The organism is Luteimonas salinisoli, from assembly GCF_013425525.1.
Lineage (GTDB): Bacteria > Pseudomonadota > Gammaproteobacteria > Xanthomonadales > Xanthomonadaceae > Luteimonas > Luteimonas salinisoli.
On sequence record NZ_JACCKA010000094.1, the window covers coordinates 10435 to 125777 of the forward strand.

The 115343-nt window shown below is 71.0% G+C and carries 85 protein-coding genes, 1 tRNA gene and 1 pseudogene (1 of these 87 running past the window's edge); 41 read left to right on the forward strand and 46 right to left on the reverse strand.

What is annotated here, in order from left to right:
• Positions 1 to 831 (reverse strand): DEAD/DEAH box helicase (locus tag H0E84_RS20595; protein WP_425600514.1); only part of this gene is annotated, 831 nt, incomplete at its 3' end.
• Between the two features lie 89 nt (positions 832 to 920).
• Between H0E84_RS20595 and H0E84_RS19265 the strand changes: the two genes are divergently transcribed.
• Both H0E84_RS19265 and recQ read left to right on the forward strand, forming a co-directional pair.
• On the forward strand, positions 921 to 1502 hold the full coding sequence (locus tag H0E84_RS19265) for a Dps family protein (RefSeq protein WP_180680388.1): 582 nt from the start codon (positions 921 to 923) through the stop codon (positions 1500 to 1502).
• Between the two features lie 302 nt (positions 1503 to 1804).
• Positions 1805 to 3640, forward strand: coding sequence for a DNA helicase RecQ (gene recQ / locus H0E84_RS19270; RefSeq protein WP_180680283.1), 1836 nt, complete (start codon positions 1805 to 1807; stop codon positions 3638 to 3640).
• Positions 3641 to 3939: 299 nt separating this feature from the next.
• Here recQ and H0E84_RS19275 read toward each other — a convergent pair whose 3' ends face one another.
• The 3 genes from H0E84_RS19275 to H0E84_RS19285 are packed head-to-tail and all read right to left on the reverse strand — an operon-like array spanning position 3940 to position 14152.
• Positions 3940 to 5787, reverse strand: a complete 1848-nt coding sequence (locus H0E84_RS19275; protein WP_180680284.1) for a DUF11 domain-containing protein — start codon at positions 5785 to 5787, stop codon at positions 3940 to 3942.
• A 2-nt stretch (positions 5788 to 5789) separates the two neighbouring features.
• Positions 5790 to 9545, reverse strand: a complete 3756-nt coding sequence (locus H0E84_RS19280; protein ID WP_219339847.1) for a hypothetical protein — start codon at positions 9543 to 9545, stop codon at positions 5790 to 5792.
• Positions 9546 to 9559: 14 nt separating this feature from the next.
• Positions 9560 to 14152, reverse strand: coding sequence for a DUF7927 domain-containing protein (locus H0E84_RS19285; protein ID WP_180680285.1), 4593 nt, complete (start codon positions 14150 to 14152; stop codon positions 9560 to 9562).
• A 550-nt stretch (positions 14153 to 14702) separates the two neighbouring features.
• On the opposite strand from H0E84_RS19285, the gene H0E84_RS19290 reads away from it, so the two are divergent.
• Both H0E84_RS19290 and H0E84_RS19295 read left to right on the forward strand, forming a co-directional pair.
• The gene (locus H0E84_RS19290) at positions 14703 to 15437 is read left to right on the forward strand and encodes a response regulator transcription factor (RefSeq protein WP_180680286.1); all 735 of its coding nucleotides are present in this window, start codon (positions 14703 to 14705) and stop codon (positions 15435 to 15437) included.
• Positions 15421 to 17199: an ATP-binding protein gene (locus H0E84_RS19295; protein ID WP_180680287.1), complete on the forward strand. Its 1779-nt coding sequence runs from the start codon at positions 15421 to 15423 to the stop codon at positions 17197 to 17199. Before H0E84_RS19290 ends, H0E84_RS19295 begins: the two co-directional genes overlap by 17 nt.
• Here the strand turns inward: H0E84_RS19295 and H0E84_RS19300 are convergent.
• Both H0E84_RS19300 and H0E84_RS19305 read right to left on the reverse strand, forming a co-directional pair.
• A complete protein-coding gene (locus H0E84_RS19300) occupies positions 17196 to 19547 on the reverse strand; it encodes a ligand-binding sensor domain-containing protein (RefSeq protein ID WP_180680288.1) in 2352 nt (783 codons plus the stop codon). The two genes, H0E84_RS19295 and H0E84_RS19300, sit on opposite strands and share 4 nt — an antisense overlap.
• A 193-nt stretch (positions 19548 to 19740) precedes the next feature.
• Complete coding sequence (locus H0E84_RS19305) at positions 19741 to 24270, reverse strand: DEAD/DEAH box helicase (protein ID WP_180680289.1); 4530 nt, start codon at positions 24268 to 24270, stop codon at positions 19741 to 19743.
• Between the two features lie 212 nt (positions 24271 to 24482).
• Between H0E84_RS19305 and H0E84_RS19310 the strand changes: the two genes are divergently transcribed.
• The 3 genes from H0E84_RS19310 to H0E84_RS19320 all read left to right on the forward strand — a co-directional run bounded on the left by H0E84_RS19310 (position 24483) and on the right by H0E84_RS19320 (position 34615).
• A complete protein-coding gene (locus tag H0E84_RS19310; RefSeq protein WP_180680290.1) occupies positions 24483 to 33248 on the forward strand; it encodes a glycoside hydrolase family 94 protein in 8766 nt (2921 codons plus the stop codon).
• Positions 33245 to 33487, forward strand: coding sequence for a hypothetical protein (locus H0E84_RS19315; protein WP_180680291.1), 243 nt, complete (start codon positions 33245 to 33247; stop codon positions 33485 to 33487). The genes H0E84_RS19310 and H0E84_RS19315 overlap by 4 nt, the downstream gene beginning before the upstream one ends.
• Before the next feature lie 939 nt (positions 33488 to 34426).
• The gene (locus H0E84_RS19320) at positions 34427 to 34615 is read left to right on the forward strand and encodes a hypothetical protein (protein WP_180680292.1); all 189 of its coding nucleotides are present in this window, start codon (positions 34427 to 34429) and stop codon (positions 34613 to 34615) included.
• 81 nt (positions 34616 to 34696) lie between these two features.
• Here H0E84_RS19320 and H0E84_RS19325 read toward each other — a convergent pair.
• Positions 34697 to 34772: transfer RNA gene (locus H0E84_RS19325), tRNA-Lys, on the reverse strand.
• Positions 34773 to 35038: 266 nt separating this feature from the next.
• Here H0E84_RS19325 and ccoN point away from each other — a divergent pair.
• From ccoN to H0E84_RS19420, 19 genes are all read left to right on the forward strand, one after another.
• Positions 35039 to 36550 (forward strand): cytochrome-c oxidase, cbb3-type subunit I, encoded by a 1512-nt coding sequence (gene ccoN / locus H0E84_RS19330; protein WP_180680293.1) that lies wholly within the window; start codon positions 35039 to 35041, stop codon positions 36548 to 36550.
• Positions 36547 to 37164 carry a cytochrome-c oxidase, cbb3-type subunit II gene (gene ccoO, locus H0E84_RS19335; protein ID WP_180680294.1) on the forward strand — a complete coding sequence of 206 codons (618 nt, stop codon included), beginning with the start codon at positions 36547 to 36549 and terminating at the stop codon, positions 37162 to 37164. Before ccoN ends, ccoO begins: the two co-directional genes overlap by 4 nt.
• Before the next feature lies 1 nt (position 37165).
• Positions 37166 to 37303, forward strand: a complete 138-nt coding sequence (locus H0E84_RS19340) for a cbb3-type cytochrome oxidase subunit 3 (RefSeq protein WP_180680295.1) — start codon at positions 37166 to 37168, stop codon at positions 37301 to 37303.
• Positions 37300 to 38232 carry a cytochrome-c oxidase, cbb3-type subunit III gene (gene ccoP, locus H0E84_RS19345; protein ID WP_180680296.1) on the forward strand — a complete coding sequence of 311 codons (933 nt, stop codon included), beginning with the start codon at positions 37300 to 37302 and terminating at the stop codon, positions 38230 to 38232. The genes H0E84_RS19340 and ccoP overlap by 4 nt, the downstream gene beginning before the upstream one ends.
• Positions 38229 to 38525, forward strand: coding sequence for a hypothetical protein (locus tag H0E84_RS19350; protein WP_180680297.1), 297 nt, complete (start codon positions 38229 to 38231; stop codon positions 38523 to 38525). The genes ccoP and H0E84_RS19350 overlap by 4 nt, the downstream gene beginning before the upstream one ends.
• Positions 38526 to 38527: 2 nt before the next feature.
• Positions 38528 to 40075 (forward strand): 4Fe-4S dicluster domain-containing protein, encoded by a 1548-nt coding sequence (locus H0E84_RS19355; RefSeq protein ID WP_180680298.1) that lies wholly within the window; start codon positions 38528 to 38530, stop codon positions 40073 to 40075.
• The gene (locus H0E84_RS19360; RefSeq protein WP_180680299.1) at positions 40072 to 40587 is read left to right on the forward strand and encodes a FixH family protein; all 516 of its coding nucleotides are present in this window, start codon (positions 40072 to 40074) and stop codon (positions 40585 to 40587) included. Before H0E84_RS19355 ends, H0E84_RS19360 begins: the two co-directional genes overlap by 4 nt.
• Entirely contained in the window at positions 40584 to 43016 is a 2433-nt protein-coding gene (locus H0E84_RS19365) for a heavy metal translocating P-type ATPase (RefSeq protein WP_180680300.1), read from the forward strand. The genes H0E84_RS19360 and H0E84_RS19365 overlap by 4 nt, the downstream gene beginning before the upstream one ends.
• Positions 43013 to 43219 (forward strand): cbb3-type cytochrome oxidase assembly protein CcoS, encoded by a 207-nt coding sequence (gene ccoS / locus H0E84_RS19370; RefSeq protein WP_180680301.1) that lies wholly within the window; start codon positions 43013 to 43015, stop codon positions 43217 to 43219. Before H0E84_RS19365 ends, ccoS begins: the two co-directional genes overlap by 4 nt.
• Positions 43209 to 43934, forward strand: a complete 726-nt coding sequence (locus H0E84_RS19375) for a sulfite exporter TauE/SafE family protein (protein ID WP_180680302.1) — start codon at positions 43209 to 43211, stop codon at positions 43932 to 43934. The genes ccoS and H0E84_RS19375 overlap by 11 nt, the downstream gene beginning before the upstream one ends.
• A gap of 117 nt (positions 43935 to 44051) precedes the next feature.
• The gene (azu, locus tag H0E84_RS19380; protein WP_180680303.1) at positions 44052 to 44522 is read left to right on the forward strand and encodes an azurin; all 471 of its coding nucleotides are present in this window, start codon (positions 44052 to 44054) and stop codon (positions 44520 to 44522) included.
• 109 nt (positions 44523 to 44631) lie between these two features.
• Positions 44632 to 45045 carry a group III truncated hemoglobin gene (locus tag H0E84_RS19385; RefSeq protein WP_180680304.1) on the forward strand — a complete coding sequence of 138 codons (414 nt, stop codon included), beginning with the start codon at positions 44632 to 44634 and terminating at the stop codon, positions 45043 to 45045.
• 45 nt (positions 45046 to 45090) lie between these two features.
• Positions 45091 to 46497 carry an oxygen-independent coproporphyrinogen III oxidase gene (gene hemN, locus H0E84_RS19390; protein WP_180680305.1) on the forward strand — a complete coding sequence of 469 codons (1407 nt, stop codon included), beginning with the start codon at positions 45091 to 45093 and terminating at the stop codon, positions 46495 to 46497.
• A gap of 19 nt (positions 46498 to 46516) precedes the next feature.
• Positions 46517 to 47269, forward strand: a complete 753-nt coding sequence (locus tag H0E84_RS19395; RefSeq protein WP_345776356.1) for a cyclic nucleotide-binding domain-containing protein — start codon at positions 46517 to 46519, stop codon at positions 47267 to 47269.
• A gap of 176 nt (positions 47270 to 47445) precedes the next feature.
• Positions 47446 to 49770, forward strand: coding sequence for a nitric-oxide reductase large subunit (locus tag H0E84_RS19400; RefSeq protein ID WP_180680306.1), 2325 nt, complete (start codon positions 47446 to 47448; stop codon positions 49768 to 49770).
• 117 nt (positions 49771 to 49887) lie between these two features.
• The gene (locus H0E84_RS19405; protein ID WP_180680307.1) at positions 49888 to 51123 is read left to right on the forward strand and encodes an NnrS family protein; all 1236 of its coding nucleotides are present in this window, start codon (positions 49888 to 49890) and stop codon (positions 51121 to 51123) included.
• Between the two features lie 23 nt (positions 51124 to 51146).
• Positions 51147 to 51548, forward strand: coding sequence for a SirB2 family protein (locus H0E84_RS19410; protein ID WP_180680308.1), 402 nt, complete (start codon positions 51147 to 51149; stop codon positions 51546 to 51548).
• Positions 51532 to 53508, forward strand: coding sequence for a pyridoxal phosphate-dependent decarboxylase family protein (locus H0E84_RS19415; protein WP_180680309.1), 1977 nt, complete (start codon positions 51532 to 51534; stop codon positions 53506 to 53508). The genes H0E84_RS19410 and H0E84_RS19415 overlap by 17 nt, the downstream gene beginning before the upstream one ends.
• Positions 53509 to 53534: 26 nt before the next feature.
• On the forward strand, positions 53535 to 54614 hold the full coding sequence (locus H0E84_RS19420) for a PLP-dependent cysteine synthase family protein (protein ID WP_425600515.1): 1080 nt from the start codon (positions 53535 to 53537) through the stop codon (positions 54612 to 54614).
• A gap of 40 nt (positions 54615 to 54654) precedes the next feature.
• On the opposite strand, the gene H0E84_RS19425 is transcribed toward H0E84_RS19420, so the two are convergent.
• The 7 genes from H0E84_RS19425 to H0E84_RS19455 form a co-directional block, all read right to left on the reverse strand.
• Positions 54655 to 55143, reverse strand: coding sequence for a DnrO protein (locus tag H0E84_RS19425; protein WP_180680311.1), 489 nt, complete (start codon positions 55141 to 55143; stop codon positions 54655 to 54657).
• A gap of 98 nt (positions 55144 to 55241) precedes the next feature.
• A complete protein-coding gene (locus H0E84_RS19430) occupies positions 55242 to 55541 on the reverse strand; it encodes a DUF2249 domain-containing protein (RefSeq protein ID WP_180680312.1) in 300 nt (99 codons plus the stop codon).
• Positions 55542 to 55639: 98 nt separating this feature from the next.
• Positions 55640 to 56860, reverse strand: coding sequence for a beta-ketoacyl-ACP synthase I (fabB, locus tag H0E84_RS19435; RefSeq protein ID WP_180680313.1), 1221 nt, complete (start codon positions 56858 to 56860; stop codon positions 55640 to 55642).
• Position 56861: 1 nt separating this feature from the next.
• Complete coding sequence (gene fabA, locus H0E84_RS19440) at positions 56862 to 57377, reverse strand: 3-hydroxyacyl-[acyl-carrier-protein] dehydratase FabA (RefSeq protein ID WP_180680314.1); 516 nt, start codon at positions 57375 to 57377, stop codon at positions 56862 to 56864.
• A gap of 227 nt (positions 57378 to 57604) precedes the next feature.
• The gene (locus H0E84_RS19445) at positions 57605 to 57826 is read right to left on the reverse strand and encodes a hypothetical protein (RefSeq protein ID WP_180680315.1); all 222 of its coding nucleotides are present in this window, start codon (positions 57824 to 57826) and stop codon (positions 57605 to 57607) included.
• 132 nt (positions 57827 to 57958) lie between these two features.
• Positions 57959 to 60043, reverse strand: a complete 2085-nt coding sequence (locus tag H0E84_RS19450; RefSeq protein WP_180680316.1) for a TonB-dependent copper receptor — start codon at positions 60041 to 60043, stop codon at positions 57959 to 57961.
• 66 nt (positions 60044 to 60109) lie between these two features.
• Positions 60110 to 60490, reverse strand: a complete 381-nt coding sequence (locus H0E84_RS19455) for a DUF2946 family protein (RefSeq protein WP_180680317.1) — start codon at positions 60488 to 60490, stop codon at positions 60110 to 60112.
• A gap of 170 nt (positions 60491 to 60660) precedes the next feature.
• On the opposite strand from H0E84_RS19455, the gene nirK reads away from it, so the two are divergent.
• Positions 60661 to 62040 (forward strand): copper-containing nitrite reductase, encoded by a 1380-nt coding sequence (nirK, locus tag H0E84_RS19460; RefSeq protein WP_180680318.1) that lies wholly within the window; start codon positions 60661 to 60663, stop codon positions 62038 to 62040.
• A 162-nt stretch (positions 62041 to 62202) separates the two neighbouring features.
• Here the strand turns inward: nirK and queC are convergent, their stop codons facing one another.
• The 11 genes from queC to H0E84_RS19515 all read right to left on the reverse strand — a co-directional run bounded on the left by queC (position 62203) and on the right by H0E84_RS19515 (position 71938).
• Positions 62203 to 62868, reverse strand: a complete 666-nt coding sequence (queC, locus tag H0E84_RS19465) for a 7-cyano-7-deazaguanine synthase QueC (protein ID WP_180680319.1) — start codon at positions 62866 to 62868, stop codon at positions 62203 to 62205.
• Position 62869: 1 nt separating this feature from the next.
• Positions 62870 to 63550, reverse strand: coding sequence for a 7-carboxy-7-deazaguanine synthase QueE (gene queE, locus H0E84_RS19470; RefSeq protein ID WP_180680320.1), 681 nt, complete (start codon positions 63548 to 63550; stop codon positions 62870 to 62872).
• 371 nt (positions 63551 to 63921) lie between these two features.
• Positions 63922 to 64719, reverse strand: a complete 798-nt coding sequence (gene ybgF / locus H0E84_RS19475; protein ID WP_180680321.1) for a tol-pal system protein YbgF — start codon at positions 64717 to 64719, stop codon at positions 63922 to 63924.
• A 7-nt stretch (positions 64720 to 64726) separates the two neighbouring features.
• Positions 64727 to 65236 (reverse strand): peptidoglycan-associated lipoprotein Pal, encoded by a 510-nt coding sequence (pal, locus tag H0E84_RS19480; protein ID WP_180680322.1) that lies wholly within the window; start codon positions 65234 to 65236, stop codon positions 64727 to 64729.
• 62 nt (positions 65237 to 65298) lie between these two features.
• Positions 65299 to 66618, reverse strand: a complete 1320-nt coding sequence (tolB, locus tag H0E84_RS19485; protein WP_180680323.1) for a Tol-Pal system beta propeller repeat protein TolB — start codon at positions 66616 to 66618, stop codon at positions 65299 to 65301.
• 77 nt (positions 66619 to 66695) lie between these two features.
• Positions 66696 to 67655 (reverse strand): cell envelope integrity protein TolA, encoded by a 960-nt coding sequence (locus H0E84_RS19490; protein ID WP_180680324.1) that lies wholly within the window; start codon positions 67653 to 67655, stop codon positions 66696 to 66698.
• On the reverse strand, positions 67655 to 68092 hold the full coding sequence (gene tolR / locus H0E84_RS19495; RefSeq protein WP_180680325.1) for a protein TolR: 438 nt from the start codon (positions 68090 to 68092) through the stop codon (positions 67655 to 67657). Before tolR ends, H0E84_RS19490 begins: the two co-directional genes overlap by 1 nt.
• A gap of 67 nt (positions 68093 to 68159) precedes the next feature.
• Positions 68160 to 68822: a protein TolQ gene (tolQ, locus tag H0E84_RS19500; RefSeq protein ID WP_425600516.1), complete on the reverse strand. Its 663-nt coding sequence runs from the start codon at positions 68820 to 68822 to the stop codon at positions 68160 to 68162.
• A gap of 257 nt (positions 68823 to 69079) precedes the next feature.
• Positions 69080 to 69529 (reverse strand): tol-pal system-associated acyl-CoA thioesterase, encoded by a 450-nt coding sequence (ybgC, locus tag H0E84_RS19505; RefSeq protein WP_180680327.1) that lies wholly within the window; start codon positions 69527 to 69529, stop codon positions 69080 to 69082.
• Positions 69530 to 69587: 58 nt separating this feature from the next.
• Positions 69588 to 70628, reverse strand: a complete 1041-nt coding sequence (gene ruvB, locus H0E84_RS19510; RefSeq protein WP_180680328.1) for a Holliday junction branch migration DNA helicase RuvB — start codon at positions 70626 to 70628, stop codon at positions 69588 to 69590.
• A 314-nt stretch (positions 70629 to 70942) separates the two neighbouring features.
• Complete coding sequence (locus tag H0E84_RS19515) at positions 70943 to 71938, reverse strand: LLM class flavin-dependent oxidoreductase (RefSeq protein ID WP_180680329.1); 996 nt, start codon at positions 71936 to 71938, stop codon at positions 70943 to 70945.
• 249 nt (positions 71939 to 72187) lie between these two features.
• Between H0E84_RS19515 and H0E84_RS19520 the strand changes: the two genes are divergently transcribed.
• Together H0E84_RS19520 and H0E84_RS19525 are read left to right on the forward strand one after the other, a co-directional pair.
• Positions 72188 to 73519 carry a TrkH family potassium uptake protein gene (locus H0E84_RS19520; RefSeq protein WP_219339848.1) on the forward strand — a complete coding sequence of 444 codons (1332 nt, stop codon included), beginning with the start codon at positions 72188 to 72190 and terminating at the stop codon, positions 73517 to 73519.
• Positions 73512 to 74189 (forward strand): potassium channel family protein, encoded by a 678-nt coding sequence (locus H0E84_RS19525; protein WP_180680330.1) that lies wholly within the window; start codon positions 73512 to 73514, stop codon positions 74187 to 74189. The genes H0E84_RS19520 and H0E84_RS19525 overlap by 8 nt, the downstream gene beginning before the upstream one ends.
• Positions 74190 to 74202: 13 nt before the next feature.
• Here the strand turns inward: H0E84_RS19525 and H0E84_RS19530 are convergent, their stop codons facing one another.
• The 4 genes from H0E84_RS19530 to H0E84_RS19545 all read right to left on the reverse strand — a co-directional run bounded on the left by H0E84_RS19530 (position 74203) and on the right by H0E84_RS19545 (position 78319).
• Positions 74203 to 76113 carry a potassium transporter Kup gene (locus tag H0E84_RS19530; protein ID WP_180680331.1) on the reverse strand — a complete coding sequence of 637 codons (1911 nt, stop codon included), beginning with the start codon at positions 76111 to 76113 and terminating at the stop codon, positions 74203 to 74205.
• A gap of 27 nt (positions 76114 to 76140) precedes the next feature.
• Complete coding sequence (gene ruvA, locus H0E84_RS19535) at positions 76141 to 76731, reverse strand: Holliday junction branch migration protein RuvA (RefSeq protein WP_180680332.1); 591 nt, start codon at positions 76729 to 76731, stop codon at positions 76141 to 76143.
• Positions 76732 to 76876: 145 nt separating this feature from the next.
• Complete coding sequence (gene ruvC, locus H0E84_RS19540; RefSeq protein ID WP_257644321.1) at positions 76877 to 77386, reverse strand: crossover junction endodeoxyribonuclease RuvC; 510 nt, start codon at positions 77384 to 77386, stop codon at positions 76877 to 76879.
• A 192-nt stretch (positions 77387 to 77578) separates the two neighbouring features.
• On the reverse strand, positions 77579 to 78319 hold the full coding sequence (locus H0E84_RS19545) for a YebC/PmpR family DNA-binding transcriptional regulator (RefSeq protein WP_180680334.1): 741 nt from the start codon (positions 78317 to 78319) through the stop codon (positions 77579 to 77581).
• 171 nt (positions 78320 to 78490) lie between these two features.
• Between H0E84_RS19545 and H0E84_RS19550 the strand changes: the two genes are divergently transcribed.
• Complete coding sequence (locus H0E84_RS19550) at positions 78491 to 79492, forward strand: TolB family protein (RefSeq protein WP_180680335.1); 1002 nt, start codon at positions 78491 to 78493, stop codon at positions 79490 to 79492.
• Positions 79493 to 79519: 27 nt separating this feature from the next.
• On the opposite strand, the gene H0E84_RS19555 is transcribed toward H0E84_RS19550, so the two are convergent.
• Complete coding sequence (locus tag H0E84_RS19555; protein ID WP_180680392.1) at positions 79520 to 80122, reverse strand: esterase/lipase family protein; 603 nt, start codon at positions 80120 to 80122, stop codon at positions 79520 to 79522.
• Between the two features lie 118 nt (positions 80123 to 80240).
• A complete protein-coding gene (locus tag H0E84_RS19560; protein ID WP_180680336.1) occupies positions 80241 to 80477 on the reverse strand; it encodes a DUF6289 family protein in 237 nt (78 codons plus the stop codon).
• A gap of 211 nt (positions 80478 to 80688) precedes the next feature.
• On the opposite strand from H0E84_RS19560, the gene H0E84_RS19565 reads away from it, so the two are divergent.
• The 7 genes from H0E84_RS19565 to H0E84_RS19595 all read left to right on the forward strand — a co-directional run bounded on the left by H0E84_RS19565 (position 80689) and on the right by H0E84_RS19595 (position 88133).
• Entirely contained in the window at positions 80689 to 82785 is a 2097-nt protein-coding gene (locus H0E84_RS19565) for a type VI secretion system Vgr family protein (RefSeq protein ID WP_180680337.1), read from the forward strand.
• A gap of 10 nt (positions 82786 to 82795) precedes the next feature.
• On the forward strand, positions 82796 to 83347 hold the full coding sequence (locus H0E84_RS19570; protein WP_180680338.1) for a DUF4123 domain-containing protein: 552 nt from the start codon (positions 82796 to 82798) through the stop codon (positions 83345 to 83347).
• Positions 83348 to 83394: 47 nt separating this feature from the next.
• Positions 83395 to 84171 carry a hypothetical protein gene (locus H0E84_RS19575; RefSeq protein WP_180680339.1) on the forward strand — a complete coding sequence of 259 codons (777 nt, stop codon included), beginning with the start codon at positions 83395 to 83397 and terminating at the stop codon, positions 84169 to 84171.
• A gap of 225 nt (positions 84172 to 84396) precedes the next feature.
• Complete coding sequence (locus tag H0E84_RS19580; protein ID WP_180680340.1) at positions 84397 to 85209, forward strand: zinc metalloprotease; 813 nt, start codon at positions 84397 to 84399, stop codon at positions 85207 to 85209.
• A 74-nt stretch (positions 85210 to 85283) separates the two neighbouring features.
• Positions 85284 to 86114 (forward strand): hypothetical protein, encoded by an 831-nt coding sequence (locus H0E84_RS19585; RefSeq protein ID WP_180680341.1) that lies wholly within the window; start codon positions 85284 to 85286, stop codon positions 86112 to 86114.
• 130 nt (positions 86115 to 86244) lie between these two features.
• On the forward strand, positions 86245 to 87582 hold the full coding sequence (locus tag H0E84_RS19590; protein ID WP_180680342.1) for a glycoside hydrolase family 19 protein: 1338 nt from the start codon (positions 86245 to 86247) through the stop codon (positions 87580 to 87582).
• On the forward strand, positions 87579 to 88133 hold the full coding sequence (locus H0E84_RS19595; protein WP_180680343.1) for a hypothetical protein: 555 nt from the start codon (positions 87579 to 87581) through the stop codon (positions 88131 to 88133). Before H0E84_RS19590 ends, H0E84_RS19595 begins: the two co-directional genes overlap by 4 nt.
• A 183-nt stretch (positions 88134 to 88316) precedes the next feature.
• On the opposite strand, the pseudogene H0E84_RS19600 reads toward H0E84_RS19595, so the two are convergent.
• Positions 88317 to 88601: pseudogene (locus H0E84_RS19600) on the reverse strand (PAAR domain-containing protein); the annotation flags it as partial.
• Positions 88602 to 88887: 286 nt separating this feature from the next.
• Here H0E84_RS19600 and H0E84_RS19605 point away from each other — a divergent pair.
• The 3 genes from H0E84_RS19605 (at position 88888) to H0E84_RS20705 (ending at position 92736) form a co-directional block, all read left to right on the forward strand.
• Complete coding sequence (locus tag H0E84_RS19605) at positions 88888 to 90219, forward strand: sensor histidine kinase (RefSeq protein ID WP_180680345.1); 1332 nt, start codon at positions 88888 to 88890, stop codon at positions 90217 to 90219.
• Between the two features lie 135 nt (positions 90220 to 90354).
• Positions 90355 to 90918, forward strand: a complete 564-nt coding sequence (locus tag H0E84_RS19610) for an OmpA family protein (RefSeq protein ID WP_180680346.1) — start codon at positions 90355 to 90357, stop codon at positions 90916 to 90918.
• 63 nt (positions 90919 to 90981) lie between these two features.
• The gene (locus H0E84_RS20705) at positions 90982 to 92736 is read left to right on the forward strand and encodes an MltA domain-containing protein (RefSeq protein ID WP_219339849.1); all 1755 of its coding nucleotides are present in this window, start codon (positions 90982 to 90984) and stop codon (positions 92734 to 92736) included.
• A gap of 203 nt (positions 92737 to 92939) precedes the next feature.
• On the opposite strand, the gene H0E84_RS19620 is transcribed toward H0E84_RS20705, so the two are convergent.
• The 4 genes from H0E84_RS19620 to H0E84_RS19635 form a co-directional block, all read right to left on the reverse strand.
• Positions 92940 to 97100 carry a beta strand repeat-containing protein gene (locus tag H0E84_RS19620; RefSeq protein ID WP_180680347.1) on the reverse strand — a complete coding sequence of 1387 codons (4161 nt, stop codon included), beginning with the start codon at positions 97098 to 97100 and terminating at the stop codon, positions 92940 to 92942.
• Positions 97101 to 97112: 12 nt separating this feature from the next.
• On the reverse strand, positions 97113 to 98756 hold the full coding sequence (locus tag H0E84_RS19625; protein ID WP_180680348.1) for a ShlB/FhaC/HecB family hemolysin secretion/activation protein: 1644 nt from the start codon (positions 98754 to 98756) through the stop codon (positions 97113 to 97115).
• Position 98757: 1 nt separating this feature from the next.
• On the reverse strand, positions 98758 to 100941 hold the full coding sequence (locus tag H0E84_RS19630; protein ID WP_180680349.1) for a CHAT domain-containing protein: 2184 nt from the start codon (positions 100939 to 100941) through the stop codon (positions 98758 to 98760).
• A 204-nt stretch (positions 100942 to 101145) separates the two neighbouring features.
• The gene (locus tag H0E84_RS19635; RefSeq protein WP_180680350.1) at positions 101146 to 102174 is read right to left on the reverse strand and encodes a DUF4123 domain-containing protein; all 1029 of its coding nucleotides are present in this window, start codon (positions 102172 to 102174) and stop codon (positions 101146 to 101148) included.
• Positions 102175 to 102220: 46 nt separating this feature from the next.
• Between H0E84_RS19635 and H0E84_RS19640 the strand changes: the two genes are divergently transcribed.
• The gene (locus tag H0E84_RS19640; protein WP_180680351.1) at positions 102221 to 104146 is read left to right on the forward strand and encodes an ATP-binding response regulator; all 1926 of its coding nucleotides are present in this window, start codon (positions 102221 to 102223) and stop codon (positions 104144 to 104146) included.
• Here the strand turns inward: H0E84_RS19640 and tssE are convergent.
• The 10 genes from tssE to tssK form a co-directional block, all read right to left on the reverse strand.
• The gene (gene tssE, locus H0E84_RS19645; RefSeq protein WP_180680352.1) at positions 104139 to 104579 is read right to left on the reverse strand and encodes a type VI secretion system baseplate subunit TssE; all 441 of its coding nucleotides are present in this window, start codon (positions 104577 to 104579) and stop codon (positions 104139 to 104141) included. The two genes, H0E84_RS19640 and tssE, sit on opposite strands and share 8 nt — an antisense overlap.
• Before the next feature lie 12 nt (positions 104580 to 104591).
• Positions 104592 to 105029 (reverse strand): peptidoglycan-binding domain-containing protein, encoded by a 438-nt coding sequence (locus H0E84_RS19650; protein ID WP_180680353.1) that lies wholly within the window; start codon positions 105027 to 105029, stop codon positions 104592 to 104594.
• A gap of 27 nt (positions 105030 to 105056) precedes the next feature.
• Entirely contained in the window at positions 105057 to 105653 is a 597-nt protein-coding gene (locus tag H0E84_RS19655; protein ID WP_180680354.1) for a hypothetical protein, read from the reverse strand.
• Positions 105654 to 105727: 74 nt separating this feature from the next.
• Complete coding sequence (locus H0E84_RS19660) at positions 105728 to 106219, reverse strand: type VI secretion system tube protein Hcp (protein ID WP_180680355.1); 492 nt, start codon at positions 106217 to 106219, stop codon at positions 105728 to 105730.
• 73 nt (positions 106220 to 106292) lie between these two features.
• Positions 106293 to 107777, reverse strand: a complete 1485-nt coding sequence (gene tssC / locus H0E84_RS19665; protein WP_180680356.1) for a type VI secretion system contractile sheath large subunit — start codon at positions 107775 to 107777, stop codon at positions 106293 to 106295.
• A 55-nt stretch (positions 107778 to 107832) separates the two neighbouring features.
• On the reverse strand, positions 107833 to 108342 hold the full coding sequence (gene tssB / locus H0E84_RS19670; protein WP_180680357.1) for a type VI secretion system contractile sheath small subunit: 510 nt from the start codon (positions 108340 to 108342) through the stop codon (positions 107833 to 107835).
• Positions 108343 to 108547: 205 nt separating this feature from the next.
• The gene (gene tssA / locus H0E84_RS19675; RefSeq protein ID WP_180680358.1) at positions 108548 to 109618 is read right to left on the reverse strand and encodes a type VI secretion system protein TssA; all 1071 of its coding nucleotides are present in this window, start codon (positions 109616 to 109618) and stop codon (positions 108548 to 108550) included.
• Between the two features lie 51 nt (positions 109619 to 109669).
• Complete coding sequence (locus tag H0E84_RS19680; RefSeq protein WP_180680359.1) at positions 109670 to 113311, reverse strand: type VI secretion protein IcmF/TssM N-terminal domain-containing protein; 3642 nt, start codon at positions 113309 to 113311, stop codon at positions 109670 to 109672.
• Positions 113308 to 114651 (reverse strand): DotU family type IV/VI secretion system protein, encoded by a 1344-nt coding sequence (locus H0E84_RS19685; RefSeq protein WP_180680360.1) that lies wholly within the window; start codon positions 114649 to 114651, stop codon positions 113308 to 113310. The genes H0E84_RS19680 and H0E84_RS19685 overlap by 4 nt, the downstream gene beginning before the upstream one ends.
• 10 nt (positions 114652 to 114661) lie before the next feature.
• Positions 114662 to 115343, reverse strand: the 3' end of a protein-coding gene (gene tssK / locus H0E84_RS19690; RefSeq protein ID WP_180680361.1) for a type VI secretion system baseplate subunit TssK. The gene runs 728 nt beyond the window's last position; only the last 682 of its 1410 coding nucleotides appear in the window; its start codon lies off the right edge, out of view — the gene reads right to left on this strand; it ends in the stop codon at positions 114662 to 114664.

A 115343-nucleotide genomic window follows, 5' to 3' on the forward strand; every position in this document is an offset into this window, starting at 1 on the left:
ATCTCCGGGAGAAAGCGACTCCGACCCCCTTTCTCCCCCCGGCGGGCGGTAGCGCACCTCCACCGGATGGCCGCGACCCTCCACGTTCACCACCGGCGCATCGCCGAAGTGCTTCGAAAAGCGCTCGGTGTCGATCGTCGCCGAGGTCACGATCACCTTCAGGTCGCGGCGCTTCTCCAGCAGCCGCTTCAGGTACCCCAGCAGGAAGTCGATGTTGAGGCTGCGCTCGTGGGCCTCGTCGACGATGACGGTATCGTAGGCCGACAGCCAGCGGTCCGAGGCGATCTCGGCCAGCAGGATGCCGTCGGTCATGAACTTGATCGCGGTGCGCTCCACGGTGCGGTCGCTGAAGCGCACCTGGTAGCCGACCGCGCCGCCCAGGGGCACGCCCAGTTCGTCGGCCACCCGCCGCGCGACCGCACGGGCGGCGATCCGTCGCGGCTGGGTGCAGCCGATCGTGCCCGCGGCGCCGCGGCCGGCCTGCAGGCACAGCTTCGGCAACTGGGTGGTCTTGCCGGAACCGGTCTCGCCGGCGATCACCACCACCGGATGGTCCCTGATCAGCTCGACGATCCGCGCGGCCTCGCCGGCGATCGGCAACGAGGCCTCGACCTGCGCCACGGGCAGCGCCGCCGCGCGTGCGGCCCGCGCGGCGATGGATGCCTGCAGCGCCTGCTCGAAGCGCGCCCGCGCCTCGCCGCTGGCGGGCGCCGAACGCCACCGCGACCACAGGCCGTGCAGCCGCCCGCGGTCGCGCGACAGGGCGTCGCCGATCGCGCCGCGGGCGCGCTTCAACGCGGCGGTCACCGCCTTGGCGCTGGGATTCTCCACTTCGCTTGCAAAACCTCCGGAAAGTCACATATCGAGAACGCGGACCGCCGTATTGTGGCGGCAAATCCATCCCCACCGGAGCCCCGATGATGGCAAAGACCAAGACCGCCGGACCCAAGAAGCCGCCGAAGAAGAACGCCCGCGGCGTCGGCACGACGCCTGCCGTGGCCTCGCCCGGCCCGCAGTCCGGCGCGCCGGCGATCGATATCGGAATCGGCGACAAGGATCGCAAGCGCATCGCCCAGCACCTGTCCACCTTCCTGGCCGATGCCTACACCCTGTACCTGAAGACCCACAACTTCCACTGGAACGTCACCGGGCCGATGTTCAACGCCCTGCATACGATGTTCGAGGAGCAGTACACCGAGCAGTGGAACGCCCTGGACGATATCGCCGAGCGCATCCGCGCCCTGGGCTACAACGCCCCCGGCTCCTATGCCGAGTTCATCGACCTGTCCTCGATCAAGGAAGAGCCCGGCCTGGAAAAGGCGCCGGAATGGCGTGAGATGGTGCGCCAGCTGGTGGTCGGAAACGAGGCGGTCTGCCGCACCGCGCGCAAGGCGCTCGACGTCGCCGACGACGCCGACGACGAGCCCACCGAGGACCTGCTGATCCAGCGCCTGCAGACCCACGAGAAGTACGCCTGGATGCTGCGCTCCCTGCTCCAGTAGAGCCGAGCTCGCTCGGCTGCCCAGCCTCCGAAGCCCCCCGTAGAGCCGAGCTTGCTCGGCTACACAGGCTCCGGAGCCCCCGTAGAGCCGAGCTTGCTCGGCTACACAGGCTCCGGAGCCCCCGTAGAGCCGAGCTTGCTCGGCTACGCAGGCTCCGGAGCCCGGAGCAGCCGAGCAAGCTCGGCTCTACGCGCGTCCGCCGGGCGCCGCGGCATTTCCCTACCGCCAGGCGCGCCGATCCCCGACCGGCACCGGGATCCTTTCCGCTGCGGCGCCGGCGGACGCTCCGGTATCCTGTGCCCATGCAGACCCCCGCACTGGACGCATTGCAGCGCGTCTTCGGCCATGCCGCCTTCCGCGGCGAGCAGGCCGCCATCGTCGAACACGTCGCCGCCGGCAACGACGCCCTGGTGCTGATGCCGACCGGCGGCGGCAAGTCGCTGTGCTACCAGCTGCCGGCACTGCTGCGCGAGGGCGCGGCGATCGTGGTCTCGCCGCTGATCGCATTGATGCAGGACCAGGTGGAGGCGCTGCGCCAGCTCGGCGCGCGCGCGGCGTTCCTCAACTCCACCCTCGATGCCGAGACGGCCCAGGCGATCGAGCGCCAGCTGCTGGCCGGCGAGCTCGACCTGCTGTACGTGGCGCCCGAGCGCCTGCTCACCCCCCGCTTCCTGTCGCTGCTCGACCGCGCGCCGCTGGCGCTGTTCGCCATCGACGAGGCCCACTGCGTCTCGCAGTGGGGACACGACTTCCGCCGCGAGTACCGCGAACTCACCATCCTCCACGAGCGCTGGCCGCAGGTGCCGCGCATCGCCCTGACCGCCACCGCCGATCCGCCCACCCAGCGCGAGATCGCCGAACGCCTGCAGCTGGAGGAGGCGCGCCGCTTCGTCAGCTCGTTCGACCGGCCCAACATCCGCTACACGGTGGTGGAGAAGGACAACGCCAAGCGCCAGCTGCTCGACTTCCTGCAGGCGCACGGCGGCGAGGCGGGCATCGTCTACTGCCTGTCGCGGCGCAAGGTGGAGGAAATGGCGGAGTTCCTCGCCGGCCACGGCATCGACGCGGTGCCCTACCACGCCGGCATGGACGCCGGGCGGCGCGCCGACAACCAGCGCCGCTTCCTGCGCGCCGAGGGCGTGGTGGTGGTGGCGACGATCGCCTTCGGCATGGGCATCGACAAGCCCGACGTGCGCTTCGTCGCCCATGTCGACCTGCCCAAGTCGATCGAGGGCTACTACCAGGAGACCGGCCGCGCCGGACGCGACGGCGAGCCCGCCGACGCGTGGATGTGCTACGGCCTCGGCGACCTGGTGCTGCTGCGGCAGATGATCGAGCAGTCGGAGTCCGGCGACGAGCGCAAGCGCCTGGAGCACCGCAAGCTGGACGCCCTGGTCGGCTACTGCGAATCGATGCGCTGCCGGCGCCAGGTGCTGCTGGCCAACTTCGGCGAGGACTACGTGGCGGCGGCGCCCGAGGGCGCCACCGGCGGAGGCTGCGGCAACTGCGACAACTGCCTGCAGCCGCCGGAGGCCTGGGACGCCACCGAGGCCGCGCAGAAAGCACTGAGCTGCGTCTACCGCAGCGGCCAGCGCTTCGGCGCCGCGCACGTGATCGACATCCTGCGCGGCAGCGACAGCGAGAAGGTGCGCCAGTTCGGCCACGACCGCCTCAGCACCCACGGCATCGGCGCCGACCTGGACGCGCGCGCCTGGCGCAGCGTCTTCCGCCAGCTGGTCGCCCACGGGCTGCTCGAGGTGGATGCCGAGGGCTACGGCGGGCTGCGCCTGACCAGCGACAGCCGCGCCGTGCTCAAGGGCGAACAAGGGGTGCTGCTGCGACGGATCGCCGCACGCCGCGAGCGCGAGCGCACTCGCGCGACGCGCGGTGTCACGCCGGCGGCCGACCTCGCGCCCGCCGACCTGCCGCTGTTCGAGGCGCTGCGCGAGCTGCGCGCGCGGCTGGCGCGCGAGCAGAACGTCCCCGCCTACGTGATCTTCCACGACAGCACCCTGCGCGAGATCGCCGCGCGCCGGCCCGGAAGCGAGGACGAACTCGCCGGCATCGGCGGTATCGGCGCAGGCAAGCTGGCCCGCTACGGCGGGCTGGTGCTGGAAGCCGTGGCTGGCTCGGGTTGAACCCGCTCCCGCCGTGCACCAGACCCCTCACTCCCCGTAGAGCCGAGCTTGCTCGGCCACACAGGCTCCGAAGCCCCCTGTAGAGCCGAGCTTGCTCGGCTGCAGGGCCTCCGGAGCCCACCGGTAGAGCCGAGCTTGCTCGGCTGCGCCGGCTCCGGAGCCGGGAGCAGCGGAGCAAGCTCCGCTCTACGGGGACCTGCCTGGCCCTGCACGCGGCTTCACCCTTGCCACGACCACGGCGAAGCCTTCGCTGTCACCCGAGCGGACGGGCTCGAGAGCCGGAGCGAACCGAATTCCGCTTACGGCACGCCGCTGGCCGTCACCGTGCAGGTCAGCGCCAGCGTCACCGTGCCTCCATTGGGCAGGGTCGGGATCACCAGCCCTGCAGCCAGCTGCGCCGGCGTGGGGCCCGCCGGGCAGGCCGCACCACCGTCGGCCGAGCAGACGAGTGCGGTGCATTCCAGGCTGTCCGGGACGCCGGGGTCGGTCACCACCGCACCGTCCGCGGCGCTGGGGCCGTTGTTGGCGACCACGATCTGGTAGACGACCTCGTCCCCCGAGGTCACCGCATCGTCCGAGCTGCTCTTGACGATCGACAGATCGGCGATCGGCGCCACCGTGATCGTCGCGCTGCTCTCGCCGTCGAACGGCTCGTCGAGGGTCTGCGACACGTAGTCGATCCTCGCGGTGTTGACGATGTCCGTCTCCGCCAGCGCGTTGTCGTCGTCGACGACCACGCGGAACCGGAACGACGCCGCCTCGTCGGGCAGGATCTGGCCGCCGCTGCTGGCGTCGGCGCCGTTGCCCAGGCGGAAGACCACGCGATCCGGGCCGGCCAGGAACTCGGCCAGGTCGTCGCCGGCCGCGTCGGTCATCGCGCCCGTCGGCGCGCCGGGCGCATTGCCGAGGATCTCCAGGCTGCCCGGCACGTAGCTGGTGTTGGCCGGGATGGGATCGGTGACGATCACGTCCAGCGCACCGTCCTCGCCCTCGTTGACGAACGACACCGTGTATTCCAGTTCGTCGCCGGGCACGAGTTCGCCGCCGTTGAGGTCCACCACCTGCTTGGTGAACGAAGTGATCAGGTCCGGGACGAACAGGTCGACCGCGAACACCAGCGCGTGCGGATAGTAGACGTCGCCGCTGGACGTGAACTGGAACGTGGCCGAGGTGGCGCCGTTGGCGAGGATGTTGCTGGCGTCGACGTAATCGATGTCCATCCCGAGCTGGTTGACGTAGTCCGGGGTCTTGGCGCTGAGGTGACTGCCCAGCCGGCTGACGGTGCTGTTCCAGAAGTTGGTCGCCGGGTTGAGGCCGTCGTTGAGCTGGGTGCCGTTCATCACGAACTGGTCGCCGAGGATGCTCAGGTCGCCTTCCCATGTCAGGGCGCCGAGGAAGGTGTCGAACGAGCCGGTCAGCGGCGTCAACAGGCCCGAGACCGAGATGTCGACCGGCGCGCCATCGGTCACGTTGGCAGCGCCGTCGTACACCATCAGCCGCCGGAACGGCTCGTTGGTATCGCGATACAGCACGATCAGGCTCCAACCGGCATAGCGGTCGGTGCCGGTGGTGCCGACGATGCCCCCGGCTGTGTAGGTGCCGTTGCCCGCGGCCTGGACCAGCGCGGTCACGTCCGCGGACGCGAAGTAGGCACGGTTGGCCGCGGTACCGCCGATGGTATTGGTGTCGAGCTGAGCCGCGGTGATGGTCTGGTAGCCGATCGCGCCCGCCGGACGGAACTGCAGCGCGTTGCGGCCGGCGGCAGCCCCGTCCGCGCGAGCGCCCCAGTAGAGGCCGGCGAACAGAACCGTCGCCCCCGCCGGCAGGTTCAGGTCGGCGCTGGAGCTGTTGCCTAGCCCGGCCGCCGGATCCACGTCGACGAACACCATCTGGTGGGCGTTGTTGTTGTTGGGATGGTTGGCACCCGTGGTGCCGGTCGCCGTGCCCAGCCGGGCCTGTGCGCACTGGTTCGCGCCGTCGGTGCAGGTCATCAGCGCGTTGCCGATCATCGCCGCGTTGCCGGGCTGGTTGAAACTGGCGCGCGGGGTGAAGCTGCGGACGACCTGCGCCTGCGCCGCGGACGCGGCCAGCATGAGCAGGATCGCGCACAGCGCCGCCGTTGCGGCCCTAGGAGCGGAAGTGGACATGATCAATAGCTCCCCACGAAGTTGACGAACCAGCCCTTGTGGTCGTAGTCGAAGTCGGTCAGGTCGTCGCTGAAGTCGGTGAAGTTGTAGCCGGCGCCGATGCGGAAGTTGCGGTTCAGATCGCGGTCCACGCCCACCAGGAAGCCCTGCCTCGTGCCGCCGTCCTTGACGTCCAGCCAGCGGTATTCGGCCAGCGCATGCCACTTCTCGCGCAGCTCGTAGCGGACCTGGCCGGCGGCGAAGGTTGTCGCCGAATCGAACCAGTCGCCGGTGCCGCGGCCGAAGCGCACCTCGCCCTCGCGCCGGGCCAACTTGGCCGCCAGTTCCCAGTGGTGATCGACCCGGTACACGCCCTCGAACGCCAGCACCTGGCTCTTCTGGTCGTACTGCGCGCCGCCCGCCTGCCCCAGCGTGGCCAGGTCGTACAGGTAGGTGTAGCGTCCGAACAGGCCCCAGCGGCTGCCGTCCCATGGCCGGTAGGCGAAGCCGAAGTTGCCCTCGATGAACTTCGCGCCGGCGGCCGGATCCAGCTCGTCGTCGGTGTCGGCGTAGTTGAACCGCGCCGCGATCCGCCAGCTCTCGTTGAGCTTGTGGGCGAACCGGTTGGTGCTCACCCACTGGGTACGCCGCTCGGCGCCGTCGTCGCGCCGCCATTCCAGCTTGCTCTGCCAGTCGGTATCCGACGAGGTACGCCCGCCGCTCAGGCTCACCGCCTGGCGGTCGACCTGGCCGCCGCCGGCGGTGGTCAGCTCGCCGTCCGAGACGGTGAAGCCGAGATTCCAACCCACGCCCGGGTAGAAGTCCATGCCGTAGGTGTGCGCCAGCCCGGACTCGTTGCGGGTCTTGAGGAACTGGCTCTCATTGAACAGGTTCACCTGGTTGGACAGCCGCCAGCGCTGGCCGAAGGTCCAGCCGTTCTGGCGGTTGGGGTTGAACAGCGAGTGGTACTCGGTGCTGTCGGTGGAGTAGGTGTAGCCGCCGTAGAAGCTGTGCTGCGGATTCAGGCGGTACTCGCCGTTGACCGTGGCCGCATCGCCGCGGTCGCCGGTGGTCACTTCCGCGCCGATGTTCGACAGGTTGGCGAAGTTGTAGCGCGCGCCCAGGCTGTAGGCATCGTTGTCGGCGTAGCGGCCGCTGTCGTCGTCCAGGGTCACCTGGGCGGTGCCGAACACGTCCAGCGCGGTGCCGAAGCGGTGGGTGTAGCGCAATGCGCCCAGGGTGCCGGCAGCCTCCCCCGTGCTGCGCTCTTCCTCGGTGCGGCGGACCTCGGCGGCCAGGGCCGCGTCGGCGCCGATCCGCCATTCACCGGTGACCTGCATCTGGGTCAGCGACTCGCCGCCGCGCTCGGCCTTGCTGTAGCGCGCGTGCATGCCCAGGTTCGGGGTGAAGCGGCCCAGCAGCTCGGCGCCGTGCTCCTCGGTCTCCAGCCCGGTGTCGAAGCGCGAGATCGAGTAGCCGGCGTCCACCTGCCGCCACCACGCCGCCGCGCTCCACTCCTGCTCGGTCCAGCCCAGTTCCTGGAAGTTGGCCCGCGCCTCGACTGCGCTGGCGTCGCCCTCGCGCGGGCCCTGCGGGTTGAGCTGGGTGAACGACAGGCCGCCGTTGTCGGAAAAGAACACTGGTGCGCTGGTGGCCTCGGTGCGGCCGTGCTCCAGCTTCAGGTAGGTGCCCTTGCCCGCCTGAAGCGTCAGGTCGGCCGCCATCAAGGTGTAATCCTCGCCGGCGCGATTCTCGTCGACGTAGGTCAGCCCCACCCCGACGTGATCGCCGAACCAGTGCTTGCCGCGCACGCCCATGGCGATCTCGTCGGCGTCGAAGCTCGAGGGTACCCATTCGTAGTCGACGATCAGGCGCTGCTCGAAACCGTCCAGCGGCGTGTCGCGGGTGATCGACGACACGTTCTGGCGGGTGATCTGCGCGAGCGCACGGGTCAGCAGGACTCGGCCCTGAAGCTCATCGATCTCGTAGTCGGCACCGCGCAGCAGCTCGATCCGCTGCTCGACGCGGCCGGTGGCACGGTCGCGTACCTCCAGCACCACCCGGTCCGATCCCGGCAGCACGTCGGTGTGGCGCAGGTAGTACAGGCTGCCGCCGGTGCCGGTGAATTCGCTGTGCCCGGGCGCGGTCTGAGCCTCGGAGCCGAACACGCGCAGTTCGGTACCCGGGTCGCCCCAGGGATTGGCGACGCGCGAGCGCCAGTTCAGCGCGGCGCCGTACAGCGAGCGCACGTACTGTCCGTACTCGGTGCCGGTGATGCCGGTGTGGAAGTTCCCCCACAGCGCCTCGTTCTTGTCCCAGTCGGCGCGCAGGTAGAAGCGGCCCATGGTGTCGACGTCCCGATACGTGGTCGAGTCGTCGCCGTAGGTCGGGTAGTACAGGTCCGGGTCCAGGCGCCGGAACACGTCCTGCGGGTCGGCCTGGGTGAAGCCATCGAACAGGTCCTCAAGCGGCCGGTCGCGGGTGTCGGCCTGGGCGGTGACCAGGTACTTGCCCTTGAACTTGGCCTTGCCGTAGAACGCCAGCCGCCCGTCGCTGAGGATGTCGTCGTCGCGCCCGGCCCGCGCCAGGTCGCGGCCAGGGCCGCTGGCGCTGTTCTCGTACACGGTCAGGTCGGCCAGGGCGACGCCGAAGAAGTAGCGCCCGCTCACGTCCACGTCCAGCGCGTGCCGCACCGGGGTGGCGCCTTCCTGGCCCTGCAGGGCGATGTCGAAGCGGTGCTGTCCCACCGGCATCAGGTACTCGGCGACGAACTTGCGCTCCAGGTCCACCGGATAGCTGTCGCCGTTGATCAGCAGCGCGTAGCCGGCCGGCAGGTTGCGGCCCTGCACGCGCACCCGCGAGCCGTAGATCGGGATGTTCTGGTAGCGCAGCGCGCTCTGGCCGAACACGTCGTCGACCAGCCGCTGGGTCTCGGCCTGCTCCTCGCTCAGCGCGGTGCCGAGCGCGCGCTCGGTGCCTTCGCGCAGCCGCTGGCGGCCGCGCTCGGCCTCGTCCGGGCGCACCAGCTGCAGCCGCCGCGGCTGGGTCTCGTCGATGTTGCCGGCGGCGTCGAAGGCGCGCAGCACGTAGACCAGCTCGTCGCCGTCGCGGAAAGGCATCTCCGCCGGCAGCGCGCCGTCCCACTCCACCTGCGCCACCGGCGCGACCGCGATCGGCACCCTGGCCAGCGGCCGGACCAGGTCGCCGTCGCTGGCGCGGAACACCGCCAGCTCCATCTTTTCGATGAAGCCGCTGTAGTTGCCGCGCACGAAGAAGCGCACCGGGCGGGTGATCGCGGTGCCGTCGAACGGCACCATGCCCGGCGCCGAGACCGACAGCTCGGGCTGGCCCAGAGTGGGATCCTCGGTGGCCCAGATCACCCCGCCGCCGGGCAGGTCGATCGAGAACCGGCCCTGCGCCACGGCGCGGCCCGGCTGCTCCAGGCCGACCGTCACGCGCCGGTCCGGCTGCAAGGCCTCCGAGGAGGACTGCGGCGTGGTGCCGTCGGTCGACGGCCGGTCGTAGCTGCGCGTGCGCAGCTTGAACACCAGGCCTTCGTCGGAGACGCAGCCTTCGGCGGAGCAGTCCAGTGCGGTCTGCGCGGCGCTGGAGCCGTCGCCCGGCGCCGGTTGCCGCAGCCAGGCCTCGGCGTCCGCGCCGGCGTCGTCGGCCGTCTGCGCGGTGGTGGCCGCTGGCGCCTGTGCGTCCTGCGCCAGCGCCGTCGACGCCATGCCCGCCAGGATGCCGATCAGCGCGGTATCGAGCAGCTTCATCTTCATGATCCGGCCCCCTCTCACTTGCGTTCCGGACCGACAGGGGCTGTCGGATCGTTGCTGGATTCCACGCGCACCCGTGCGCGCAGCTCTGGACTCAATCGTTCCGCCAGGGCCTCGTACACCGCCCGCGCCCGCCTCAGGCCCAGCTCGGCGTTGTAGGCATGGCTGCCGCGCACGTCGGTATGCCCGACCAGCGCCACCACGCCGCCGCCCAGCTGCTCCAGCCGCGCGGCGACGCGGTCGAGCAGCGGTCCGAACTCCGGCCGGATCGCGGCGCGGTCGGTGTCGAACAGCACCGTGCCGAGCAGCGCGCCGCTCTGGTTCACCCCCGCCACCAGCGCGTCGTGGATTTCGGTGCGCACCTCCACCGTCAGCGCCTCGCGGTGTTCCGGCGCGACCTGCGCCAGCAGCAGGTCGCGCACCGCGCCTGCGCGGTCGAAGGCCAGCGCCTGGCTGTCGCCGTCGGCGGTGATCGTCACCTCGCCGCCGCCGTGGGCGTCGACCTGCGCGGCCATCTCCGCGATCGCGGGCAGGTACTCGCTCCTCACCTCGGCGCTGCCCGGGGCGAAGATCACCTCGCCCAGGGTCAGCTCGGCGGAGTCGCTGCCGCCGGGGATCGCTTCGACGGGCAACTGCACCCCGAAGTCGAACCGCACCGGCACCCCGGGGGTGATCCGCCGCAGCAGCGGGTTGTCGGTGGTGAACGGCGTGCCCGGCGGCAGCGTCGACGGATCCACCTTGAGGATGAAATTGCGGTAGCCGCGCTCGCCGCCCTGCACGTCCACCAGGTGGTACCGCCCGTACTGGTCGGTCTCGACCAGCAGCCCTTCCACCGAGGCGATGCGCACCCCGGGGATGCCGCGTTCGTCGACGCCGGCATTGCCGATCACGTAGTCGACCACCATCCCGCCCTCGCCCTGGGCGATGCGCCGCTCCACCGTCGGTTCGGCGGCGTTGAGGCCCCTGGCCGATTCGCCGTCCCGCTCGACCGTGGTGCGGCCGGCGGCGTCCATGCGCACGGTCACGCCCTGGTCGCTGGTCAGCACGAAGTCGTCGGTGAACGCCGCCTCGCGCAGGCGTTGACGGATCACCACCTGGCGAGCTTCGACCGGATCGGCCTGCGACTGCCGCGCCGCGATGGCGCCCACCTCGATGCCGTGCAGCAGCGGCGCGCTGGCGTCGGCCATCGGCTCGGCGCCGTTGCCGCGGTCGAGCGTGGTCGAGCCGGCGACGTACGCACCCGGCGCGAACCCGCCCTGCGCCCGCAGCCCGCTCAGGGCGGCGCTGTCCTGCCAGCCGTCGCCGTCGCGGTCGTCGAACACGGTGCCGAACACCAGACTGTCGTCGAGCAGCGGATCGCCTTCGATCGTCACCTGCGCGGTGGCCACGTTGGAGATCGGATTGCCCGAACCGTCCTGCGCCAGCGCCTCGTTGACCTGGGTGCCGTGGCGCACGCCGGCGCCGACCCGCAGCAGGTAGACCACGGTCGCGGTCTCGCCCACCGGGATGTCCAGTCCGCCGATGCTCAACGGATGGCGGCCCGCCCCCAACTCGAAGGCGTCGTCGCCGTCCTGCACCGCCATCGAGCCTTCGACGTAGCCGAAGCCCTGCGGCGGCGTGTCGACCACGGTGCCGCCCACCAGGTTCACGACGCCCACGTTCTCCACCGTCAGGGTGTAGCGGACCAGGTCGCCGATGCGCGCGGTGCGCACGCCGGCGGTCTTGACGATGCGCAGCTCGGTGTCGTCGAGCACGCGGTGACTGGTGCCGCAGGGCTGGCAGACCGCCTCGATGGCGCCGCCGTACTCGCTGACCACCGCGTTGGTCACCTCGCCCGCGGCGCTGGCATCCACCGTCGCGGGATAGCTGAAGGCGTACACGCCCGGCACCGCGCCGGCGGCCAGGGTGCACACGATCCCGCCGCTGCCGCCGGTGCAGCCGGCGGGCAACTCGCCCACGGCCAGCCCGGCACCCGGGGTGTCGGTCAACAGCACCGGCGTGGTGATGGCCGCGTTCTCGATCGTCACCGACAGGGTGTAGACGATCGTGTCGCCCACCGAGACCTCGGCGCCGTCGCCCGGATCGGAGCTCTTGGCCACGGTGACCACCGGCTCGGCCAGCGGATGCTCGGTGCTGCAATCGGCGCATTCCGGATCCGGGTCGCCGCCGCCGGCGCCGGTCACGCTGTTGCCGACCGCGCCCACCGCGTCGGCGTCGACGCGCGCCTGGTAGGTGAACACGTGGTCGCCCGGCAGGGCGCCTGCCGCCAGGGTGCAGACCAGGCCGTCGCCGGTCGCCTCGCAGCTGCCACCCTCACCCGCCTCGATGGAGTCCGGCAGTAGGGTGAGCCCATCGCCGAGGGTATCGGTCAGCACGTACGGTGCGGTGGTAGCGGACATCGCCACCGTGGTGGTGAGGGTGTAAGTGAGCACGTCGCCGGCGTTGACCTCGACGCCGTCCGCCGGATTGGCGGCCTTGGCTGTCGCGATCCCGGGCAGCGCGATGTCGTGCTCGGTGCTGCAGTCGGTGCACTCCGGGTCCGGGTCGCCGCCGCCCTCGCCGACCACGCTGTTCGCGACCGCGCCGCTGGCGTCCGCATCGACCGTAGCGGTGTAGGTGACCGCGTAGGTACCCGGCACGGTGCCGGCTGGCAGCGTACACACCAGCGCGTCGCTGCAGGTGTAAGCCCCGGCATCGGTCACTTCCACCAGGGTGAGTCCGGCGCCCAGCGTGTCGGTCAGCAGATACGGCTCGGTCGTCGCCGAGGTGGCGACCGTGGTGGTCAAGGTGTAGGTGAGCACTTGGCCCGCCTGCACCTGGCTGCCGTCGGCCGGATCGGAGCTCTTGACGGTGGAAATGACCGGCAGCCCGAGGCCGTGGGTGGTGCTGCACGTGGTGCACTCGGGATCCGGGTCGCCGCCATCGCCGGTGATGGCGACGCTGTTGCCCACGGTGCCAGCGGCGTCGGCATCGACCGTCGCCGTATAGGTCACTGTGTACGTGCCCTGGACCGTGCCCGTCGGCAGGGAGCACTGCAGAGCGCCGGTACAGGCGAAGTCGCCGGCGTCGGTCACCGCGCCGAAGCTCAGCCCGGCGCCGAGGGTATCGGTGAGCTCGAGCGGCGCGGTGGTCGCGCCGCCGAGGATCGTGGCGGTCAGGGTATAGGTGATGGTGTCGCCGGCGGCGACCAAACTGCCCGTCGCCGGATCGGCGCTCTTGGCCACCGACACCGCCGAACCAACCGGCGTAGTTTCCTCGCAATCGTTGCCGGGCGCGCTGCAGTCCACGCCGGCGACGGTCACCGCGTTGTCGATGCTTTCCACGCCGGCAGGCGTCGGATCGTCGACCTGGACGATGAAATCGAGCGTCACGCTGGCGCCGGCGGCGATGTTGAACGCGTTCGAGTTGGGACAGCTGCTGCCCGCGCAGGTGAAGTCGCTGCCGGCGGCCACGAACGAGGTGCCGGCGGGCAGGGTTTCCACCACGTCGCCCTCGAACAGGGTGCCGACGGTGCCGCCGGTGTTGGCGACGGTGATGGCGTAGGCGAGCGTGTCACCGGCCTGGACCGGCGTCCCCGGCGCGTGGGGGGCGCCGTTGACCTCGGACAGGGTCTTGGCGACCGAGAGTTCCGCCTCGGCCAGCGCCGGGAAGGCGCAGGAGGCGAGGTCGCGCGACCCGCCCGCGCCCGTCGGCGCGGCCTGCGTCAGCACGCCGGTGGCCGGATCGTAGGCGTAGTAGGCGCTGCTGGCGGTGTTGTCGGCGACGTAGAGCGTGCCGTCGGCGGCGAACGCCACGCCGGCCCAGTTGATGCCGGCGGGCGCGCCGTTGAGCAACGGCCGCACCTGGCGCTGCGCGACCAGGCTGCCGCCGCCCAGGTCCACCTTGTAGAGATCGACCCCGGCCGACAGCCAGGCGACGCCGTTGGCGTCGAAGGCGATGTCGCCGGAACTGGTGTTGCTGGGGCCCTGGTCGTAGCTCAGGTTGCCGATGTTGGCCACCGAATAGCCGAAGCTGCCGGGTGCCGGATCGGCGGTGACCTCCCAGACCTCGGGCGTGGCGTTGTTGCCGGCGATCAGGTAGCCGACGCCGCCCGGGGTCATGCCGGCGCGCGGGAAATCGGGCGATACGAACGGTGCGGTGGCCTGGTACCAGCCGCCGTTGTCGGCGTCGTAGGCCCAGAGGATCGTATTGCCGCCGCTGCGCGAAATGAACAGCAGCCGGTTGCGGACCGGGTCGACCATCAGGCCGTTGAGGTCGCCCGATACCGTTGCCTCGAGCTCCGGAACGGCGGCGTCGGCGCCGGCGCCGGCGTCGTAGCGCCAGATCTCCACGCCGTTGACGATGCTGAAGATGGCGTCCTGGCCGGCCGGGCAGAAGTCGTACTCGACCGCCAGCGGCGTGACCGAAAGGACCGCGTCGTCGCTGTCGTTATCGGGATCCGGGTCGACCGTGCCGGCCGGCGGGGCGATCGTCGCGGTGTTGACGACCGCAGACTGCGCCAGCGCGGCCATGCCGGAGAACGCGCCGGCCAACACCGAGAGGACCAGCAACAGCGACAGAATGTTCTTGCGGCAGTGCGATGCTGCCTTGGGCTTGGACGTGACGGCCACGCATCTTCCCCTGATTGACACCATGAGGCAGGCCGGTGCGCGCTATCGCCTCCGCATCCCGGCACCGCCTCCGGCGCCGGGATGCGCAAGCCATGGCCGGGACGCCTGGTCCCGCTCCGGTTGCTGCTGGCGGCGGAATCTAGTGGCGATGCGGCACCGGCTACAAGGGAAAGATGTTTTCCCTCGATTGCATTTCATTTCGCTCTTCCGCGGGGATGCCGGTGCCTCGAGCGCCACCCGGGAGAAAGGGCGGCGCAGCGCGGCGACGGGGCCCGATTCAGGATTCGGCAGCCGCACGATCGGGCACGCGACGCCGGATTCGGATATAAAATGCAATCGAGCGGGAGCGGTTTTTCGCCGGCTCGGGGGGTCGTTCCGGCGCGGACGCGCAGACGATGCGCGGCCCCTTGGGGGACGACAGGCGCCGGATTGTCCTGGAGCGACCGCTGCAGGCAGGGGGAACAGACGTGACGAAGCAGACATGGATCGAAGCAATCCGCACGCCAGGCGCGCGGGCGCGGACCGGCCGCGGGTCGCGGTGCGTGCAGGCATGAATCCGGGCCTTGAATCGCTACGCACCGGGCAGCCCGCGCGCGAACAGCGCCACTGGCACCGGATCCTCGTCGTCGAGGACAACGAGTCGCTGCGCCGGGAGGTGCTGCTGCCGGCGATCGCCGGGGCTGGCTATTCCTGCACGGCCGTCGGCTCGGCGCTGGAGATGTACCGCAACCTGGCGGCGCGGCCCTACGACCTGGTCCTGCTGGACATGGGCCTGCCCGACGAGGACGGCTTCGTCTCGATCCAGCACCTGCGCACGTTGACGCGCGCAGCTGTGGTGGTGCTCAGCGGCATGGATACCGATGCCGACCGCGTCCGCGGCCTCGGCAACGGCGCCGACGCCTACCTCTGCAAGCCGATCGAACCCGAAGTGCTGCTTGCGTGGATTCGCAGCATCCTGCGCCGGACCGGCACCGCAACGGCGGACGTGGCCGCCCCCCAGCGATGGCGGCTGGTCGACGGCGGCTGGCGTCTGCTGGCGCCGGAGGGCGTCGCGGTGGCGCTTTCCGCTGCCGAGCGGATCCTCATGGGCGCCTTCCTGGGCGCGCGCGGGGCGCAGGTGAAGCGCGACGACCTGGTCTCCGCGCTGGCGGCGGAGGTGCCGGGGTTCGCCGCCTCGCGGCTGGAGATGCTGGTGCACCGGCTGCGCCGCAAGGTGCAGCGCGCCACCGGCGCCAACCTGCCGCTGGTGGCCATCCGCGGGATCGGCTATGCCTTCGACCCCTGAGCGGCCGGACGCCGCGGCATGGCTCTCCCGGCTCGGCGGCAAGCTCCTGCCGGCACCGGCCCCGCCCGCCGCCGGCGCCCGCCGCGCCACCGTGCCCGCACGCGGCGCAGCCGGCCGTTCGCACGACCGCCGCAACGGCCTGATGCTGCGCACCATCCTGGTGGTCGTGGGCAGCGCGGCCACGGCGATGGCGATCGTGTCCGCCGCCGCGCCGGTGACCGGCGAGTTCAGCGCCGCGGCCGCGATCGGCGCCTGCGCGTGGACCTGTTTCCTCCTGCTGCAGCGTGGCCACTACCGTCCTGCTGCCGGCATCACGGTGGCCGGAAGCATGCTGCTGGTGGGCCTGAGCTACCAGGCCTATGGTCTGCAGGCGCAAACCGGCCTGCAGATGACCCACCTGATGCCGCTGCTGTTCGCCGGACTGCTGCTGGGCAGGCGCGCGGTCTGGTGGACCGCGCTGGGCTACGCCGGCGCCCTCGTGCTCGGGGCGATGGCCGATGCCGGCCGGGGCGCCGGCCCTGCTCCGGCAGCGTGGGTGACCGCGGACCTGCTGCTCGCCGCGCTCAACGTGCTGGTGCTGGCGGTGATCCTCGACCGCCTGATCGCGATCTCGCAGAAGGCGATCCGCCGCAGCGAGGCGCTCGACGAGGCCTGCGCGGAACTGGAGCACGAGATCGCGGAGAAGGAGCGCGCCTACGCCCGTCTGCTGCATACCCAGCGGATGGAGGCGATCGGCCGCCTCTCGGCCGGGGTGGCGCACGATTTCAACAACATTCTCAGCGTCATCCTCGGTCACGCCGGCACGAGCACCGCGGGCGGCGGGGCCGGCTTCGACGGCATCCGCAAGGCGGCGCGGCGGGGCGCGATGCTCACCCGGCGTCTGCTCAGCTTCGGCCGCACCCAGGTCGGCGAGATCTCGCGTTTCGATCTGGCCGAGGCGATCGAGGACATGCGCCCGTTGCTGGTGCCGATGTTCCCGCGCAACGTCGAGGTGCGCCTGGAGGCGGCATCCGGCCGGCTGCCGGTCGAGCTCGATCGCGAGGAACTGGAACTGGCGCTGCTCAACATCGCCAGCAACGCCTGCGACGCCATGCCGGACGGCGGCCGGTTCGAGCTGTCGGTCCATGCGTGCGGCGCAGACGCGGTGATCCGCGTCGCCGACACCGGCATCGGCATGGCGCCCGAGGTGGCGAGCCGGGTGTTCGAACCGTTCTTCACCACCAAGCCGCGGGACAGCGGAACCGGCATCGGCATGAGCATCGTGCACAGGTTCGTGACCGACGCCGGGGGCGGCATCGAACTGGAAAGCGCGCCCGGCGAAGGCACCCGCCTCGAAGTCCGGCTGCCGCTGGCGTCCGCGGCCGGCATCGACCGCGCACCGCGGCGGCGGACGCTGCTGGTGACGGCCGACATCGCGCTGTCGCGATCGCTCGGCCGCGCGCTCGCCGCGCAAGGCTGCGAGGTGGTCGCTGTCGAGAGCGCCGACGACGCCATTTCACGGGTGCTCCGGTCGGCGTCCTTCGATCTCGTCGTCGCCAGCGGGCGTCTTCCCGACGGCGACGGGCTGATGCTCCTGCGCCAGATCGGCGCGGTGGTCCCCGGGGCGGCGCAGGTGCTGCTCCTCGATCGCGATTCCCGGATGCCCGATACCCCGGGCATCGTGGCGCTGGCGCCGCCGTTTTCGCCCGAGCGGCTGGCCGGCGCACTTGGCGGGCGCGACCCCGCCGCCGATCCTGCACCCGAGCACGGCGCCCTCGCCTAGCGCGGGCCCCTGCCCCGCGCCCGCAGCCGCGAGGGCGAGGGCTCGGGGTCTTCGCGCTCCGCGCGCGTGCTGCCGACCAGCACCACCAGCCCGAGCGCGGTGGCGAGCATCCAGATCCAGGGCCGCTGGTACCACGGCTGCGGATGGCGGATCCGCAGCGTTGCCGCAGCGGGCGACCACGGCCCGCCCAGCACGCTCGCCTGGACCTCGAACAGGTGCTCGCCCCACGGGACGGACGGATACAGGATGCTGCGGTTGCTTCCCGCCTCCACCCAGTCCTCGTCGAATCCGGACAGGCGGAAGCGGAAGCGGGTGTTCAGCGGCTGGCTCAGGTTGATGGCGGTGTAGCGGATTTCCAGATTGCGCGCGAACGGATCCAGCACGAGCGTCGAGCCGTCGGACTTGCGCGGCCGTCCGGCCACCGCCACGTGCTCGATGTGCGGCCGCAGGGACGGCGGCTCCACCGGGCCGACGGCTGCAGGATCGACCGCCGCGAACCCCTCCACGAGCGCGAACCACAATCGCCCGCGCGTGTCGCGATGACAGGCGGCGGCGACGCCGCCATTGATCTCGGCGGGCACCAGCCCGTCGCTCGCGGCGTAGCCGACCGAGGCGATCTCGTCCCCCGCCTGGCGCGGCGACGGCAACAGGGTGACGCCGCGATTGCCGCCCAGCCACAGGCGGCCGCTGTCGTCGGACAGGATGCACGAAACGGTATCGTCGAACAGGCCGTTGTCCTGGCCGTAGTGCCGTACCTGGCCGCCGGCGATCCGGTTGAGCCCGCCGCCGTAGGTCCCCACCCAGAGCACCCCGGCCCCGACGTCCTCGTGAAGCGCGCGGGCGAAGCGCGAGGAGAGCCCTTCGGCGGGCGTCCACTGCTCGACCACGCGGTCGCCCACCAGCCGCAGGACGCCCCGATCGCCGATGAACCAGCGGCCGCCGCGCGCCGAGGCGACCACCTGGTTGATGCTCATCCCCTCCAGCGCCTCGATACGATGGCGCCCTGCCTCCCTGCCCGCGGCATCCAGCACCAGCCGGTAGGTCGACCTTCCGGAGCCGACCAGATAGCTGCCGTCGGTCTCCTGCCAGACGCCGACGGATGCATGCGGCGCGAACGCGGCGACGTGCTCCACGCTGCCGTCGACGAGACGCCCCAGGCGCCCTCCGGCGTTGCCGACCCACGCCGTGCCCTCGCGATCCAGCAGCAGGCTGGCGACGCAGTCGTTCTCCATCGCTTCCTGGAACTCCACCACCACGATGCTGCCGTCTTCGCGCCAGTGCCGCAGCCCGTCGCAGGACAGCCCGAACCACAGCCCTGCGCCGCCGTCGCCGACCACCGCCCGCCCCGCCTTGGGCGTTCCGAGCTGGGCTTCGGCGAACAGGCCGAACAGGGGCGTGCGCAACCGCAGCAGGCCGCGACTGGCGCCGCCGATCCAGAGGTTGCCCTCGTCGTCGACGGACATGCTGCTGATGCCGAGCCCGTCGAGTTCGGGAACGGCGTGCCATGCACCGCCAGCGTCCTCGCGCATCACCTGCGCCGCGCGCGTGGCCACCCACCAGCGGCCATCCCCGTCGCGGGTGGCGTACGCCGGGAGTTCCACGCCGAGAGACAGCCACCGGCCGTTTTCGGGATCGAATCGGTACAGCGCGCGCTCGGTCCCGATCAGCAGCGTGCCGGCCTCGCTTTTCAGCAGGTGCACCCGGCCGTGCCCGTCCGGCAGCGGGATCGCCCGCAGCCGATCGGCCTCGAGCAGGTGCAGGCCGCCGTAGCCCCCGACGAAGATCCGCCCGACCGGATCGATGGCGATGTGGTGATGGCCCGAGCGCGCCGAACCGGGCACCTGCCCGGCGCGACCATCGGCCGGATCGACGCTGAAGATCCCCTCGTTGCTCGCCAGCCAGATGGTGCCGCGGCGATCCTGCACGATGGCGCCGATCTGGCAGGTGTCGCCGCAGGCCGGCAGTTGCCGGAACGTGCCGTCCTCGAAAACGCTCAGTCCGGCGTCCTGGGTGCCGATCCATAACCGTCCGGCGTCGTCCTCGTGCAGGGCGAGGATGCGGTCGCTGCCCGGGCCGGCCCGGTCGCCTTCCGGCGCCTCGGCGCCGCGGAGGCCGGTGTCGGCGCGAAAGGTCTCGAAACGCGAGCCGTCGAAGCGCACGAGGCCGCCGAACGTGCCGATCCACAGGTAGCCGTCGGCGCTCTGCACGATCGCGTTCACCCCCGACTGGGGAAGCCCGTCGTCGGCGGTGTAGTACCTCGGGACGATCCGGTACTGGAGCTCGGTGGCGGCAGGCGGCGCAGGATCGCCCAGCAGCGCCAGCCCGATCAGCAGAATGTCCAGTCCCAACGTGAGCCTCCAGCCTGCGCGGTCGGACCATTCTGCAGGATCGGAGCATGCGCGACCCGGCCGCCGCCGGTCCGGCCCGCCTCGTCCGCGCCCCTGAGCGGTCCCGCCCGCCGTCGTAGAGCGGAGCTTGCTCCGCTGCTCCCGGCTCCGGAGCCCGCGCAGCCGAGCAAGCTCGGCTCTACGGGGGTGCGCGTCAGGCGGCGACGACGGGCCTTTCCGCCGGCTCGCGCAGCAGCAGTCTGCGGATCGACGGCAGTTCGGCGTCGCCGAGCTCTTGCAACAGCTGCAACTCGCCGGCCACCAGCGCGGCCACCGGCACGCCATCGCGGTACAGCACCCGCGCGCCGGGCAGCCGCGGCACCTTCGCGCCGGGCAGCAGCGTGCCGGTGAGGTTGAGCGGATCGCAGGCGGCGACGCACACCAGGGCGCCGCTGTCGGGCCGCCGGCGCACGCTGCGCAACAGGCCCACCGCTTCCGGCAGCGCGAACTGCTCGCCGGACAGGCCGGCGATGAAGCGGCCGCCGCGGATCTCGCCGCGCGCCTCCAGCCGCCGGTAGACCCGCGACAGCTCGCGCCAGGGCGGCAGCCAGGCCGCCTCGCGCTCCAGCACGCGCCAGCACACCACGCCGTAGCGGCGCAGCAGCACGCGGGCGACGTGCTCCAGCGCCTCGGTACCGGAGTTGCCCGCATCCGCGGAAGGGCGGCGCACCGGGGCCCAGCGCCCGGCGTCGGCGATGCCCGACAGCGCGGGGCGGCGGCGGCGGCCGCGGGCCGGCGACCGCTTCGACGCCGGCACCAGCAGCGCGCGCAGGCCGGCGAAGCTGTCGCAGTGCGCATGCCCGCGCGCCACCAGCTCGGCGAGCGCGTCCTCGAGTTCGGTGCGCAGCAGGCCGGTGGCGTCGGCGATCTCGTCGAAGAACGAGGCGCCATGCGCGGCGAGATGCCCGGCGACGCGCTGGGCCCGCGAGGACAGCGCCCCGGCATCGACCACCGGCGGCGCCAACCGCGTCCAGTGCGCCGCGCTGCGTCGCGGCAGCAGCACCACCGGCGTCGCCCGTACGGATCCCGAACCGCGCCCCGCGCCCGGCTCGGCCTCGTGCGCCCGCAGTCGCGTCCACAGGGTGCGGCCGGCGGTGCACTGCTCGTCCAGCCAGGACAGCGAGTACCCGGCCACGCGCGCCGGCAGCAGTTCGGCTTCCCAGGCGGCGGCCGGCGCCTCGAAGCCCTCCAGCTGCGACAGCACCCCGGCGAGCGCCTCGGCGCCGGTCGCGCGCGCTCCGCCGGAGACGCGCTGCCAGTCGAACAGGAAGCGCAGGAAATCGCGCACCGGTACCGGCTCGATCTCGCGGCGCAGGCGGCCGAGCGTGTAGCGATGGATGCGCGCCAGCAGGTGGCGCTCGCACCACTCGGTCGCCTCGCTGCCCGGCGTGAACCTGCCCTGCATCGCGTAGCCGTCGTGCTGCAGACGCAACAGCGCGGCCTCGGCCTGCGCCGGGGACAGCCGGAGGCTGCGCGCCAGCTCGACCGCCGGGGTGGGGCCCAGCCCGGACAGGCGCGAACGCAGCAGCTCGGTCGTCGCGTCCTCGGGAGTCCAGGCGATGCGCGCGTATTCGTCGGGCGCGGCGATCTCCGGCTGCAGCGGCGCCCGCGGATGCAGCGCCTGCAGCTGCGGCAGGCGCTCGGCCGCGACCCAGCAGGCCAGCGGCGCAGCGGCGGCGTCGCCGGCCCGCTCGGCGGGAACTGGCGCGACACCGGCCCCGGGGGGACGGGCCACTGCGCCGTCCTGCGACACCGCAACGAGGGCGGTGCGCCGGTCTGCGGCCAGCGCCTCCAACTGCGCCTGCCAGGACGGATCGCGCCGCGCCTCCTCTGCGGTCACGAACCCCAGGCCCATCAGCGCATCGTGCATCTCGTCGGCGCTGCGCACCTCCGGCCACGCCTGGATGCGGACCTCGGCGATGGCGTCGGCATCGAGACGGCCCAGGTCGTCGGCGGCCTCGGGGTCGGCATGGCGGCGCGACTGCACCGCCTGGGTGCGCCGCTCCTCCAGCGGCGCGTCGTCGAGGAAGGCGTAGGGCCGCGCGTTGATCGCCTCGGCGGCCAGCGGCGACGGCGCGGTCAGGTCGCACGCCAGCACCTCCGCCTCGCCGGCCTCCATCCGCCGCAGCAGCCGCAGCCAGCCGGTGGTGTCCATCGCCTCGTCGAGGCAGTCGCGCAGGGTCTGCGCCACCAGCGGATGATCGGGGATCTCCCGCTCGCCGACGATGTTCTCCAGGCACGCCACCTGGTCGGGGAACACCGTGGCCAGCAGGTCCTCCGAGCGCATCCGCTGCAGCTGCGGCGCCACCTTGCGCCCGCCCGAAAAGCGCGGCAGCGCCAGCGCGGTGGTGGCGTTCCAGCGCCAGCGCACCCCGAACAGCGGCGCATCCAGCAGCGCCTGCACCAGCACGTCGCGGGCCGAAGCCGAATGCAGGTAGTGCGCGACCTCGATCAGCGGAAAACTGTGGCTGGTCGACAGCGACAGGACGATCGCGTCCTCGGTGGCGGCGGCCTGCAGCTCGAAGTTGAACTTGCGGCAGAAGCGCTTGCGCAGCGCCAGTCCCCAGGCGCGATTGAGGCGGCTGCCGTAGGGCGTATGGATCACCAGCTGGGTGCCGCCGGACTCGTCGAAGAAGCGTTCCAGCACGATCCGCGACTGCGTCGGCAGGGCGCCGAGCGCGGTGTACGCGCTGGCCAGATAAACGGCGAGCTGGCGCGCGGCCTCTTCGTCGAGGCCCAACTCGCCGTGCAGCCATGCCACCGCCCGCTCCGTGCCGCGGCGCGTCGCCTGGTCCGGTGCGGGGGCTCCGGGGACCGCGCAGCCGAGCAAGCTCGGCTCTACGGGGGGCTCCGGTGCCTGCGCCGTTAGGCGGGACTCCACTTCGGCGCGCAGGCGCGCCACGCCCGCCGAGAGTTCGTCGCTGCGCCCCGGCGCCTCGCCGAGCCAGAACGGGATGCTCGGCGGCAGCCCCTGCGCATCCTCCACCCGCACCCGTCCCGGCTCGACGCGCAGGATCCGGTAGCTGGCGTTGCCGAGCTGGAAGATGTCGCCGGCCATGCTCTCGACCGCGAAGTCCTCGTTGACGGTGCCGATGGCGGTCGCCTCCGGTTCCAGCACCACCGCGTAGTCGCCGGTATCGGGAATGGTGCCGCCGGACATCACCGCGGTCATGCGCGCACCCTTGCGCCCGCGCAGGCGGCGGTTGACCGCGTCGCGGTGCAGGTAGCCGGCGCGCGGGCCGCGGCGGCTGCTGTAGCCGTCGGCCAGCATCCGCACCACCGCGTCGTAGTCGGCGCGCGCCAGCCGCGCGTAAGGCCACGCGCGCCGGAGCATCCCGAACAGGGCGTCCTCGTCCCAGTCGCGGCAGGCGGTCTCGGCGACGATCTGCTGCGCCAGCACGTCCAGCGGCGCCGGCGGAATGCGCAGCGCATCGAGCTCGCCGCGGCGCACGCAGTCCAGCAGCGCCGCACATTCGACCAGCTCGTCGCGGGTGGCCGGGAACAGGCGCGCCTTCGGCACTCCACCGACCGAATGTCCGGAACGCCCGGCGCGCTGCAGGAACGCGGCGATCGAGCGCGGCGAACCGAGCTGGCAGACCAGATCGACGTCGCCGATGTCGATGCCGAGCTCCAGCGACGCCGTCGCCACCAGCAGCTTCAGTTCGCCGCGCTTGAGGCGCTGCTCGGCGTCCAGGCGGTGTTCGCGCGCCATGCTGCCGTGGTGCGCGGCGACGTGCTCGCGCCCGAGCAGTTCGCCCAGATGGCGCGCGGCGCGCTCGGCCATGCGCCGGGTATTCACGAACACCAGGGTGGTGCGGTGCCCGCCGGCGAGCGCGGCGATGCGCCGGTACACCTGCTCCCACTGGTCGGTGGACATCACCGCCGACAGCGGCGTGGGCGGCAGCTCCAGCGCGAGATCGCGCCGGCGGTCGTAGCCGATGTCGACGATGGCGCAGTCGGCCGCCTGCGGGACGGTCTCGCCATCGCGTCCGGCGGCGGACGCCGCCGGCGACAAATCGCCCGTGCCGACGAGGAACCGTGCGACCTCGTCGATCGGCTTCTGCGTCGCCGACAGCCCCACCCGCACCAGCGGCCGTGCGCACAGCGCCTGCAGCCGCTCCAGCGACAGCGCCAGGTGGCTGCCGCGCTTGTCGTCGGCGACGGCGTGGATCTCGTCGACGATCGCCGTGCGCACCGAGCCCAGCATCTCGCGGCCGGACTCAGAGCCCAGCAGCACGTACAGCGATTCCGGGGTGGTCACCAGGATGTGCGGCGGCCGCCGCCGCATCCCGGCGCGCTCCGACTGCGGCGTGTCGCCGGTGCGCACCGCGGTGCGGATCTCCACGTCCGGCAGGCCCATCCGCGCCAGCTCGGCGCGGATGCCGGCCAGCGGCGCCTCCAGGTTGACGTGGATGTCGTTGGACAGCGCCTTGAGCGGCGAGACGTAGACCACCGTGGTGGCGTCGGGCAGTCCCTCCGGTCCGGCCGCCAGGCCCTCGCGGATCAGGCCGTCGATCGCCGCCATGAACGCGGTGAGGGTCTTGCCGGAGCCGGTGGGCGCGGCCACCAGCGTATGGCGTCCGGCGGCGATCGCCGGCCACGCCTGCGCCTGCGCCGGCGTGGGCGCAGGAAACGCGCGGCGGAACCACTGCGCGACGGCGGGATGGAAGGCGTCGAGGGGCATCGGGGGAGGAACGGGAGGCGGGCGGGCAGCGCAACGGCGCCGATGCCGCCCGGGGCCGTGAACGGGGTCGGGACCAATATGCGCCCGGTCGGCGGCGGATTCAACGGCGCCCGCCCAGGCGATCGCGACCGCGCCGCAGCGGCCGCGTCACGGCGCACCACCCCGGCCGGTGGCATGCTGGGGCACCCCCTCCCGAGTGCCCCGTCTTCGCGATGTCCAATGCCCGGCACCTGCTCGGCCACTGGCTGCGCCTGCGGCGGCGCCTGTGGCGCCTCGGGCGCAGCGCGTCGGCCAGGCCGGCAGCGGCCGAGCAGCCGCTGCGTTCGCCGCTGTTCAGCGCCGAGCAGATGGAGGCCCACGGCCGCGCCCTGGCGCGCGGCCACGTGCTGCTGGCGCACCCGGCCCCCGACCAGCTGCTGCCGCGACTGCGCGAGAACCACGACCTGCTCGACCGGGCCAACGCCCTGCTCGCGCGGATGGTGCAGGACGAGGTGCGCATCACCCCGGCGGGCGAGTGGCTGCTCGACAACTTCTATCTGATCGAGGAGCAGGTCCGCACCGCGCGCCGCCACCTGCCGCGCAACTACAGCCGCGAACTGCCGGTCCTGGCGCACGGCTCGGGCCCGGGCGTGCCGCGGGTGTACCACCTGGCGATGGAAGCGGTGGCGCACGGCGACGGGCGCATCGACGCCGAGGCCATGACCCGCTTCGTCGCCGCGTACCAGTCGCTGGCGCCGCTGACCATCGGCGAACTGTGGGCGATCCCGATCATGCTGCGCCTGGCGGTGATCGAGAACCTGCGACGCATGGCGGCGCGGGTGATGCACGACGGTACCGAGCGCCGCGAGGCCGCCGATTGGGCGCGCCTGCTCAACGAGACCGCCGCCCACCGGCCGACCGACGTGGTGCTGGTGGTCGCCGACCTCGCGCGTTCGCAGCGCGCGGTGACCGGCGCCTTCGTGGCCGAACTCGCGCGCGGCGTGCAGGGGCGCAGCGTCGCTCTGGCGATGCCGATGAACTGGATCGAGCAGTGGGTCGAGCACAGCGGCCGGACCGTCGAAGCGCTGGTCCAGGCCGAGACCCAGCAGCAGGCGGCCGACCAGGTCTCGGTGAGCAACAGCATCGCCAGCCTGCGCCTGCTCGCGACCATCGACTGGCGCGAGTTCGTCGAGAACCTGAGCGTGGTGGAGCGGACCCTGCGCGAGGACCCGCACGGCACCTACGCGCTGATGGACTTCGCCACCCGCGACAGCTACCGGCATGCCCTGGAGCGGATCGCGCGCCGCAGCGGCATCGACGAGATCGCCGTGGCGCGCGCCATCCTGGACCTGGCGCGGGAACACGCCCGGGCCCGCGACACCCGCGCCCACGTCGGCCACTACCTGGTGGGGGACGGCCACGCGCTGGCGTGCGCGGCGGTCTCGGCGATGGAAGGCGCGCGCGCCGTGCGGGCGCCGCCTGCGACCATCCCGCTGCCGGCCTACCTGCTGCCGATCGCCGCGGCGGTGGCGTTCTTCGCCTCGGGGCTGCTGTCGGCGTTCGACGGCGCGCTGCCCGGCGGCGCGCTGCCGTGGCTGCTGGCGGCGCTGGCGATCGTGGTGTTCAGCGAGCTCGGCATCGCCCTGACCAACTGGCTGGCGACGGTGCTGGTGCCGCCGCGCCCGCTGCCGCGAATGGATTTCTCGCGCGGCATGCCGCGCGCCACGCGCACCCTGGTGGCGGTGCCGAGCATGATCGGCACCGCGGCGGCGGTCGACAGCCTGATCGAGGGGCTGGAGGTGCGCTTCCTCGCCAACCGCGACCCCTACCTGCACTTCGCCCTGCTGACCGACTTCCTGGATGCCGACCACGAGCTGGTCCCGGAGGAGCAGGCGGTGCTCGACCACGCGGTGCGCCAGATCGACCGGCTCAACGCGCGCTACGCGCCCGAACACGGCGGCCGGTTCTTCCTGCTGCACCGCGCGCGGCGCTGGAACGCGGGCGAACGCAGCTGGATCGGCCCGGAACGCAAGCGCGGCAAGCTGGCGGCGCTCAACCGGCTGCTGCGCGGCGCGGCGCCCGAGCAGGACTTCATGCGCACCGCCGGCAACCTGGCGATGCTCGGCAACGTCCGCTACGTGATCACCCTGGACACCGACACCCGCCTGCCGCGCGATGCCGCGCGCGAGTTCGCCGCGACCATGGCGCATCCGCTCAACCGCCCGCGCTTCGACGAGCGGCGGCGCCGGGTCACGCGCGGCTACGGGATCCTGCAGCCCGCCATCGGCAGCAGCATGGGACCGGGGCGCAGCACCCGCTATGCGCGCCTGTTCGGCAGCGAACCCGGCATCGATCCGTACACGCGCACGGTGTCCGACGTCTACCAGGACCTGTTCGGCGAGGGCTCGTTCGTCGGCAAGGGGATCTATGACGTCGACGCGTTCGAGTACGCGCTCGCGGACCGCTTTCCCGACAACAGCATCCTCAGCCACGACCTGCTGGAGGGCTGCTACGCCCGCGCCGGGCTGGTCAGCGACGTGCAGCTGTTCGAGGATCCGCCGGCGCGCTATGCCGCCGACGTGAAGCGCCGTCACCGCTGGATCCGCGGCGACTGGCAGCTGCTGCCCTGGCTGTTGCCGTGGGTGCCGCGCGCCAGCGGCGGCTTCGAGCGCAATCCCCTGTCCTGGCTGTCGCGCGGCAAGCTGCTGGACAACCTGCGCCGCAGCCTGGTACCGGCGGCGGCGACCGCGCTGCTGGTGACCGGCTGGGCGCTGCTGCCGGCGCCGCTGGCGTGGACCGCCTGGCTGCTGGGCCTGTGGCTGCTGCCGGTGCTGATCCCGGCGGCGCGCAACGTGCTGGCGCGGCCGCCGGACATGGCGCTGGAACCGCACCTGCTGCAGGTGGGCCGCGCCGCCGCCCGCCAGCTGCAGGCCGCACTGGTCAATCTCGCCTGCCTTCCCTACGAGGCCTGGTTCAGCCTCGATGCGGCGGCACGCAGCCTGTGGCGGATGACGCTCAGCCGCCGGCGCCTGCTGCAGTGGAGCCCGTCGAGCGAGGTCGAACGCAATCTCGATCGCGACGCCCTTGGTGAGCTGCGCAGCATGTGGGTCGCACCCGCGTTCGCGGCGGTGGTGACGCTGCTGCTGATACGGCTCAACCCGGGCGCGCTGTGGGTCGCCGCGCCGCTGCTGGCCTGGTGGGCGGCCGCGCCGCTGCTGATGACCTGGCTGGGCCGCACGCCGCCGCCGCGGCGCGCGCGGCTCTCCGCTTCGCAGCTGGATTTCCTGGGCCGGCTGGCGCGGCGCACCTGGGCCTTCTTCGAGGTCCACGTGCGTGCCGAGGACCACTGGCTGCCGCCGGACAACGTCCAGGAGCACCCGGTGGCGGCGATCGCCCACCGCACCTCGCCGACCAACATCGGCCTGTCGATGCTGGCGAACCTCGCGGCCTGGGACTTCGGCTACCTGCAGGCGGAGGCGGTGATGGAGCGCACCCGCCTCACCCTGGGCACGCTGGACGCCCTGGCCCGCCATCGCGGCCATTTCTACAACTGGTACGACACCCGGACCCTGCAGCCGCTGCCGCCGCGCTACATCTCCACCGTGGACAGCGGCAACCTGGCCGGACACCTGCTGACCCTGCGCCAGGGCCTGCTGGGGCTGCTCGACGCGCCGCTGCTCGCGCCGGCGACGTTCGACGGGCTGGCCGACACCCTCGGTGTGCTGCGCGAGCAGGAGCGGCCGGTGGCCGGCGACGGCACGGACGGCCTGGACGCCCTGCTCGATGCGTTCCAGGCGCAGCTCGCCGCGTTGCGCGCGTCGCCGCCGGCCGACGCCGCCGCAGCCTCCAGCGCTCTGGTCGGCCTGGGCCTGCAGGCCGAAGCGATCGCGGCGGCGTGGCCGCACCCGGCCGACGAGGGCGCGGAGGAAGGTGCGCTCGTCCCGGACTGGCCGCAGGCGCTGCTGCGCGCTTGCCGCGCCGCCTGTGCGGCGCTGGACGCATTCGCGCCGTGGCCATGGATGGCCGGCGACGCCGCCGCGGGGGGCATTCCCACCCTGCGCCAGCTGCGCGACCGCAGCAGCGACCCGCTGGCGCGGGTGCGCGCCGGCGACCGGATCCTGGAGCTGGAAGCCCTCGCGCACCGCGTCGGCCAGTACGCGCTGATGGAGTACGGCTTCCTCTACGACCGCAGCCGCCACCTGCTGGCGATCGGCTACGACGTCGAGGAGCGCCGGCTCGACAACGGCTACTACGACCTGCTCGCCTCCGAGGCCCGGCTGGGCAGCTTCGTCGCAATCGCCCAGGGCCAGCTGCCCAAGGACACCTGGTTCGCGCTCGGGCGCCTGCTGACCGAGGTCGACGGCCGCGCCGCGCTGCTGTCCTGGAGCGGCTCGATGTTCGAGTACCTGATGCCGCAGCTGGTGATGCCGAGCTATCCCGACACCCTGCTGGCGCAGACCAGCCGGCATGCGGTCGAAGCGCAGATCGGCTACGGGCGCCAGCGCGGCGTGCCGTGGGGGATCTCCGAATGCGGCTACAACACGGTCGATGCGCGGATGAACTACCAGTACCGCGCGTTCGGCGTCCCCGGGCTGGGGCTCAAGCGCGGACTGGCCCAGGACCTGGTGATCGCGCCCTACGCCAGCATGATGGCGTTGATGGTGGCGCCGGAAGAGGCCAGCCAGAACCTGCAGCGCCTGGCCGGCCTGGGCTTCGGCGGCGAGTTCGGCCTGTACGAGGCGATCGACTACACACCGGCGCGGGTGCCGCGCGGCCAGGACCACGCGGTGGTGCGCTCGTTCATGGCGCATCACCAGGGCATGGGCCTGCTCTCGATGGCCTACCTGCTGCGCGGGCGGCCGATGCAGAAGCGCTTCGCCGCCGATCCGCAGTTCCAGGCGACCCTGCTGCTGCTGCAGGAGCGCGTGCCCCATACCGGCGTGTTCCATCCCCACGAGGCCGAGGCCGGCGCGCGCGTGGTGGTGGAGACGTCCGAGACCCGCCTGCGCGTGTTCCGCAACCCGGATACCTCGCGGCCGGCGGTGCAGATGCTCTCCAACGGCCGCTTCCACGGCCTGTTCACCGCCGCCGGCGGCGGCGGCATCCGGCTGCGCGACATGGCGGTGACGCGGTGGCGCGAGGACGCCACCCGCGACCACTGGGGCAGCTTCTGCTACCTGCGCGACGTCGGCAGCGGCGGCTTCTGGTCGGCCGCGCACCAGCCGACCTGCGTGCCGGTCAAGCACTACGAGGCGATCTTCTCCGACGCCAAGGCCGAGTATCGCGGCCGCAGGCTGGGTTTCGACACCCACATGGAGATCGCGATCTCGGCCGAGGACGACATCGAGCTGCGCCGCCTGCGCGTGTCCAACCGCTCGCGACGCGCGCGGACCATCGAGATCACCACCTACGCCGAGGTGGTGCTGGCGCCGGCGGCGGCCGACGAGGCGCACCCGGCCTTCGGCAACCTGTTCGTCCAGACCGAGCTGCTGGCCGGCAAGCAGGCGTTGCTGGCCACGCGGCGCCCGCGCTCGCACGCCGACGCCACGCCTTGGATGTTCCACCTGGCGGCGGTGCACGATGCCGACATCGCCGCGATCTCCTACGAGACCGACCGCGCGCGCTTCATCGGCCGCGGCAACACCGTGCGCGCGCCGGCGGCGCTGGCCTCGCTCGAGGAACTGTCCGGCACGGTGGGCTCGGTGCTCGATCCCATCGTCGCGATCCGCTGCCGGATCGAGCTGGCGCCCGGACAGACCGCGATCGTCGACCTGGTCACCGGCGTCGCCGGCGAGCGCGACGGCTGCACCGCGCTGATCGACAAGTACCGCGACCGGCGCCTGGCCGACCGGGTCTTCGACCTGGCCTGGACCCACAGCCAGGTGGTGCGCCGCCAGATCAACGCCTCGCAGGCGGACGCGCAGCTGTACGAGCGGCTGGCCGGCCTGATCGTCTACGCCCACCCGCTGCTGCGCGCCGACAGCGCGGTGCTGCTGCAGAATCGCCGCGGCCAGTCCGGCCTGTGGGGACACTCGATTTCCGGCGACCTGCCGATCGTGCTGGTGCGCATCGCCGACTCGGCCAACATCGCGCTGGTGCGGCAGATGGTGCAGGCGCACGCGTACTGGCGGTTGAAGGGCCTCAACGTCGATCTGGTGATCTGGAACGAGGACAACGCCGGCTACCGCCAGGAGCTGCAGGAGCGGATTCTCGGCCTGGTCTCCACCGGGCCCGAGGGAGGGATGCTGGACCGGCCGGGCGGCGTGTTCGTGCGCATGGCGCAGCAGATCCAGCAGGAGGACCGCATCCTGCTGCAGGCCGCGGCGCGGGTGATCGTCGGCGACGAGCACGGCACCCTGGAGGCGCAGGTCGGGCGCAGCATCCCTCCGCAACGCGCGCCACCGCTGCTGCACCCCGCCGGGACGGTCGCCGAGACCGCCCGGAGCGCGCGGGCCGCCGTGGCCGCTGCGTCCGCGCCATCGCCGCAGGCGCCGATGCCGCCGTGGCCGTCGCTGGTGGCGACGGACGACGACGATCCCTGGCCGTTCGACCCCGCCGCCGACGCGGTGATGCTCGACAACGGCACCGGCGCGTTCTCCGCCGACGGGCGCGAATACCTGATCGCGCTGCCCGCCGGTGCCGCCACGCCGGCGCCGTGGTGCAACGTACTGGCCAACGATCGCTTCGGCACCGTGCTCAGCGAGAGCGCCGCGGGCTACACCTGGGCCGGCAACGCGCACGGATTCCGCCTGACCCCCTGGCACAACGACCCGGTGGCCGATACCGGCGGCGAGGCGCTGTACCTGCGCGACGAGGAGAGCGGGCTGGTCTGGTCGCCGCAGCCGCTGCCCTGCCGCGGCGGCGGCGAATACCGCACCCGCCACGGCTTCGGCTACAGCGTGTATTCCCACGTCGAGGACGGCATCGCCAGCGAGCTGTGGGTCTACGTGGCCCCGCGCGACGCGATCAAGTTCTCGGTACTCAGGCTGCGCAATCTGTCGGGGCGCGAGCGGCGGCTGTCGGCGACCGCCTACGTCGAGTGGGTGCTCGGCGACCTGCGCCGCAACTCGCTGCTGCACATCGTCAGCGCCGTGGACGAGGCCAGCGGCGCGCTGACCGCGCGCAACCCCTACAGTCCCGAATCCGGCGGGCGCGTGGCCTTCCTCGATGCCGATACCGGGACCGGCAAGCGCGCCTTCACCGCCGACCGCACCGAGTTCATCGGCCGCAACGGCAGCCTCGCCGCCCCGGCGGCGCTGCGCAACGCCAGCCTGTCCGGTCGGCTCGGCGCTGCGCTCGATCCCTGCGCGGCGCTTCAGGTGCCGGTGACGCTGGCCCCCGGCCAGGCGTCGGAGACGATCTTCCGGCTCGGTGCGGGGGACGATGCCGACGACGCGTCCCGGCTGGCGCTGCGCAGCAGGGGCGCCCGCGTGGCGCACGAGGCGCTGGCCGAGGTCCGCAGGCACTGGGAGCGCATCCTGGGCACGGTGCAGGTGGAGACGCCCGAGCCGGAACTGGACGTGCTGGCCAACGGCTGGCTGCTGTACCAGACCCTCGGCTGCCGGCACCTGGCGCGCAGCGGCTACTACCAGTCGGGCGGCGCGTTCGGCTTCCGCGACCAGCTGCAGGACACCATGGCCACCGTGCACGTGGCGCCGGAGACCACCCGCGCGCACCTGCTGGCCAGCGCCGCGCACCAGTTCCCCCAGGGCGACGTGCTGCACTGGTGGCACCCGCCCGGCGATCGCGGCGTGCGCACGCGCTGTTCCGACGACTACCTGTGGCTGCCGCTGGCGGTGTGTCGCTACCTGGAAGCGACCGGCGACACCGGGGTGCTGGACGAGCACGCCCCCTACATCGAGGGCCGGCTGGTGAGCCCCGACGAGGAGTCGTACTACGACCTGCCGGTGCCGTCGCGGCTGCGCGAGCCGCTGTACACGCATTGCGTGCGCGCACTGCGCCGCGGCATGCGGCTGCGCGGGGAGCGCGGCCTGCCGCTGATCGGCACCGGCGACTGGAACGACGGCATGAACCGCGTCGGCGACGCCGGCCGTGGCGAGAGCGTCTGGCTGGGGTTCTTCCTGGCGACCGCGCTGCAGCGCTTCGCCGCGGTGGCGCACGCGCGCGGCGACGACGCGTTCGCGAAGGAATGCGCGGCCGCGCGCGGGGAGCTCGCGCGCAACCTCGACGCCCACGCCTGGGACGGCGACTGGTACCGGCGCGCCTGGTTCGACGACGGCACTCCGCTGGGATCGGCGCAGAACGAGGAATGCCGCATCGATTCGATCTCGCAGAGCTGGGCGGTGCTCTCCGGAGTCGCCGATCCGGCGCGGGCGCGTCAGGCGATGGACGCGCTGGATCGCCACCTGGTGCGCCGCGAGGCCGGGCTGGTGCAGCTGCTCGACCCGCCGTTCGACCGCATCGTCCAGGACCCCGGCTACATCCGCGGCTACGTCCCCGGCGTGCGCGAGAACGGCGGCCAGTACACCCACGCCGCGGTCTGGGCGGCGATGGCCTTCGCCCGGCTGGGCGACGGCGAGCGCGCCTGGGAGCTGGCGCGGATGATCAACCCGGTGGGCCACGCCCGCGACGCCGAGGCGGTGGAACGCTACAAGGTGGAACCGTACGTGATGGCGGCCGACGTCTACGGCGTGGCGCCGCACGTCGGCCGCGGCGGCTGGACCTGGTACACCGGCTCGGCCGGCTGGATGTACCGGCTGCTGACCGAATCGTTACTCGGTCTCGAGCGTCGCGGCGACGCGCTGCGACTGGCGCCATGCGTTCCCGCCGGCTGGCGCGGATATCGCCTGAGCTACCGCTTCGGTCGCAGCCTGTACCGGATCGAGGTCGTCTGCGTCGATGCCCCGGCCGCCGGCCATGCCGCCGCGACCGCGCGTCTCCTGCTCGACGGCGCCGAGCAGCCGTCGACCTGGATCGCGCTGCTCGACGACGGCGCCGAGCATCGCGCCGAACTGCACTGGCCCAGGCCGCGGCAGTGATCCCGCGCGAGCAGCTCGACGCCGAACTCGACGCCCTGGAGCGGATGCTGCCGACGTGGCTGGAAAAGCTGCGCCATCCCGCGCAGTTCGCGCCCCAGTTCGAAGCCCTTGCCGGCCGGATCCTGGCGCAGGCCCATCCCGACGACCTGGCCCGCGCCCACGCCCGCATCGCCGCGATGCTGGCGACACAGCGCCCGCACGACGCCGGGGCCCGAGGCAAGGCTCGCCCCGACGCGTAGGCCAGCGGGTCCCTGCCCCGAAAACCGCTCGCACCAGTCCCGCCTGGTGATCGATGGACCGAAGGCGTGCGGTGCCATCGGGCCGGGGGATGCGTGACAACCAAGCGAGTATCGGGGAGCGACTTGGCACGGATCCCCCGGCCCGCCCCCGGACGCATTTCCGGCAGTCCCGACCGACCGGCGTCCGCAGTTGCTCGAACGAGCGGTCCGAAGGCACCCGGGGCCATCGGGCGGGGGTGGCGCCGCAAGTCGCTCCCCGATACTCGCTTTGTTGCGACGCCACCCCCACCCGATGGAGCGACATTCGCCGGCGCTTCCAGAAAAGCAGGAGCCGACGCGGCGGGCCTTGCCCGCGACCCACGCTTTCCGGCCCGATCGCCGCGCCGTCTCCAGGCGGGCCGGGGGATGCGTGACAACCAAGCGAGTATCGGGGAGCGACTTGTCACGTATCCCCCGGCCCGCCCCCCGACGCATTCCCGGCAGCCCCGACCGACCGGCGTCCACAGTTGCTCGAACGAGCGGTCCGAAAGCACCTGGGGCCATCGGGTGGGGGTGGCGCCGCAAGTCGCTCCCCGATACTCGCTTTGTTGCGACGCCACCCCCACCCGATGGAGCGACATTCGCCGGCGCTTCCAGAAAAGCAGGAGCCCACACGGCTGCACCTGGCCAGACCCACGCTTTCCGGCCCGATCGCCGCGCCGTCTCCAGCGGGCCGGGGGATGCGTGACAACCAAGCGAGTATCGGGGAGCGACTTGGCACGGATCCCCCGGCCCGCCCCCGGACGCGCTGCCGGCCCGGGTGCCGCTGGCCGGCACATGCGGACCACCGTCGCCGCGTCCGCACCGGACGCTGCCGTCACCACGGCCGGTGCGATTGGCGCGGCCCTTGCATGTCGAGGGTATCGGGGCGCGGGTGCGCCCGCTGCCTCGGGACTTGGCATGACCTGGATCGTCCACCTGCAACCGGGCATCGGCTACGTCCTCAGGGACGAAGCCGGCGCCGAGTATCTGCCGCGCTCGAACTGGCCGCTGGCCTTCGCCAATTCCGAACAGGCGCAGGCCGTCGCGACCGGACTGAACGAACGCGAGGCGGCGCGCGCGGCGCGCCGGCCGCTGCCTGCTGGTTGAACCAGCAACAACGAGTCATCGGTCCGCATCCCCGGTCGTCTCCGGAGTGCGCGCCGGCGAGCACCTCGGCGGCCGGCGGTGTGGTGGGTCGTGTTGGATTCGAACCAACGACCAGCGGATTAAAAGTCCGATGCTCTACCGACTGAGCTAACGACCCGGCAGGCCTGCACCCCTCGCCGGGGTGACGTGCGCGGCGAGCGGAACATTGTGCCACGGTTGCCGGCCTTCGCCGAGCCCCACGGCCTGCGCGAAGATGGGCCGCGGGCGCGACGCGGGCACCGCCGCGCGCCCCGGCCGGAGCGGCATGCCGCCTGCAGGAGCGGCGGCGCTGCCACGGCCCCGCTCCCGGGAACTTGATCGTAATCAAGTCGCCGCTAGCGGACGGACGCCACAATGCCCACAGGATCCGGAGAACCCAGCCCCATGGCCCATCAGCCCAACCTCGTATCGCCGGTCGAACCCGCGGATGTCCGCACCGCCCCGGCCCCCGGCGGCACCTACAACGACAAGGTGGTGATCCAGTTCGCCGTCGCCACGGTGGTCTGGGGCATCGTCGGCATGCTGGTGGGCGTGGTGATCGCCGCCCAGCTCTACTGGCCGACCCTGTTCGAGGGGATTTCCTGGCTGAGCTATGGGCGGCTGCGGCCGCTGCACACCAACGCGGTGATCTTCGCCTTCGGCGGCAGCGCGCTGTTCGCCACCAGCCTGCACGTGGTGCAGCGCACCTGCCACGTGCGGCTGATCTCCGACAAGCTGGCGGCGTTCGTGTTCTGGGGCTGGCAGCTGGTGATCGTCGCCGCCGCCGTCAGCCTGCCGCTGGGCATCACCCAGAGCAAGGAATACGCGGAACTGGAGTGGCCGATCGACCTGCTGATCACGGTGGTTTGGCTGGCCTACGCCTGGCTGTTCTTCGGCACCATCGCCCGGCGCCGGGTGAAGCACATCTACGTGGCCAACTGGTTCTACGCCGCCTACATCATCACCATCGCGCTGCTGCACGTGGTCAACAACCTGGCGCTGCCGGTGGGCATGTTCAAGTCCTACCAGGTCTACACCGGTGCGGTCGACGCGATGGTGCAGTGGTGGTACGGCCACAACGCGGTGGGCTTCTTCCTGACCGCCGGCTTCCTGGGGATGATGTACTACTACGTGCCCAAGCAGGCCGGCCGGCCGATCTATTCCTACCGCCTCTCGATCGTGCACTTCTGGGCGCTGATAGCGGTGTACATGTGGGCCGGCCCGCATCACCTGCAGTACACCGCGCTGCCGGACTGGGCGCAGTCGGTGGGCATGGTGTTCTCGCTGATCCTGCTGGCGCCCAGCTGGGGCGGCGCGATCAACGGCATCATGACCCTGTCGGGGGTGTGGCATAAGCTCCGCACCGACCCGATCCTGAAGTTCCTCATCGTCGCGATCAGCTTCTACATGATCGCCACCTTCGAGGGACCGATGATGTCGATCAAGACGGTCAACTCGCTGTCCCACTACACCGACTGGACCGTCGGCCACGTCCACGCCGGCGCGCTCGGCTGGGTGGCGATGATCTCGATCGGCGCGATCTACTCGCTGCTGCCGCGGCTGCTCGGCCTGCAGGGGATGTACTCGACCAAGTGGATCGACGTGCACTTCTGGATCCACACCCTCGGCGTGGTGCTGTACATCGCCGCGATGTGGATCGCCGGGGTGATGCAGGGCCTGATGTGGCGCGCCACCAACGACGACGGCACCCTGACCTACAGCTTCGTCGAGGCGCTCAACGCCACCTACCCCTACTACCTGGTGCGCCTGCTCGGCGGCGTGGTGGTGGTGGGCGGCATGCTGCTGATGGCGCTCAACACCTGGAAGACCTTCGCCATGGCGCGCAACCCGGCGCCGCAGCCGGTGCTGCCGCCCGACCCCAGCGACGTACGCGAGATGCCAGGGAGCGCCGCATGAGCAACAACCCGCACGAGAAGATCGAGAAGAACGTCGGCCTGATGGCGGTGCTGATCGCCGTGGCCGTGTCCTTCGGCGGCCTGGCCGAGATCGTGCCGCTGATGTACCAGGCCGAGGCGATCGAACCCCTGCCCGGGGTCGAGCCCTACCCGCCGCTGCAGCTGGCCGGGCGCGACGTCTACGTGCGCGAGGGCTGCTACAACTGCCATTCGCAGATGGTCCGCACGCTGCGCTTCGAGACCGAGCGGTACGGCCACTACTCGCTGGCCGGCGAGTCGGTCTACGACCGCCCGTTCCAGTGGGGCTCCAAGCGCACCGGTCCGGACCTGGCGCGCGTCGGCGGCCGCTATCCCGACGATTGGCACCGCGTGCACCTGATCGACCCGCGCGACGTGGTGCCCGAATCCAACATGCCCAGCTACCCGTGGCTGGCCGCGGCGCGGCTCGACGGCGACACCGTGACCCGGCGGATGCGCGCGCTGCAGACGCTGGGCGATCCCTACACCGACGAGCAGATCGCCGGGGCCGCCGCGGAAGTGGCGGACAAGACCGAACTCGACGCCGTGGTCGCCTATCTGCAGGGCCTCGGCCGCCACGCACCGAGGGGGCAATGACATGGTGTCCGGAATCGTGACGACGATCCTGCTGCTGCTGTTCGTGGGCGGCTGGATCTGGGCCTGGAGCCCGCGCCGCAAGCGCGACTTCGACGAGGCCGCACGCCTGCCCCTGGACGAAGGGGAGGACCGCCGATGAGCACCGCATGGTCGTGGTACGTGATCGTCCTGGTCGCGATCAACATCGCCGGTTGCGTCTGGCTGCTGTGGTGGACCGCGCGCCGCCGCCCCGGCGATCCCGCGCCGACCGAGACCAGCCACATCTGGGACGGCGACATCACCGAATACAACAAGCCGCTGCCGCGGTGGTGGATCAACCTGTTCTACATCACCATCGTCTTCAGCATCGGCTATCTGCTCTGGTACCCGGGACTGGGCGCGTTCGCCGGCTACGGCCGCTGGAGCTCGCAGCTCGAGCACGACCGCGAGAAGGCCACCCAGGACGCGCGCCTGGAGGAGACCTTCGCGGTCTATGCGAACCAGCCGCTGCCGGCGCTGGCCCGCGACCCCGATGCGATGCGCCTGGGCCGCTCGATCTTCGCCAACACCTGCGCCACCTGCCACGGCTCGACCGCGCGCGGCGCCACCGGCTATCCCGACCTCACCGACCAGGTCTGGAACTGGGGCGGCGAGCCCGAGCAGATCCTGGCCACCGTGCTGGACGGCCGCGAGGGCGTGATGCCGCCATGGGAGAAGGTACTGACCGGCATGGGCGGCGAGCAGGCCATGACCGCGATCGTCGCCTACACCCGCTCGCTGTCGCAGCCCGCCGCCGGCGGCGATTATTTCGCCGCGCGCGGCAAGACCCTGTACGAAGGGCTGTGCGTGGCCTGCCACGGTCCCGACGGCACCGGCAATCAGGCGCTGGGCGCGCCGGACCTCACCGACGGTCAATGGCTCTACGGCGGCACCAGCGAGGCGCTGTTCGCCAGCATCGCGCACGGCCGCCACGGCATCATGCCGGCGCACCGCGAGCTGCTGGGCGAGACCCGCGCGCGGCTGGTGGCGGCCTGGGTCTGGTCGCTGTCCAACCCGCCCGCGAACGCGACCGCGGATAACTCGCAATGAGCGAGGCGCAGGGCGCCTACGACCACCCGCCGCGCCCGCTGGCGCAGAAGCTCGGCGCGATCCTGTGGCCGAGCTTCTTCGCCGCGGGCGTGGCGACGATGGTGTTCTTCGCCTTCGTCGATCCGCTGCTGCTGCGCGACATGACCTTTCCGTCGCTGCCGATGACCCGCGGGCTGGGGTACACGCTGGGCTTCTTCACGTTCTGGGTCGCCACCGCCTCGTCGAGCCTGTTCACCTGGTGGCTGCTGCGGCCCGCCAGCCGGTTCAACCGCGCGCTGCCGCCGGAACGCTGACGATGGCCGGAAGGATCCCACTGGAGGTCGTCGACGAGGGCGGCGGCAGCCTCTACGTCAGCGAGGGCAAGATCTACCCGCGCGAGGTCTCGGGTCGCTTCGACCGGCTGCGCAAGATCGCGGTGGTCTGGCTGCTGGGCATGTTCTACGCATTCCCGTGGCTACGCTGGGACGGGCGCCAGGCGGTGCTGTTCGACCTGCCGGCACGGCAGTTCCACGTGTTCGGGCTGACCTTCTGGCCGCAGGATTTCCTGTTCCTGGCGCTGCTGCTGATCATGGCGGCGCTGGCGCTGTTCTTCTTCACCGCGCTGGCCGGCCGGCTGTGGTGCGGCTATGCCTGCCCGCAGACGGTCTGGACCGAGGTGTTCCTGTGGATGGAGCGCTGGACCGAGGGCGACCGCAACCGGCGGATGAAGCTGGACGCGGCGCCGTGGTCGACCGAGAAGCTGCTGCGCAAGGGCGGCAAGCACCTGCTGTGGCTGGTGTTCGCGCTGTGGACCGGCTTCACCTTCGTCGGCTTCTTCACCCCGATCACCGAGCTGGGCGCGCGCATGGTGCCGTTCGCCTGGGGCGGGTGGGAAACGTTCTGGGTGTTGTTCTACGCCCTGGCCACCTGGGGCAACGCCGGCTTCCTGCGCGAGCAGGTCTGCAAGTACATGTGCCCGTACGCGCGCTTCCAGAGCGCGATGTTCGACCGCAACACCCTGCTGATCGCCTACGACCCGATGCGCGGCGAGCCGCGCGGCCCGCGCAAGCGCGGCCTGCTCAAGGGCGTGCAGGAACGCGCCCGCGGCCTGCTCGACAAGGTCACCGCCTACGACTACGTGTTCCGCGCCGCGCAGCACCCGACCGCGGCCGACAACCGCGCCCAGGCGCACGGCACCATCACCTTCGACCCAGGACAGGCGGAGCCGCTGCCGAAATTCGCGCCCGAGCAGCTCGGCGACTGCATCGACTGCACCATCTGCGTGCAGGTCTGCCCGACCGGCATCGACATCCGCAACGGCCTGCAGTACGAGTGCATCGCCTGCGGCGCCTGCATCGATGCCTGCGACGAGGTCATGGACCGCATGGGCTACCCGCGCGGGCTGATCCGCTACTCCACCCAGAACGCGATCGACGGCAAGCCGACCCGGGTGCTGCGGCCGCGGGTGCTGGTATACGGCGCGATCCTGCTGGCGGTGATGGCGGCCTGGGCCTGGGGGGTGGGCAACCGCAGCCCGTTGATCGCCGAGGTGCTGCGCGACCGCAACGCGCTCTATCGGGAGGCCGCCACCGGCATCGAGAACGGCTACACCCTGAAACTGGTGAACAAGAGCAACGACGCTGCCAGCTACCGCGTTTCCCTGGAAACCGGCGTCCCCGGCATGCGCCTGACGGCGCCCGATGCTCCGGTGCGGCTGCAGCCGCAGCAGGTCCTCTCGCTGCCGCTCACCGTCGCTGCGCCGGCAGGCACCGCAGGGCGCCACGAGGTGCGGTTCATCGTCGAGGCGGTGGAGGGCGATACGCTCGAGGCCGTGGACAGCAGCTTCTTCGGACCGATGCAATGACCGAGCACCCTTCCCCCTGGCGCAATCCCGTGATGTGGCTGGTGTTCGTGCTGCCGGGAATCGCCATCGTCGCCGGCGTCGGCCTGGTGATCGTCGCCAGCCGCAGCGGCGGCTCGGACGCGATTCCGGACCAGGTGCGCCGCACCGCGCAGGTCCAGGTGGCCGATCTCGCCCCCGACGCCGTGGCCCAGCGCGAGAAGCTCAGCGCGGTGATGCGCATAGACGCCGAACGGGACCTGGTGGAAGTGCTGCCGGTCAGCGGCCGCTTCATGCGCGACGAGACGCTGCGGCTGACCCTGGCGCACCCGGCACGCGCCGACGAAGATCGCGAACTGCTGCTCCAGCCCACCGAGACCGGCTGGCGCGCCGAGGCGGCGATCGACACCGGCCACGACTGGAACCTGCGCCTGGCCGCCGCCGACGGCCGCTGGCGCCTGCAGGGACGGCTGGCCCGCGGCGAACTGGCCGCGCACCTGCACCCGGCGCTGCAGGACGACGCCGCCGGACGATGAGCATCGCCCTGCCACGCAGCTCCGCGGCGCCGGCGGCCTCCGGGCCGGCGGCGGCTGCCGGCTGCCACCATTGCGGCCAGGCGCTGCCGGCGGATCCGGCCGAGTGCATGCTGGACGGGCGCCGCCGGCAGTTCTGTTGCGAGGGCTGCGCCGCCGCCGCGCAGTGGATCGGCGAGGCCCGGCTCGGCGACTACTACCGTCTGCGCACCGCGCCGGCCGACCGCATCGACCCCGACGCCGACTTCTCGCTGTGGGACCGCGACGAGGTGCAGGCCGCGCACGCCCGCGACGTGCCCGGCGGCCGCGAGATCACCCTGCTCACCGACGGCATGCGCTGCGCCGCCTGCGCCTGGCTGATCGACCGCGCGCTGGCGCGCGAGGCGGGGGTGCTCGACGCCGGCGCCAACGCCGTCACCGGCCGCATCCGCATCACCTGGGATCCGGCGCGCACCGCGCTGTCGGCGCCGCTGCGGCGGCTCGCGGCCCTCGGCTATCGTCCCTACCTGGCCACCGGCGAGGCGCGCGAACGCGAGCGCCGCCGCCAGCGCAACCGCGACCTGCTGCGCATCGGCGTGGCCGGGCTCGGGGCGATGCAGGCGATGATGCTGGCCGAGGCGCTGTACCTCGACTTCTCCGCCAGCATGCCGCTGGCGACCCGCGACTTCTTCCGCTGGGTCACCTTCCTGGTGTCCACGCCGGTGGTGTTCTATGCAGGCTGGCCGTTCATCGCCGGGGCCTGGCGCGAGATTTCGCAGCGGCGCCTGGGCATGGACGTGCTGATCGCCGGCTCCACCCTGCTGGCCTGGGGCGCCAGCGTGGTGGAAACGGTGCGCGGCGGCGCCCACGTCTGGTACGACGCGGCGGTGATGTTCGTGTTTCTGCTGCTGGTGGCGCGCCTGCTGGAACAGCGCGCGCGGGCGCGCGCAAGCGCCCAGGTCGATGCGCTGGCGCGGGCGCGTCCGGCGTTCGCGGTGCGCGAACTGGCCGACGGCACCCGCGAAACGGTCGCGCTGGCGTCGCTGGCGCCGGGCGACGTCGCACGCGTGGCGGTGGGCGGCGTGGTCCCCGCCGACGGCGTGCTGCTGGACGGCGCGAGCTTCGAGGAGGCGCTGCTGACCGGCGAGTGGACGCCGGTCGTGCGCCAGCCGGGCGACCAGGTGTACGCCGGCACCCTCTGCCGCGAACGCCCGGCGCGGCTGCGCATCGTCGAGACCGGCAGCGGGACCCGGCTGTCGCAGCTGACCCGGCTGGTCGAGGCGGCACAGGCCCAGCGCCCGCCGCTGGCGTTGGCCGGCGAACGCATCGCTCACCATTTCGTGCTCGCACTGCTGATCACGGCGCTGCTGGTCTACCTGGGGTGGCGCCTCTACGACCCGGCGCGCGCGCTCGAAGTCACCTTGGCGCTGCTGGTGATCAGCTGCCCCTGTGCGCTCACGCTGGCGGTGCCTGCCGCCCTGGCCACCGCCAATGGCGCCCTGGCGCGGCTCGGCGTGCTGGCACTGGGCGAACGCGCGCTGGAGCGGCTGGCCGCGGCCACCGACCTGATCTTCGACAAGACCGGCACCCTCAGCGACGGCAGGCCGGTGCTGACCTCGGTGGAAGCGCTGGCGGAACTGGACCGCGAGGAAGTGCTCGGGATCGCCGCAGCCCTCGAGCGCGACAGCGGCCATCCGCTGGCGCAGGCGTTCGCGGCGCTGCCCCAGCACCGCCACGCCAACGCCGTGCTGGCGGTCGCCGGCCATGGCATCGAGGGGTGGGTCGACGGCATCCGTTGGCGCCTCGGCCGCGCCGGCTTCGCCGCGGGCAGCGCCGCGGACGACGGACCGGATGGCGAGCTGTGGCTGGGCGACGGCAGTCGCGCCGTCGCGCGCTTCCGCACCGGCGAGGCGCCCCGCGACGACGCCGCCGCGGCGGTGGCGCAGCTGCGCGGCCTGGGCCTGGTGGTGCACCTGTCGAGCGGCGATGCGGCGGACCCGGTCGCGGCGTTCGCCGGCGCGCTCGGCATCGGCCGGGTGCAGTCGCGGCAGAGCCCTGAAGACAAGCTGGCCTATGCGCGCGACCTGCAACGCCGCGGGCGGGTGGTGGCGATGGTCGGCGACGGCCTCAACGATGCGCCGGTGCTGGCCGGTGCCGACATCTCGCTGGCGATCGCCGAGGGCGCTCCGCTGGCGCAGCAGAGCGCCGACCTGGTGCTGACCGGCCGATCGCTGGCGCGGGTGCCGCAAGCGGTGGTGGTGGCGCGCCGCACTGGTCGGGTGATTCGTCAGAACCTGGCGTGGGCGGCCGGCTACAACGTCGTCGCGGTCCCGCTGGCCGCCGCGGGCCTGGTCACCCCCTGGGTGGCGGCGCTGGGCATGGCGCTGTCTTCACTGCTGGTGGTCGGCAATGCGCTGCGGCTGGCGCGCGCACCGGCTGGAGCCCGCGCATGACCATCCTGTTGCTGCTGATCCCGCTGAGCCTGATGCTGGTGCTGGTGGCGGTGGGTGCGTTCGTCTGGGCGGTGCGCCGCGGCCAGTTCGACGATCTGGACACGCCCGCGATCGATATTCTCGGCGACGACGACGCGCCACTGCCGCCCGAAGACCGCGGGCCCGAGGCGGATCGCGCGCAGCGGCACGACGATGCCGATTGACTGGCTCACCCTGGGCGCGGCGCTGCTGGCCGGGCTGATGGGCGGCGCGCACTGCGCCGCCATGTGCGGCGGCATCGCCACCGGCTTCTCGGCGATGGCCCCGGGCGGCGGCTGGCGCGCGGCGCTCGAGCCCAACCTCGGCCGCGTCGGCGGCTACGTGCTGGCCGGTGCGATTGCCGGGGGCGTCGGCCACGGCATCGTGCGAGCCGCGCAACTGGACTGGCTGGCCTGGGGGCTGCGCGCCGCGGTCGGCCTGGTGCTGGTGGTGGTGGCGGCACGGCTGCTGGATCGCCGCGGCCGCCTCGGCTTTCTTTCGCGCCCCGCAGCCGGCGCCTGGAGCCGGCTGCGACCGCTGCAGCGGCGCCTGCTGCCGGCGGACACCAGCGCGAAACGCATCGGCCTGGGGGTGCTGTGGGGATGGCTGCCCTGCGGTCTGAGCACCACGCTGCTGCTCGCGGCCTGGCTGCAGGCCGACGCGCGCAACGGCGCGCTGACCATGGCCGCATTCGGCCTCGGCACGCTGCCGGTGATGGTGCCGCTCACCTGGTCCGGCGCACGCCTGGGGCGCTGGCTGCAGCAGCCGCGCTGGCGCACCGCGGCCGGCCTGTTGGTGCTGGCGGCGGGCCTGCTCACCCTGGCGGCGCCGTGGCTGATGCAGATCCCGGCGCTGCACGGCCCGCTGCAGGCGCTGGGCTGCGCGCCGCGAATTTCCTGAACCGCGTTGCGCCGCGCGGCGGCCATCCGGCGCGCGCCTGATCTGGATCAATTCGCCCCGACCGCAGCTGGGCCACACTGCGCCCATCGAACAATCACACGCAACTGGAGTCGCCCGATGATCCGTCAACTTTCCGCCGCCGGCCTGCTCTGCGCCGTCGGCCTGTCCGGCCTGCTCGTCTCCGCCCCGGCGCAGGCCGCCGGCTGCAGCGCCACCGTCGAAAGCAACGATGCCATGCAGTTCTCGACCAGGGCGCTGGCCATCCCGGCGTCCTGCAAGGAGTTCGAGGTCACCCTGAAGCACACCGGCCAGCTGCCGGTGGTGGCGATGGGCCACAACTTCGTGGTCGGCAAGACCAGCGATATCAACGGCATCAATGCCGACGGGATGGCGGCCGGCGCCGACAATGGCTACGTCAAGCCGGGCGACGCCCGGGTGATCGCGGCCAGTTCGCTGATCGGCGGCGGGCAGACCACCACGGTCAAGATCCCGGTGGGCAAGCTCAAGGCCGGCGAAGACTACACCTTCGTCTGCACCTTCCCCGGCCACGCGGCGATCATGCGCGGCACGCTGAGCCTGGGCCAGTAGTCCGCCCCCTGCCATCCTCCCCGGGGCCGGGTGTCCACCCGGCCTTTCGGCAGGCGAACCGGCGCGTCCGGCCCGCCTGCCGTTTTTGATTTCCGGATCCCTGCACGGCATGACCGAGCACGCCCTCCCCGGCCGCGACGAGATCACTCGGCTGGTCGACCGCTTCTACGACAAGGTGCGCCGCGATCCGCTGCTCGGGCCGGTGTTCGCTCCGGCCGTGTCCGACTGGGATGCGCACAAGGCCACCCTGGTGGCGTTCTGGAGTTCGGTGATGCTGGGCACCGGCGCCTACCGCGGCAATCCGATGGCCGCGCACCGCCCCCACCCGATCGTCGACCAGCATTTCGCGCACTGGCTGGCGCTGTGGCGCGAAACCGCGTGCGAGGTGCTGCCGCCCGTCGCCGCCGCGCGCATCTGCGACCGTGCCGAGCGCATCGCCGCCAGCCTGCGCTACGGCCTGGGGCTGGACCCGCGACGGCCGTTGCGCAAGAGCGTTCCGTGCGCGCATCTGCGCGGCGATTGATTCTGGTCAAGGCGCACCGCCCCGCGGCGGCCCTAGTCTGGCCGCATGCACAATCCGCCCGCCCTCGATACCGCCCTGCTGCAGCGCTACGACCGACCCGGCCCGCGCTACACCTCCTATCCGACCGCGCCGCAGTTCGGCGCCGGCTTCGGCGAAGCGCAGCTGCGCGAGGCGGTGCTGGCCAGCAACGGCGACCCGATCCCGCGACGGCTGTCGCTGTACCTGCACGTGCCGTTCTGCATGAGCCCGTGCTTCTACTGCGGCTGCAACCGCATCATCACCCGCGACCTGGCCCGCGGCGAGCACTACCTGGTGCGGCTGTACCGCGAGATCGCGGCGATGGCGGCGCTGTTCGACCGCGACCGCGAGGCGATCCAGGTGCATTTCGGCGGCGGCACGCCCAATTTCCTCTCGCCGGCGCAGTTGGCCGAGGTGCTGGACACCCTGCGCCGCCAGTTCCTGTTCTCGACCAGCCCCGAGCGCGACATCTCGATCGAGCTGGACCCGCGTTTCGTCTCCCCTGCCGACGTCGGCGAGCTGGCGGCATCCGGCTTCAACCGCGCCAGCCTCGGCGTGCAGGACTTCGACCCGGCCGTGCAGGCGGCGGTCAACCGGATCCAGTCGGTGGAGCAGACCCTGGCGATCATCGCCGCCTGCCGCAACCACGGCTTCCGCTCGGTCAACGTCGATCTCATCTACGGTCTGCCGCGGCAGACCCTGGAAGGCTTCGGGCGGACCCTGGACACGGTGGTGAAGGCGCGCCCCGACCGGCTCGCGGTGTACGGCTATGCGCACCTGCCGGAGCTGTTCCGGCCGCAGAAGCAGATCGATGCCTCCGAGCTGCCGGATGCCGCCACCCGCCTGGCGCTGCTGCAGCTGGCGATCGACAAGCTCACCGGCGCCGGTTACGTCTACATCGGCATGGACCACTTCGCCCTGCCCGACGACGATCTGGCCACCGCCCAGGCCCGCGGCGGCCTGCACCGCAATTTCATGGGCTACACCACCCACGCCGACACCGACCTGGTGGGGCTGGGGGTGAGCGCGATCAGCCACATCGGCGACAGCTTCAGCCAGAACCCGCGCGACCTGCCGAGTTGGCAGCGCGCACTGGACGAGGGCCGGCTGCCGGTGTTCCGCGGGATGCGCCTGACCGAGGACGACCAGCTGCGCGCAGACCTGATCCAGGCGCTGATGTGCCAGGGGGAGATCCCGGTCGGGGCGCTGGAGCGGCGCTACGCCATCGATTTCGACAGCTATTTCGCCGCCGAGCTGGAGCGCCTGCAGCCGCTGGTGGCCGATGGCCTGGTGCGGCTCACGGCTGGCCGGATCCACGCCACCTCGCAAGGACGGCTGCTACTGCGTAACATTGCGATGTGCTTCGATCGATACCTACACCAGCCGGCCGCACTGGCCACCGACGCCACTCCGCGGTTCTCGCGCGCCATCTGAGCCCGCCGGGGACCGGCGCGTGAGCGGGACCGCGTTTCCGCGCCAGGACGCGCGCACCCTCGCCGACGATGGCGACTCGCTGCATTTCTGTTCCACCTGCGCGTTCTCGCAGGCGTGCATGGCCGAGGGCATGGACAAGGCCGACCTGCTCGACCTGCACATGCTGGTCGAGCACGTCGGCCCGCTGCGCGCCGGCGACCACGTGTTTCGCGAGGGCGACGCGTTCGAGGCGATCGCCGCGGTGCGCTCGGGCACGGTCAAGACCTACACCGTCGACCGCGACGGCCACGAGCACGTGCTCGGGTTCTATTTTCCCGGCGAGGTGATCGGCCTGGACGGCATCCACGGCGACCGCTACCCGTGCAACGCGGTGGCGCTGGATACGGTGATGCTGTGCCGGTTCTCGTTCCCGAAGATCTCGGTGCTGGCGACCCAGCTGCCTGGGCTGCAGAAGCACCTGTTCCGCCTGCTCAGCCGCGACATCGGCCGTGCCGCGCTGCTGGCCGGCGACTGGACCGCCGACCAGCGCATGGCGGCGTTCCTGGTGGGGCTGTCGCGGCGGCTCGCCGCGCGCGGGTTCTCGCCCAACCGCTTCCAGCTGACCATGGCGCGCACCGACATCGCCAACTACCTGCGCCTGGCCCCGGAAACCGTGAGCCGGGTGCTGCGCCGGTTCCAGCAGGACCGGCTGCTGCTGGTCGATCGGCGCGAGGTGGAACTGCTCGACCGCGCCCAGCTCGACGCCCTGGCCGAGCCGCTGCTGCGCGACTGAGCGATCGCGCGGCCGTGGCCGCGGTCTTCACATCGCGGATGTAATGGTCGGACGTGGCGTCAGGGGGCGCCGCGCCGCGGGCTCCGCCGGGGAATCTACCCATCGCTTGACCTGGATCATCGCCGCCGGGACGCCGCATCACGAGCATTCGCTGATTCAATCAGGGAGAGCGCGACATGGGGGACACCCGCAAGCTGTGGATAGGACTGGCGATCCTGCTGATCGCCTCGTTCTCGGTGCTGCTGTGGTCGGGCACCGAGATCAACCGCAACGCACCGCCGATGCCGGAACGGGTGCTGTCCGAGGACGGCGGCGTGGTCTACACTCGCGCCGACCTCGAGCGCGGCCGCCAGGTCTGGCAGTCGATCGGCGGCATGCAGTTGGGCTCGATCTGGGGCCATGGCGCCTACGTCGCGCCGGACTGGAGCGCCGACTGGCTGCACCGCGAGGCGGTGACCATCCTCGACCGCTGGGCGCGGGCCGAACACGGCAGCGCATTCGCCGAGCTGCCGGCCGACGACCAGTCGGCGCTGCAGGGCCGGCTGCAGCGGATGATGCGGCGGAACACCTACGACGTGGACGCCGGGACGATCACCCTGAGCGCCGACCGGGTCGCCGCGATCTCCGACGTCGCCGACCACTACATCAGCCTGTTCGGCAACGCACCGGAAACCGCCGAACTGCGCGAAGCCTACGCGATGAAGAACGACACCGTGCCCGATGCCGAGCATCGCCGCGCGCTGGCCTCGTTCTTCTGGTGGACCGCCTGGGCCGCCACCACTGAGCGCCACCTGGGCGCCGACGACACCTTGGCGCCCGAGCGCCCCGCGTTCGAGAACCGCAAGGTCACCTACACCAACAACTGGCCCGGCGAGCCGCTGGTGGGCAACACCCCGCCGCCGAGCACCTGGGTGTGGTCGGCCTTCAGCGTGATGTTCCTGATCGCCGGCATCGCCATCCTCGGCTGGCACCACGCCGTCACCCACGGCCAGGACGACGGCCACCGCATCCCCGACAAGGATCCGCTGGCGGCGCTCAAGGTCACCCCGTCGATGCGCGCCACCGCCAAGTACTTCTGGGTGGTGCTGGCGCTGTTCCTGGTGCAGATCCTCTTCGGCGCGATGACCGCGCACTACCAGATCGAGGGTCAGGAGGCCTACGGCTTCGCCCTGGCCGAGGTCCTGCCGTACTCGATCACCCGCACCTGGCACACCCAGCTGGCGGTGCTGTGGATCGCGGTGGCCTGGCTGGGGACCGGGCTCTACATCGCCCCGGCGATCTCCGGGCACGAGCCGCGCTTCCAGCGCCTGGGAGTGAACTTCCTGTTCGTCTGCCTGCTGGTGATCGTGGTGGGCGCGTTCGCCGGCCAATGGCTGGCGGTGATGCAGAAGCTGGGACTGGACAACAACTTCTGGTTCGGCCACCAGGGCTGGGAGTACGCCGACATCGGCCGCTTCTGGCAGTGGTTCCTGTTCATCGGCCTGCTGCTGTGGCTGACCCTTGTGGGACGCTCGCTGTGGCCCGTGCTCACGGGCCCGAAGACCGATACCAAGGCCATCGTCGGCCTGCTGTTCCTGTCCACGGTCGCGATCGGGGTGTTCTTCGCCGCCGGCCTGATGTGGAAGGAGCACACCCACATCTCCATCGTCGAGTACTGGCGCTGGTGGCTGGTGCACCTGTGGGTCGAGGGCTTCTTCGAGGTGTTCGCCACCGCGGTGATGGCGCTGATCTTCACCAAGCTGGGCCTTTTGCGCGCCTCCACGGCGGCGGTGGCGGTGCTGTTCGCCACCATCGTGTTCATGACCGGCGGCGTGCTCGGCACCCTGCACCATCTCTACTTCGTCGGCAGCCCGACCGCGGTGATCGCGCTCGGGGCCAGCTTCAGCGCGCTGGAAGTGGTGCCACTGGCCTACATCGGCTTCGAGGCCTACCACACCTGGCGCCTGGGCAAGGCGACCCCGTGGATGCAGCGCTACCGCTGGCCGATCTACTTCTTCCTGTCGGTGTCGTTCTGGAACCTGGTGGGCGCCGGGCTGTTCGGCTTCCTGATCAATCCGCCGCTGTCGCTGTACTACATGCAGGGGCTCAACCTCACACCGCTGCACGGGCACACCGCACTGTTCGGCGTCTACGGCATGCTCGGCATCGCCCTGGTGCTGTTCTGCATGCGCGGGCTGCGTCCCAACCAGGTGTGGAACGAGAAGGCGCTACGGCTGAGCTTCTGGGGCCTCAACATCGGCCTGGCGCTGATGGCGGTGCTGACCCTGCTGCCGCTGGGCACGATGCAGCTGCTGGCGGCGATCGAGCACGGCTACTGGTACGCGCGTTCTGCGGACTTCATGCAGAAGCCGATCGTCGACTTCCTGGTGTGGATGCGGGTACCGGGCGACACGATCTTCAGCGTCGGCGCGGTGGCGCTGGTCTACTTCGTGATCCGGCTGTGGATCAGGCCGAAGCTGGAACAGCCCGATGCGGAACGCTCGGAGGTCCGCAGCGGCTGATGCCCGGCGACGGGGCGGCCACCGGCCGCCCCGTCCGCGTTCCTCTCCGCGCCCGCCGCGGTCGGCAGCGTGACCTGGATCAATGCAACCGGCCAGGCCGCACGCGATCCTGACGCCATGGAATCACCACCTCCTTCCGTTCCCCCGACCCGGGTCTCGCCGCGCCTGCTCGGCGCGGCGCCGCACCGGCTGATGTTCTTCATCGGCGCCGGCAACCTGCTGCTGGCGATGGCCTGGTGGACCGCCTGGCTGGCGGCGTCGCGCTGGCCGGCCCTGTCGATGCCGCAGCCGGAGCCGTATGCGGGCTGGCTGCACGCGTTCGTGATGCAGTACCAGGTGCTGCCGAGCTTCATCTTCGGCTTCCTCCTCACCACCTTCCCGAAATGGACCGGTCAGCCGGATTTCGAACGCTGGCGCTATGCCCCGGTCGGTCTCGGGCTGATGGGTGGCCAGCTCGCCACCCTGCTCGGTGCGGTGGGCTGGGAGGCCGGGATCGTGGTCGGCCTGTTGATGACCATCGCCGGCTGGGCCGCGGGGCTGGCGACCCTCGCGCCGCTGCTCTGGCGCGAGCAGGGCGTCACCTGGCATGCGCGATCCTGCTTCGCGGCGCTGGCGCTCGGCATGGCCGGGGTACTGGCGTGGACCGCGTTCGTGCTCGGCGCCTCGCCGCTGTGGGCCTTCGCCAGCATCAAGCTCGGCACGTTCGGCCTGCTGCTGCCGGTCTACGTCACCGTGGCCCACCGCATGTTCCCGTTCTTTGCCAGCCGCGTGGCCCGCGACTACCAGCCATGGCGGCCGATGTGGCTGCTGGCGCTGTTCTGGCCGCTGGCGCTTGCGCACCTGGCGCTGGAACTGGCGCACGCCTATGGCTGGCTGTGGCTGGTGGACCTGCCGCTGCTGGCGCTGTCGGCGGCGATGCTGCTGCGCTGGTGGCCGCGCGGCGACAAGCCGGGCATCCTCGCGGTGCTGTTCATCGGTCTGGCCTGGTTGCCGATCACCTTCGCGCTGTATGCCGGCCAGAGCGTCGCCTACGCGCTGACCGGCGTGTACTGGCTCGGCCGCGGCCCGGCGCACGCGCTGTTCATCGGATTCTTCGGCAGCGTGCTGGTGGCGATGGTCACCCGGGTCACCCAGGGCCATTCCGGGCGGCCATTGACGATGTACGCGGCGGCGTGGTTCGCGTTCTTCGCCATCCAGCTGGTCGCGGTACTGCGCGTGGTGGCGGAAGTCGCCCCCGACCCCATGGCCTGGCAGGTCGCCGCAGCGGTAGGCTGGCTGCTGGCATTCGCGCCGTGGGTGGCGCGCATCGGCCGTATCTACCTCAGCCCCCGCATCGACGGCCGCCCCGGCTGACGGACCCGCAAGGACAGGAACCGATGATCGAGTTCTACCCGCAGATCAAGCACGCCCACATCGGCCTGGCGCTCGCCAGCGGCGCGCTGTTCGCGCTGCGCGGCGCGGCGGCGCTGGCCGGCATGCGCTGGCCGCACTGGCTGGCGGTGCGCTGGACCAGCTGGAGCGTGGATACCGCGCTGCTCACCGCGGCGCTGATGCTGCTCACCATCCTGCCGGGCGCGCTGTACGCCAATGGCTGGCTGGCGGTGAAGGTCACCCTGATCGTGGTGTACGTGGTGCTCGGTGTGCTGACGCTCAAGCGCGGGCGCTCGCGCGGCGCGCGAGCCGGCTTCTACGTGGCCGCCCTGGCGACCTTCGCGATGATCTACAGCATCGCCCGCGCGCACCACCCGCTGGGATTCCTGCATGTCCATTTCGCCTGACCTGGCGCCGCTGGCCTCCGCCGCCCCGCCGCGCGACCCCGACCGTGCCCTGCTCGACGCGCTGTTCCTCGGCCCGTACGGCGAGAACGACACCATGCTCGAGAAGCTGGTGACCGAATTCCTGCGCGATCACGTCTACTGGCGCCGCAATTTCCACCCCGAGGATCCACCGGCAATCTCGACCCGCGCCGCCCAGCACCCCGACTACCAGGCCTTCGAGGCCCGCTTGCGCGGCGAGCTGCACCAGCTCTCGGCGGCGCTGAAGCGCTCGGTGCCGTTCCACAGCCCGCGCTATATCGGCCACATGGCCTCGGACCTGCTGCTGCCCGGCCTGGCCGCGCAGATCCTCACCCTGCCCTACAACCCGAACAACGTCAGCGAGGACGCGGCGCCGGTCACCATCGATCTGGAGATCCGGGTCGGGCTGCAGCTGGCACGCATGCTGGGCTACCCCCACGATCCGCTGCTGCCGGACTGCGCCTTCGGCCACCTGACCTCCGGCGGCACCGTCGCCAACTACCAGGCACTGCGCCTGGCGCTGGCGCTGAAGGCCTTTCCGGTGGCGCTGCGCGCCGCCGCGGTGCCCGATCTCGTGCTGCCGGCCGACGACTGGGCCGCGTTCAATACCGGCCCGCAGGCGTCCACGGAGCTGCTCGAGCAGTGGCTGGCCTGGCTGGCCGCGCAGCCGCCGCGCGAACGGCGGCGCTGGCGCGACGCGGTGCAGGCGCAGCGGATCGAATCACTGGGCATGGTCGGGTTCTTCGCCCGCCACCCCGGGCTGCGGGTACCGAAGGTGCTGGCGCCGATCACCGCGCACTATTCGTGGAGCAAGGGCCTGAAGCTGCTCGGCCTGGGCCGCGACCAGCTGGAGCTGCTGCCCGAGCGCGGCATGCGCCTGGATGCCGAGGCCCTGGAGCGGACCCTGCAGCGCTGCCAGCGCGAACGCCAGCCGGTGCTGATGGCGGTGGCGGTGCTCGGCACCACCGAGTACGGCACGGTCGATCCGGTCGACGCGGTGGTGGCGGCGCGCGCGCGCGCGCTGACATCCGGGCTCGGCTTCAGCGTGCACGTCGACGGCGCCTGGGGCGGCTACCTGGCCACGCTGTTCCGCAACGAAGACGGCAGCCTGCGCGATATCGGCGAGGTCCGCGCCGATTACGCCAGTTTCCCGCTGCCCGAGGTGCACGCGGCATTCGCCGCCCTCGGCCACACCGATTCGGTGACCGTCGATCCGCACAAGCTCGGCTACCTGCCCTACGGCGCCGGCGCCTTCGTCTGCCGCGACCACCGGGCGGTGGCGCTGCTGGCCGAAACCGCCGACTACGTGTTCCAGGACACCGGCGCATCCGACTACATGACCCGCTACCGCCAGCTCGGCCAGTTCGTTCCCGAGGGCTCGAAGTCGGGCGCCGCCGCGGCCGCGGTCTACGTCACGCACAAGGTGCTGCCGCTCGACCACGCCCATTTCGGCCGCCTGCCGCGGCAGACGGTGCTCGCCGCGGAGGCGTTCCACGCCCGCGCGGAGCTGCTGGCATCGGAACTGGAGGGCGTGGCACGCGTGACGGTACCGTTCGCGCCGGACAGCAACCTCGTGTGCCTGGCGATCAACCCGGCGGGCAATACCGGGCTGACTGCGGCCAACGCCTTCGTGCGCCGGATCCACGACGAACTGCGCTGCGACCCGCGCCAGCCGCTGCAGCTGCGGGAGTTCTTCGGTTCGATGACCACGCTGCGGCCGGAGGCCGTAGGCGGGCCGGAGATGCATCGTATCCTCGCCTCGATCGGCATCGATCCGGCAACGCTCGATCCCGACGGCGGCCATGACGACGATCGACTGGTGATCCTGCGCCATACGCTGATGAATCCGTACCTGATCGACCACACCAACGGCATCAGCTACATCGACCTGTATCTCCAGCACCTGGGCAGGCGGATCCGCAGCCTGCTGACGCCGCAGTGAACGCGCCCGGTACTCCGGTCGCGAGCATCGACGAACGCGACTGGACCGCCCAGGCGCTGGGGCGGCTGCGCCAGGAGGCGGCGCGCTCGGCCGACACCCATCTGTTGAAACTGGAATTCCGCGGATTCCCGGGCATCGACTTCTACTTCAAGGACGAGGCCGCCCATCCCACCGGCAGCCTCAAGCACCGACTAGCGCGCTCGCTGTACCTGTATGCGCTGTGCAACGGCCGGTTGCGCGACGGGCAGCCGGTGGTGGATGCGTCGTCGGGCAGCACCGCGATCTCCGAGGCCTGGTTCGCGCGCCTGCTGGGGCTGCAGTTCACCGCGGTGATGCCGGCCTGCACGGCGCCGCGCAAGATCGCCGACGTCGAGGCGCTGGGCGGGCGCTGCGATCTGGTGCCGGACCCGGCGCAGGTCCACGAGCGTGCCGCCCGGCACGCCGCGGCCGGCGCCTGCCACCTCGACCAGTTCGCGCTGGCCGAGCGCGCCACCGACTGGCGCGGCAACAACAACATCGCCGAATCGATCCTCGGCCAGCTCGCCGGCGAGCCGCACCCGGAACCGGCATGGATCGTCTGCGGGGTGGGCACCGGCGGCACCTCGGCCACCATCGGCCGCTACCTGCGCTATCGCGGTCTGCGCACCCGGCTGTGCGCGGCGGAACCCGACGGCAGCGCCTTCGTGCACGGCTGGCGCGGCCGCGATCGCGACGCGGTGTGCAGCCGCCCCACGGTGATCGAAGGCATCGGCCGGCCGCGGGTCGAGCCGGGATTCCTGTTCGAGATCGTCGATGAGGTGATCGAGGTCGCCGATGCGGCCTCGATCGCGGCGATGTCGGTCCTCGAGCAGCATCTCGGCCGGCGCTATGGGGGCTCCTCCGGCACCAACCTGGTCGCCTGCCTGCTGTTGGCCACGCGCATGCGCGAGCGCGGCGAACGCGGCAGCATCGTCAGCCTGCTCTGCGATCACGGCGAGCGCTACGACGGCACCCTGCTGGATCCGGACTGGCTGCGACGCAATGGCCTCGATCCGGCGCCGGCCGCCGCTGCCCTGCACGCCACGATCGCCAGCGGCCGCTGGCATCCGCCCCGAGGCGGCGCCTGAGCGGCGGGGAGCTCCTGCGCCCGCGCCGGCTCCGAACGGCTCAGTGCGCCGGGTGATGCGACGCGGGACCCGGAAACCCCGGATCGTCGAACAGGCGCGGATAGTCCTCGAGCGCCGCATGCATCGGCGCCAGCGCTTCGCGGTCGGCCGGGTCTTCGCGCAGCGCCGCGGCGCCCGCCATTAACCGCGCGAGCAGCCCGTGCAGGGCGACGTCCGGCTCGGTGGGCAGTTCGCAATTGGCGAACATGTCGGCCACCGCATCGTCCACCGCACCGGCCATGCGCAGGACCTGCTCCCGGTCGGGCGATTGCGCGCGATCGAGGCGTTCGAGTGCGCCATGCGCGCGCCGCATGCCCGCCATCAGCGGCGCGTCGGGCGTCCAGCGCACATGGTCGGCATCGACCGGCACCGCAGCGGCGTGATGGGCCTGATGGTCGGCATGCGCCCCCGCCGGCGGTTCCGGCGCCGCGTGGGCCAGGCCGGCGCAGAGCAGGAGCGGTAGCGCGACGAGCACGGTTCTGGACTTCATGGCATCGGTCTCCGGTGGGGGATGGATCCCGCGCCCGGGCGGGCCGGCGACCTGGATCCAGAGCGGGGGCGGCCTGGCGGGAGCGTCTGCGATTCAGTTCAACTGCACCCGCCGCAGCATTCACCGGCCTCGCCGTGCACGGGCGCCCGAACCACGGCGAAATCGATGACGATCTCTCCGGCCTGGCGCTGTACGTACTCGATCGAGAGGCTGCCGCCGTAGCGCGCGCGCAGCTGCTCCAGCAGGGGCAGCGGATCGTGGTCGTTGACGAAGCGCATGCCCTCGCCGGGCTGCAGGGCGTCGATCGCGCCGAAGATCGCGGCGTGCCGGAAGCGGCGGCCGATGCCGCGGGCATCGAACGGATGGATTTCGAGGGATAGTGCGGAGCGAGCGTTCATGGCGGACCTGCAGAGCTGGGTGATGGGGCTGCAGGATGGCAGTGGCGCCCGCCGCGGTCGTTGACCTGGGTCAGGTCCGTGGCAGGCGCCGGCCGCGGTCAGACGCGCGAGAACACCAGGCTGGCGTTGGTCCCGCCGAAGCCGAAGCTGTTCGACATCACGGTATCGAGCCTGGCCTCGCGGCTTTCGCGCACGATCGGGAAATCGGCCGCCTTCGGATCGAGGTTGGCGATGTTGGCCGAGCCGGCGATGAAGCCTTCCTGCAACATCAGCAGACAGTAGATCGCCTCGTGCACGCTGGCGGCGCCCAGCGAGTGGCCGCTGAGCGCCTTGGTCGAGGACAGCGGCGGAACCGCGTCGCCGAACGCCTCGCGCACCGCCTGCAGCTCGATCACGTCGCCCACCGGGGTCGAGGTGCCGTGGGTGTTGAGGTAGTCGATCCGGCCGACCTCGCGGCGGCCATCGCCGGCCATGGCCATGCGCATGCAGCGCACTGCCCCCTCGCCCGAAGGCGCGACCATGTCGACACCGTCGGAAGTCACGCCGTAGCCGACCAGCTCGGCGATGATGTTGGCGCCGCGCGCCTTCGCGTGCTCGTACTCCTCCAGCACCAGCATGCCGCCGCCGCCGGCGATGACGAAACCGTCGCGGTCGACGTCGTAGGGCCGCGACGCGCTCGCGGGCGTGTCGTTGTGGCGGGTCGACAGCGCGCCCATCGCGTCGAACTGCGCGGTCATCGCCCAATGCAGCTCCTCGCCGCCGCCGGCCAGCACCACGTCCTGCACGCCGTGGCGGATCATGTCCGCGCCCGCGCCGATGCAGTGCGCCGAAGTGGCGCACGCGGCGGAGATCGAATAGCTGACCCCGCGGATGCCGAACGCGGTGGAGAGCGTCGCCGAGACCGTGGAGCCCATCGAACGCGGCACCATGTAGGGGCCGACCTTGCGGACCCCGCGGTCGCGCAGCAGGTCGGCGGTCTCGATCTGCCACTGCGGCGATCCGCCGCCAGAACCAGCGATCAACCCGGTGCGCTCGTCGTGCAGCTGCGCCTCGTCGAGGCCCGCCTCGGCGATTGCATCGCGCATGGCGACGTAGGCATAGGCCGCCGCGTCGCCCATGAAGCGCTTGAGCTTGCGGTCGATCAGCGCCGCCAGGTCGATGTCCGGCACCCCGGCCACCTGGCTGCGCAGGCCGAGTTCCGCGTATTCGGGCACAGCCACGATACCCGCCCTCCCCTCGCGCAGCGAGGCGGCGACGCTGGCGCGGTCATTGCCGAGGCAGGACACCACACCCAGTCCGGTGACGACGACACGACGCATCTCAGAATCCCTCCGTCGAGGAGAACAGGCCGACCCGCAGGTCGGACGCGGTGTAGATTTCGCGGCCGTCGACCAGGGTGCGGCCGTCGGCGATCACCAGGTCCAGCCGCCCGCGCATCACCCGGCGGATGTGCAGCTCGTAGGACACGAGTTTCGCCTGTGGCAGCACCTGGCCGGAGAACTTCACCTGGCCCACCCCCAAGGCGCGGCCGCGGCCCTTGGCGCCCAGCCATGGCAGATAGAAGCCGCACAGCTGCCACATCGCGTCCATGCCCAGGCACCCGGGCATCACAGGATCGCCCTCGAAGTGGCACTCGAAGAACCAGAGATCCGGGCGGATGTCCAACTCGGCGCAGACCAGTCCCTTGCCGTAGCTGCCGCCCTCGGCGGAAATCGAGGTGATGCGGTCGAACATCAGCATCGGCGGCAGTGGCAGTCGCGCGCTGTCGGGGCCGAAGAGCTCGCCGCGGCCGCAGGCCAGCAGCTGGTCGTAGTCGTAGGAAGTCGCTCGGGTCATGTGGATTCGCGTAGTGGAAACCACCAATTCTGCCGTGTCCGCGCGACGAGCGTGTGGATTGCGACCTTCGTCGCCCCATACGCATGCGTAGGTGTCGCGGCGTGGTGGCTGCGTTCCTATCGCGCCCCGGGCGTCCGGAGACGCTCGGGGAAGGCCCGCTGCGATGCGACCGGACGCCCGGCCCCACACGGTGCCACGGAGTCGGCGGCGTGCGTGCGGCGGTGGGTTCAGGGGGTGCAGGCGCCCGATGCGCTGCCCGGCGCCCACCACGGCCGTAGTGGCCGCGGGTCCGCCGAGCGCCAGCCCTGGCCGCCGTCTTCGGCGTTCGCTTCCGGTTCGCGTTGGTGCGCCGCCAGGCTGCCGTCGATGCCGGCGGCGCTGGTCCATTCGGCGGGCCCGGACGCCGGCGGCATCGCCCCCGCGTCGAACTCGAAACCGAGATCGTTCATCCGTCTGTCCTCTGATCGCGACCGGCACAGCAGACCACGCAGGTGCGCACGCCACCCTGACCTGGATCAACCCGCGCCGGGAACGGCCGTTCCGCCATCCCGGCCGGGCCGCGCGTTGTCCGCCGCGGCGTTTCAGTAGTCGAGGTTGAGCTTCACCCAGAGGGTGCGCCCGGGCTCGTTGATCCGCACCGCGTCGGCCGGATAGCCGAAGTCGGCATTGCCGGCGAGGTTGAGGTGCTCGCTGTAGGCGCGGTCGAACACGTTGTCGATCCCTGCGCCGATCCGCGCCGTGCTGCCGAAGCGGTAGCCGGCGTTGAGCGCGAGGGTCGCGAAGCCGGGACTGGTACCGCTGTCCTGGCCGACCGCGTTGCCGTAGCCGGGCGCGACGCGATCCTGGCCGGCCACCGCCCGCACCAGCACGCCGGCCGACCAGGTGCCGTCGTCCCAGGCCGCGGTCAGCCGCGCCTCCAGCGGCGGCATCTGCGGCAGCGGGCGGCCGCTGTCGCGGTCCTCGCCGCGCGCATGGGCCAGGCTGCCGCCGAGCTTCCAGTGCTCGCGCGGGCGGAACTCGGCGCCGAGTTCGGCGCCGCGGATCTTCGCATCGACGTTGTCGGCGATGGAGCTGCCGCCGGCCATCCCGCCGGCGACGTAGCGGAACTGGATGAAGTCGTCGACCCGGCCGGCGTAGGCGGACACCCAGGCGTCGATGCGCCGCCCGCGGTACTGCAGGCCGGCATCGAGCTGGGTGGTCTTCTCGGTCTCGAGGCCGGCGAAGGCGTTGGCCGCGCCCATCGGCCCCATCTGCGGCGAGAACAGCTCCCAGTAGTCGGGCATGCGCGTGGTATGGCCCAGGCCCGCGAACCAGGTCAGCGGACGATCCGCGGCATCGCGCTCGAAACGGACGAATCCGGCCGGCAGGGTCTCCCCGCGGGTCAGCCCGGCGGTGGGATTGGGGCGGACCATGCCCATCGCGCCGACGGTGGCGCGCTCGTCGGTGGCTTCGGAGCGGTCGACGCGCGCGCCCGCCACCAGGCGGCTGCGCTCGCCCCGGTACCAGGTCGCCTCGGCGAAGGCGCCCGCGCCGGAGAAGCGCGCATCGGTGCGCCAGGGCTGGGCGAGATAGGCGTCGCGGCCCGCGGCGCTGCGGCGCCTGTGGCGCCCGTCCTGGGCGTCGATGCCGGCTACCAGGTCCCAGGCGTCCGTCCGCCAGGTCGCGGCGACGCGCCCGCCGCTGGTACGGCGCTCGACGTTGGACGCCATCGGCATCGCCATGGCGCCGTCCGGATTGGGCGTGCGCAAGGTGTAGTTGTCCATCACGTGGTCGGCGCGGTTGTAGAAGAGGCTGGCCTCGACTTCGGCCAGGCGCCCGCCGGGATTGCGCTTCTCGAAGCGCAGGCCGAGGTTGTCGCGCTCGAACTGCGAGCCGTCCATGCCACGGGTGGCGTAGCGCGCCTCACCGTCGCCGAAACCGGCGGACAGCTCGAGCAGCGTGTCCGGATCCGGGGTCCAGCCGAGGGCGAGGTCGGCGTTCCATTTGCTCCAGGCCGATCCCACACGCACGCCGTCGCCGTCGCGGTAGTCGCCGGAATCGGAGCGGTTGGCGCTGACGCGCGCATAGCCGGGCCTGGCCCCCCAGGTGACATCGGCCACCTGGTCGTTGCGGCCGAAGGAGCCGCCAAGCAGGCTGCCTTCCAGCTTCAGCGTCGGCTCCTCGAAGGCCTCGCGGTCGCGCTCGAAGCGCACCGTGCCGGCCGAGGCGCCCGGGCCCCAGAGCACCGTCTGCGGGCCCTTCACCACCACCAGCCGGTCGTAGGTCTCGGGCGCGATGTAGGACATCGCATTGTCCATCCGCGAGGGGCAGGCGCCGGGCATGGCGCCGTCGTTGGTGAGCAGGTTGAGGCGCGAGCCGAACATGCCGCGCAGCACCGGATCGCCATTGGTGCCGCCGTTGCGCACTACCGAGAAGCCGGGGATGGTCTTGAGGTAGTCGGCGCCGTCGCTGGCCGGCACCGGCTGGCGCGGGAGCCGGGGGTCGGTCTCGAAGGTGAGAGGCGAGACCGGCAGCATCGCCGTGACCACCACGGCGTCGAGGTCGATCGGGTCCATGGGGTCGTGGGGAAGCGCGTCCGCGGCGAGCGCGGCGGGGTAGAACAGCGCCGCGAGGATCGCGGCCGTCAGGCAAGCCTGGGGCGTTGCCGGACTTCTGGAAGTCGACATGGGGGTCTCCGGAGCATTCGGATGGCGCGCGGCCTGCGCCGCGCACGCGGGCATTGACTCGAGTGCTCAGGCGTTCGGCGGGCCGCGCGATCCCAGTCCCGCAGGATGGCGGCGGAGCGGGCGCGGATCGGCGCGGTCTCCGAACCGTGCCGCGGCTGCCGGCAGCCGCGCCACTGCCGGCAGCCGCCGGGACGGCGTCACCGCCGCGGCGAGCAGCGGGCAGTAGCCGCAGTCGGCGGCCGCGGAACTGGTCGGGCTGGGAGCCCGCTCCCGACCCTCTTTGGCGTCATGGCCGCGATGATCGTTCCGGGCGCCGGCGTCCGCCTCGTGCGCGGCATGGGCGCCGTCGGCGCCGAACATCCGGCCGGCTGCGGGGAGCAGCGACAGCGACAGCGCGGCGCCCAGCGCCAGGTGGCTCATCCAGCGGTGGAAGGGGCGGCGGCTCATCGTGAAACGAGTCTGCTCCGGCCGCGGCGCCAGCGCCCTGACCTGAATCAAGCCGCCGACCCTGTGCCCGTTCCGGCGCAGCGCCGGGCTTGACGCAGGTCATGGCCGCGGGCGGGCCGGACGTCGACCATGACGCCAAGAACCGACGAACCCCAAAAGGAAGCTTCGAGATGAAAGACCTGATCCTGCTCTTCGCCCTGGCCGCCGCCGCCGGCTTCACGCCGCAGGCGATCGCCGCGCGCGACGCCGCCGCCGACGTCACCCCGGTGGCCGACGTCACCTTCAGCATGCGTACCGAGATCTCCAACGGCCAGCTGGTCTTCGTCGGCAATGCCGGCGCGATCAAGGACGTGGTGAACCCCGAACTCAAGGTGCCCGAAGGCGCGGTGGTGGCCATCACCGTGACCAACGGCGACGGTGCCATGCATGACATCGCGGTACCGGAGTTCGGCGCGCAGTCCGACCAGATCGTCGGCCAGGGCTCGGCCACCACGATCGTATTCCGCGCCACCAAGGCGGGCACCTTCGAATACGTCTGCACCATCCCCGGCCACCGCGCCGCGGGCATGTTCGGCAAGCTGACCGTCGGCGACGTCGAGGAAGTCGTCAGCACCGCGGTCGACATCGCCAAGAACCCGTCCGAGGTGGCAACGCCAGTGGGCAACCGCGGCCCGCAGACCCTCACCTACGATCTGGTCACCACCGAGGTCGAGGGCAAGCTGTCGGACGGCAGCACCTACCGCTACTGGACCTTCAACGACACCGTGCCCGGGCCGCTCCTGCGCATCCGCACCGGCGACACCGTCACCATCAACCTGAAGAACGCCGAAGACAGCGTCAACATCCACTCGGTCGACTTCCACGCCGTGACCGGCCCGGGCGGCGGCGCTGCCGTGACCCAGGTGGCCCCGGGGCAGACCAAGAGCTTCACCTTCAAGGCGCTCAACCCCGGCCTGTACGTGTACCACTGCGCCACGCCGATGATCGCCCACCACATCTCCAACGGCATGTACGGGATGATCCTGGTCGAGCCGGAAGGCGGCCTGCCGGCGGTCGACAAGGAGTTCTACATCATGCAGGGCGAGCTCTACACCGCGCAGAAGCACGGGTCGCGCGGGCTGCAGGAGTTCTCGGTCGACAAGCTGCTGGACGAGCGCCCGGAACACCTGATGTTCAACGGCTCGATGGACGCGCTGACCAAGACCTACAAGATGGAGGCCGACGTCGGCGACACCGTGCGCATGTACTTCGGCGTCGGCGGGCCCAACCTGATCTCCAGCTTCCATGTGATCGGGGAAGTGTTCGACCGGGTCTTCGACCAGGCATCGCTGACCAGTCCGCCGCTGACCGACGTGCAGACCACGCTGGTGGCGCCGGGCGGCGCGACGGTGGTGGAGTTCAAGGTCGACTATCCCGGCAAGTACATCCTGGTCGACCACGCGCTGTCGCGGGCCGAGAAGGGACTGGCCGGCTTCCTCCACGTCAACGGCGAGGCGGACCCGACGATCTTCAACACCAGCGAGACGATCGACCACTCCTCGGGTCACTGAACTCCACCGAGCAATCGCAGAAATCGGGGGCGCCCGCGGGCGCCCCTTTTTTGTTTGCTCCCAACCGGGGGAGGCGCACCTCGATCCGCCGGCTGCCCTTTGTGGGCACGGCGGAAGTCGCGGCACCGGCGCGGATGCAGGCGGTCCGAGCGGCGTTTCTGATCAGGCGTAGCGGGTCGGATCGGGGACGCCGGCGGCGGCGAAGCCCCCGGCACGTAGCCCGCAGGCGTCGCAATGGCCGCACGCGCGGCCGTCGTCGTCCGCGCGATAGCAGGACACGGTGGCGGAAAAGTCCACCCCGAGCCGGATGCCCTCGCGCACGATGGCGTCCTTCCCCAGTCGCATCAGCGGTGCATGGATCCGGATCCCGGCGCCCTCGACCCCCGCCTTGGTGGCCAGATTGGCCAGCCGCTCGAATGCCTCGACGAATTCCGGGCGGCAGTCCGGGTAGCCCGAATAATCGACTGCGTTGACCCCACAGAAGATGTCCGCCGCGCCCAGCACCTCGGCCCAGCCCAGCGCCACGGACAGCATGATGGTATTGCGCGCCGGCACGTAGGTCGCCGGGATCCCGGCCCCGCCCGGCTCCGGCACCTCGATGTCGGCGGTGAGCGCCGAGCCGCCGACGCTGCGCAGGTCCACCTGCACCGTCTTGTGCGCGGCCGCACCGAGCGCCGTGGCCACGCGCGCCGCAGCGGCCAGTTCCGACGTGTGGCGCTGGCCGTAGGCGACGCTGAGCGCATGCACCGCGAACCCCAGCTCTCGGGCGATGGCCAGCACGACGGCCGAATCCATGCCCCCGGAAAGCAGCACGACGGCGTTCTTCATCTCATCTCCCGGGCTCGTCGTTCCACAACAGCTTGTGCAGCTGCATCTGGAAACGCACCGGCAGGCGGTCGGCCACGATCCAGTCGGCCAGCTCGCGCGCGTCCATTTCGGACTTGCTGGGCGAGAACAGCACGTCGCAGCGCGCCGCCAGGCCGTGTTCGCGCACGACCCCGACCGCCCAGTCGTAGTCGGCGCGCCCGCAGAGCACGAACTTGACCTGGTCGTGCGCGGTCAGCAGCGGCAAGTTCTGCCAGAGGTTGCGATGCGCCTCGCCAGAGGCCGGGGTCTTGATGTCGAGCACCCGCGACACCCGCGGGTCGACCGCGCCGATATCGATCGCGCCGGAGGTCTCCAGGGAGACCGCGTAGCCGGCATCGCACAGCCGCCGCAGCAGGGCGTGGCAGCGCTTCTGCGCCAACGGCTCGCCGCCGGTGACGCAGACGTGGCGCACGCCGTGGCGGGCGACCTCGGCGAGGATCGTGTCGATCTCCCGCCACTGTCCGCCGTGGAAAGCGTAGGCGGTGTCGCAATACACGCAGCGCAGCGGGCAGCCGGTCAGGCGCACGAACACCGTCGGCCAGCCCGCGTCGCGGGCCTCGCCCTGGAGCGACAGGAAGATCTCGGTGATCCGCAGCCGGTCGGCCGCCGCGGCGTCGGCAGCATCGGAAGCGACGGCATTCATCCCGTTATTGTAGAGCGGAGCTCGCTCCGCTGCTCCGCCGGCGCACCAGCCGACCGGGACTCGGCAGGCCGGGCTACCCCGGCCCGGTCGCCGCGTCGCCACCAGGCGGGCGGCCCGGGGGATGCGTGACAGCCAAGCGAGTATCGGGGAGCGACTTGTCACGTATCCCCCGGGCCGCCCCGCGGATGCGTTTCCGGATGCCTGGTCCCGGGATTCCGCACACCAACCCGATCTCACGGCCGAATCGGCAAGAGGCGGGGCGGCGAGATCGGCTCTTCGGGGCTACGGTGAAGGCGCAGCCGAGCAAGCTCGGCTCTACGGGGGCTTCGGTGAAAGTACAGCCGAGCAAGCTCGGCTCTACGGGGCGCGGGTCAGCGCAGGCGGCCGAGCTGGATCGCGCGCAGGCGGTCGTCGGCGGTGCGGGCGGCGTCGCTGCCGGGGAACCGCTCGACCACCGTGGACAGGGTGGCTTCCGCAGCGTCCAGCTGCTGCTGGCCGTATTGCGACAGGCCGACCTTGAGCAGGGCGCCAGGCGCCTTGTCGTGGGTTGGGTACCGGTCGATCAGCGCCTGGAACTGCTGCTGGGCCAGTTCGTAGTTCTGGGTGACGTAGTAGCTCTCGCCCAGCCAGTACAGCGCGTTCGGCGCGTAGGAACCGGACGGATGACGCCGCAGGAACTGCTGGAACAGCTCCGCGGCCTCGGCGTACTGCCCCGAGCGCAGCGCATCGAACGCGGTCTCGTAGGCGCCGCGCTCGTCGGCGGTCTGCGCCAGCAGCCCCGGGTCGCCGTGGATCGAGGGTGCGGTATCCCGGGGCGGCGGCGATGGCAGCGCCGCACCGGCATCCCCCTCCACGGCAGGCGCGGCCGGCAGGGCGCCGGCACCGCCCTCTAGGCGGTTGAGGCGGCCGTCGATGTCCAGGTACTGGTCGCGGCTGGCGTTCTTCAGCTGCTCGTTCTGCTGCTGCAGCTCTTCCACCTGCGAACGGAGCGCGGTGACTTCCCGCCGCAGCTGTTCGAGCTGGTTGAGCAGATCGACGTTGCCGCGGTTGCCGGCGGCCTGCTGTTCGAGCGCGGCGACGCGGTCGGCCAGGCTGGCGCGCTGGGCGGAAACGGGTGCGGCGGCCACCAGGGCCGCCGCAACCACGATTGAAGCGATGTAGCGACGCATGCGCGGATCAGCGTGCGGTATAGACGATCTCGACGCGACGGTTGCGCGCCCAGCAATCCTCGCCCGACTCGGTGCAGGTCGGGCGCTCCTCGCCGTAGCTGACCACGGTCAGCTGCGCCGCACCGCCGCCGTTGGCCTGCAGCGCCGACGACACCGCATTGCCGCGACGCTCGCCCAGGCCGAGGTTGTACTCGCGGCTGCCGCGCTCGTCGGCATTGCCTTCCAGGGTGATGCGGGACGACGGACGATCGCGCAGATACTTGGCATGGCAGCCCATGATCGACTGGAACTCCGGACGCAGCGCGTCCTGGTCAAGGTCGAAGTAGACCACTCGCTGGCGCAGGCAGGCGTCGGAATCGAGGTCCTCCGGGCCATAGGCGCCGGCGCCCGGCTGCTGCGGCTGGGTCACGGTGCCGGGGGTGCCGGGCTGCACGGGTTCTTCCTTGACGCGCTTGGAACAGCCGACGACGGCAACGCAGAGCGCGGCGGCGATCAGGACTCGGGTGGTGGTGTTCATCTCGTCGATCCCTAGTAGATGGAAAGGTGGTTCAGGTTGATGGATAGTATGTGCAGACGGTGTCAGCGCTGTTCCCGGTAGGGCCCCCAGGCCGCCTCCCGCACGTCGCCATCGGCGAGCACGAGACGCTGGCGCACCCGGCCGTCCGCGGAAACGGCGTACAGCACCCCTCGCCGTCCCTCGCGCGCCGCGTACAGGATCATGCTGGCGTTGGGCGCGAAACTCGGCGATTCGTCGAGTGAGCCCGGCGACAGCGTGGACCACCGCGGCGAACCGAGGCTGCGATCCAGCACCGCGATACGGTACACGTTCCCTGAACCCTGCGCCACGGCGATCTTCTGGCCGTCGAACGAGACGCTGGGGTCGGAGTTGTAGTTGCCCTGGAAACTGACCCGGGTGGCCCCGCCGCCCCCGGCCGGTACCTGGTAGATCTGCGGCCGGCCGCCGCGGTCGGAGGTGAAATAGACGCTGGCGCCGTCCGGGCTCCATTCGGGCGCGGTATCGATGCCGAAATGCTCGGTGAGCCGGGTCAGCGCCTTGCTGCCCAGGTCCATCACGTAGATCTCGGGGTTCCCGCTGCGCGACAGGGTCAGCGCCAGGCGGCGGCCGTCCGGGGAGAACGCCGGGCCGCTGTTGATGCCGCGGAAGCTCGAGACCAGCTCGCGGCCGCCGGTGGTCAGGTCCTGGATGTAGATCGAGGAATTGCCGCGCTCGAAACTGACGTACGCCAGCCGGCTACCCTCCGGCGACCACGACGGCGACAGCAGCGGCTCGTTGGAGCGGACCACGGTCTGTGGATTATGGCCGTCCGAGTCGGCGACGATCAGGGCGTAGCGGGCGCCCTGCCCGACCCCGGTCTGGGTCACGTAGGCGATCCGGGTCCAGAACGCGCCGCGCACGCCGAGGATCTTCTCGTAGATCGCGTCGGCCATCTGGTGCGCGACATCGCGCATCGCGCTGGCGCGGCCGGTCATCGCCATGCCGATCAGCCGCTCCTGCTTGGCCACGTCGAACAGCTCGTACTCGACCCGGTAGGCGCCATCGCCGGCGTCGAGCACCCGCCCGACCACCAGGAAGTCCTGGCGCAGCACCCGCCAGGTCGGGAACTGCACCTCGCTGCCGCGGGTGGGGCGCTCGACGACGTCGCGCTCGGGCAGGGTGCGGAACTGGCCGGAACGGTCGAGGTCGGCGCGGATCACCGCCGCCACGTCGGTGTCCGGGGCCCCGGCCGAGCCTTGGTACGGCATCGGCACCACCGCGATTGGCAGCGCCGAGGCGTGACCGCCGACGATGTCGATCTCCAGGCCCTGCTGCTGGGCGGAGGCGAACAGCGGCAACGTCAGCGCGACCAGGGCGAGCAGGATGCGAGCGAATCGTTTCATCGGGTCACCGGATTGGGGAAGCGGATTGGGCGCCAGCTTGGCGGCTGCGGGGCGCGCGAAGATGAATGGAGGCGTACTTATCGGTCCTGGGCCGTGAAATTGAGGTTGAGCCGGCGCGCAAACACCGGCTCGAAGCCGCGGTACGGCAGCGGCTCGGCCTTGCGCACCGCGGCTTCCACCGAGCGCCGGCCCTGCGCGTCGTAGGGACAGGACGGATCGAACTCCACACTCATCACCTGGCCGCCCGGCAGCTGGGTGATATAGAGCCGGCAGCGCTCGCCCAGCCGGACGTTGTCGGGGCGGACCCAGTTGCGCGCGATCACTTCCTGCAGCGCGGCGGCGTAGCGCGCCGCCAGGTCGCTGTCGCCATCGGGTCGGCCCGGCGGCGGCGCGGCATCGGCGGCGGCCTCGTCCGAGGCCTGGCGGGCGCGGGCGCCGGCGATCTGCTTGAGCTTCTGCTCGGCCAGCGCGGCCTCGCGGCGGATCTGCTCGCGCTCGGCGCGCAGCTTCTCCAGCTCCTGCTGGCGGGCAAGGCGGCGCTTCTGCTCGGCTTCCTCCTGGCGCTGGCGCTCGGTCAGGTCGATCTGTTCCTGGCGCCGCCGCTCCTCCTGCTCGCGCTCGGCGGCAAGTTCCGATTCGGCCTCGCGGCGCGCCGCGTCCTGCTCCACGGTGTCCGGCTCGGGCACGCGCTCCTGCGCCTGCGGCTGCGGCTCGACCATCGCGTCCTCTGGCACCGGCGCGGGCAACGGCTGCAATCGCGGCACGGTTTCCTCCTCCACCGGCTCGGGTTCGGGCAGCGGCTCGGGGACGGGCTCGGGCGGCTCGGGCAGCGGTTCGGGCGGCGCCTCCAGCGCGCGCCGCTGCGCCGCCGACAACGCGTCGGGGTCGAACAGTTCGGCGCTGACCGGGGAGCCGAAGGCCGGCTGCGCATTGGTGCGGGTCCAGTTCAACCCGAACACCAGCAACAGCAGCAGCACCGCGTGCAGCCCCAGCGCGAGCAGCACCGCGCTGACCGTATCGGCGGGGCGTTGCCGCATCAGCCACCCGCCTCGAGCGGCCGGCTGAGCAGGCTGACCCTGGTCACCCCGGCCTCGTTGATGATGCTGATCGCGTCCATGATCCGCTGGTAGCTGGCGGCGCCGTCGCCGCGCACCAGCACCGTGGCCTCCGGGTTCTGGGCGTGGATCGCGCGCAGCCGCGCCAGCAGGTCCTCGCTGGTCACCGACTGGTTCTGCTGCTCGACCATCAGCGCCAGCGCACCGTCCGGGTACACGCTGACCACCACCGGGTCCTTGGGCGTGGCCACCGAACGCGCGTTCGAGTCGGGCAGGTTGACGTCGGTGCCGAGGTTGAGCAGCGGGGTGGTGACCATGAAGATGATCAGCAGCACCAGCATCACGTCGATGTACGGCACGACGTTGATCTCGTTCTTGAGCTTGCGGCGCTTGCGGCGGCGCAGGACGGCGGCGGTCATGGCAATCCTCGGGAGCTAGGGCCTGTCGGCACTTGTCGCGGTCAACGCGCGGGGCGGTGCAGCGGGGTCACTCGTCGCCGTGGGTCTGGCGCTCCAGGATCGACGAGAACTCCTCGGCGAACGCGTCGTAGCGACCGGCGATCCGCTCGACCTTGGTGGCGTAGCGGTTGTACGCCCAGACCGCGGGGATCGCCGCGAACAGGCCCATGGCGGTGGCGATCAGCGCCTCTGAGATGCCCGGCGCGACGGTGGCGATGGTGGCCTCGCGCACGTTGGCCAGCCCGTGGAACGAGATCATGATTCCCCAGACCGTGCCGAGCAGGCCGACATAGGGCGCGATCGAGCCCACGTTGGCGAGGAACTCGAGGTTGTGCTCCAGGCCGTCCAGCTCGCGCGCGGTGGCCACGCGCATGCCGCGCTGCGCACCCTCGAGCTGGGCGCGGCTGTCGGGATTGCGGCGGCCGCGCGGGCGCGAGTACTCGCGGAAGCCGGATTCGAAGATGGCCTCCAGGCCGTCGATCTCGCGGTTGCGCTCGGTCGCCGCGGCGTAGAGCTTGCTCATGTCGGCGCCGGACCAGAACCGCTCCTCGAAGCGATCGGCCTCGCGGGCGGCGCGGTCGAGCATGCGCTTCTTGCGGAAGATGATCACCCACGAGGCGATCGAGGCGAACAGCAGCAGCAGCATCACCAGCTGCACCGGGATCGACGCGTGCAGCACCAGCTGCAGCATGTCGAGCTCGGTGCCGACGGGGGCCGCCGCCGCGGCGCCGGTCTCGGCGGCCAGCTCGGTGGCGCTGGCCGTGGCCTCCTCGGGCAGGGGCTCGACCTGCGTGGCCTGCAGCAACATCGAAAGTGGGGTCATGCATCCGCTCCTGGGTCAGGAATTCGACAATCGCGGCCGGTGCCGTGCACCGCCCGCCAACGAAGCGCCCCGCCCCGCCGCGGCGGAGCGGGCGCCAATGGAATCTCCGGCCTGGACATCCTCGTTCAGGCCGGCCGGACCTGCAGCGGCTGCAGTTCCCGGTACAGCGCCGCCGGGATCGCGCGCGGACGGAACCGGCCGGCGTCCAGCGCGGCCACCCGAACCTCGGCGTCGAGCAGCCGCTCGCCGTCGCGCTCGATCGCCTGGTCGATCACCAGGCTGGCGCGTCGGCACTCCCGCAGCGCCACCGAGACCTGCAGTGCGTCGTCCAGCCGCGCCGGCTTGCGGAAATCGATCCGCATCGCCCGCACCGCGAACACCAGATCGTGGGACCCGCGCAAAAGTTCCTGGCCGTGCCCCAGCGCCCGCAGCCATTCGGTTCGCGCGCGCTCGAGGAAGGCCAGGTACTGCGCGTGGTACACCACGCCTCCGGCGTCGGTATCCTCCCAATAGACACGTGTCGGCCAACTGAACGGCTGGGAATGGGGAATCGGGAATCGGGAATCGGAGATCAAGAGCGACGCTCCTGTACGTGGCCGAGACTACAACGCCGCCGTGCGCCGGAAGGGCCGGTCAAAACAGCTGCTCCGATTCCCCATTCCCGATTCCCGATTCCCGCTTCGGCGGCAGCCCAAGGTGCCGGTAGGCCTTCTGCGAGGCCATGCGGCCGCGCGCGGTGCGGACCAGAAAGCCCTGCTGGATCAGGTAGGGCTCGATCACGTCCTCCAGCGTGCCGCGCTCCTCGCTGAGCGCCGCGGCCAGCGAATCCACCCCGACCGGGCCGCCGTCGAAGTTCTCGATGATCAGATTGAGCAGGCGGCGGTCGAGGTCGTCGAAGCCCTCCGGATCGACCTTGAGCATCTGCATCGCCGCATGCGCCACCTCGCAGTCGATGCGGCCGCCGGCGCGCACCTGGGCGTAGTCGCGCACCCGCCGCAGCAGGCGGTTGGCGATGCGCGGGGTGCCGCGCGAGCGCTGCGCGATCTCGGTGGCGCCTTCGGCGGCGCAGTCGATGCCGAGGATCCGCGCGGAACGCCGCACGATCCGGGTCAGCTCGGCAGCGCTGTAGAACTCCAGCCGCTGGACGATGCCGAAGCGGTCGCGCAGCGGCGCGGTCAGCAGCCCGGCGCGGGTGGTGGCGCCGATCAGGGTGAACGGCGGCAGGTCTAGCTTGATCGAGCGCGCCGCCGGGCCCTCGCCGATCATGATGTCGATCTGGAAGTCCTCCATCGCCGGGTACAGCACCTCCTCGACCACCGGCGAGAGGCGATGGATCTCGTCGATGAAGAGCACGTCGTGCGGCTGCAGGTTGGTCAGCAGCGCGGCCAGGTCCCCGGCCTTCTCGATCACCGGGCCCGAGGTCACCCGCAGGTTCACCCCCAGCTCGTTGGCGATGACGTGGCTGAGGGTGGTCTTGCCCAGCCCCGGCGGGCCGAAGATCAGCACGTGGTCGAGCGACTCGCCGCGCTGCTTCGCCGCCTCGATGTAGATCGAGAGCTGGTCTCGAACCGGCTGCTGACCGAGGTACTCGTCGAGCCGCTTCGGCCGGATCGAGGCTTCGACGGCCTCGTCTTCGCGGGTCGGCGCGGCGGCGATGATGCGCTCTTCGGTCATCCCGGTATGGTCGCACGGGCCGGGGAGCGCGGCGAGCGTGGCCGCCGCAGGGTTGGGCCTGCGGTTAACGGGCATGCGCTCGCTGCCACGGTTCGCGGCGTCGCGACCGCCGTCGCTCTCACAGAAGCCAAGGCCAGAAGGTGGGGAGCTGGCGGGAGTCGCGACTCCTTCCAGCGACGCGGGGCCGGGGCCTGGGGGGTCGCGTTGGCGGCGTCGCGACCGCCCGTCGCTCCCGCAGGGGGAAGAACCGGATGCAGAAGCGAGGGGGGCCGCGACCGACGATCGCCCGCCGTCGAGAGCTTCCGGCGAGCGCCCTACGCGGCCGGCGCGAGGCCGCAGGCCGCGGCCGCCAGGGCGAAGCTGTGCAGGCGCGCGCCATGCTCGAAGATGTTGGCGGTCAGGATCAACTCGTCGGGCCGGTGGCGCGCGACGAAGGCCCGCACTCCCTCCTCCACCTGGCGGGGGTCGCCGACGACCGCGCAGGCCAGCGCCTGCTCCACCATCGCCTTCTCAGCGGGCGACCAGAACGCCTCGATATCGTCGATCGGCGGCGGGATCAGCCCCGGCCGGCCGCGGCGCAGGCGCACGAAGCTCTGCTGCTGGGTGGTGAACAGCCGCCGCGCCACGGCCTCGCTGTCGGCGGCCACCACGTTGAGGCCGAGCATCGCCAGCGGCCGCTGCAGGTGCGGCGAAGGTCGGAACTCGCGCCGGTACACCGCCAGCGCCTCGTCGAGCGCTCCCGGGGCGAAATGCGAGGCGAAGGCGAACGGCAGACCCATGGCCGCGGCCAGCCGGGCGCTGAAGAGGCTCGACCCGAGCAGCCATACCGGCACCTCGATCCCGGCGCCGGGCACCGCACGCACCGGCTGCCCGGGCTGCGCCGGCGCGAAGAAGCGCAGCAGCTCGGCGACGTCCTGCGGGAACGCGTCGGCGCTGTCGAAATAGCGCCGCAGCGCCCGCGCGGTGGGCTGGTCGGTGCCGGGCGCGCGGCCCAGGCCGAGATCGATGCGGCCGGGGTACAGCGACGCCAGGGTTCCGAACTGCTCGGCCACCTGCAACGGGGCATGGTTGGGCAGCATGATGCCGCCGGCACCCACGCGGATGGTCGAGGTGCCGCCGGCGATGTGACCGATCAGCACCGCGGTCGCGGCGCTGGCGATGCCGGGCATGTTGTGGTGCTCGGCCAGCCAGTAGCGGCGATAGCCCAGCCGCTCGGCGTGGCGCGCCAGGTCCAGCGAATTGGCGAAGGCGGTGGCGATGTCGCTGCCCTCGGTGACGGGCGCGAGGTCGAGGATCGAACAGGGAATCATGGCCGGACCGACGGGACGGGCGCTCCATGATCGCGCCTGCCGGTGCAGGGTGGCGTGCACGGCGATGAGATGGTGCGGTCCGCAATCTCGACCAATGCCTGGGCCGGTAGATCGCGGGGTCGAACCCGCGGCGGGACTCGTCCTAGTCGGCGCGGCCCTCCAGCGCAGCGGCGAGCCGCCCGCGCGGGCAGCACGCCCGCCCATGGCACAATGCGCGCCCTCGCGGCCGCGCCGCGCCGGAGTCGCGCCTTGCGTCACGGCATCCATCATCCCGCCAGGCTGATCCCGCTCGGTTTCCTGGGCCTGATCGCGCTCGGCACCGTGCTGCTGATGCTGCCGGCCGCGCGCGCCGGAGCGGGCTCGGCGCCGCTGCTCACCGCGTTGTTCACTTCGACGTCCGCGGTCTGCGTGACCGGGTTGATCGTCGAGGACACGCCCTTGTACTGGTCGCTGTTCGGCCAGTGGGTGATCCTGGGACTGTTCCAGGCCGGCGGCTTCGGCATCATGACCGGCGCCACCCTGCTCGGCCTGCTGGTGGCCGGGCGGCTCGGCCTGCAGACCCGACTGGCGGCACAGGCCGAGACCCGCAGCCTGCAGCTGGGCGACGTCGGCGAGGTGCTGCGCATGGTGATCCTGGTGACGGTGACGGTCGAGGCGCTGGCCACGGCCGCGCTGGCCTTGCGCCTGCACTTCGCCTACGGCCAGCCGTGGGGCACGGCGCTCTGGGAGGGGTTCTTCCACGCCGTGTCGGCGTTCAACAATGCCGGCTTCTCCACCCGCAGCGACAGCCTGAGCGGTTGGGCGTCCGATGCCTTGATAGTCGTGCCCATCACCCTCGCGGTTCTGCTGGGCGGGCTCGGGTTCCCGGTCCTCAACGAACTGCGGCGCAGACCGACCGCCTTCCGCCAATGGTCGGTGCATACGCGCCTCACCCTGCTCGGCAGCGCCATCCTGATCGGCGGCGGCGCGCTGCTGATCGGCGCCTACGAATGGAACAACCCCGCGACCCTGGGCGCGTTGGACACCGGATCGCGCACCCTCGGCGCCATGTTCCACTCGGTGGCCGCGCGGACGGCGGGGTTCAACACGATGGACGTGGGTTCGATGCACCTGGAGACGCAGGCCGTCAACTGGGCGCTGATGTTCATCGGTGGCGGCAGCGCGGGCACGGCAGGCGGCATCAAGATCACGACCTTCATGCTGCTGGGCTACGCGGTATGGGCCGAGGTGCGCGGCAGCGGGGACACCGTGGTAGCGAGGCGGCGGATCCCGCACCAGGCGCTGCGCCTGGCCCTGGCGGTGGTGCTGATGGCGCTGACGGTGCTGGCGTTCGGCACCCTGGCGCTGCTGAGCGTGACCGATCTCGAGGTGCACGACGCGATCTTCGAGGCGATTTCGGCCTCGGCCACCGTCGGCCTGTCGACCGGCGTGACCGGCGAGCTGCCGCCGGCGGGTCAGGGTATCCTGATCGCGCTGATGTTCGTCGGCCGCGTCGGGTCGGTGACCCTGGTCACGGCGCTGGCGCTGCGACGGCACCAGCAGGTCTTTCGCTATCCCGAGGAGCGCCCGATCGTTGGCTAGGACACCGCACTCCGGCGACCACACCGGCAGCGTCGCCGTCATCGGCCTCGGGCGCTTCGGCGGCGCCGTGGCGTCGTCGCTGCTGCATCTGGGGCACGAAGTGCTCGGCATCGACGAGAACCCGGACATCGTGCAGCGCTGGTCCGACCGCCTGACCCATGTGGTCCAGGCCGACAGCACCAGCACCGAGGCGCTGCGGCAGCTCGGACTGCGCGATTTCGGCCGCGCGGTGGTGGGCATCGGCAGCGATATCGAGGCCAGCGTGCTGACCGTGCTGGCGCTCGAGGAACTGGGCGTGGCCGACATCTGGGCCAAGGCCACCAGCACCAAGCACGGGCGCATCCTCGAACGGACCGGCGCCCACCATGTCGTCTACCCGGAAGCGGCCATGGGCGAAAGGGTCGCGCACCTGGTGACCGGCCGGATGATCGACTTCATCGAGTTCGACGACGGTTTCGCGATCGCCAAGACGCTGGCCCCGCGGGAGGCCGTGGACAAGACCCTGAGCGAATCGGCGTTGCGCACGCGCCACGGCATCACCATCGTCGGCCTCAAGCGGGGCCGCAACGACTTCACCTATGCCCGCGCCGACACCATCGTGGAGGACGGCGACATCCTGATCGTGTCCGGGGCCACGCCGCTGGTGGAGAAATTCGCGGCGTTGGTTTGAAGATCACGGCGCCTCAGATCTCCACCTGGGTCCCCAGCTCCACCAGCCGGTTGCCGGGGATACGGAAGAACCCCGAGGCCGGCGCCGCATTGCGGTGCATCAGCGCGAACAGCCGCTCGCGCCAGACCGGCATGCCGCGGCGGGCGGCCGCGATCACGGTCTCGCGGCTGGTGAAATAGGTGGTGTCCATCGGATCGAAACAGATCGCGCCCTCGATGTCGCCGCTGCCCATCAGCGCGAGCGGCACGTCCGGAGTCTCCATGAATCCGAAGCGGATCAGCACCCGGTGGAACCCGTCGCCGATTTCCTCGATCTTGAGCCGCTTGTGCGAGTAGGGCACGCTCAGCGTCTCGACGGTGAGGAACACGTTGCGCTCGTGCAGCACCTTGTTGTGCTTGAGATTGTGCATCAGCGCGTGCGGCACCACGCCCTTGTCCGCGGTCAGGAAGATCGCCGTTCCCGGAACGCGGGTGGGCGGCGCGAGCATCAGCCCCGGCAGGAAGGTATCCAGGCGGATGCCCTCTTTCTGCATTTCCTCGCGCAGGACCTGGCGCCCGCGGCGCCAGGTGCGCAACAGGGTGAACAGGGTGATGCCAAGCACCACCGGGAACCAGCCGCCCTGCAGCACCTTGGCGACATTGGCCGTGACGAAGGCGACATCGACCACCAGGAACAACGCGCACATCGGCAGCACCCAGCGACGCCAGCGCGGCCACAGCGCGCGCGCGACGATCGCCAGCAGCACGGTGTCGATCAGCATCGTCATCGATACCGACACGCCGTAGGCCGTAGCCAGCGCCGAGGAGCTGCGGAAACCGAGCACCAGCGCGATCACCACCACCATCATCGACCAGTTGATCGCGGGGATGTAGATCTGCCCGATGGTCTCCCGCGAGGTATGCAGGATCTTCATGCGCGGGATGTAGCCCAGCTGCATCGCCTGCCGCGCCACCGAGAAGCCGCCGGTGATCACCGCCTGCGAGGCGATCACCGTCGCCGCCGTGGCCAATACCAGCATCGGGATGCGGCCCCAGTCCGGCACACCGAGATAGAACGGATTACGGATCGCCGCCGGATCCTCGAGCACCAGCGCCCCCTGGCCGAGATAGCTCAACATCAGCGAAGGCAGCACGAAAAAATACCAGGCGTAGCGGATCGGCTTGGCGCCGAAGTGGCCCATGTCGGTATAGATGGCCTCGCCGCCGGTGACCGCCAGGATCACCGCGCCGAGGATGAAGATGCCGCCCCAGGTGTGATTGGCGAAGAACTGCGCCGCCCACCAGGGATTGACCGCCCGCAGCACCTCGGGCTCGTGCAGGATGTTGACAACGCCCAGCACCGCGATCGTCAGGAACCAGATCGCTGTGACCGGCCCGAACACGCGCCCGACCACTGCGGTGCCGTAGCGCTGGGTGGCGAACAAGCTGACCAGCACCAGCAGCGAGACCGGCACGATCCAATCGTGCAGCTGCGGCGCGATCACCTCGAGGCCTTCGACCGCCGAGAGCACCGAGATCGCCGGGGTGATCACCCCGTCGCCGAAGAACAGCGAGGCGCCGAAGATGCCGAAGATGCCCACCAGATAGGCCGATCTGCCCCCTTTCGGCAGCGAGCGCTGGGCCAGGGCCATCAGCGCCATGATCCCGCCCTCGCCGTCGTTGTCGGCGCGCAGGATGATGGTGACGTACTTGGTGGTCACCACCAGCATCAGCGACCAGAAGATCATCGACAGCACGCCGAGCACGGTGTCGTGGTCGGCGACCAGGCCGTAGTGCGGCGCGAACGCCTCGCGGATGGTGTACAGCGGGCTGGTGCCGATGTCGCCGAAGACGACGCCGATCGCGCCGACGGCCAGACCGAACAACCCGATACTGCCGTGGCCGTGCGGCTGATTGCGCACGGAACTGCTACTGGAACTGGACATTGCGGCCGTGGCGACAGGTGGGGGCTGTCAGCGAAGCGCGGACTTTAACGCTTTTCGGATGATGATTTCAGCGCTGTCGCCGTCCGCGGCCGCGGATTTGGCCATTTTCTGCGCCTCGGCTGGCTTGTAGCCGAGCTGCTGCAGGGCGATCGTCGCCTCCGACAGCGGATCGGAGGCGATTGTCCCGGTGGACATCGCGCCGCCGGCGCCGGCCAGGTCGGCGGCGCGGTCGCGCAGTTCCACCACCATGCGTTCGGCGGTCTTCTTGCCGATCCCCGGCACCCGCGTCAGCGCGGTCACGTCGCCGGCCTGCACCAGCCGCGCGAACTCGTCCACCGATACGCCGGACAGCACCGCCAGCGCGATCTTCGCGCCGATCCCGCTGACCCGCTGGACGTCGCGGAAAAGGCGCCGCTCGGATTCGTGCAGGAAGCCGTACAGCGACACCGAATCCTCCTTCTGCGCGTAGTGGGTGTACAGCGACACCTCGCTGCCGGGCTGCGGCAGGTCGTAGAAGGTGCTCATCGGCGCCTCGAGCTCGTAGCCGACGCCGTGCACGTCGACGACCAGCCAGGGCGGCTGCTTGTGGATCAGGGTGCCGCGCAGACGTCCGATCATGGGTGGACCCTCCGGGTCCGGGAATGGGGAGTCGGGAATGGGGAATCGGAAAAGCGGTTCGCGTTCCCCGCACCTCGATGCACGGCTGTCCTGGCCGCTCGGCCTTCTGCATTTGCCATTCCCGACTCCCGATTCCCGATTCCCGTCACTTGCGCCCCCAGGCTTCGCGCGCGCTCACGCCCAGTCGTCCGGCGCTGGCGCGCACGTGCGCATGGGTGATCGCGGCGGCCAGCGCGTCGGCGGCGTCGGCCTGCAGTTTGCCCTGCAGGTTCAGCAGGATCCCGACCATGTGCTGGATCTGCGCCTTGTCGGCGCCGCCGCGGCCGACCACCGCCAGCTTGATCTCCTTGGCGGCGTACTCGTGCACCGGCAGGTCGCGCATCACCACCGCGCAGATCGCCGCGCCGCGGGCGTGGCCGAGCTTGAGCGCGGAATCGGGATTCTTCGCCATGAACACCTGCTCGATGGAGACCTCGTCCGGCCGGTAGCGGTCGAGCAGCTCGCCCAGGCCGTCGAGCAGCAGCCGCAGCCGCCCCGGGAAGTCCTTCGCCGCCAGCAGCTGCACCGGCGCATGGAAGACATGCGTGGCGCGGCCGCCGGCATCGACGTCGATGATCCCCACGCCGGTACGCTGCGAGCCCGGGTCGATGCCCATGATCCGCACCGAAGCGCCGGAGCAAACGTCCGGGGACTGCCGCGATTGGAAAGTTCCGGGTGGGGGGGCGTGCATCACGCGGCGTCGACCAGCGGTGGTGACGGACACCCGTGGGTCGGTTCGGCGAACCCGGCATCGGACGCGGGCTCCCGCTTCTGCGATTCCCGATTCCCGATTCCCGATTCCCTACCCTCACGCATACGCATCCTCGCCGAGCTCGGCGTTCGAGTACACGTCCTGCACGTCGTCCAGGTCCTCCAGCCAGTCCAGCAGCCTGGCCACCTGCTGCGCGGTCTCGCCCTCCACCGACACATCGTTGTCGGCGCGCCAGGTCACCTCGGCCCGGTCGGCGCCCAACCCGGCGGCGGCCATCGCGTCGCGCACCATCTCGAACGCGTCCGGTATGGTGAGCACGTCGATCGCGCCGTCCTCCGGATAGACCACCACGTCGTCGGCGCCCGCCTCGATCGCGGCCTCGGTCACCCGCTCCTCGTCGGCGCCGGGGGCGAAGCTCAGCACCCCGAGCTTGCGGAACATGAAGGCCACCGACCCGTCGGTGCCGAGGTTGCCGCCGAACTTGCTGAAGGCGTGGCGCACGTCGGCGACGGTGCGCACCTTGTTGTCGGTGAGGCAGTCGACGAGCACCGCCACCCCGCCCGGGGCATAGCCCTCGTAGCGGATCTCCTCGTAGCTCACGCCCTCCAGCTCCCCGGTGGCCTTCTTGATCGCGCGCTCGACCACGTCCTTGGTCATGTTGGCGCCGAGCGCCTTGTCGATCGCCGTGCGCAGGCGCGGATTGCCCGCCGGGTCACCGCCGCCGCTGCGCGCAGCCACCGAGATCTCGCGGATCAGCTTGGTGAAGACCTTGCCCCGCTTGGCGTCCTGGGCGTTCTTGCGGTGCTGGATGTTGGCCCACTTGGAATGACCTGCCATGCGCGAATCGTCTAGCCGGGAACCGGCGCAGATTATAGGCGTTCCGGCCCGGCGCCCGGGCCCTGCCGGCGCGGCGCCGCTACTTTCGACACTGGTTGCCATGCCCGCCGACCGCCATTCTCGGCCGTTCCCACCTCTTATCCGTGGGCGATGCCGCCCGGAGCGAAGCCGATGACCGCTATTTCTTTTCGTCCCACAGGGCCGCGCCTGCCGCGCGCCATCCTCGCCTGCTGCCTGCTGCTGGCCGCCGGCAAGGGCTTCGCCGGCGAGCTGTTCGCCCCGGGCGTCGTCTCCGGCCCGTTCAACGAGACCTCGGCGGCATTCACGCCGGAAGGCGATACGGTCTACTTCACGCGCGGGGACTTCGCCTCCAGCCAGACCACCATCCTCTCCGCCAGGCGGCTGCGGGACGGCTACGGCGAGGTCCGCGTGGCCCCGTTCTCCGGCATGTGGAAGGATTCCGAGCCGCACGTGTCCCCGGACGGGAAACGCCTGTTCTTCGTCTCCAACCGCCCGGCCACCGACGGGGGCGCCAGCCTGACCGCGACCATGAACGGCCAGACGTTTCCCGGCGCCAACATCTGGTACGTCGACAGGAACGACGCCGGCTGGGGGGAACCGGTGCGGATCGACGCCGAGCTCAACCGGGTGCCGATGGTCTTCAATCCCTCGGTCGCCGCCAACGGCAATCTGTACTTCTCCGCGCACCGCGAGGACGCCGGCCGGGCCTACCAGATCTACATGGCGCCGTGGACCGGCGACGGATACGGCGCGCCGCAGCGGCTCGAGATCGGTGTCGGGCTCGAGGGCAACCACATGGATCCGGCGATCGACCCCCGCGAACGCTTCCTGTTGTTCGCCGGCAACGAAGGCGATTCGCTCGGCTCGGCGGACATCTATATCGTCTTTCGCGACGACGACGGCGGCTGGGGAGCCCCGATCCATCTCGGACCCGAGATCAACACCCGCTATCTCGAGAATGCGCCGGCCATCGGGCGCGATTTCGGCGAGATCTTCGTCACCAGCATGCGCCCCGCACCCGCGACGTATCCCACGCCCCGCCGCGACCTGGCCGGACTGCAGCGCAGCCTCGAGGATCCTCTGAACGGCTCGCGCAATCTCTGGCGCTTCGACATCTCCGGCCTGCTGCGCGAGCACGGCATCGGCAGCTGAGCGCGGGCAGCACCGCGCGAGGCGGGCCTAGGCCCGGAACCGGCCCTCGCGCAGGAAGGCCGCGGTCTGCCCGACAGCCGGGCGCGAGAACAGCAGGCCGCTGTGGCTGGCGTCGACGACGACGTGGTCGGCCAGGGCCGGGAGCCGGGTCTCGGCCACCGCCACCGTGCCGTCGTGGGGACCGTCGAACCGCGCCAGCAGCGCGCCGAGCCCGCGCGGCACCCGGCCGGCGATCATCCCGACCTCGACCTGCGCCGGCCACGTCGCGCAGCCGCGGCGCAGGATCGCGCCGCTGCGGCCCATGTAGAGCGCGGTCAACGCACGGCGCGACAGCGCCGAGGCCGCGCCGCTGCCGCAGACCGGCGCCCCCAGGCACACCACCCGCCGCACCGGCAGGCCGGGAATGGTGGCCAGCGCATCCAGCGCCAGCATCCCGCCAAGGCTGTGCCCGACCAGATGCGCCGGCGGCCCGGCGCGCAGGCACGCGGCCAGGCGGGCGGCGGCGGCCTCCGGGCGGCCGACGATGCTGCGGTAGCCGAAGATCGCGGGCGCGTAGCCAAGCTCGCTCAGGCGCCGCGCGAACCAGAGCATCGCCGCGCCCGGCATCCACAGGCCGTGGAGCAGGATCACCCGCTCCCGGCCTTCGCGGCCGGGCCGGCTGGCTGGTTGGTGCGGCACGCGGACGTCCTCCTGTCGGGTTGCCGGCGAAAACGAAAGGGGCGGCCTGCGGCCGCCCCGGTGCGCCACTTCAGTGGCAAGGATAGATGACCATGGCGCGCGGCGGCCCGGCGTCGCCCCAGGTCGCGATATAGCCATCGCACTCGATGCGGCCGCCGCCGATGGCGTTGCCGTTGCTATCGTACTTGGTCCATTCGGCCCATTCCTGGCCGAGGATCGGGTAGCGCGCCAACGCGGTCCCGGCCACGAACAGCACGGCGGCGGTGACGGCGAGCGCGAGCAGGGTCCTGCGGATGCGGGTTGTCATGACGTCTTCTCCTTGTCGGCGGATCCCCCGCGACAGGCTAGCGCGGCGCGGCGGCCGCGCGGACGCATGAATAGCGACGCGGTTCAAGCTTTGCGCTTCCGGCAACCCTAGCCCGTATGGACTAGGCCATCTCGACGATGGGAACCCGGACACGTCCCGCGCACGATATCCGGCGACGCGACTCGCGCCGCGCACCGCCCCGATCATCGAGATGCCGCTTTCCACCGGACACCGCATGTTCGTCCTCGACACGCCGCTCGGCGAGGACGCGCTGCTGATTCACGAGATGGAAGGCGGCGAGTCGCTGTCCAGGCCCTATGCATTCAAGTTCAAGCTGGTCTCGGACCGCGCCGACGTCCGGCCCGACGAACTGATCGGCAAGCGGGCGACGCTGCGGGTGGAGACCTGGGACGGCGACCGGTTCTGGACCGGCATCGTCTCCCGCTTCGTCCGCACCGGCAGGATGCGCGCGGCCGAAGGCGCGGAGGGCGAGCTGTTCGGCTACGAATGCGACCTGGTGCCCTGGCTGTGGCAGCTGCTGCAGCACGAGGACTCGCGCATCTTCCAGGAAAGCTCGATCCCCGAGATCGTCGAGGCGATCTTCGCCGACTTCGGCTTCAGCGACTACGAGCTGCAGCTCTCCGGCGAGCACCCGCCCCTGACCTACTGCGTGCAGTACCGGGAGACCAACTACGACTTCGTCTCCCGCCTGCTGGAGCGCGCCGGCATCTACTACTTCTTCCGCCACGAGCCGGCAGCCGAGCAGCTGATCCTCACCGACAATCGCGACCACAATCCGCAGCTGGACCCGGCCGAGCTGCCCTTCCACGACGAGGCGCGGGCCGAAGACTACGACAGCATCACCCGGCTGATGCGGCGCGAGCAGACCCACACCGGCCGCTTCGTCCTGCGCGACTACGATTTCGAGCGTCCCGGCCCGGGCACCGAGCTCGAGGTGACCGTCGATACGATCGTGCAGCTGCCCGAGATCGCCAATCACGAACGCTTCGTGCATCCGGGCGGCTACGTGGAGCGCGGGCGCGGCGAGGCGCTCGCGCGGGTGATGATGGAGGCGGAGGAAGCCGGCCACGAGACGCTGGACGGCGAGAGCCGCGTGCGCATCCTCAGCGCGGGCCACAGGTTCGTCCTGATCGACCACGTGGACGACACGTTCAACACCGAGTACCTGCTCACCTCGGTGCGGCACAACGGCACCAACAACCTCGGCATGGGCCGCCCGAGCGGCTACCAGAACAGCTTCTCCTGCATCCCGCACGCCGTGCAGTACCGCTCGCCGCTCGCCACGCCCCGCGCGCGCGCGCATGGGCCGCAGACCGCCGTCGTGGTCGGCCCGGCCGGCGAGGAGATCCACACCGACAGGTACGGCCGCGTCAAGGTCAAGTTCCGCTGGGATCGTGCCCAAGGGGCCGACGACAAGAGCTCGTGCTGGCTGCGCGTGGCGCAGATGTGGGCCGGCAGGCAATGGGGCACGATGTTCGTCCCGCGCATTGGCATGGAGGTCCTGGTCGACTTCCTGGAAGGCGACCCGGACCAGCCGATCGTGGTCGGATGCCTGTACAACGGCGAGAACATGCCGCCGTACGAGTTGCCGGCCGAGGCCACCAAGTCCACGTTCAAGACCTATTCCTGCAAGGGCGGAGGCGGGTTCAACGAGCTGCGTTTCGAGGACAGGAAGGGCAGCGAGCAGCTCTTCGTCCATGCCGAGCGCAACCAGGACAACCGCGTAGAGAACGATTCGCTGGAGTGGATCGGAAAAGACCGCCACCTGATCGTCGAGGGCGATCAGCTGGAAGAGGTCGGGGGCGACAAGCACCTCGCCGTCAAGGGCGACCGCAACGAGAAGGTGGAAGGAACCGTCTCGCTGAACGCAGGCGTCGACCTCCAGCAGAAGGTCGGCGTCAAGCACGCGCTCGACGCCGGGATGGAGATCCATCTCAAGGCCGGCGTCAATCTCGTTCTGGAATCCGGGGCGAGCCTGACTCTGAAGGTCGGCAGCAACTTCATCAACCTGAATCCAGCTGGCGTGTTCATCCAGGGGACGATGGTCATGCTCAACGCCGGCGGCAGCGCCGGCAGCGGCGCCGGATGCGCGCCCACCGCCCCCAAGGCGCCCGCCGAAGCCGACAAGGCCAAGCCGGGCGAAGTCACGGAATTCGCTGCCGCCGGCTCGAGACAAACTGCCCTTGGCCCTCAGGCGGCGACGCTCACGGAAGCCGCCAAGAGCGGCGTTCCCTTCTGCGAAAAGTGCGAAGCCGCCAGGAAGGCGCGCGAAGCCGAGCAGGCCTGAGCCGACGCCGATGACCGACATTCGCCAGGGAACGATGATCGACGCGCTTTGGGCCGCCGCCCAGGGCAACGATGGTCCGCTGTACGCCGTGCTGGACGGTGCCCGCAACGACGGGATCCATGCCGCCATCCTCGAGTCGCGATGCGAATTCGAATGCCTCTACACCGGCGAACTCGCGCCCGACCTGGCACAAGCCGCACCCTATCTGGTGAAGCTCGAGCGGGACCTGCCCTTCACCGACACGCTGATGCGGAAGGGCTGGGGCGACAGCTGGGGCATCTTCCTGCGCTCGCCCGCCGCCTTCCGCGATCTGCGGCGTCACCTGCGCAAGTTCCTGATGGTCTACGACCCCGACCTGAAACCGATGTACTTCCGCTACTACGACCCGCGCGTGCTGCGGATCTTTCTGCCGACCTGCGACCAGGCCCAGCTCGCGGAATTCTTCGGGCCGGTCCAGAGCTATCTCGGCGAGGACGAGGCACCGGACAACCACGTCCTGCTGCGCTTCTCCAACGACGCGGGCACGCTCCGGCGCGAGGCGTTCCCGATCTCCCCCGCATGAGCGGATGGCGAAGGAATACTGCGATGCTCACCATGCGGAAACCACAAATGGAAGCGATCGAGAAGGCCGCGATCCGCGCCTTCGAAAACCGCACGCTCGCCCACCTTCAGGAGTACTTTCCCGGACACTGCAAACTGCTCGGCGAGGAGCAGATGCGCCGCGTCATCCAGTTCGGCTGGGACAAGGCCAGGCACTATGAACTGACCGCGGAATGCTGCGTGCGCACCTACATCGAGTTCATGTGCCTGCTTGGCGGACGCTTCGACACCAATCCCCTGATGCCCTGGGCCGCCGAGATCCTCAACGACAGGAGCTCCGGGGATCAGATCGCGCGCGGCGACCGTCTCTACGACCGCGCACACGAGTACATCCGTCACCTGGTGCCGGACTACCGCGATGCCCGGGGCGAGCCCATCACCGCCAGATTCGTTGCCGACTTGCAGCAGCTGCGCACCGCGCCCGACACGCCGATACCCACGAGCGCCCTGCCCGTCTTCGCCGGCCAGCTGAAAGCCCGGCTGAAGAAAGTCTTCCCCGCCAAGTTCGACTACGTCGGCGAGGACAACGTAACCTCCCTCGTCGCCAACGGCATCGGCGACGCCGCCCGCTACGACATCACCGGCGAGCGCGGCCTGACCCTGTTCATCACGCTGGCGTTCGTGCTCGGTCCCGGATTCGTCGACGACCCCCTGATGCCCTGGGCATCGACGACCCTCAACGACAAGAGAATCAACACCCAGAAAAGGCGCGTCGACAAGCTCTACATCAAGGCGATCGGCGTGCTGCGTCGCTGGTGGGAGACGCCGCACGAAGCGGGCGTTTGAGTCATGTGCTGGAACAGCCCGACACCGGCGCCAAGTCAAAGCGGAGCCGCAAACTGCCCGCCGGGCAGTACCACGCCTTGTCCACTCCAATGCCGATGCGGCACTACCAGCTGGCTCGACACCGAGGTCTATTGCGGCGATGAAGCCAGACTACGGGCCGAATACTCCGGCGAATGCGCCGGCGACTCTGCGACCATCGAGATCCTGCACCCGTCCAATGGCAGCGTGATAGACACGATCACCGCCCCCCTCGCAGGGGGTCGCGTGGAAGCCGTATGGATGGCCAAAGCGCAAACGGCCAACTGGCGCACCGACGAAATCCGGTTCCGCGTAACCGCAGCGGGGATCGCTTGCGAATCATCCAACGCCCTGAAATTCCGTCAGCGTCCTACCACGTCATGGGAGCTCAAGAACGTAACCCATCCTTCCGGCGGAGGCTTCGCCCCATCCCACGAAAAGCACGATGTGCGCCTGGAGCGCAACCGGGTCCACTTTTCCCTGAAGCTTCGCACGCATGGCGATCCTTTCGACGCGACGAAACAGACCGCCGCAAAGAATCTGATCGAGGGCGTATGGAACAACGGATTCTCCGGCAAGAAGTTTCATCGCGCAGCGTGCGGCCGCGGAAACACCTGCGACTGCTCATTCGATTGCTGCAAGGTCGACTTCCGTCTAGACGTTAATTTCGTGACCTCCGGAGAGCATCTGGCGGTCCAGGTCTTCGCGACGGCACCGGGCGACCCAGCTCACCGCAGCAGCATGAATGGCGACGGCGGACAATGGGGCGACCCGGCGATGACTCCCGCCACCACCTATGCACATGAAACGGGCCATGTCCTCGGGCAGCATGACGAGTATTCCAGCGGCGCTACCGACCCAACCTCGCCGCCGGCACAACCCGCCAACGCCACCACCCCCAATCTCATGTCGACCCCGGGCAACACGACCCTGCTGAACCGTCACTACCGCTATGCACTGGCGTATCTCAACAGCAAAGCCGACGGCGACGCATACGAAACGATCCCGCCTGGAGAATAGGCATGCGGCTCGCTACCAGGTTCCTCCTCTTGATCGCAGCCTCTGGCATCTTCGCCTGCAACGGAAACCCCGTCATGACGTACGAGCAGATCGAATACGTTTCCAGCGACCTCCCCGGCATGCCGCAGGTGCTTGTCGTCAACGCTGACGGACGTGCGCGCTATTCATCGCACAGCAACGCATCCGATCCGGAAAGGCCGGAGATCGGCAGATACGAAGCCAGACTCACCGCCGCCCAGATCGAGGCCCTGTTTGCCACCTTCGAGGCAGCCAATCCGAAAACGCTCGTTGATCATTGGGGAGAGGTCCATTCCGGCGAGGACCACCGAAGAATCCGAATTACCACGACGGAAGGCGTGATCGAGAAGCTCGTCGCTCTTCGGCTCCCCGTGAGCGCCGGAATGCAAACGCTGATCGACGCGCTCGACAGGGTCGTGAAACTGGCCAAGTCATCGCCGCAGAAGGTCCTGCAGCTCGACCTCGGCCCCAGCGATGTCGATGCCGGAGGTCGATTCACGCTCGCTCTCTCGCTCAGGAACAGCGGCACGGAACCCATCTCCTTCAACAACCCCGTCGTCGCAGAAACGGAAAGCGATGGCCGAATCGAGATTCAGGCATGGCCGGACAGGGATGTCTCCGCGCTTCGCCAGGACGACCTCTTGGCTGTCGCGATCGACGGGATCGAGTCGACCGAGACGGCCGGACAGAATGCAGCAGCGTCCAGAACGCTGAACCTTGCGCCAGGATCGGCCGTCGCTTTCAGGATTCTCGGCGCATTTCCGTTCGAGGATCCCGGCGACTATCTATTTCGCGTTTCGTACACGAGCTATGCCGATGCGGCCGATGTTCAATCGAGTATCCGTGGCCGGATAGATTCCAGAAGGGTGGCCGTCCGGAAACCCTGATACCCCGCAATCACGCAAGAGTACGAGTGACGGTATGTGCTGGAACAGCAGGACTCTCCCCCCGAGTCGGAGCCCAACCGGGAATTTCCCGCCCGGCTGCACCGCGCCGTGTCCGCTGCAATGCCCATCCATGGAAATCGAGATCAACGACACGCCGGAAACGAGCGACGACCATATCCCCCTTCATTCCGACCAGGCGCGTCCGGAGGTTCCGTGTCGCATACGCGCCACCTCGCAGGCGACCGGCGCCCAGGCGGTCCTCTCGAACCCCGATGGGCGGGTTCGGTTTCCCGGCGCGACGCAGGAGACGGTCAGTGTCTCTCTGCCCGACGACGGATCCTGGGCCGCATTCAGCCTTTCTGGCGAGATCGCCAGCGCCGCTGCCGGCGACGCCGTGATCGAGGCGCGGTGCGCCCAGGGGGGAAGTCCCGTGAAGGCGCAGGCCGCCGTGACGGTCTGCGCACTCTCGATCACCTCGGAGACGGAGCAAACCGTCTCCCCCGCCGCGTCGGCGGCGGCATCGGATGTAGCCAACGACCGCGCCCGCACGCGCCTGGGGGTCGAGGAAGTCGTCGCGCTCAGGGCCACCGGGGCCCTGGGCGATGTGAACTGGGAGATTCTCGAAGGCGGCGGAGCCTTGAGTGCCGAGTCGGGTGCAGAGACTGCCTATACGGCTCCCGACCTCGAACGGAACCAGAACGTCCGCATCCGGGCGACCGACGCGGCGGGTTGCAAGAAGATCATCGAGTTCGATGTGGATTGCAACTACGTGGTGGCGCGCGCCCGCATCGCCGAAATCTTCTCCACCGCGCCCCAGGCGCGGGTCAACGAAATCACCGATGCGTTCAACGAGTTCTATGAAGACTTCGGGATCGACGACTGCCTGCGCCGGGCCCACTTCTTCGCACAGGTGGTCACCGAAGTCGGTGCCGGCGGCAACCCCAGGCGCGAGAACCTGAACTACACGCCCGATCGGCTGGTCGCCATTTTCGGCTACTACGCCGCCCATCCCGCCGACGCCCAGGCGCACGGCCGTACGGCGGCCCATCCCGCCGACCAGGAAGCCATCGCCAACAACGCCTATGCCAATCGTATCGGCAACGGCAACGCCGCCAGCGGCGACGGCTGGGCCTTCCGGGGGCGCGGCTACATCCAGCTCACGGGCCGAGCCAACTACCAGGCCATCCAGAACGAGATCGATGGCGTCTCGCCGGGCTCCGGCATCGACATCGTGGCCAACCCGGATGCCGCGATCACCATCCGCGGGGGCATGCTCACCGCCATGGCCTTCTGGTCGCGCAACAACATCAACAACGCCGCAGATGGGGGCACCGCGGACGCTGACATCAACGGCGTCAGTACGATCATCAACGCCCACGGCAATCACGCAGAGCGGCGCCAGAACTTCCGCAACACGGCCGAACCGGCTTTCCATGTCGCCGACTGCCCCAGAGTAGCCGCACCATGAACGGACGCCTCGCTCTCACGGCCATGATGCTTCTGGCCGCAGCTTGTGGCCGCGGCCCGGACTCGCCGACGCAAGCAGAAGCGGAAAAGCCGGTCCGCTCCATCTCGAGCGAGCCAACGGACGCCCAGGCCGCCACACCCGGTCATTCGAACCAGCGTGTGGCGCTTGCCTCGGGAGAGGTGCTGGAAGTGGCGGACGGCGTTGCCGTCCTGCGCGGCCCCGACGGCGCGAAGCTTGCGGAAAACGCTCGCGTCATCCGCCGCCCGGATCCTGGCGGCGCCTGCCTCGCCGACGGCTTCCGCGCTGCCGAAGCAGCGAGCGAGGGCTTCGTTCTGCGCAACCAGCTCTGCTCCGGCTGGTTCTTCATCGAGGAGGTCATGACCTTCGCCCCTTCCGGCGACGGCTATGTGCTCGTGCGCTTCTCCGCGACCTACCTAGATCGCCGCACCGCGGAACCCGACGGCGCTCCGCGCGTTCTGACCGAGTCCGAGCTCGGGCATCGCCGGTTTCAAGACCTGGACCCAGACGATCTCTACTCTCAATTCGACTGACAACCCGGACAGAACCGCCGATGGGCATCCGTTCAACGCCAGCCCTCACCCGCTCTGCGCATTGTCCGCGCGAAACTTCTCCAGGTCCTCCGGCGAGTTCCCCGCCTGCATGAACGCGACCTCTTCGGGGCTGAGATCGTCGGGCGGCGGTGGCGGCGGCGGCGGCGCGGGTGGCGCCGGGCCGCCGATCAGGACGGTGGGGCATCCGGCGACGATCACGCCGCCGTGGGCGGTGAGGTCGGTGACCCGGGCAGCCGGCATGCCGCCGATCAGCACCGTGGCGGAGCCGGTGGCGATCACGTCCGGTCCTCCGGCACAGGTCGCCGGATCGCCCACCCGCGCCGCAGGGAGACCGCCGATCAGCACCGTCGGCGCACAAGGAGGCAGGATCGGGCCGCCGACGTGGGGCACCACGCCCGACCACATCGGGCAGACGTGCATGTCGGTGAGTCTTGCCGCAGGCAGCATCTCCGTCTCCTTGCCGAACGTCGCCGGCGGCCCGAGGCCGCCCTCACGAGGGGAACGCCCCGGATTCTCCGCCGCAATGCCCGCGCTGGCGATAGGCAATTCGCCATAGCTGCCGGCCTCCGCGGCATCCCCCCTTGCGCCTAGCGCGCACGGGCTATCGAAGCGCCTGCGCGCTTGGCGTACAGATGCATTCATAACGTCAAAAAGGCCCGCACTGCAGAGCCGCCGGAGGTCCGATGCCGCTTCTCCAATCCTCGATGGACCGCGCAGGGACGCCGCGTCTTGCATGCCCCCGCGCACGCGTCTGAACCTGCGCCGCTGGCTGCAGGACGCATCGCGCGCACGCCTGTGGGCGATCGCCGGCGGCCTCGCGCTGGCGGCGCTGCTGCTCAGCGCCGAGCGCTCGTCCATCCTGGAGCGCGACGACGGCGGCCGCGACCTCGCGACCGCCGCGGCCACGGCGATCGCGGCTGGCGCACCCGGCGACGAGCCGGGTACGCCGCTGCCGGCCAGCGCGCGCGCGCAGGCGGAGACGCGAGCAGCGCTGCCGGCGCCGGGCGGCGATGCGATCGCGCGTGCACGGGAGCACCGCCGCATCTGGGTGCAAGGCGTGATCGCGGCGCTGGCGCTGCTGCTGTTGTGCGGACTCTACGACGCGTCGCGCCGCCCGCGGGGAGGCCGTTCCGGTCCTTCCGGCACGCCGCCCGGCGACACCGATGCGGCGTCGCTGCCGCAGGCGGGTGCCGGATCGCCACGCCAATCCGACATGCTGATGCTGGCCGGCAGCCGCATGCGGCAACCCCTGCACGCCCTCAGCCTGTTCGCCGGCAGCCTCGACCGCGACGCCTTGCCGGCGCAGCGCCAGGCCCTGCGCGGCCTCGAAGCGAGCGTACGGGAGATCGCCGGCGTGATCGATGAAGTGGAGCAGATCTCGCGCCTGCTGCGCCACGAGGCCCCGATCGCGCGGGCCGCGCTGCCGGTCGGCGAGGCCTTCGACCGGCTGCGCCCCCTGGCAGTGCGCGTGGCGCGCGACCACGGTATCGACGTGCACTGGCGTGCGGGCCGATTGCAGGTGCACAGCGATCCCGCACTGGCGTGCATGCTGCTGCGCGCACTGGTCGGACATGCCGTCCGACACGCGCGGCATCGCGTGCTCGTCGCGGCGCGGCCCGCGTCGGGGCGCGTCCACGTCCAGGTCCGCGACGACGGCGTCGCCCTCGAGCTTGCCGGCGTCGCTTCGCCGCTGGAAGCGCTGCTGCAGCGCGCGCAGGAGGGCGACGACCGCGATGCCGGCCTGGAGCTGGCCGTCGGCGCCGGCATCGTCGACGTACTGGGTCTCGAGATCCGGGCGCGCTCGGCGCGGGAGTACGGCAACACGGTGACGGTCGATTTTCCGCGTGCGGGCGCAACGGCCGCGACGCGACCCGACGACGCCACGGCGCTGTCGCTGGCGTTGCTGGAGTCCGAGGCTCGACAGGGGCGCAGGACCCAGTCGCGGCTGCCCGATGCTCCGAAGGCGGCCCGGGCGGGCGATGCGCGGTCCGGACACGGGCACGCCGCCCCCGCGCCGGAGCACGCCGCTCCGGTCCCGGGAAGCGCGGGCACGCGCAGGCCCTGAGTCACCGCCCACCCGTGGACCTGCTGATCGGCATAGAGCGTGCGTCGTATCGAAATCCCGGCGGGCTGCAGCCACACTCTTGCCGTGAGAAGCCCGGCCCGGCGCGGGCCCGGCCACAGAGACCGGAGACCGGAAATGAACCGCAAGCCCGTATCCGTGCGCGTCGTATTGGCGACCGCGCTCCTGGCGCTGTCGGCCACCGCCGCGGCGCAGACCCACTACGGCGAGAAGCAGCCGTCGGTGGACGACATCATCAAGGACCTCGGCGCCGCCGGCGCCCAGGACGCGCCGGCGCCGGGGACGCGCGCATTGCGGCCCGGCGCCGCCGTCTCCGCGACCAGCGCGGCGGAGCCGCCGGCGACCGCGTCGATTTCGATGCAGATCCATTTCGGCTTCAACTCCGACGCCATCTCGCCCGGGTCGGAGGCGACGGTGAACAATCTGGCGCTGGCGATGAAATCGCCGGAACTGGCCACCCGCCGCTTCACCATCGTCGGCCATACCGACGGCGTGGGCTCGGCGGAGTACAACCAGCGCCTGTCGGAGCGCCGCGCCGCATCGGTCAGGCGCTACCTGATCGACAGCGGCGTGCCCGGGGATCGCCTGCAGACCAGCGGGCGCGGCAAGAGCCAGCTGCTCAACAGCGCCGACCCCAACGCCGCCGAGAACCGCCGGGTCGAGGTGCAGGCCAGCGGCTGATCCGCAATGCGCCTGCGCGGGCGCATGCCCGCGGGCCGTCCGGACCGCTACGCGAGGCCCCCAATGGACAATCCCGCTTCCGTCTCCGTTGCGACCGCCGCCGGGCGTACCGCCCGTCTCCGCATCGCCCTGATCGCCGCCATGTGGCCGCTGCTGGCCGCGCCGGCGGCGGCCCAGGACGGCGGTTCCGACCTGGGCCGCCCATTCGCCACCCGCCACGCGGTCTTCGAGCCGATCGGCTTCGGCGACCTGCCCGGCTGGAACCAGGACGCCCTGCACGAAAGCGCCGACGGCATGCGCCAGAGCTGCGCGGCGCTGCGCCGCAAGCAGGGCTGGGGCGCGGTGTGCGCCGAATTCGAGGCCGTGGACGCCACCAGCGACGCCGCACTGCGCGGTTTTTTTCAGCGTCACTTCCACGCCTATCGCATCCTCTCGCCGGCACGCCAGGCCGACGGCCTGCTCACCGGCTATTTCGAGCCGCTGCTGGAGGGCAGGCGCCACCGCGACGGCGACTTCCGCTACCCGGTCTACGGCCTTCCCGCGGACCTGTTGCTGTTCGACGCCGCCGCGCACGCCGGAGGCGCCCGGCAGTGGCTGCGCGTGCAAGGCAATCGCCTGCTCCCTGCCTCCGCTGGCGCCGCCGGTGCGCGCGAGTACGTGCTGGCGCTCGACGATGCCTCTCCCGGCATCCGCGACAAGCGGCTGCGGGTGCGCATCGACGGCGACCACGTCCGACCGTACTGGTCGCGCCAGGACATCGAACTCCGTGCGCTCGATGCGCCGGTGCTGGCCTGGGTGAGCGCGTCGGACCGGCTGTACTCGATGCAGGTGCAGGGCTCGGGCAAGATCCGTCTCGACGACGGCAGCCTGATCCGCGTCTCCTATGCCGAGCAGAACGGCCACCCGTTCCTGCCCAACATCACCCGCGGCAGCGACGCCAGCCTGGTGCTGCGCGCGATCAAGACCCGCGGCCTGAGCGCCGGCAGCGGCGGTGCGCGATCCGATCCGGCGGTGCCGGCCTCCGTCAACGATGAAGTGTCGCGGCTGATCGCGCTGTTCCAAGGCCGGGGCGGCAGCACCCCGCCGCCGGCATCGGCACCGTCTTCGCCCCCTCGCCCGTCGTCGGCCGCGCGCCCCGGCACGGCGCCGTCGGCGCGTCCCAAGGCCGCAGCCGCAAGCTCGGGCAACGATGCGGAAGTCGCTGCGATCATCGCTGCGCTGACGGGCGGGGGGGCCGCGCCGGCGCCGGCATCGCGCCCTGCTCCGGTCCCGGCCCCATCGCCGGAAGGGTCCACCGCCGCCGCGACGCCCGTATCGCCATCGTCCGCCGCACAGGCGCCCTCTGGTAGCGCCGGCGCCGGCCCGACCGCGCTGACGAACATTCCGGATCCGAGCTACGTGTTCTTCCGCGGCGGCGGCGACGGCCCGCAGGGGCCGGTGGGCGCATTGGGCGTGCCCCTGACCGCCACGCGCTCGCTGGCCGTGGATCCGCGTTCCACCCCGCTCGGCTCGCCGGTCTTCATCTCCACCACGGACCCGGCCGGCGGCGGCCCGATGCGGCGGCTGATGTTCGCCCAGGACACCGGCGGCGCCATCCGCGGCAGCGTCCGCGGCGACCTGTTCTGGGGTTTCGGCGACAGTGCCGGGCGGCTGGCGCTGGCGACCAACCAGGTCACGCAGATGTGGCTGCTGCTGCCGAAGACGCAGGCCATCTCCGCCGCGGAGGGCGCCGGCGGCCAGACGCTGCGCTCGCTGCGTTCGCGCGCATCGCTACCCGACTGCGTCATCGCCGACCCGGATCTCTGCGTAGAGGACTGAGGGCGCCGCCCGCCCGCGGCGGCGCAGCAGCCGCAGTGGCATCACGGATGAGTCGCGGTCCCGCTCCTGCGAATCCCGACGGCCGAACAGCGCGAGATCCCGTGCCGGATCGTCCTCATGGCTCCGGCGGGCACCGCGTTGCCTCCAGCAGAAGTTCGCACGGTCCGGCGTAGCGCCGGTCGTCCTCGTCGCGCGGCTGCGGCTCAGAAGTCGCCGCAGCTGTTCTTGCGCTCGCTCGAGATGCAGCTGGTCAGGTTGGGTCGGGAACGCACCCGCGACCACTCCCGCGAGAGCAGATCGCCCTCCTGGGCCAGGCGCGTGCCGTCCAGCGGACCGGTCACCGGGCACATCGCCAGCATGCCGATGTTGCGGTCGTAGACGTAGCTGTCCGTCGGCAGCCGGATCAGGTCGACTGCGGTCGACATCGCCGGCATGAAGACGACGCGTAGCGCGGAGAGATTGGCCGGGTCCTGTACGAAGCGGTAGTTGCGCGCGTCCAGTCCGGTGCCCGCGATCGCGTACAGCCCGGGAGGCGATCCGGGTCCGGCGCCGGTCACGAACATCAGTGCGCCGGTGGTGGCGTCCGCCAGGGTATCGCCGTTGCGGAAGCCGGTCACTGTACCGGTGAGCACGCCGTTGGGCTGGCCGAAGAAGCGCGTGAACGGGTCGGCCACGTAGGTCAGCGGCGCCGGCGTGATCGCGAGCACGCCCGGGTCGACCTGGATCGCGTAGCCGGCCGGCGAGCTGAAGCTGCCGCCGATCGCGTACGTGCCGACGTCGCTGAGGATGGTGGCGGAAGTGGCCGGCGCTCCGGCGATCGCAACGCCCGCCTGGTCGCCCAGGACCAGCCCGGAGACTCCGAACGCGAAGACGGGATTGTCCAGCCCGTATTCGCGCGTGGCATCGCCGACGGAAATCGTCGCCGTCGGCTGCTGCCGGTAGATGAAGTGGTTGCCGGCGACGGGGACGGCAACCCCGCAGGGGCCGCCGAAACTGCAACCGTAGAGATTCGGCAGCGGCCCGGAACCGGCCAACCCGCCGCGCTGTTCGCCGACCCAGGTGTCCGCCCATACGCGCCAGCGGTCGCCGGCCGTGATCGTCGCGTCGGCGATGTTCTGCAACCGCCCGGCGGTCACCAGATCGACGACGTTGCCGCCGACATCCGCACCCAGCGTGAGGTCGCCGGCATGGTTGCGGACGAACAGTGCCGCGCCGGCGTCGACGCCGGATTCGGCGAGTCCGGTGGCGGCCGACCCGGCCGCGTCGAAGCCCCATGCCGTCACGCTGCCGATGGCCAGCGCATCGACGTCGGCGTAGCCGAAGCCGCCCGCCGCGCCTCCGGCCAGCGTGTCGCCCGACACGTCGTTCTGCGCCGCGGTCAGGCCGACGCTGCCGCCGGTCGAGCGCACCAGCAGGCTCTGCGCGGTGATGCCGGCCGCCGCCGTCTGCGCGATGTCGCCGCCGCTGACCAGGGCGAGCGTCCCGCTGCCCAGGCTCACCGCCGCATTCAGCGCGATGCCGCCGGCGCCGCCGGTGTTCTGCAGGGTCAGGTTGCCGGCGCGCGTCAGCGGCTCGGCGATGGAGATCGCGCCGGCATGTCCGGCGTGGCCGATCACCAGGTCCGGCGCTGCGATGTTGGCCAGGGATGCCATCGACACGAACGCGCCCGCACCGCCGCCGATCTGCAGCGCGGTCGCATTGCGGTCGCTCACCGCACCCGTCGCGCCCACTTCGCCAGCGCGCAGATCGATCACCCCGTTCGTGGCGACGCTGCCGCCGACCAGCAGCGCGGCGGCGGCGCCGTCGTTGCCCGCGCGCAGGACGATGCTACCGTCGCCGGCATCGACGCTTGCCCCGGGGGCGACCTGCACGCCCGCACCCGATCCCACCGACGAGCCGTTGAGCACGATGTCGCCGCCGGCGCTGGCGAGCGCCGCGCCGGCTCCCAGGAGCAGCCCCGGGTTGGGGAGCGGATTGCCGCCGCCGTCGATGCCGATGCCCGCACCCCGTCCGCTCAGGACGATCGTGCCGCCTGCGCTCTGGATGCCGTATCCGGAGACGAAGACGCCGCTGCCGCCAGTGCCCACGCCAGCGCCGCTGCCGCCGATGCCGACGATCTCGATGGCGCCCGTGCCGCTGGCCAGCACGCCGCCACCGGTCAGCGACACGCCGGTGCCACCGCTGTTCAGGGCGCGCAGCGCCAGCGCGCCGCCGCCGGTGTCGATGGTGGCGCCGTCGAGGGCCACGCCGGTGTCCTGGCTGACCAGGCTGGTGGCGCTCACGTCGCCGCCGCCGCTGCCGAGGGTGGTGGCTGCGATCTCGACACCGTAGGTGGAGCTGTCGCGGCTGAGCAGGTCGATCGCGCCGCCGTTGGTCCCTATCGTTCCCTGGTACAGGCCGATGCTCGACAGCGCATCGATGCTCAGGTCGAGCGGCCCGGCGCTGCTGGTAATGCTCCAGGCGCCGGGCGTGCCATCGAATCCGACGCCGGCGAGCACCTGTCCACCGGCGGCGGTCAACGACAGCGCGACCGGCAGGGCGCCGGTGTTGGAGATGGCCACCCCGGGGGCGATGTTGATCTGCGCCGTCCCCACCGCCGGTGCCGGCACGGTGATGGCGACGTCGGTGCCGGCGCCGAGTGCGCCGCCGATCGAGTCGTCGGAGACCAGGCTGACCCCGCCGGGAGGCCCGAACCCGTTCAGCCCGTCGATGACGGCGAGCCCGCGCCCGGACTGGATTTCCCAGGACCCCGCGCCGATCGGACCGCCGGCGGAAACCTCGATGCCGCGCAGATCGAGCAGGTCCGCGGCCACCGTGCGGACCAGCCCGCCGCTGCCGGAACTGGTGGCGTCTGCGCCGAACGTGGTGCCTTCGGCGACGAGCAGCGCGTCGCCCGCGTCCAGTTCGATGCTGCCGCCGCCACGGCCGCCGTGGGCGACGAACCCCGCGGCGCCGAAAAACCCGCCATCGACGCCGTCGACGATCGCGATCCCGCCGCCGTCGTTGACGATCCGGATCTCGCCGCCGCCGGCCTCCGCCTGCACGCCCGTCGAGGACACCAGCACGCCACCGACGATCTGGGTACCGCCGGCCACGCCGTCGCGTTCGACGCCTGCGTTCGTCAGCACGATGGTGCCGCCGGTGCCGCTCGACGAGGCGTCGGCACGGATCTCGATCCCCTGGTCCGGCGCCCCCGCGGCGCCGTCTGAACCGATGAAGGTTTGGTGGACGCTTTCGACCAGGATCGCGCCGCCGCCCGCATCGCCGGAGACGTCGATGAGCGTGCAGTCGCCGCCCGGCTGGCACGCCCCGGCCGCCGGAGGGGCGCCGAAGATGCCGATGAGATCGCCATGGATCTCGATGGTTCCACCCCTCGCACCGGCCTGCATCCCGCTGGCGTCGAGCGTGGCGCCCATCACGCCATCGTCGAAGCCGATCAGGACGTTGCCGGCGCCGGCGTCCAGCACGATCCGCCCGTCGCGGTTGGCGAGGGTGCGCGCCCGGATGAGGCCGGTATTGCTGATGAAGCCGCCGAAACCGCCGGGCAGGCCATCCTCGGTCTGGGTGCGCAGCTGGACGCTTCCGCCGTCGGCGGAGATCGTCGCCCCGGCCGTGTTGCGGATCCCGCCGTCGTCGACCCCGTTGGCGCCGACGACGACCTGGGTCAGCCCGTCGCCGAAGAAGTCCAGCGTGACCTGCTGCGCCGACGCCATGGCCGCGGTGCCGAGCGGCGCGTCGATCGTGCCGAAGTTTTCCACCAGCCCGCCCAGCAGCGCGATCGTGCCCCGCGCGCCCGCGATCAGCGTACCGGCATTCTCCACGCTGCCGCCGTCGGGGCTGGTGGCGTTGAACACGAAGCTGCCGCTTCCGACGCCGGCATTGAAATCCGCATCGGTGATGCTCAATGCCGACGCGACCAGTCCACCGACGCTGACCTGCGCTCCGGCGCCGAACAGGACGCCGCTGGGATTGACGATGAAGACCCGCCCGTTGTCGGCGTTGAGCGCCCCCATGATTTCCGACTGCGCGATCCCGTCGACGTTGCCGATCACCCGGTTGAGCGTCACGCCGCCGGCCACGGCGTGGTTGAAGTCCACCGTCGCATTGCTGCCGATCGAGAAACTCTCCCAGTTGATGATGGCGCCGGCCCCCGGCTGGGCGATGGTCATCGTGTTGCCGGCGGTCTGGATGTCGCCGGGAGCGATGCCGGACAGGCCGCTGGGATCGGTGGGCAGCGTATTGGGCCCCACTTGCGCATGGGCGAGCGGCGTCGCCAGCGCGATGGCGAGGGCGAGGGGCAGCGGATGGCGGGCCAGCCGTCCGCGGCTGCGGCGGCGCGTTTCGGGTCGGACGTACGGGCGCATGGGGATCTCCGCTCAGAAGCTTTTCTGGAACTGCAGATACAACCGCGGGTCGCGCGGATCGGAGAGCGCCTGGTCGGCATCGCGCCAGGCCAGGGTGGCGTTGAGGCCGTAGTCGCCCGGCCTGGCCCAGCTCAGGCCGAGGCCGTAGCCGCGCAGGGTGACGCCGTTGCGGCCGGGATCCAGGGGGTTGCGGTCGTGGTCGAAGGCGCCGTGCGCGGCGTCGTAGAACAGGTAGGGCGTCAGCCGATCGGTGGCCGCGTAGCGCAGCTCCAGATTGGCGATGTAGCCCTCGTCCACCAGCGCCTCGTTGGTCGAATAGGCGCGGACGGCGCGCGGACCGCCCAGTGAGAGCTGTTCCGAGGGGTCGAGATTCCGGCTCGTGCGCTGCACGCCTGCGCCGAGGAACAGGCTCAATTTCGGGGCGAGGTACTGCAGCCGCGTGGCCTGCACGACGAGCTTGGTGAAGCGGCCCTCGGTCCCGCGTCCGAACGGCGACTGGTCGAGGAACTCGCTGAGCGGGTCGCGGATGTCCAGGTCGCCGCGATAGAGCGTGCCGTTGACGCTGCTGTAGCCGCCCCCGAGCAGGCGGTCGCGACGCTCGAGCGACCAGCCCAGGCTGGCGCCGCGTACCCGCTTGCTGGACTCGAAGCCGACCGCCTCGAATTCGTCGGTGAGGTCCTTGTGGTCGAGCGCGCCGCGCAGGAACAGGTTGCTGGCGCGCTGGCGGACCAGGGGAAAGGTCGCCGAGACGTCGACGATGTCGGCGGTGCCGGTGGCCTCCAGCGCCCTGAAATCGCCGCCCAGCTCGTACTGCACGCGCGCGATGCCGGCGCCGATGCGCAGGCCGGCGTGGCCGACCGGCGTCTCGTAGGCCAGGCGCCCGAACGCGGTGTGGGTGCCTTCGGCGACGAGCAAGCGCAAGTCCAGGTTGTCGCCGCGCCCGCCGGGGCTGGCCCAGCGCAGGGTGCCGCCGACGCGGATCCGCCCGGACTCGGGCGTGCCGTGATTGTCGGCCTCGAGCGCGACCGCCAGCCGGTCGCCCCTGGCCACGCGCACGGTCAGGTCGGTACTGCCGCCCGCGGCGCCCGCCTGGATCGCGGACTGCGGGCGGATCCCCGGCAGATCGGACAGCAGCAGCATCACCCGTTCGTAGCGCGGGCCGCTGAGCGCCTGGCCCGGCTGCAGCGGCGCCAGCGTCCTGTGCACTCGCTCGGCGGAGATCGGCGCATCCTCGGCCACCTGAACGTCGACGCTGCCGAGTACGCCCTCGACCACGCTGATGCTGACGCGTCCGGCCTGCACCTCCTGCACCGGCACCACCGCCTGCGCCAGGAAGTAGCCGCGCTCGCGGTACAGCCCGGTGACACGTCGGGCGATCTCCTCCAGGTCCGTCAGGGTCACTTCCCGGCCGATCCAGTCGGCCGCCAGCGCCTGCAGCTCGCTGTCGGGAACCAGGCTGTTGCCGACGAACTCCACCGCCGCGAGCCGGAAGCCCGCCTGCGCCGCAGCCTGCATCTCCGGCTCGGGGAGCGCCTGTTGGGGCGCCTGCAGCGTCGCGTCGGTTTCGGCCCGCAGATCCGAACCGAGGGCGACCAGCACGGCACAGGCCAGCAGGCGCGTGCGCCGCAGCGGCATCGGGGGACGCATCCGTGTCATCTCACCGCTCCACCGTCAGGCGCCAGTTGCCGATCAAGTTGAACGAAGCCCAGTAGAACGGGTGCGCGCTTTCGGGCTCGCCCAGCACGGCGAGCTGCCCGGCCTGCATCGCCCGCTGCAGGTCGGCGCCGCCGCGCAGGTCGCGGTACAGGGTCGTCATCAGCCGCTCGGTGTCGCGATCGGGCACCGGCCACAGCGAGGCGACCAGCGCCGAGGCGCCGGCCGACAGGAACGAACGGGTGAAGCCCAGCACCTCGTCGCCGTCGGCGACGCGGCCGAGGCCGGACTCGCACGCCGACAGCGTCACCAGCGAGACGCCGTCCAGGTCCAGGTCGAGCACCTCGCGCGCCTCCAGGAAGTTCTGCCTGCCGTTCTCGTCGGCGAGCAGGATCTGCGAATGCAGGGGGTCGGTGATGTCGGCGCGGGCATGCGCGGCGACGTGGACGATGCGCGCCCCCGGCGCATCGGCGACGAAGCGCGTCTTGGTCGCGTCGGCATGGTAGTAGGCCCGAGAACCGGGGAACATCGCCGCAAGGTTCTCGACCTCGCGCTCCGATCCGGGCAGCGGATCGGCCACCGTCGGGCTCACGAGCGGATTGCCGAACGCGAGCAGCCGCGGCGCCGTGCGCGGTGCGTCGGCGACCAGGCGCGCGGCGATGCTGACCGAGGGCGCGGTCGTGATCGGGTGCCGCTCGATCAGGTAGCGCCCCTCTACGCGCAGCGCCTGGAACGGCAGGTAGTGCAGCGGCCCGTGCGGGACCACGATCAGGCGCTGCCCTTCCTGCAGGCCGAGGGGCGTTACCAGCAGCGCCGCGATGCCGTCTCCGGCGCCCACCGCCGCCGGTCGCAGGCCGATGATCGCGTCGCGGTAGGCGTCGACCAGGCGCTCCAGGTCGGCGCGCGGCAGCGCGATCCGGTGCTCGCTGATGCCTTCCGGCGAAATCACCCAGGCCAGCAGCAGGTCCTCCAGCGAGTGATAGGCGACCACCCGCTCGTCCGCGCGCAACTGCCGCCGCAGCGCCGCGACCTCGATCGCCGCGGCGGTGGCGTCCCCGGGGGTCCGGCCGCGGTCGGCGACCGCATCGAGCAGCGCACGGGCGCGGCTGCGCTCGCTGATGTCGAAAGCGCGCTCGGCGTTGCCGGTTTCCGAATGCAGGCGGATCGCGCGGTCGAACACCGTCTGCAGGTCGGAGAACAGGCCCATCCGGAACTCCTCGCTGCGAAAACGCGCGCGCACCCGGTCGAACGCGGCGAGTGCGCGCTCCAGCGCCTGCGCCGCCGCCTGCGGCCGCCCGAGCGCCTGTTCGCTCTTGGACACGCCGTCCAGCGCCCACAGCGTGTAGAAGCCCTCGTCGTCCGCGACCTGCTTGCCGACCAGGCCCTGGAACAGCGCCAGCGCCTCGGCCGGATTGTTCTCGGCCAGCAGCAGCCTGCCGCGGGTGCGATCGAGTTCGGCGCGCTGCACCTCGCCCTCGGGCAAAGCGATCGCCTCGAACTCGCTGCGTGCCCGCGCCACGTCGCCGGCGAGGATCAGCGCGTTCACCAGCGACGCCTGCACCAGCGGCCGGTAGCGGTCGGAGCTGCTCGCCAGCGCGGTCTCGTAGGCGGCGATCGCCTCCGGATAGCGCCCCCGCCGCGCATGCACGTCGCCCAGGACCTTGTGCGCCGGCCCCTGCACCTGGCGCGGGTCGTCGGCACGCTTGCCGAGGGCGAGATTGGCGAAGCCCTCCGCGCGATCGAGCTGGCCGGCGTAGTCGAAGGCGATGGCCAGGTCGCGATAGGCCTTGGCCAGCAGGTCCTCGTTGCCGGTCTGCAGGGCGACGTGCAGCGCCTTGCTGGCGGCCTGCACGCTGCGGCGGAACTCGCCGCGTTCGGCGAGCGCCACGGCCTGGCTGCAGTACGCGTATCCGTCCAGCTTGATCTCGTCGGCTTCGTACAGGGCGGCGCCGTCCGCGGCCAGCGACAACGCGGTATCGGCATCCTCCATGCGGGCGACGGCACCCATCACGGCGCGCAGGTCCGGGTGAACCCCGTCGGCGACGGCCGGCGCGGCGGTCTGCGCCTGCGCCGCCGGCGCGACCGCCAGCAGCGACAGCGCGACCGCGAGCACCGGGGCAAGGATGGACGCGAACGGCGCGAAGGTCGCGCCGCGGCACCGGTCTCGAAGCGGGTGCGCGTCTGGCATGCCTGGACTCCATGGCGACGGGGGGACGTCGTCGCAGCCGTGCAGCCGTGACGAACGTCGCGAGTCTAGGAACCATCGCCGGCAGCGCCTATCCGCGAGACGAGATAGGGCTTTCGGCGTAGCGCCGGGGAAGGCGCCTAGGCGGCATCCGGGGAGGCGCGCCCCGCCCCGGGACGCCCCCGCCGGCTGCGTCGGACCATGCCGTCAGGCCAGGTTTGCCGCCTGCGCCACGTCGGATGCGCGTGCGCTCGCTTTCGAAGCGCCGGATGCCGGCGCGCGAAGCAGGCGCCCCTGCGCGCACCCGCCACGGCGGAATTCCACCAGGCTGCCGGGTGCGGAGCCTTCGACGTACAGCCTTCCCAACGGAGCCAGGAAGGCGTTGCGCCGTTCCGGGACCATTGCCGGCAGCATCGCCAGGAGCACGCACGGGTCGTAGAAGCGGAACGACCGGCTGGCCCCGCCGGGACCGGGGATGCGCAACCAGGCACGCAGATGCTCGCGCAGCGCCCGTCCGTCGCCGCCGGACGGCGGGCACAGCGCAATGCCGCCGTGCCGGTCCCAGCAGGTTCGCAGCACCTCGGCGGCCTGCGCAGCGTCGCGGTGCACGTGCACGAGGTAGGGCGCGCATTCGGTCAGCACCGGATCGAGGCCTTCCGACAGCAGGCACCAGTACTCGGCGCCGGCCAGGCGCAGCCGCCGCGGCAGATCCGGCGTGCGGCAACCGTCGAGCACGGCATAGGCATCGTCGACGTCGGCGAACAGGCGCGCCCGCAGCCGTTCACCCGACGAGACCGCATTCATGGTCGCCTGGCTGCTCTGCCGGACCGGCTGGGACAGGCGGATCCGGTTCGCTCGTCCGCCGTCCGCGCCGTCGCATGGGTTCGGCGGCGGCGCCAGGGCCGCACCGGCAGCCGGGCCGTGGTCGAATGCGCGCCGCACTCGCCCGATGGCATATCCAAGCAGGTCTCGCATCATGCTGGGGTTCTCGCGAATTTCATTCCATTGCCCGGCCGGCCACTCGAAGAGGACCCCCCTTCCACCTGGAACGGACGATGGCATCGCAAGAGGACATCCCGACAGGACATCCCGACCTGCGCACCGTCCGCCGCCGAGCGGAACCGCAGCGCTGCGCGTTCGAACAGGGGGGGCGGTCCAGTCGCCGCATGACCTGCCGAAGACCGACTGGCCGTTCAACCCGGAGGCACGGGCTTCAAGCGCCTCGTCCGCGTTCATCCGCGTCTAGAATGCCTTCAATTGCGGCCGGGAAGCGCTCCACCCCATGAGCATCGACGTCCAGCCTGCTCCGGCGCCGCGGCGTGCGCGCGAACTGTCGCTCGTCGCCAGGCTGAGCCTGCTTGCGATCCTGCCGGCCTCCCTGATCGCGGTGCTGCTGGCGGTGCTGCTGAACCACAACCATCATCGCGAGATCGAGCACGTCGTCTCGGCCGCCGCAGACGCGGCGGCCGGCAACCTCGCCGCCGCGGCCGCCGCCGCCATGACGAACGACGATCGCGCGGCTCTGGCGCAGATCGCCGAGCCGCTCGCGGACAACGAGGACCTGGTCCGCGTGCAATTCCTGTCCCGCGACGGCGAGATCCTGGCCGAGGCGTCCGGCCCCGCCGAACGGTCGCAGCCGCGCTTCGTCGAAGTCACGAGCCCGGTGGCGGCGGCAACGCCGGGAGCGGCGTCGCCCGGACGGGTGCGGATCCGGTTCGGGCTCGGCCGCATGGACGACATCCGGCGCCGGCAGACGCGGGCCACCGCGCTGCTTCTGGTCGCGTGCCTGACCGCGGCAGGCGTGGCCGGCTGGCGCGCCGCCAGGCGCGTGAGCGCGCCGGTGCTGGCGCTGGCCGATGCCGTGGACCGCCTGGGCCGCGGCGCGCGCGGGGTCAGCGTGCCGGTGACCCGCGGCGGCGAGATCGGCCATCTGCAACGGGGCTTCAACGCCGCCTCGGTGGCGCTGACCGAAGCGTGGGACGAACTGGAGGCGCGCATCGCCGCCGCCACCGACGAACTGGCGCGCAAGAACGCCAAGCTGGAGGCGGCCAGCCACGCGCGCGCACGCTTCCTCGCGGCGGCCAGCCACGATCTGCGCCAGCCGCTCTACGCGTTGACGCTGTTCTCTTCGGCACTGAAGGCCGGCGAGACCGATCCGGGGCGCCTCGCCCGCGCCAGCCACATCCAGGAATGCGTGGCCACGCTCGACGGCCTGTTCTCGGAGCTGCTGGACCTCTCGCGCCTGGAAAGCGGCACGATGCAGCCCTCGCCGAGCGACTTCCCGCTGGATCCGCTGCTCGAAGACGTGAACCGCACGTTCCGCATGATCGCCGAGAAGCGCGAACTGCGCCTGGTGCTGCGCAAGACCGATGCCTGGGTGCACACCGACCGCACCATGCTGGCGCGCATCGTCAACAACCTGGTGAGCAACGCTTTGCGCTACACCGAACGGGGCGGCGTGCTGGTCGGGGTACGCGCCGCCGGCACCGGGCACGTCCGCATCGAAGTCTGGGACACCGGCCCGGGCATCGCGCCCGAGCACCAGGCGCGCGTGTTCGAGGAATTCTTCCAGGTCGAATCCGCGCGATCGGAGCGCGGGCCCCGGGAACACGGCATGGGGCTCGGCCTGGCGACGGCGCACCGCCTCGCCCACCTGCTCGGCAGCGAGCTGGAACTGCACTCGCGACTGCAGCTCGGCAGCATGTTCGGCGTAACCGTCCCGCGCGCGCACGCGGAGGCGCACACGCGCGCGGCCGACGCGCAGCGCGATGCGCCGCTGGACGCGAGCGGATTGCGCGTGCTGGTGATCGACGACGAGCCGACGATCCTGGAGGGCATGCGCGTGTTGATGCACAGCTGGGACTGCGACATGCGCGCGGCCGAGGACGCCGAACAGGCGCTGGCCGCAGTGCGCGGCTGGGGCCCGCCGGACATCGTGCTGTCGGACCTGAAGCTCGCCCGCGGTCGCACCGGCCTGGAGGCGCTGCGCAGGCTGGAAGCGCACTACGGCGTGCCCGAGGGGGCATCCCCGCCGTTCGCGCGCCTGCTGATCACCGGCGAGACCAAGGGCGAACGCCTGCATGAAGCGAACGAGGCGCGCGTTCCGGTGCTGCACAAGCCGGTTGCGCCGGAGCGGCTACGGGAGGCGATGATCGCCGCGGTGCTGGCCAGCCAGAGGACGGACGACGGAACGCCGACGGTCAACTGACCTGGTACACCTGCGTGCTGAGCTGCAGAACCGCGTCGAACTGCACCTTCTCGCGATCCGGCCCCAGTTCCATCATGGCATCGACCCGGAAGCACAGCGCACGCTCCAGCTGCCGCGGCGGCTCCAGCGTCACCCGCACCCTCGACAGCCTGGATTCGTGCAACGCGATGGTTTGTTCCAGCGAGCGCCGGGTGCGGTCGCGATCGTGCGGGCTGAGCAGGCTGAAGGAGGAAAAATCCAGGATCCCGTAGGTGAGCGAGGACTTGCGGCACTCCTCGAACGCCTCCGGGATGGTGCGCGCGCCCTCGGACCGGGTATTGAGCAGGCTTTCCAGGTCGCGGGAGACGAACTGGCGCAGTTCGCTGATCGAGATCGACCGACCGGCATCCTCCGGAATCGGCTCGTCGGTCAGGCGATCGATCAGGCCCCGCATGTCACGGCTCCATCAGGAGCGACCGCGGCGAAGCCCCGGCAGCCCGCCCCCCGGAACCGTCAGCGTTGCGCAGCGCGACGTCGTCGTCACCGCCATCGGCTGCCTGATGGTTCGCTCCTCCGGGCCGGCGCTCGACAGCCGTTCGTCCATTCGCGCCAGCGTGTTCCTCCCGACGCGTCCGTCCCACTGGCTGTATTCCTTCGCGAACGCCTGCTTCTGGAAGGCGAGCACCGTCGCATGGGTCTCCGCCCCGAAAATGCCATCGGGCTCGCCCGCAGGGTACCCGGGGAAGGACTTCGGCATCGGGTAGCCCAACTGGACAAGGGCGCGCTGGATGCGCCCGACCGCGTCCGCGACGTCGTGCGGCGGCCCCTTCTTCACCGACGGGCCGCCCGCCGCGGCCTGCTCGAGCCGGGCCGATCCGGCCAGGGTCGTGGATTTCAGCGCCATCCGTCTTCTCCGTAGTGCCGCGGCCGCTCATGGGATCAGGCTGGCCGCCCTGAGACTGTCGCGCAGCCGCAGGCCGGTGGTGCGCGCGCCGACGACCGCGGTCTTCCACTTGGCCTGTTCGGCCTTGAACCCGGTGGGATCGTGCTTGGTCTGGTCGTCGTAGGCGTCCTGCAGCGCCTGGGCCCTGGCCTGGCTGTTGCGCTCCATCGCCTGCTTGATGTCCTCGATGCCGTCCTCGGACGAGTCGTACGCGTTGGCTGCGATCGCGGCGAAATCCCTGGCGTAGTCCCGTGCGGACAGTGCGCCGATCAGGTAGTGGATCTGTTCGTGATCGAGCAACGCCTCGCGCTTCGACTCCGGCCAGTCGTCGAAGACGAAGCTCGCCACCCACATCTTCTGTCCATCGAGCCGCACGGTCGTAGTCGGCTCCTGGACCAGCTTGTACACCACCGGCTTGCTGCCCTTGACCGCCCTGACTTTCAGGTCGGCCGGTGCCACCGTCCAGCCGACGGCGGTCTGGGCGGCTATCGCGATCTGTCCCGCGGAAGGAGCGGCCATCTTCCGGCGCTTGAAGTCTTCCCAGACCAGGACGCGATTCAGGGCGGTTGCAGGCGCCAGAAGCATGCATCGATCCTCCGTCCGACCCGAGGGCAGGCGCGCACCGGCCCTGTGGCGAGTTCACCCGTAGCGGAGCCGCGTCAGCTCGCCTTGTTGAGCGCACGGTCGTAGGCCGCGGAGATCGCACCCTCCAGGCCGCCATCCTCCTTCTGCGGCTTGTACTCGTACTTGATCCTGGTGAAGTTCAGCGTGAACGAGTCCATCGGGATCGAGCTGGCGCCACCGCCGCCGCCGGTCTGATAGCTGCTCACCATGAAATCCTCAATGGTGATGGTCATGTACTCGACCTGGCCGCCCTTGCCGCCGGCCTTGCGGCAGTGGAGCACCGCCTTCTTGATGTGGTCGCCGGCGAACGAAGCCTTCATCAGCAGCGGCGTGGACTTGTCGGCCTGCTTGTTGAACTGCAGGTCCGAGACCTCCGCCTTGCCGGTGCCGCCTCCGCCGCCACGGCCGGTGCCGCCCATGTTGGTCGTGGTGAAGCCCCAGCTGTCGATCTCGACGCTGTCCTTGAACTTCTCGTCGAGGGATTCGCCCTTGATTCCGTCGATTTCCAGCAAGTAATCGGATGCCACGGTCGTGTCTCCTTAGGATTTCATGGCCCGTGCGGCGACGCGCGGGCTTCTGCGAGGGATTCGCATGGGCGACTCAACGCGCCGACTTGGGCAGCTCGGCGACCAGCCGCAGGGAAACGCTCAGCTCGTCCAGCTGATAGTGGGGACGCAGGAACGCAACGGACTTGTATGCGCCCGGCTTGCCCGGTATCTCGGCCACCTCGATGCGCGCTTCGCGCAGCGGACGCTGCGCCTTGGCCTCCTGGGAGGCGTTGTCGTCGAGCAGCACGTACTGGGAAATCCAGTTGCCGAGGAACAGCTCCACGCCGGACCTGGAGGCGAAGCTGCCGAGCTTGTCGCGCATCATCGCCTTGAGGTAGTGCGCGACGCGGCTCACGGCGAAGATGTACTGCAGCTGCGCCGACAACCTCGCGTTCGCGTTGGCGGCGTCGGTGTTGTACTCCTTCGGCCTCTGCACCGACTGGGTGGAGAAGAACGCCGCATAGTCGGTGTTCTTGCAGTGCACCAGCGGGACCAGCCCGAGATCGGCCAGCTCCTTCTCGCGGCGGTCGGTGATGGCGATCTCGGTCGGGCACTTGAGCGCGACCTCGCCGTCGTCGGTGCCGAAGGTATGCGTCGGCAGCCCTTCGACCAGCCCGCCGCCCTCCACCCCGCGGATCGCGGCGGTCCAGCCGTACTTCGCGAAGGCGTCGGTGATCTTGCTGCCGAGCGCATAGGCGGCGTTCATCCACAAGTAGCGCTCGTGCTCCTTTCCGGTGACCGTCTCGGTGTAGTTGAACGCCTCCACCGGCGCGGTTTCCGGCCCGTAGGGCAGGCGCCCGAGCACGTGCGGCATCGTCAGGCCCACGTAGCGCGAGTCCTCCGAGGCGCGGAAGCTCTTCCACTTGGCGTACTCGACGGTATCGAAGATCTTGGCCAGGTCGCGCGGGCCGGACAGCTCGGTGAAGCTCTCGAAGCCCAGCAGCTCCGGCGATGCGGCGGAGAGAAACGGCGCGTGCGCCGCGGCGGCGACGTGCGAGATCTCCTCGACCAGGTACATGTCCTCCGGGTGACGGCCGAACTCGTAGTCGCCGATCAGCGTAGCGAACGGCGCACCGCCGAAGGTACCGTACTCTTCCTCGTAGACCTTCTTGAACAGCGTCGACTGGTCGAAGTCGGAGGCGTTCTTGAAGTCCCGGACCAGCTCCTTCTTGGTGCAGTTGAATACCTTGATCTTGAGCGTGGTGCTGGTTTCGCTGTTGTCCACCATGTACTTCAGGCCGCGCCAGCTGCCTTCCATGCGCTGGAAGTCCGGCAGGTGCATGATCGCGGAGAGCTGGTCGGACAGCAGCCGGTCGAGCTCCGCGATACGCGCGTCCAGCGCGGTGATCGCATCCTTGGACACGATCATGGCGCCCTCGGTGACCTGGTTCACCAGTTCGGCGATCAGGTCGCGGGCGCGCGTGCGCTCCGAATCCGTCTTGGCGATCTTGGTTTGGGAGAGGATCTGCTCGAGCAGTCCGCCCTCGGCGGCGTCGGCAGCGGCGGCAGGCGCCGCCTGGGTCTCGGTATTGGCCATGATGGACTCGCTTGCTTCGCGGACGGGTCGGCGGCCCAGGGCGGACCGCCACGGACTATTCCGGCTTCGGGCCGACTTCCTTGCTGAGCTGGGTGATCTTGTCGGTGTTCTGCAGGACTTCGTTGAGCAGGTCCTCGAACTTGTCGTTGCCGGCGGCCTTGTTGCGCAGGTCGGCGAGCTTCTGGCGGGCTTCGAGCAGCTTGCGCAGCGGCTCGACCTGGTTGACCACCCGTTCCGGCTCGAAGTCGGCCAAGCTGCCGAAGGTGATGTCGACGGCGAGCTTGGAACCGTCGTTGGCGAGCCTGTTGTCCACCTGCCCGGCCACCCGCGGCTTCATGCCCTTGAGCACGTCGTCGAAGTTGTCCTTGTCGATGTTGACGAACTTGCGCTCCTTCAGCTTCGGCAGCGGCTCGTCGCTCTTGCCGGTGAAGTCGCCGAGCACGCCGGCGACGAAGGGCAACTCCTTCTTCTCGATGGCGTCTCCCACCTCGACGTCGTAGGTGAGCTGCACGCGCGGGGCGCGGACGCGGTCGAGCTTGTGCTGGGTGCTTTCCTTCCTGGCCATGACGTCTTCTCGCTTTGGATGCGGTGGATCGTGATGAGGACGATCGCGGCGCACGGGACGGCGATCGGCGTACGCGTAAGTCTAGGAAAGCGGCGCCGGCGCGGAAATCCGCCGGACGGCCAATCGAAGGCATATGCCGTTCGACCGGCGCCGCCGGCCGCCAACCTCCCGCTCCCCACTCCTCTTCGTCCGTTCCCCGCTCGCGCTACCTGGCCAGCCCGACGCGCGCCCGGATCGCCGCCAGCACGCTTTCGTCGCGCACGACTTCGGCGAGGAAGTCCTCGAGCGGCATGTCCGCCCAGTACACCGCCTGCTCCAGCAGCGACGCCACAGGGCTGTGCGGCTCGGTGCGCCTGAAGTAGTCGGCGATCTCGCGGAGCGCGCGCAGCGCCGCCTGCTTCGACGCCTTGCCGCCGCCGCCCAGCTCGAGCGCCGCCACGCCGCCGCTGGCAGCCGCCTCGCCGGCGCCCGTCTCCGCGGCTTCGGGCTCCCCGTCGGCCATCGCGGGATCCAGCAGGCCCCTGGACTTGGCTGCGCGCTGCAGCACTTGCTGGATCCGCTTGAGCGTCTCCTCGATCTCCGCCAGGCTCGGCGACGCCCGTCCGAACCGCGCGTCCGCCACGGCCTTCAGGTGCACGAACGCGGTCTGCGCCGCCGCCGCCGCGACCACGCGCCCGCGCAGCTCGTCGTCGGCGACCGCCTGCAGGCAGGCATCGAAGGCTTCGCCGGTCATCTTGCCTTCGTCCAGCGCGGCCTGGTAGGCCTCCGCATTCTGCCGCGCCAGGTTGTCGACCTCGCGCGAGGTCTGCCAGTCGATCAGGGTGACGGGCGCGGCGCTATCGGTGTTGAGCGGCATCCCGCGCAGCGCGCCGGCGACGTTGCCGTTGAGCCAGGCCAGCCTGCCCGCACGCTCCTCCAGGTCCTCGCCTTCGGCGTTGGGATGCAGACCGTCCCAGTACCGCTCGATCAGGCCGGCGACCACCGCGAACCCGTCGCGTGCGCCGTCCAGGCCATGGCGGGCGACCAGCGCCTCGGCCAACCAGCCTGCGGCCTGCAGGTCCTTGCTGACGCCCGTCAGCACCTGGGTCGACAGCTCCAGGGCGAGCCGCCAGTCGGCGACCTTGAGTTCGGTTTGCCACTCGCCTTGCGAGAGCATGGCGTCGTCGGCGCGCCGCGCCTCCCGAATGCGGTCGAACAGGTCCGAGAAGCTCGCATCCTCCCCGCACGGGGAATCGTCGCTGATCGGGGCGAGCAGTGCGTTGACGTCGATGGCCATGGCGTGACTCCGGTGGGTCGGATCGGATCGATGCGGTCCGACCGCGGTGGATCAATCGAGAATGGTTTCCGGCAGCGCCAGCGGCGCGGCACCCCGCGACGCCAGGAAGCGTTGCATCTCCTCGCTGGGCTCGATGCGCAGGTGCACCCGGGCCTGCCGGAAGCCGGCCGCCTGCAGGCGCGGATGCAGCTGCTCCCACTGCGAGGGGCTGTAGGAGTCGCGGAAGTCGCTGATGCTGAACACGTGCGCGCCGGGCGCGAACTCCTCGAACAGGCGCGCGAAGCCGTCGGCGCCGCGATACAGCAGGGTCAGTCGGAAACCGGCTTCGCTCGCTGCCGCTGCGTCCGCGACGACCGGTGCCCGGCCTGCCGCCGCAGCGTCCTCCGGCGCCGGCGCTTCCGGATCCGGTTCCGGTTCCGCATCCACCTGCCCCACAAGCCGGTCGGCGGCGGCAGGCGGCAGGCCGATGCGGATCCGGGCCTCGGCGCAGGCGCTGGGGGACCAGCGCACCTGGGCCTGCGCATCGGCCAGCGACTCGCCCTTGCTGGTGATGCTGAAACTCTCTCCGGCACAGATCACCTCGAACGTGGTGCCCTGCGGACCCTCCAGCAGCGTGCCCAGATGCGAGGGCGCCTCCAGAGTGAAGACGCCGGCCGGAAACGGCGCGTCGCTGGCGGGCGCGGCGCGGCCGCCGGCAAGCAGCGCGCGGTAGTCGGCGGACAACGGCATCGCGACGCCGCCCACGGCGACCGGCGCGCGCTCGGCGTCGGTGATGAAGGGCTTCAGCCAGTCGTCGACGAAGGCTTCGAGCCTGCCCTGCGGGCCCTGCAGCGTCGATGCCTGCTGCTCCGGCGGCAACGCCGCCAGCGGCTCGACCACCGTCTCGCGCCAGCGCTGCTGCACGTACTCGCCGGCGCGACGCACCGTCAGCTGCAGCAGCAGGCGCGCCGGTCCCTGCGCGACCGACCAGGCGGCGAGATCCTCGGCGCCGAAGTCCTCGGCGTAGGCCTCGGAGGGCTTGTCCACCGCCGCGAGAAGTTCGGCGTATTCGCTGGCGGGCGGCCTGTCGGGGACGCCGCGGCTGGCGTACAGGTCCGCGGCGATGCGATACGTTTCCTGGGCCCCGCCGTCGGCCTGCAGGCGCAGGTATCCGCGCGCGAACAGCGGCGCCTGCGGCGCCAGCACGCCGATCTCGGTGTCGCGCAGCGCGGTCAGCCACACCGGCGGCGCGATCGAAACGCCGCCGAACCTGAAGCTGTCTCCGACGAAGCGGCCGAGCGGGCGCCACGACGACAGCCAGCCCGACTTCATCCGCATCCAGGTCTCGCGCCAGCGCAGGCCGAGCGGGCGCTCGAGCGGCAGCGCGTACAAATGCTCTCCGGCGGCGCGAAAGTACACCGCATAGGGGTTGTCGGCACCGGCCGCGCGCGCCACCAGTTCCGCCTCGTGCCCCCGCCACAGCGCGACGCCCTCGCCGAAGCGCGCCTGCAGGCGGGCCCATTCGTCGAAGTACTCGCGGAAATAGGCGTCGCGGAAGTCTTCCACGCGCTCGTCCTGGACGTCCGCCTCGTCGCGGGCGGTCTCGAGAAACGGCGCGATCACCCCGCTCCAGGTGTCGTAGGTGAACGCACGCGAGACCGTGGGCAGGCTGTCGGCCTCCACGCCGACCACCCGATCGTCCGGCAGCCAGAAGTCGCCCAGCGACAGCCCCGCCTCGCGCGCGTCGGCCCAGGCGCGCACCTGCGCGGTGTCCAACGTCTGTGCTTCCATGAGCCGCCGCAGCTGCGCCTGCAGCCGCTCGCGCTCGCCGTTCAGGACCTTTTTTTTTTGCCAGCGCAGATAGCCCAGATAGGCGCCGAACAGGGCGGCGGCGTTGTCGCGGTCGCGACGGGTGTCGTTGTCCGGCGCGACGAACGGCGAGAACAGCCGCGAGCGCGCATCGAATGCGACATTGTTCGGCAACTCCTCCTCCAGGCAGGATTCGCTGGCGCCGCGGCAGGCGTCGAGCAGTCGCAGCCGCTGGGCGATCGCCAGCGCGTGCTCGAGACCGGCCCGGCCGCGATCCATGTCCTCGGCCAGCATCTGGTCGTAGGGCGCCAGGATGAGGTTGGAGAAGTCCTCGGTGACGCGCTGCTTCAGCGCCACGATGTCGCGGTCCGCGCGGCGAATGCCGAACCCGAGCAGGGTACCGGCGGCGGCCGATTCCAGCTGTTCGATGGTGCGTCCGCAGCTCGCCACCCACTCGATGCGGGCGCTGCCCAGGCGCCCTTCGACGTCGCTGCAGGCGCTGCGCGTGCTGGCCAGCAGCTGGGTATCGTCCTGACGCGCCGCCGACAATCCGTAGGCGAGATAGCCGCTGAAGCCCAGCAGCGCCGCGACCCCCAGGCCCGCCACCGCCAGCCGCCCGGCGCTGCCGCGCAGGCTCGGCGCCGCCAGCGGCTGGTCGGCCGGCAGGAAGCGGATGAACAGGTCGGCGACGAAGGCGCCGCCGGGATGGGCCGCGTCGGCGCCGCCCGCGAAGTACAGCCCGCGCCAGGGCGGCGTGCGCTGGAAGGTATTGTCCTCCAGCAACAGCGTGACGAACAGCGACAGGCCCGAGGCGCAGCCGCGCAGCGCTTCGACGAATTCGAACACGTCGCGGCGCGTCTTCGCCGTCGACTGCGCGCGCAGCGCCGTCATCCGCAGGGCGTGCAGGCGGTCGAGAATGGGCGCCAGGATCGGGTCGAGGCGTCCGCTGGTGGCCGAGCTGACCGCCTCGTTCTCGGGCAGCCGGTGGCCGAGCGCCTGGGCGAACGCTTCGGCCGGCAGCGTGGCCCGCACGGTCTGGTAGCCGCGCAGCCGCTCCAGGCCGGCCACCGCGATATAGACCGGCATCCGCACCTGGAGGTGTTCCATCGCCTCGTCGACCAGGCGCCGCAGCCGCGTGGCTGTGGTCTTCAGGGCGTCGGCCGGGCCGAGCAGGGTCTGCACCGAGACCGTCAGCACGATCCCGTTGAGCGGCAGCTTCTCGCGCTCGGCGGCGAGCTGCATCAGCGCCTGGTACCACAGGCCGCGCTCCAGCCGCGCCGCGGCGTCGCAGACCACCCGCGGATGCATCTGCACGGCGATCAGCGACTTGAAGAACCACCAGCGCCAGACTTCGGTGCCGTCCCCGCTCGGCGGCGGAAACGGCGACACTTCGGCGCCCGCGCGCAGCACCCCCTCCACGTCCGCCTCGGCGTCGCCCAGGAACAGCATCCACGGCACCCGGTACAGCGGATCGCGGCCCTTCTCCATCTCCGGCGAGCGCACGATGGTGCGCTTGGCCTCGGCGATCGCCTGCGCCATGCGCGCCAGCGGCTCGCGCTCGTCCTCCGGGTTGCCCGGACCGAGGTCGCCGATGCGTTTGCGGGTGCGGCCCTGCAGGGTGAAGCGGCGCTGCCCGGCGATGAACCACCACAGCACCGCCAGCGCCACCGCGCACAGGCCCAGCAGCTGCCAGAACCGCGCCGGCAGCGACGGCACGATGACGACCGCGGCGAGCACCAGCGCGACCAGCAGCGCCAGCGCCAGCAACCCGACCACGATGCGCCGCAGCCATGGCTTCTTCGCGCCCTCCTGTACCGGCCGGTACAGGCCGCGTGCCTGCGACAACAGGCTGCCCAGCCACGAGAACAGCATCCGCAGCGGATGGAGCGGGTTCGGCAGTCTCATGGCGCCGGCTCCGTCTGCATGAACAGGAACTCGGCGGCCAGCTGCGGGTTGTCGCGATTGGCCTCGATCAGCTGCCTGAGCCGCGGCAGGTAGTCCTTGGCCGATTCGACCTCGTCCGGGGGATCGCCCTGGAACAGCGGCGTGGGCGAGGCGATCACGGTGATCAGCTCCTGTCCGAAAGGCGGCCCCACGGTCCAGAAGCGCTGGTCGGTGGCGCCGACGCTGAACCCCTCGCCGGCGCGGATCAGGCGCCCGCTGCCGGGTTCGTGCGGGTTGGGATAGATATGCGCGACATCGCCGCCGACCGTGTAGTAGTCCACGTACAGGTAACCTTCGTAGGCCGCCTGCGTCAGCTGGACGATCACCCGCTCGTTCTCGAGGAAGCGGTCGGAGTGGCCGCTGGTCGGGGCCACCGACAGCCCGTAGCGCAGATCCTGGTTGCGCGCGCGGAACGGCTTGAGCATCTGCACCACCTCGCAGTGCGGCCAGATGCGCAGCTGCACGTCGAACTGCGGCGAGGCAACGCCATCGACTGCCGACACCTGCTGCCGGACCGCGGCGATGTCGTCCGCCCGCGAGACGAAACCCTCGACCCGGGTCGCCCCCTTTTCGCCGACCGTGGCGACCAGGTCCGAGCAGGGAAATCCGGCCAGCTGCCTGTCCACCAGCGCCTGCACGCTCGGCCCGGTTTCCGCCGGCGCGGCGACGAGCAGATAGGCGAGGTAGGCCAGGGGGATCAGCAGCGCGGCGGTGACCCCGGCCTTCAGCAGCAGCCGGTCCCACTGCTTGGGATAGCGCGGACCGGCGGGCGCCTCGCCGGCATAGGGCTGCGGGGTGACGCGCTCCTCGCGCAGGGTGTGGATCGGCGCCGGCGCGACCGGCAGCTGCCGCGCGTGCAGCTCCTTGAGCTTGCCCAGCTCGCCGCCGTCGCCGGTCTCGTAGTAGTACTGGCCGACGAACCCGAACAGCAGCGCGTGGTAGTAGACCTCGCGCACCTCGTCGTGTTCGGCCTTCAGCGCCGACAGATGCGAGAAGAACTCGTTGCCGGCGTTGTTGGTGTTGTACAGCGCGACCTGCAACGGTATGGCGTTGCCGGTCAGATAGGCGGGGTTGCGCGCCATGATCTCGTCGATCCACGCCACCACCGCGAAGGCCGCATCCTCCACGTGTTCGGCGCGCTTGCCGTCGGCCTGCGCGGCGGCCTTGGCGCGATCGATCAGATCGCGCGCGGTCGTCAGCACGCTTTCCGGCGGCTCGCCGGCCGCGTTCTCCGAGACCTTCTCGTCCAGAGCCAGGCCGAACGAGAAGACCGGCGAGAAGTGGTGCAGGAGCCGTGTCATGCCCGCCCGCCTACTCCCCAGCGCCGACCGGATACAGCTTGATCACCGTGGCATCCGGCGGCAGGTCGCAGAACACCGAGATGTTGCGCGCGTTCTTGATCATCTGCCAGAACGGATGCGCGGTGTCGACCAGGAAGTAGGTCGTGTTCGGCGTCTTCTGCGGCAGCTCCTCGGGCGGCACCGGCAGCAGGTCGATCTTCAGTCCGAACAGCGCAGCCGACAGCAACCGCGGCATCTCGTCCTGCGAGGCGATCTTGCCGGTGCGCGACAGGCGGGCGAACAGGTCCTGGCCGCGCAGCTCCGATTCGAAGGCGAGGTAGAAGCGGGTCTTGTCCGATTCGAAGAGGCTGGCCGGCAGGTCCGCCTTGTAGAAGCGGCCGTCGTAGGCCAGTGCGACGCCGACCTCGGCGCCGACGGTCAGCGCCTTGATCAGCACCTCGGCGCGATCGAAGGCGACGCGGAAGCAGCGGCGCAGGTCGTCGTGGTCGTAGTCGGGCAGCTCGGTGCCGCTCGGATCCGAAGCGAGGCCGCCGAAGTAGCCGATGTCCTCGGAGAACACCGAGAATTCGGCGACCAGCGCACGCAGCTGCTGGTACAGCGCATAGGCGGGCACGGTGCCCATGCGCACGTGTTCTTGCACGACGGGGATGTGGCGCGCGAACGTCTGCATCATCACCACGCGCATCGCCTCC

What these genes read in the sequence shown, in the direction of transcription:
- H0E84_RS19610 (WP_180680346.1), top strand. Translation starts at nt 90,355, where the DNA reads ATGAACCGCAAGCCCGTATCCGTGCGCGTCGTATTGGCGACCGCGCTC.
- H0E84_RS19445 (WP_180680315.1), bottom strand. Translation starts at nt 57,826, where the DNA reads ATGAACGATCTCGGTTTCGAGTTCGACGCGGGGGCGATGCCGCCGGCG.
- H0E84_RS19635 (WP_180680350.1), bottom strand. Translation starts at nt 102,174, where the DNA reads ATGAACGCGGACGAGGCGCTTGAAGCCCGTGCCTCCGGGTTGAACGGC.
- H0E84_RS19545 (WP_180680334.1), bottom strand. Translation starts at nt 78,319, where the DNA reads ATGGCAGGTCATTCCAAGTGGGCCAACATCCAGCACCGCAAGAACGCC.
- H0E84_RS19430 (WP_180680312.1), bottom strand. Translation starts at nt 55,541, where the DNA reads ATGAACGCTCGCTCCGCACTATCCCTCGAAATCCATCCGTTCGATGCC.
- H0E84_RS19515 (WP_180680329.1), bottom strand. Translation starts at nt 71,938, where the DNA reads ATGATTCCCTGTTCGATCCTCGACCTCGCGCCCGTCACCGAGGGCAGC.
- H0E84_RS19640 (WP_180680351.1), top strand. Translation starts at nt 102,221, where the DNA reads ATGAGCATCGACGTCCAGCCTGCTCCGGCGCCGCGGCGTGCGCGCGAA.
- H0E84_RS19320 (WP_180680292.1), top strand. Translation starts at nt 34,427, where the DNA reads ATGACCTGGATCGTCCACCTGCAACCGGGCATCGGCTACGTCCTCAGG.
- H0E84_RS19680 (WP_180680359.1), bottom strand. Translation starts at nt 113,311, where the DNA reads ATGAGACTGCCGAACCCGCTCCATCCGCTGCGGATGCTGTTCTCGTGG.
- H0E84_RS19310 (WP_180680290.1), top strand. Translation starts at nt 24,483, where the DNA reads ATGTCCAATGCCCGGCACCTGCTCGGCCACTGGCTGCGCCTGCGGCGG.
- H0E84_RS19400 (WP_180680306.1), top strand. Translation starts at nt 47,446, where the DNA reads ATGGGGGACACCCGCAAGCTGTGGATAGGACTGGCGATCCTGCTGATC.
- H0E84_RS20705 (WP_219339849.1), top strand. Translation starts at nt 90,982, where the DNA reads ATGGACAATCCCGCTTCCGTCTCCGTTGCGACCGCCGCCGGGCGTACC.
- H0E84_RS19570 (WP_180680338.1), top strand. Translation starts at nt 82,796, where the DNA reads ATGACCGACATTCGCCAGGGAACGATGATCGACGCGCTTTGGGCCGCC.
- ccoP (WP_180680296.1), top strand. Translation starts at nt 37,300, where the DNA reads ATGAGCACCGCATGGTCGTGGTACGTGATCGTCCTGGTCGCGATCAAC.
- H0E84_RS19560 (WP_180680336.1), bottom strand. Translation starts at nt 80,477, where the DNA reads ATGACAACCCGCATCCGCAGGACCCTGCTCGCGCTCGCCGTCACCGCC.
- ruvC (WP_257644321.1), bottom strand. Translation starts at nt 77,386, where the DNA reads ATGGGCATCGACCCGGGCTCGCAGCGTACCGGCGTGGGGATCATCGAC.
- queC (WP_180680319.1), bottom strand. Translation starts at nt 62,868, where the DNA reads ATGAAGAACGCCGTCGTGCTGCTTTCCGGGGGCATGGATTCGGCCGTC.
- H0E84_RS19385 (WP_180680304.1), top strand. Translation starts at nt 44,632, where the DNA reads ATGACCGAGCACGCCCTCCCCGGCCGCGACGAGATCACTCGGCTGGTC.
- H0E84_RS19280 (WP_219339847.1), bottom strand. Translation starts at nt 9,545, where the DNA reads ATGAAGATGAAGCTGCTCGATACCGCGCTGATCGGCATCCTGGCGGGC.
- H0E84_RS19375 (WP_180680302.1), top strand. Translation starts at nt 43,209, where the DNA reads ATGCCGATTGACTGGCTCACCCTGGGCGCGGCGCTGCTGGCCGGGCTG.
- H0E84_RS19490 (WP_180680324.1), bottom strand. Translation starts at nt 67,655, where the DNA reads ATGCGGCAACGCCCCGCCGATACGGTCAGCGCGGTGCTGCTCGCGCTG.
- H0E84_RS19530 (WP_180680331.1), bottom strand. Translation starts at nt 76,113, where the DNA reads ATGTCCAGTTCCAGTAGCAGTTCCGTGCGCAATCAGCCGCACGGCCAC.
- H0E84_RS19655 (WP_180680354.1), bottom strand. Translation starts at nt 105,653, where the DNA reads ATGCTTCTGGCGCCTGCAACCGCCCTGAATCGCGTCCTGGTCTGGGAA.
- H0E84_RS19575 (WP_180680339.1), top strand. Translation starts at nt 83,395, where the DNA reads ATGGAAGCGATCGAGAAGGCCGCGATCCGCGCCTTCGAAAACCGCACG.
- H0E84_RS19290 (WP_180680286.1), top strand. Translation starts at nt 14,703, where the DNA reads ATGAATCCGGGCCTTGAATCGCTACGCACCGGGCAGCCCGCGCGCGAA.
- H0E84_RS19265 (WP_180680388.1), top strand. Translation starts at nt 921, where the DNA reads ATGGCAAAGACCAAGACCGCCGGACCCAAGAAGCCGCCGAAGAAGAAC.
- H0E84_RS19350 (WP_180680297.1), top strand. Translation starts at nt 38,229, where the DNA reads ATGAGCGAGGCGCAGGGCGCCTACGACCACCCGCCGCGCCCGCTGGCG.
- H0E84_RS19425 (WP_180680311.1), bottom strand. Translation starts at nt 55,143, where the DNA reads ATGAAGTCCAGAACCGTGCTCGTCGCGCTACCGCTCCTGCTCTGCGCC.
- H0E84_RS19595 (WP_180680343.1), top strand. Translation starts at nt 87,579, where the DNA reads ATGAACGGACGCCTCGCTCTCACGGCCATGATGCTTCTGGCCGCAGCT.
- fabA (WP_180680314.1), bottom strand. Translation starts at nt 57,377, where the DNA reads ATGACCCGAGCGACTTCCTACGACTACGACCAGCTGCTGGCCTGCGGC.
- tolB (WP_180680323.1), bottom strand. Translation starts at nt 66,618, where the DNA reads ATGAAACGATTCGCTCGCATCCTGCTCGCCCTGGTCGCGCTGACGTTG.
- H0E84_RS19630 (WP_180680349.1), bottom strand. Translation starts at nt 100,941, where the DNA reads ATGCCAGACGCGCACCCGCTTCGAGACCGGTGCCGCGGCGCGACCTTC.
- ybgF (WP_180680321.1), bottom strand. Translation starts at nt 64,719, where the DNA reads ATGCGTCGCTACATCGCTTCAATCGTGGTTGCGGCGGCCCTGGTGGCC.
- tssB (WP_180680357.1), bottom strand. Translation starts at nt 108,342, where the DNA reads ATGGCCAGGAAGGAAAGCACCCAGCACAAGCTCGACCGCGTCCGCGCC.
- tssC (WP_180680356.1), bottom strand. Translation starts at nt 107,777, where the DNA reads ATGGCCAATACCGAGACCCAGGCGGCGCCTGCCGCCGCTGCCGACGCC.
- ccoS (WP_180680301.1), top strand. Translation starts at nt 43,013, where the DNA reads ATGACCATCCTGTTGCTGCTGATCCCGCTGAGCCTGATGCTGGTGCTG.
- tssE (WP_180680352.1), bottom strand. Translation starts at nt 104,579, where the DNA reads ATGCGGGGCCTGATCGATCGCCTGACCGACGAGCCGATTCCGGAGGAT.
- H0E84_RS19365 (WP_180680300.1), top strand. Translation starts at nt 40,584, where the DNA reads ATGAGCATCGCCCTGCCACGCAGCTCCGCGGCGCCGGCGGCCTCCGGG.
- H0E84_RS19650 (WP_180680353.1), bottom strand. Translation starts at nt 105,029, where the DNA reads ATGGCGCTGAAATCCACGACCCTGGCCGGATCGGCCCGGCTCGAGCAG.
- H0E84_RS19625 (WP_180680348.1), bottom strand. Translation starts at nt 98,756, where the DNA reads ATGACACGGATGCGTCCCCCGATGCCGCTGCGGCGCACGCGCCTGCTG.
- H0E84_RS19565 (WP_180680337.1), top strand. Translation starts at nt 80,689, where the DNA reads ATGCCGCTTTCCACCGGACACCGCATGTTCGTCCTCGACACGCCGCTC.
- H0E84_RS19410 (WP_180680308.1), top strand. Translation starts at nt 51,147, where the DNA reads ATGATCGAGTTCTACCCGCAGATCAAGCACGCCCACATCGGCCTGGCG.
- H0E84_RS19450 (WP_180680316.1), bottom strand. Translation starts at nt 60,043, where the DNA reads ATGTCGACTTCCAGAAGTCCGGCAACGCCCCAGGCTTGCCTGACGGCC.
- H0E84_RS19355 (WP_180680298.1), top strand. Translation starts at nt 38,528, where the DNA reads ATGGCCGGAAGGATCCCACTGGAGGTCGTCGACGAGGGCGGCGGCAGC.
- tssA (WP_180680358.1), bottom strand. Translation starts at nt 109,618, where the DNA reads ATGGCCATCGACGTCAACGCACTGCTCGCCCCGATCAGCGACGATTCC.
- H0E84_RS19590 (WP_180680342.1), top strand. Translation starts at nt 86,245, where the DNA reads ATGGAAATCGAGATCAACGACACGCCGGAAACGAGCGACGACCATATC.
- H0E84_RS19620 (WP_180680347.1), bottom strand. Translation starts at nt 97,100, where the DNA reads ATGCGCCCGTACGTCCGACCCGAAACGCGCCGCCGCAGCCGCGGACGG.
- queE (WP_180680320.1), bottom strand. Translation starts at nt 63,550, where the DNA reads ATGAATGCCGTCGCTTCCGATGCTGCCGACGCCGCGGCGGCCGACCGG.
- H0E84_RS19415 (WP_180680309.1), top strand. Translation starts at nt 51,532, where the DNA reads ATGTCCATTTCGCCTGACCTGGCGCCGCTGGCCTCCGCCGCCCCGCCG.
- H0E84_RS19305 (WP_180680289.1), bottom strand. Translation starts at nt 24,270, where the DNA reads ATGCCCCTCGACGCCTTCCATCCCGCCGTCGCGCAGTGGTTCCGCCGC.
- H0E84_RS19455 (WP_180680317.1), bottom strand. Translation starts at nt 60,490, where the DNA reads ATGAGCCGCCGCCCCTTCCACCGCTGGATGAGCCACCTGGCGCTGGGC.
- H0E84_RS19550 (WP_180680335.1), top strand. Translation starts at nt 78,491, where the DNA reads ATGACCGCTATTTCTTTTCGTCCCACAGGGCCGCGCCTGCCGCGCGCC.
- H0E84_RS19275 (WP_180680284.1), bottom strand. Translation starts at nt 5,787, where the DNA reads ATGTCCACTTCCGCTCCTAGGGCCGCAACGGCGGCGCTGTGCGCGATC.
- H0E84_RS19685 (WP_180680360.1), bottom strand. Translation starts at nt 114,651, where the DNA reads ATGACACGGCTCCTGCACCACTTCTCGCCGGTCTTCTCGTTCGGCCTG.
- ruvB (WP_180680328.1), bottom strand. Translation starts at nt 70,628, where the DNA reads ATGACCGAAGAGCGCATCATCGCCGCCGCGCCGACCCGCGAAGACGAG.
- tolQ (WP_425600516.1), bottom strand. Translation starts at nt 68,822, where the DNA reads ATGCTGCAGCTGGTGCTGCACGCGTCGATCCCGGTGCAGCTGGTGATG.
- recQ (WP_180680283.1), top strand. Translation starts at nt 1,805, where the DNA reads ATGCAGACCCCCGCACTGGACGCATTGCAGCGCGTCTTCGGCCATGCC.
- pal (WP_180680322.1), bottom strand. Translation starts at nt 65,236, where the DNA reads ATGAACACCACCACCCGAGTCCTGATCGCCGCCGCGCTCTGCGTTGCC.
- azu (WP_180680303.1), top strand. Translation starts at nt 44,052, where the DNA reads ATGATCCGTCAACTTTCCGCCGCCGGCCTGCTCTGCGCCGTCGGCCTG.
- ccoO (WP_180680294.1), top strand. Translation starts at nt 36,547, where the DNA reads ATGAGCAACAACCCGCACGAGAAGATCGAGAAGAACGTCGGCCTGATG.
- H0E84_RS19360 (WP_180680299.1), top strand. Translation starts at nt 40,072, where the DNA reads ATGACCGAGCACCCTTCCCCCTGGCGCAATCCCGTGATGTGGCTGGTG.
- nirK (WP_180680318.1), top strand. Translation starts at nt 60,661, where the DNA reads ATGAAAGACCTGATCCTGCTCTTCGCCCTGGCCGCCGCCGCCGGCTTC.
- hemN (WP_180680305.1), top strand. Translation starts at nt 45,091, where the DNA reads ATGCACAATCCGCCCGCCCTCGATACCGCCCTGCTGCAGCGCTACGAC.
- H0E84_RS19585 (WP_180680341.1), top strand. Translation starts at nt 85,284, where the DNA reads ATGACGTACGAGCAGATCGAATACGTTTCCAGCGACCTCCCCGGCATG.
- H0E84_RS19295 (WP_180680287.1), top strand. Translation starts at nt 15,421, where the DNA reads ATGCCTTCGACCCCTGAGCGGCCGGACGCCGCGGCATGGCTCTCCCGG.
- ccoN (WP_180680293.1), top strand. Translation starts at nt 35,039, where the DNA reads ATGGCCCATCAGCCCAACCTCGTATCGCCGGTCGAACCCGCGGATGTC.
- tolR (WP_180680325.1), bottom strand. Translation starts at nt 68,092, where the DNA reads ATGACCGCCGCCGTCCTGCGCCGCCGCAAGCGCCGCAAGCTCAAGAAC.
- fabB (WP_180680313.1), bottom strand. Translation starts at nt 56,860, where the DNA reads ATGCGTCGTGTCGTCGTCACCGGACTGGGTGTGGTGTCCTGCCTCGGC.
- H0E84_RS19340 (WP_180680295.1), top strand. Translation starts at nt 37,166, where the DNA reads ATGGTGTCCGGAATCGTGACGACGATCCTGCTGCTGCTGTTCGTGGGC.
- H0E84_RS19605 (WP_180680345.1), top strand. Translation starts at nt 88,888, where the DNA reads ATGCCCCCGCGCACGCGTCTGAACCTGCGCCGCTGGCTGCAGGACGCA.
- ruvA (WP_180680332.1), bottom strand. Translation starts at nt 76,731, where the DNA reads ATGATCGGACGTCTGCGCGGCACCCTGATCCACAAGCAGCCGCCCTGG.
- H0E84_RS19405 (WP_180680307.1), top strand. Translation starts at nt 49,888, where the DNA reads ATGGAATCACCACCTCCTTCCGTTCCCCCGACCCGGGTCTCGCCGCGC.